General features: G+C 68.2%; 100 protein-coding genes and 3 pseudogenes. 67 read left to right on the forward strand and 36 right to left on the reverse strand.

Annotated elements, in window-relative coordinates:
- Positions 1 to 85 precede the first annotated feature (85 nt).
- The 3 genes from ACZ6DL_RS23970 (at position 86) to ACZ6DL_RS23980 (ending at position 11,602) form a co-directional block, all read left to right on the forward strand.
- Positions 86 to 8,986: an amino acid adenylation domain-containing protein gene (locus ACZ6DL_RS23970; protein ID WP_466054336.1), complete on the forward strand. Its 8,901-nt coding sequence runs from the start codon at positions 86 to 88 to the stop codon at positions 8,984 to 8,986.
- A gap of 239 nt (positions 8,987 to 9,225) precedes the next feature.
- Entirely contained in the window at positions 9,226 to 10,215 is a 990-nt protein-coding gene (locus ACZ6DL_RS23975; protein WP_466054666.1) for an alpha/beta hydrolase, read from the forward strand.
- Between the two features lie 133 nt (positions 10,216 to 10,348).
- Complete coding sequence (locus ACZ6DL_RS23980) at positions 10,349 to 11,602, forward strand: Nramp family divalent metal transporter (RefSeq protein WP_466054667.1); 1,254 nt, start codon at positions 10,349 to 10,351, stop codon at positions 11,600 to 11,602.
- Between the two features lie 22 nt (positions 11,603 to 11,624).
- On the opposite strand, the gene ACZ6DL_RS23985 is transcribed toward ACZ6DL_RS23980, so the two are convergent.
- Together ACZ6DL_RS23985 and ACZ6DL_RS23990 are read right to left on the reverse strand one after the other, a co-directional pair.
- Positions 11,625 to 12,650, reverse strand: coding sequence for an SDR family oxidoreductase (locus ACZ6DL_RS23985; RefSeq protein ID WP_466054338.1), 1,026 nt, complete (start codon positions 12,648 to 12,650; stop codon positions 11,625 to 11,627).
- Between the two features lie 48 nt (positions 12,651 to 12,698).
- Positions 12,699 to 13,514 (reverse strand): enoyl-CoA hydratase, encoded by an 816-nt coding sequence (locus tag ACZ6DL_RS23990; protein WP_396984603.1) that lies wholly within the window; start codon positions 13,512 to 13,514, stop codon positions 12,699 to 12,701.
- A gap of 127 nt (positions 13,515 to 13,641) precedes the next feature.
- On the opposite strand from ACZ6DL_RS23990, the gene ACZ6DL_RS23995 reads away from it, so the two are divergent.
- Positions 13,642 to 14,880, forward strand: a complete 1,239-nt coding sequence (locus ACZ6DL_RS23995) for a TetR/AcrR family transcriptional regulator (protein WP_466054340.1) — start codon at positions 13,642 to 13,644, stop codon at positions 14,878 to 14,880.
- A gap of 9 nt (positions 14,881 to 14,889) precedes the next feature.
- Here the strand turns inward: ACZ6DL_RS23995 and ACZ6DL_RS24000 are convergent, their stop codons facing one another.
- The gene (locus tag ACZ6DL_RS24000) at positions 14,890 to 16,416 is read right to left on the reverse strand and encodes an aldehyde dehydrogenase family protein (protein ID WP_466054669.1); all 1,527 of its coding nucleotides are present in this window, start codon (positions 16,414 to 16,416) and stop codon (positions 14,890 to 14,892) included.
- A 364-nt stretch (positions 16,417 to 16,780) separates the two neighbouring features.
- On the opposite strand from ACZ6DL_RS24000, the gene ACZ6DL_RS24005 reads away from it, so the two are divergent.
- From ACZ6DL_RS24005 to ACZ6DL_RS24015, 3 genes are read left to right on the forward strand one after another with little or no spacing between them, the layout of a single operon-like run.
- On the forward strand, positions 16,781 to 17,764 hold the full coding sequence (locus tag ACZ6DL_RS24005; protein ID WP_040864878.1) for an ATP-binding cassette domain-containing protein: 984 nt from the start codon (positions 16,781 to 16,783) through the stop codon (positions 17,762 to 17,764).
- Positions 17,761 to 18,585: an ABC transporter permease gene (locus ACZ6DL_RS24010; RefSeq protein WP_466054342.1), complete on the forward strand. Its 825-nt coding sequence runs from the start codon at positions 17,761 to 17,763 to the stop codon at positions 18,583 to 18,585. Before ACZ6DL_RS24005 ends, ACZ6DL_RS24010 begins: the two co-directional genes overlap by 4 nt.
- The gene (locus ACZ6DL_RS24015) at positions 18,582 to 19,460 is read left to right on the forward strand and encodes an ABC transporter permease (protein WP_466054344.1); all 879 of its coding nucleotides are present in this window, start codon (positions 18,582 to 18,584) and stop codon (positions 19,458 to 19,460) included. The genes ACZ6DL_RS24010 and ACZ6DL_RS24015 overlap by 4 nt, the downstream gene beginning before the upstream one ends.
- A gap of 27 nt (positions 19,461 to 19,487) precedes the next feature.
- Here the strand turns inward: ACZ6DL_RS24015 and ACZ6DL_RS24020 are convergent, their stop codons facing one another.
- The gene (locus ACZ6DL_RS24020) at positions 19,488 to 20,684 is read right to left on the reverse strand and encodes a lycopene cyclase family protein (RefSeq protein WP_466054346.1); all 1,197 of its coding nucleotides are present in this window, start codon (positions 20,682 to 20,684) and stop codon (positions 19,488 to 19,490) included.
- A 228-nt stretch (positions 20,685 to 20,912) separates the two neighbouring features.
- On the opposite strand from ACZ6DL_RS24020, the gene ACZ6DL_RS24025 reads away from it, so the two are divergent.
- From ACZ6DL_RS24025 to ACZ6DL_RS24035, 3 genes are read left to right on the forward strand one after another with little or no spacing between them, the layout of a single operon-like run.
- Entirely contained in the window at positions 20,913 to 21,917 is a 1,005-nt protein-coding gene (locus ACZ6DL_RS24025; protein ID WP_466054348.1) for an alpha/beta hydrolase, read from the forward strand.
- Positions 21,918 to 21,934: 17 nt separating this feature from the next.
- Complete coding sequence (locus ACZ6DL_RS24030; RefSeq protein WP_466054350.1) at positions 21,935 to 22,870, forward strand: esterase/lipase family protein; 936 nt, start codon at positions 21,935 to 21,937, stop codon at positions 22,868 to 22,870.
- Between the two features lie 50 nt (positions 22,871 to 22,920).
- The gene (locus ACZ6DL_RS24035; RefSeq protein WP_466054352.1) at positions 22,921 to 23,574 is read left to right on the forward strand and encodes an ATP-binding cassette domain-containing protein; all 654 of its coding nucleotides are present in this window, start codon (positions 22,921 to 22,923) and stop codon (positions 23,572 to 23,574) included.
- Positions 23,575 to 23,621: 47 nt separating this feature from the next.
- On the opposite strand, the gene ACZ6DL_RS24040 is transcribed toward ACZ6DL_RS24035, so the two are convergent.
- Positions 23,622 to 24,098: a hotdog fold domain-containing protein gene (locus tag ACZ6DL_RS24040; RefSeq protein WP_466054354.1), complete on the reverse strand. Its 477-nt coding sequence runs from the start codon at positions 24,096 to 24,098 to the stop codon at positions 23,622 to 23,624.
- Between the two features lie 507 nt (positions 24,099 to 24,605).
- Between ACZ6DL_RS24040 and rpsJ the strand changes: the two genes are divergently transcribed.
- The 12 genes and pseudogenes from rpsJ (at position 24,606) to ACZ6DL_RS24100 (ending at position 30,925) form a co-directional block, all read left to right on the forward strand.
- Positions 24,606 to 24,911: a 30S ribosomal protein S10 gene (gene rpsJ, locus ACZ6DL_RS24045; protein WP_003938093.1), complete on the forward strand. Its 306-nt coding sequence runs from the start codon at positions 24,606 to 24,608 to the stop codon at positions 24,909 to 24,911.
- Positions 24,912 to 24,925: 14 nt separating this feature from the next.
- Positions 24,926 to 25,591: a 50S ribosomal protein L3 gene (gene rplC / locus ACZ6DL_RS24050; protein ID WP_062971941.1), complete on the forward strand. Its 666-nt coding sequence runs from the start codon at positions 24,926 to 24,928 to the stop codon at positions 25,589 to 25,591.
- Positions 25,588 to 26,298: a 50S ribosomal protein L4 gene (rplD, locus tag ACZ6DL_RS24055; RefSeq protein ID WP_357044534.1), complete on the forward strand. Its 711-nt coding sequence runs from the start codon at positions 25,588 to 25,590 to the stop codon at positions 26,296 to 26,298. The genes rplC and rplD overlap by 4 nt, the downstream gene beginning before the upstream one ends.
- On the forward strand, positions 26,295 to 26,600 hold the full coding sequence (gene rplW, locus ACZ6DL_RS24060; protein ID WP_029923608.1) for a 50S ribosomal protein L23: 306 nt from the start codon (positions 26,295 to 26,297) through the stop codon (positions 26,598 to 26,600). The genes rplD and rplW overlap by 4 nt, the downstream gene beginning before the upstream one ends.
- A 33-nt stretch (positions 26,601 to 26,633) precedes the next feature.
- A complete protein-coding gene (gene rplB, locus ACZ6DL_RS24065; protein ID WP_040864840.1) occupies positions 26,634 to 27,470 on the forward strand; it encodes a 50S ribosomal protein L2 in 837 nt (278 codons plus the stop codon).
- A 15-nt stretch (positions 27,471 to 27,485) separates the two neighbouring features.
- Positions 27,486 to 27,767, forward strand: coding sequence for a 30S ribosomal protein S19 (rpsS, locus tag ACZ6DL_RS24070; protein ID WP_039795442.1), 282 nt, complete (start codon positions 27,486 to 27,488; stop codon positions 27,765 to 27,767).
- Positions 27,764 to 28,168, forward strand: coding sequence for a 50S ribosomal protein L22 (gene rplV / locus ACZ6DL_RS24075; protein ID WP_040864841.1), 405 nt, complete (start codon positions 27,764 to 27,766; stop codon positions 28,166 to 28,168). The genes rpsS and rplV overlap by 4 nt, the downstream gene beginning before the upstream one ends.
- Positions 28,169 to 28,963, forward strand: a complete 795-nt coding sequence (gene rpsC, locus ACZ6DL_RS24080; protein ID WP_040774085.1) for a 30S ribosomal protein S3 — start codon at positions 28,169 to 28,171, stop codon at positions 28,961 to 28,963.
- Positions 28,964 to 28,966: 3 nt separating this feature from the next.
- Positions 28,967 to 29,383, forward strand: coding sequence for a 50S ribosomal protein L16 (gene rplP / locus ACZ6DL_RS24085; RefSeq protein ID WP_040864842.1), 417 nt, complete (start codon positions 28,967 to 28,969; stop codon positions 29,381 to 29,383).
- On the forward strand, positions 29,383 to 29,622 hold the full coding sequence (rpmC, locus tag ACZ6DL_RS24090; protein WP_040864843.1) for a 50S ribosomal protein L29: 240 nt from the start codon (positions 29,383 to 29,385) through the stop codon (positions 29,620 to 29,622). The genes rplP and rpmC overlap by 1 nt, the downstream gene beginning before the upstream one ends.
- A gap of 20 nt (positions 29,623 to 29,642) precedes the next feature.
- Positions 29,643 to 29,891, forward strand: a pseudogene (gene rpsQ, locus ACZ6DL_RS24095) (30S ribosomal protein S17); the annotation flags it as partial.
- A gap of 212 nt (positions 29,892 to 30,103) precedes the next feature.
- Entirely contained in the window at positions 30,104 to 30,925 is an 822-nt protein-coding gene (locus ACZ6DL_RS24100) for a phosphatase (RefSeq protein WP_466054359.1), read from the forward strand.
- A 2-nt stretch (positions 30,926 to 30,927) separates the two neighbouring features.
- Here ACZ6DL_RS24100 and ACZ6DL_RS24105 read toward each other — a convergent pair whose 3' ends face one another.
- On the reverse strand, positions 30,928 to 31,833 hold the full coding sequence (locus tag ACZ6DL_RS24105) for an NAD-dependent epimerase/dehydratase family protein (protein WP_466054361.1): 906 nt from the start codon (positions 31,831 to 31,833) through the stop codon (positions 30,928 to 30,930).
- An 88-nt stretch (positions 31,834 to 31,921) separates the two neighbouring features.
- Here ACZ6DL_RS24105 and ACZ6DL_RS24110 point away from each other — a divergent pair, with 88 nt between their 5' ends.
- From ACZ6DL_RS24110 to ACZ6DL_RS24135, 6 genes are all read left to right on the forward strand, one after another.
- Positions 31,922 to 32,146, forward strand: coding sequence for a ribbon-helix-helix domain-containing protein (locus ACZ6DL_RS24110; protein WP_466054363.1), 225 nt, complete (start codon positions 31,922 to 31,924; stop codon positions 32,144 to 32,146).
- Positions 32,143 to 32,589 (forward strand): type II toxin-antitoxin system VapC family toxin, encoded by a 447-nt coding sequence (locus ACZ6DL_RS24115; RefSeq protein WP_466054365.1) that lies wholly within the window; start codon positions 32,143 to 32,145, stop codon positions 32,587 to 32,589. Before ACZ6DL_RS24110 ends, ACZ6DL_RS24115 begins: the two co-directional genes overlap by 4 nt.
- 81 nt (positions 32,590 to 32,670) lie before the next feature.
- The gene (locus ACZ6DL_RS24120) at positions 32,671 to 32,892 is read left to right on the forward strand and encodes an NUDIX domain-containing protein (protein WP_466054367.1); all 222 of its coding nucleotides are present in this window, start codon (positions 32,671 to 32,673) and stop codon (positions 32,890 to 32,892) included.
- On the forward strand, positions 32,828 to 33,121 hold the full coding sequence (locus tag ACZ6DL_RS24125) for an NUDIX hydrolase (RefSeq protein ID WP_466054369.1): 294 nt from the start codon (positions 32,828 to 32,830) through the stop codon (positions 33,119 to 33,121). The genes ACZ6DL_RS24120 and ACZ6DL_RS24125 overlap by 65 nt, the downstream gene beginning before the upstream one ends.
- A 187-nt stretch (positions 33,122 to 33,308) precedes the next feature.
- Positions 33,309 to 33,779 (forward strand): EXLDI protein, encoded by a 471-nt coding sequence (locus ACZ6DL_RS24130; protein WP_466054371.1) that lies wholly within the window; start codon positions 33,309 to 33,311, stop codon positions 33,777 to 33,779.
- Between the two features lie 43 nt (positions 33,780 to 33,822).
- On the forward strand, positions 33,823 to 35,976 hold the full coding sequence (locus ACZ6DL_RS24135; protein ID WP_466054373.1) for an MMPL family transporter: 2,154 nt from the start codon (positions 33,823 to 33,825) through the stop codon (positions 35,974 to 35,976).
- A gap of 189 nt (positions 35,977 to 36,165) precedes the next feature.
- On the opposite strand, the gene ACZ6DL_RS24140 is transcribed toward ACZ6DL_RS24135, so the two are convergent.
- From ACZ6DL_RS24140 to ACZ6DL_RS24170, 7 genes are all read right to left on the reverse strand, one after another.
- Positions 36,166 to 36,615 carry a Zn-ribbon domain-containing OB-fold protein gene (locus ACZ6DL_RS24140; protein WP_466054375.1) on the reverse strand — a complete coding sequence of 150 codons (450 nt, stop codon included), beginning with the start codon at positions 36,613 to 36,615 and terminating at the stop codon, positions 36,166 to 36,168.
- A gap of 286 nt (positions 36,616 to 36,901) precedes the next feature.
- Positions 36,902 to 39,349 carry a sigma-70 RNA polymerase sigma factor region 4 domain-containing protein gene (locus ACZ6DL_RS24145; RefSeq protein WP_466054377.1) on the reverse strand — a complete coding sequence of 816 codons (2,448 nt, stop codon included), beginning with the start codon at positions 39,347 to 39,349 and terminating at the stop codon, positions 36,902 to 36,904.
- A 351-nt stretch (positions 39,350 to 39,700) separates the two neighbouring features.
- Entirely contained in the window at positions 39,701 to 40,444 is a 744-nt protein-coding gene (locus ACZ6DL_RS24150) for a lysostaphin resistance A-like protein (RefSeq protein WP_466054379.1), read from the reverse strand.
- 54 nt (positions 40,445 to 40,498) lie between these two features.
- A complete protein-coding gene (locus ACZ6DL_RS24155) occupies positions 40,499 to 41,428 on the reverse strand; it encodes an RluA family pseudouridine synthase (protein ID WP_466054381.1) in 930 nt (309 codons plus the stop codon).
- A gap of 61 nt (positions 41,429 to 41,489) precedes the next feature.
- Positions 41,490 to 42,071 carry a putative glycolipid-binding domain-containing protein gene (locus ACZ6DL_RS24160; RefSeq protein WP_466054383.1) on the reverse strand — a complete coding sequence of 194 codons (582 nt, stop codon included), beginning with the start codon at positions 42,069 to 42,071 and terminating at the stop codon, positions 41,490 to 41,492.
- Positions 42,072 to 42,076: 5 nt separating this feature from the next.
- The gene (locus ACZ6DL_RS24165) at positions 42,077 to 42,529 is read right to left on the reverse strand and encodes a TIGR03667 family PPOX class F420-dependent oxidoreductase (protein ID WP_466054385.1); all 453 of its coding nucleotides are present in this window, start codon (positions 42,527 to 42,529) and stop codon (positions 42,077 to 42,079) included.
- A 131-nt stretch (positions 42,530 to 42,660) separates the two neighbouring features.
- Positions 42,661 to 42,855: a hypothetical protein gene (locus ACZ6DL_RS24170; RefSeq protein WP_466054387.1), complete on the reverse strand. Its 195-nt coding sequence runs from the start codon at positions 42,853 to 42,855 to the stop codon at positions 42,661 to 42,663.
- Positions 42,856 to 43,302: 447 nt separating this feature from the next.
- Here ACZ6DL_RS24170 and ACZ6DL_RS24175 point away from each other — a divergent pair, with 447 nt between their 5' ends.
- Both ACZ6DL_RS24175 and ACZ6DL_RS24180 read left to right on the forward strand, forming a co-directional pair.
- Positions 43,303 to 45,156 (forward strand): ABC transporter ATP-binding protein, encoded by a 1,854-nt coding sequence (locus tag ACZ6DL_RS24175; RefSeq protein ID WP_466054389.1) that lies wholly within the window; start codon positions 43,303 to 43,305, stop codon positions 45,154 to 45,156.
- On the forward strand, positions 45,153 to 46,889 hold the full coding sequence (locus ACZ6DL_RS24180) for an ABC transporter ATP-binding protein (protein ID WP_466054391.1): 1,737 nt from the start codon (positions 45,153 to 45,155) through the stop codon (positions 46,887 to 46,889). Before ACZ6DL_RS24175 ends, ACZ6DL_RS24180 begins: the two co-directional genes overlap by 4 nt.
- 215 nt (positions 46,890 to 47,104) lie before the next feature.
- On the opposite strand, the gene ACZ6DL_RS24185 is transcribed toward ACZ6DL_RS24180, so the two are convergent.
- Positions 47,105 to 47,812 (reverse strand): siderophore-interacting protein, encoded by a 708-nt coding sequence (locus tag ACZ6DL_RS24185; protein WP_466054393.1) that lies wholly within the window; start codon positions 47,810 to 47,812, stop codon positions 47,105 to 47,107.
- A 105-nt stretch (positions 47,813 to 47,917) separates the two neighbouring features.
- Positions 47,918 to 48,388, reverse strand: coding sequence for an MTB12 C-terminal domain-containing protein (locus ACZ6DL_RS24190; protein WP_040864854.1), 471 nt, complete (start codon positions 48,386 to 48,388; stop codon positions 47,918 to 47,920).
- 172 nt (positions 48,389 to 48,560) lie between these two features.
- On the opposite strand from ACZ6DL_RS24190, the gene ACZ6DL_RS24195 reads away from it, so the two are divergent.
- Positions 48,561 to 49,847, forward strand: a complete 1,287-nt coding sequence (locus tag ACZ6DL_RS24195) for a SidA/IucD/PvdA family monooxygenase (RefSeq protein ID WP_466054395.1) — start codon at positions 48,561 to 48,563, stop codon at positions 49,845 to 49,847.
- 32 nt (positions 49,848 to 49,879) lie between these two features.
- Here ACZ6DL_RS24195 and ACZ6DL_RS24200 read toward each other — a convergent pair whose 3' ends face one another.
- The gene (locus ACZ6DL_RS24200) at positions 49,880 to 50,542 is read right to left on the reverse strand and encodes a GNAT family N-acetyltransferase (RefSeq protein WP_466054397.1); all 663 of its coding nucleotides are present in this window, start codon (positions 50,540 to 50,542) and stop codon (positions 49,880 to 49,882) included.
- Positions 50,543 to 50,726: 184 nt separating this feature from the next.
- Between ACZ6DL_RS24200 and ACZ6DL_RS24205 the strand changes: the two genes are divergently transcribed.
- From ACZ6DL_RS24205 to ACZ6DL_RS24235, 7 genes are all read left to right on the forward strand, one after another.
- Positions 50,727 to 51,500 (forward strand): thioesterase II family protein, encoded by a 774-nt coding sequence (locus tag ACZ6DL_RS24205; protein WP_466054399.1) that lies wholly within the window; start codon positions 50,727 to 50,729, stop codon positions 51,498 to 51,500.
- A 7-nt stretch (positions 51,501 to 51,507) separates the two neighbouring features.
- Entirely contained in the window at positions 51,508 to 52,836 is a 1,329-nt protein-coding gene (locus ACZ6DL_RS24210; RefSeq protein ID WP_466054401.1) for a beta-ketoacyl [acyl carrier protein] synthase domain-containing protein, read from the forward strand.
- Positions 52,829 to 55,873 (forward strand): nocobactin polyketide synthase NbtC, encoded by a 3,045-nt coding sequence (nbtC, locus tag ACZ6DL_RS24215; RefSeq protein WP_466054403.1) that lies wholly within the window; start codon positions 52,829 to 52,831, stop codon positions 55,871 to 55,873. Before ACZ6DL_RS24210 ends, nbtC begins: the two co-directional genes overlap by 8 nt.
- A 35-nt stretch (positions 55,874 to 55,908) precedes the next feature.
- Positions 55,909 to 60,450, forward strand: a complete 4,542-nt coding sequence (locus ACZ6DL_RS24220; protein WP_466054405.1) for an amino acid adenylation domain-containing protein — start codon at positions 55,909 to 55,911, stop codon at positions 60,448 to 60,450.
- Positions 60,451 to 60,503: 53 nt separating this feature from the next.
- Positions 60,504 to 65,540: an amino acid adenylation domain-containing protein gene (locus tag ACZ6DL_RS24225; protein WP_466054407.1), complete on the forward strand. Its 5,037-nt coding sequence runs from the start codon at positions 60,504 to 60,506 to the stop codon at positions 65,538 to 65,540.
- A gap of 82 nt (positions 65,541 to 65,622) precedes the next feature.
- Complete coding sequence (locus ACZ6DL_RS24230; protein ID WP_466054409.1) at positions 65,623 to 66,696, forward strand: MAB_1171c family putative transporter; 1,074 nt, start codon at positions 65,623 to 65,625, stop codon at positions 66,694 to 66,696.
- A gap of 112 nt (positions 66,697 to 66,808) precedes the next feature.
- Positions 66,809 to 70,282, forward strand: a complete 3,474-nt coding sequence (locus tag ACZ6DL_RS24235; protein WP_466054671.1) for a non-ribosomal peptide synthetase — start codon at positions 66,809 to 66,811, stop codon at positions 70,280 to 70,282.
- Positions 70,283 to 70,441: 159 nt separating this feature from the next.
- Here the strand turns inward: ACZ6DL_RS24235 and ACZ6DL_RS24240 are convergent, their stop codons facing one another.
- Positions 70,442 to 71,080, reverse strand: coding sequence for a hypothetical protein (locus ACZ6DL_RS24240; RefSeq protein WP_466054411.1), 639 nt, complete (start codon positions 71,078 to 71,080; stop codon positions 70,442 to 70,444).
- A gap of 37 nt (positions 71,081 to 71,117) precedes the next feature.
- Positions 71,118 to 72,098 carry an ABC transporter substrate-binding protein gene (locus tag ACZ6DL_RS24245; RefSeq protein WP_466054413.1) on the reverse strand — a complete coding sequence of 327 codons (981 nt, stop codon included), beginning with the start codon at positions 72,096 to 72,098 and terminating at the stop codon, positions 71,118 to 71,120.
- Positions 72,099 to 72,438: 340 nt separating this feature from the next.
- Here ACZ6DL_RS24245 and ACZ6DL_RS24250 point away from each other — a divergent pair, with 340 nt between their 5' ends.
- From ACZ6DL_RS24250 to ACZ6DL_RS24260, 3 genes are all read left to right on the forward strand, one after another.
- The gene (locus tag ACZ6DL_RS24250) at positions 72,439 to 73,950 is read left to right on the forward strand and encodes a hypothetical protein (protein WP_466054415.1); all 1,512 of its coding nucleotides are present in this window, start codon (positions 72,439 to 72,441) and stop codon (positions 73,948 to 73,950) included.
- A 276-nt stretch (positions 73,951 to 74,226) separates the two neighbouring features.
- On the forward strand, positions 74,227 to 75,978 hold the full coding sequence (locus tag ACZ6DL_RS24255; protein WP_466054417.1) for an MFS transporter: 1,752 nt from the start codon (positions 74,227 to 74,229) through the stop codon (positions 75,976 to 75,978).
- A gap of 71 nt (positions 75,979 to 76,049) precedes the next feature.
- Positions 76,050 to 77,168 carry a DUF6545 domain-containing protein gene (locus tag ACZ6DL_RS24260; protein WP_466054419.1) on the forward strand — a complete coding sequence of 373 codons (1,119 nt, stop codon included), beginning with the start codon at positions 76,050 to 76,052 and terminating at the stop codon, positions 77,166 to 77,168.
- Here ACZ6DL_RS24260 and ACZ6DL_RS24265 read toward each other — a convergent pair.
- The 3 genes from ACZ6DL_RS24265 to ACZ6DL_RS24275 all read right to left on the reverse strand — a co-directional run bounded on the left by ACZ6DL_RS24265 (position 77,117) and on the right by ACZ6DL_RS24275 (position 79,782).
- On the reverse strand, positions 77,117 to 77,557 hold the full coding sequence (locus ACZ6DL_RS24265) for a nuclear transport factor 2 family protein (RefSeq protein WP_466054421.1): 441 nt from the start codon (positions 77,555 to 77,557) through the stop codon (positions 77,117 to 77,119). The two genes, ACZ6DL_RS24260 and ACZ6DL_RS24265, sit on opposite strands and share 52 nt — an antisense overlap.
- A 110-nt stretch (positions 77,558 to 77,667) precedes the next feature.
- Positions 77,668 to 78,057, reverse strand: coding sequence for a cupin domain-containing protein (locus ACZ6DL_RS24270; RefSeq protein WP_466054423.1), 390 nt, complete (start codon positions 78,055 to 78,057; stop codon positions 77,668 to 77,670).
- 282 nt (positions 78,058 to 78,339) lie between these two features.
- The gene (locus ACZ6DL_RS24275) at positions 78,340 to 79,782 is read right to left on the reverse strand and encodes an MFS transporter (protein ID WP_466054425.1); all 1,443 of its coding nucleotides are present in this window, start codon (positions 79,780 to 79,782) and stop codon (positions 78,340 to 78,342) included.
- 69 nt (positions 79,783 to 79,851) lie between these two features.
- Here ACZ6DL_RS24275 and ACZ6DL_RS24280 point away from each other — a divergent pair, with 69 nt between their 5' ends.
- Entirely contained in the window at positions 79,852 to 80,547 is a 696-nt protein-coding gene (locus ACZ6DL_RS24280; protein WP_466054427.1) for a TetR/AcrR family transcriptional regulator, read from the forward strand.
- Positions 80,548 to 80,666: 119 nt separating this feature from the next.
- Here ACZ6DL_RS24280 and ACZ6DL_RS24285 read toward each other — a convergent pair whose 3' ends face one another.
- Complete coding sequence (locus tag ACZ6DL_RS24285; protein WP_466054429.1) at positions 80,667 to 82,715, reverse strand: M13 family metallopeptidase; 2,049 nt, start codon at positions 82,713 to 82,715, stop codon at positions 80,667 to 80,669.
- A 337-nt stretch (positions 82,716 to 83,052) separates the two neighbouring features.
- On the opposite strand from ACZ6DL_RS24285, the gene rplN reads away from it, so the two are divergent.
- The 4 genes from rplN to ACZ6DL_RS24305 are packed head-to-tail and all read left to right on the forward strand — an operon-like array spanning position 83,053 to position 84,495.
- Positions 83,053 to 83,421: a 50S ribosomal protein L14 gene (gene rplN / locus ACZ6DL_RS24290; RefSeq protein ID WP_039795505.1), complete on the forward strand. Its 369-nt coding sequence runs from the start codon at positions 83,053 to 83,055 to the stop codon at positions 83,419 to 83,421.
- Position 83,422: 1 nt separating this feature from the next.
- Positions 83,423 to 83,740, forward strand: a complete 318-nt coding sequence (gene rplX, locus ACZ6DL_RS24295; protein ID WP_040864865.1) for a 50S ribosomal protein L24 — start codon at positions 83,423 to 83,425, stop codon at positions 83,738 to 83,740.
- Position 83,741: 1 nt separating this feature from the next.
- Complete coding sequence (gene rplE, locus ACZ6DL_RS24300) at positions 83,742 to 84,305, forward strand: 50S ribosomal protein L5 (RefSeq protein ID WP_040864866.1); 564 nt, start codon at positions 83,742 to 83,744, stop codon at positions 84,303 to 84,305.
- Between the two features lie 4 nt (positions 84,306 to 84,309).
- Complete coding sequence (locus ACZ6DL_RS24305) at positions 84,310 to 84,495, forward strand: type Z 30S ribosomal protein S14 (RefSeq protein ID WP_014981705.1); 186 nt, start codon at positions 84,310 to 84,312, stop codon at positions 84,493 to 84,495.
- A gap of 181 nt (positions 84,496 to 84,676) precedes the next feature.
- Here ACZ6DL_RS24305 and ACZ6DL_RS24310 read toward each other — a convergent pair whose 3' ends face one another.
- The 3 genes from ACZ6DL_RS24310 to ACZ6DL_RS24320 all read right to left on the reverse strand — a co-directional run bounded on the left by ACZ6DL_RS24310 (position 84,677) and on the right by ACZ6DL_RS24320 (position 88,328).
- A complete protein-coding gene (locus ACZ6DL_RS24310; RefSeq protein WP_466054433.1) occupies positions 84,677 to 85,918 on the reverse strand; it encodes an AraC family transcriptional regulator in 1,242 nt (413 codons plus the stop codon).
- A 236-nt stretch (positions 85,919 to 86,154) separates the two neighbouring features.
- Complete coding sequence (locus ACZ6DL_RS24315) at positions 86,155 to 87,363, reverse strand: cytochrome P450 family protein (protein WP_466054435.1); 1,209 nt, start codon at positions 87,361 to 87,363, stop codon at positions 86,155 to 86,157.
- A 323-nt stretch (positions 87,364 to 87,686) separates the two neighbouring features.
- Positions 87,687 to 88,328 carry a DUF8020 domain-containing protein gene (locus ACZ6DL_RS24320; protein WP_466054437.1) on the reverse strand — a complete coding sequence of 214 codons (642 nt, stop codon included), beginning with the start codon at positions 88,326 to 88,328 and terminating at the stop codon, positions 87,687 to 87,689.
- Between the two features lie 532 nt (positions 88,329 to 88,860).
- Here ACZ6DL_RS24320 and ACZ6DL_RS24325 point away from each other — a divergent pair.
- From ACZ6DL_RS24325 to ACZ6DL_RS24355, 7 genes are all read left to right on the forward strand, one after another.
- Complete coding sequence (locus tag ACZ6DL_RS24325; protein ID WP_466054439.1) at positions 88,861 to 90,138, forward strand: Fic family protein; 1,278 nt, start codon at positions 88,861 to 88,863, stop codon at positions 90,136 to 90,138.
- 48 nt (positions 90,139 to 90,186) lie between these two features.
- Positions 90,187 to 90,444, forward strand: coding sequence for a helix-turn-helix transcriptional regulator (locus ACZ6DL_RS24330; protein WP_466054441.1), 258 nt, complete (start codon positions 90,187 to 90,189; stop codon positions 90,442 to 90,444).
- A 102-nt stretch (positions 90,445 to 90,546) separates the two neighbouring features.
- On the forward strand, positions 90,547 to 90,921 hold the full coding sequence (locus ACZ6DL_RS24335; RefSeq protein WP_466054443.1) for a WXG100 family type VII secretion target: 375 nt from the start codon (positions 90,547 to 90,549) through the stop codon (positions 90,919 to 90,921).
- A gap of 110 nt (positions 90,922 to 91,031) precedes the next feature.
- A complete protein-coding gene (locus ACZ6DL_RS24340) occupies positions 91,032 to 91,229 on the forward strand; it encodes a WXG100 family type VII secretion target (protein ID WP_466054673.1) in 198 nt (65 codons plus the stop codon).
- Complete coding sequence (locus tag ACZ6DL_RS24345) at positions 91,226 to 92,512, forward strand: WXG100-like domain-containing protein (RefSeq protein WP_466054445.1); 1,287 nt, start codon at positions 91,226 to 91,228, stop codon at positions 92,510 to 92,512. The genes ACZ6DL_RS24340 and ACZ6DL_RS24345 overlap by 4 nt, the downstream gene beginning before the upstream one ends.
- Positions 92,509 to 92,892 carry a hypothetical protein gene (locus ACZ6DL_RS24350; RefSeq protein WP_466054447.1) on the forward strand — a complete coding sequence of 128 codons (384 nt, stop codon included), beginning with the start codon at positions 92,509 to 92,511 and terminating at the stop codon, positions 92,890 to 92,892. Before ACZ6DL_RS24345 ends, ACZ6DL_RS24350 begins: the two co-directional genes overlap by 4 nt.
- A gap of 66 nt (positions 92,893 to 92,958) precedes the next feature.
- Positions 92,959 to 93,534 carry a HEAT repeat domain-containing protein gene (locus ACZ6DL_RS24355; protein WP_466054449.1) on the forward strand — a complete coding sequence of 192 codons (576 nt, stop codon included), beginning with the start codon at positions 92,959 to 92,961 and terminating at the stop codon, positions 93,532 to 93,534.
- A 182-nt stretch (positions 93,535 to 93,716) separates the two neighbouring features.
- Here ACZ6DL_RS24355 and ACZ6DL_RS24360 read toward each other — a convergent pair.
- A pseudogene (locus tag ACZ6DL_RS24360) lies at positions 93,717 to 94,465 on the reverse strand (DUF5753 domain-containing protein).
- Positions 94,466 to 94,939: 474 nt separating this feature from the next.
- On the opposite strand from ACZ6DL_RS24360, the gene ACZ6DL_RS24365 reads away from it, so the two are divergent.
- Positions 94,940 to 95,479, forward strand: coding sequence for a hypothetical protein (locus ACZ6DL_RS24365; RefSeq protein ID WP_466054451.1), 540 nt, complete (start codon positions 94,940 to 94,942; stop codon positions 95,477 to 95,479).
- Positions 95,476 to 95,685, forward strand: a complete 210-nt coding sequence (locus ACZ6DL_RS24370) for a hypothetical protein (RefSeq protein ID WP_466054453.1) — start codon at positions 95,476 to 95,478, stop codon at positions 95,683 to 95,685. The genes ACZ6DL_RS24365 and ACZ6DL_RS24370 overlap by 4 nt, the downstream gene beginning before the upstream one ends.
- A 150-nt stretch (positions 95,686 to 95,835) precedes the next feature.
- Here ACZ6DL_RS24370 and ACZ6DL_RS24375 read toward each other — a convergent pair whose 3' ends face one another.
- The 3 genes from ACZ6DL_RS24375 to ACZ6DL_RS24385 are packed head-to-tail and all read right to left on the reverse strand — an operon-like array spanning position 95,836 to position 97,253.
- Positions 95,836 to 96,294: a type II toxin-antitoxin system VapC family toxin gene (locus ACZ6DL_RS24375; protein WP_466054455.1), complete on the reverse strand. Its 459-nt coding sequence runs from the start codon at positions 96,292 to 96,294 to the stop codon at positions 95,836 to 95,838.
- A complete protein-coding gene (locus tag ACZ6DL_RS24380) occupies positions 96,291 to 96,539 on the reverse strand; it encodes a CopG family transcriptional regulator (protein WP_449938655.1) in 249 nt (82 codons plus the stop codon). The genes ACZ6DL_RS24375 and ACZ6DL_RS24380 overlap by 4 nt, the downstream gene beginning before the upstream one ends.
- 60 nt (positions 96,540 to 96,599) lie before the next feature.
- Complete coding sequence (locus ACZ6DL_RS24385; protein WP_466054457.1) at positions 96,600 to 97,253, reverse strand: Uma2 family endonuclease; 654 nt, start codon at positions 97,251 to 97,253, stop codon at positions 96,600 to 96,602.
- A gap of 283 nt (positions 97,254 to 97,536) precedes the next feature.
- Between ACZ6DL_RS24385 and rpsH the strand changes: the two genes are divergently transcribed.
- The 9 genes from rpsH to map all read left to right on the forward strand — a co-directional run bounded on the left by rpsH (position 97,537) and on the right by map (position 103,077).
- A complete protein-coding gene (gene rpsH, locus ACZ6DL_RS24390) occupies positions 97,537 to 97,935 on the forward strand; it encodes a 30S ribosomal protein S8 (protein ID WP_039795549.1) in 399 nt (132 codons plus the stop codon).
- A gap of 13 nt (positions 97,936 to 97,948) precedes the next feature.
- Complete coding sequence (gene rplF / locus ACZ6DL_RS24395) at positions 97,949 to 98,488, forward strand: 50S ribosomal protein L6 (protein ID WP_062971845.1); 540 nt, start codon at positions 97,949 to 97,951, stop codon at positions 98,486 to 98,488.
- Between the two features lie 2 nt (positions 98,489 to 98,490).
- Positions 98,491 to 98,898 (forward strand): 50S ribosomal protein L18, encoded by a 408-nt coding sequence (gene rplR / locus ACZ6DL_RS24400; RefSeq protein ID WP_051174870.1) that lies wholly within the window; start codon positions 98,491 to 98,493, stop codon positions 98,896 to 98,898.
- Between the two features lie 31 nt (positions 98,899 to 98,929).
- Positions 98,930 to 99,589 carry a 30S ribosomal protein S5 gene (gene rpsE, locus ACZ6DL_RS24405; protein WP_039795557.1) on the forward strand — a complete coding sequence of 220 codons (660 nt, stop codon included), beginning with the start codon at positions 98,930 to 98,932 and terminating at the stop codon, positions 99,587 to 99,589.
- Positions 99,589 to 99,768, forward strand: a complete 180-nt coding sequence (gene rpmD / locus ACZ6DL_RS24410; RefSeq protein ID WP_040864898.1) for a 50S ribosomal protein L30 — start codon at positions 99,589 to 99,591, stop codon at positions 99,766 to 99,768. Before rpsE ends, rpmD begins: the two co-directional genes overlap by 1 nt.
- A 1-nt stretch (position 99,769) precedes the next feature.
- Positions 99,770 to 100,213, forward strand: a complete 444-nt coding sequence (gene rplO / locus ACZ6DL_RS24415) for a 50S ribosomal protein L15 (protein ID WP_051168540.1) — start codon at positions 99,770 to 99,772, stop codon at positions 100,211 to 100,213.
- Between the two features lie 172 nt (positions 100,214 to 100,385).
- Positions 100,386 to 101,708, forward strand: a complete 1,323-nt coding sequence (gene secY, locus ACZ6DL_RS24420; RefSeq protein ID WP_040864899.1) for a preprotein translocase subunit SecY — start codon at positions 100,386 to 100,388, stop codon at positions 101,706 to 101,708.
- A complete protein-coding gene (locus tag ACZ6DL_RS24425) occupies positions 101,705 to 102,250 on the forward strand; it encodes an adenylate kinase (protein ID WP_062971841.1) in 546 nt (181 codons plus the stop codon). Before secY ends, ACZ6DL_RS24425 begins: the two co-directional genes overlap by 4 nt.
- A 29-nt stretch (positions 102,251 to 102,279) precedes the next feature.
- Positions 102,280 to 103,077: a type I methionyl aminopeptidase gene (map, locus tag ACZ6DL_RS24430; RefSeq protein WP_393234834.1), complete on the forward strand. Its 798-nt coding sequence runs from the start codon at positions 102,280 to 102,282 to the stop codon at positions 103,075 to 103,077.
- Positions 103,078 to 103,519: 442 nt separating this feature from the next.
- Here the strand turns inward: map and ACZ6DL_RS24435 are convergent, their stop codons facing one another.
- The 4 genes from ACZ6DL_RS24435 to ACZ6DL_RS24450 form a co-directional block, all read right to left on the reverse strand.
- Positions 103,520 to 104,320, reverse strand: a complete 801-nt coding sequence (locus ACZ6DL_RS24435) for a class I SAM-dependent methyltransferase (protein ID WP_466054463.1) — start codon at positions 104,318 to 104,320, stop codon at positions 103,520 to 103,522.
- 36 nt (positions 104,321 to 104,356) lie between these two features.
- Positions 104,357 to 104,785 (reverse strand): DUF4254 domain-containing protein, encoded by a 429-nt coding sequence (locus tag ACZ6DL_RS24440; RefSeq protein WP_040864902.1) that lies wholly within the window; start codon positions 104,783 to 104,785, stop codon positions 104,357 to 104,359.
- On the reverse strand, positions 104,782 to 105,240 hold the full coding sequence (locus tag ACZ6DL_RS24445; RefSeq protein WP_393234841.1) for a DNA-directed RNA polymerase subunit beta: 459 nt from the start codon (positions 105,238 to 105,240) through the stop codon (positions 104,782 to 104,784). Before ACZ6DL_RS24445 ends, ACZ6DL_RS24440 begins: the two co-directional genes overlap by 4 nt.
- Before the next feature lie 359 nt (positions 105,241 to 105,599).
- A complete protein-coding gene (locus ACZ6DL_RS24450; protein WP_393234844.1) occupies positions 105,600 to 107,123 on the reverse strand; it encodes a hypothetical protein in 1,524 nt (507 codons plus the stop codon).
- A gap of 166 nt (positions 107,124 to 107,289) precedes the next feature.
- On the opposite strand from ACZ6DL_RS24450, the gene dtd reads away from it, so the two are divergent.
- Both dtd and ACZ6DL_RS24460 read left to right on the forward strand, forming a co-directional pair.
- Entirely contained in the window at positions 107,290 to 107,733 is a 444-nt protein-coding gene (gene dtd, locus ACZ6DL_RS24455; RefSeq protein WP_466054466.1) for a D-aminoacyl-tRNA deacylase, read from the forward strand.
- A 40-nt stretch (positions 107,734 to 107,773) separates the two neighbouring features.
- Positions 107,774 to 107,998 (forward strand): annotated as a pseudogene (locus tag ACZ6DL_RS24460) (YbaB/EbfC family nucleoid-associated protein); the annotation flags it as partial.
- Positions 107,999 to 108,064: 66 nt separating this feature from the next.
- Here ACZ6DL_RS24460 and ACZ6DL_RS24465 read toward each other — a convergent pair.
- Both ACZ6DL_RS24465 and ACZ6DL_RS24470 read right to left on the reverse strand, forming a co-directional pair.
- The gene (locus ACZ6DL_RS24465; protein WP_466054468.1) at positions 108,065 to 108,670 is read right to left on the reverse strand and encodes a GNAT family N-acetyltransferase; all 606 of its coding nucleotides are present in this window, start codon (positions 108,668 to 108,670) and stop codon (positions 108,065 to 108,067) included.
- Positions 108,671 to 108,673: 3 nt separating this feature from the next.
- The gene (locus tag ACZ6DL_RS24470; protein WP_083863244.1) at positions 108,674 to 109,477 is read right to left on the reverse strand and encodes a GntR family transcriptional regulator; all 804 of its coding nucleotides are present in this window, start codon (positions 109,475 to 109,477) and stop codon (positions 108,674 to 108,676) included.
- Positions 109,478 to 109,835: 358 nt separating this feature from the next.
- Here ACZ6DL_RS24470 and ACZ6DL_RS24475 point away from each other — a divergent pair, with 358 nt between their 5' ends.
- Positions 109,836 to 110,147 carry a DUF4254 domain-containing protein gene (locus ACZ6DL_RS24475; RefSeq protein ID WP_466054470.1) on the forward strand — a complete coding sequence of 104 codons (312 nt, stop codon included), beginning with the start codon at positions 109,836 to 109,838 and terminating at the stop codon, positions 110,145 to 110,147.
- A gap of 51 nt (positions 110,148 to 110,198) precedes the next feature.
- On the opposite strand, the gene ACZ6DL_RS24480 is transcribed toward ACZ6DL_RS24475, so the two are convergent.
- Complete coding sequence (locus ACZ6DL_RS24480) at positions 110,199 to 113,474, reverse strand: MinD/ParA family ATP-binding protein (protein ID WP_466054472.1); 3,276 nt, start codon at positions 113,472 to 113,474, stop codon at positions 110,199 to 110,201.
- Between the last annotated feature and the right edge of the window lie 251 nt (positions 113,475 to 113,725).

Consider the following 113,725-nt stretch of genomic DNA (forward strand, 5'->3'; position numbering starts at 1 on the left):
TGCCGATGCCGATGCCGATGCCGATGCCGATGCCGATGCCGGTGCCGGTGCCGGTGCCGGGACCGGGGCTGCGGCTGGTGGCGGTGTGGGTGTCGATGTGGCGCGGGTGAAGGCGGTGCTCGCCGCCGGGTTGCCGTCGTACATGGTGCCCTCGGCGTTCGTGGTGCTGGATGCTTTGCCGTTGAATGTGAACGGCAAGCTGGATCGTAAGGCGTTGCCGGAGCCGGAGTTCGAGGTTCAGGCCTTCCGTGCGCCGTCGACTCCGATCGAGGAGATCGTGGCGTCGGTGTATGCCGAGGTGCTCGGTGTCGAGCGTGTCGGTGCGGATGACGATTTCTTCGCGCTCGGTGGTAACTCGTTGCTGGCGACGCAGGTGGCGGCGCGTATCGGTGCGGCGTTGGACGCTCGTGTCCCGGTGCGCGTGTTGTTCGAGGCCTCCACCGTGGCCGGACTCGCCACGAAGGTCGAACGGGGCATCGGTGCGGGCAAGCGCACCCCATTGATCGCCGGACCGCGTCCGGACCGCGTCCCGCTGTCGTTCGCCCAGCAGCGTATGTGGTTCCTCAACCAGTTCGATCCGGCGTCGTCGGTCTACAACATCCCGGCCGCCATCCGCTTGTCCGGCGACCTGGACGTGGCCGCGTTGCGGGACGCCGTCGCCGACCTCGTCGCGCGTCACGAGATCCTGCGCACGATCTACCCGCAGACGCCGGACGGCCCGGTGCAGCGAATCCTCGCTCCGCACGAGGTGCCGGTGGATCTGGCGCCCGTGCAACTCGATGACGAGCATCTCGCGCTCGAGGCGCAGCGGATCGTCGCCGCCGGCTTCGACGTGACCACCGAGGTGCCGTTCCGCACGCGGCTGTTCCAGCTCGCCGGCACCGAGTACGTGCTGGTCTTCGTCGCGCATCACATCAGCGCCGACGGCTGGTCGATGGGACCGCTCACCCGGGATCTGATGCTGGCCTACGAGGCGCGCAGCGGCGGCCGCGAGCCGTCCTGGGCGCCGCTGCCGGTCCAGTACGCCGACTACACGCTGTGGCAGCGCGAGGCGCTCGGCGCAGACGACGACCCCGAGTCACCGGCGGGCGCGCAACTGGCCTACTGGACAACCGAACTCGCCGACCTGCCCGACGAGCTGAGCCTGCCCGCGGACCGCCCGCGCCCGCCCGCCCAGTCCTTCGCGGGCGGCCGTACAGATTTCGTCGTCGACGCCGACGTGCACGCGGCGCTGGCCGACCTCGCGCGGCAGCACAACGCCACGTTGTTCATGGTGGTGCACACCGCGTTCGCGGTCTTCGTGGCTCGCCTGTCCGGCACCGATGACATCGCCATCGGCACGCCCGTCGCGGGCCGCGGCGAACCCGAAATCGACGACTTGATCGGCATGTTCGTCAACACCTTGGTGCTGCGCACCCGGGTCGCGCCCGATCTCGGCTTCACCGAACTGCTGGCCCGCACCAGGAAAACGGATCTGCGCGCCTTCGCCAACGCCGACATCCCGTTCGAGCGGGTGGTCGAGGCGCTCGACCCGGAACGCTCGGCCGGTCGCCACCCGCTGTTCCAGGTGGCTCTGTCGTTCGAGAACCTATCCGCGACCAGCTTCGAACTACCCGGTCTGAGCTTCACGGCGCTCGACCCGGCCGCCGACACCGCCGAGTTCGACCTGCTGCTGACCATGCGCGAGCAGCGCACCGAGTCGGGCGCGGAAGCCGGTATCGCCGCCGAATTCACCTACGCCCGCGACCTGTTCGACGAGCGGACCGTCGTCGAATTCGGTCGCAGGTTCCGTCGCGTCCTGTCCGCCATCGTCCGGCATCCCGGCACCGCCGTCGGCGATCTGGAGATCTTGGACGACGCGGAGCGCGCCGACCTGATCGCCCGTACCGGCGCACCCGCCGTGCCGCCGCGCACGCTGCCGGACCTGATGGCCGCCGCCGTCGCCGCGAACCCGGCCGGTGTCGCCGTGGTCGCCGACGACCGCACCTTCAGCTACGCCGAACTCGATGCGGCGTCCGCGCAATTGGCGCGTGCGCTGATCGACCGCGGCGCGGGGCCGGAGGTACCGGTCGCCATCGCGCTCCGCCGTTCGGTGGAAGCCGTGCTTGCCCTGTGGGCGGTGGCCAAGACCGGGGCGGCGTTCGTCCCGATCGACCCGGCCTATCCGGCCGACCGCATCGCGCACATGGTCGCCGATTCCGGCGTGGCGCTCGGCGTGACGCTCACCGCCGAGCTGGAGAATCTGCCCGTCCTCGCCGGCGGCACGTGGGTCGCCCTGGACGATCCCGACTTCACCCACGACGTCGCCGTGCGCTCCGATCAGCCGTTGCGGCCCGCCGAACTGCGCGGAGCGCTGCGCGCGGGCAACGCCGCGTACGTGATCTACACCTCCGGCTCGACCGGTCTGCCGAAGGGCGTCGTGATCACCCATGCCGGCCTGGCGAATTTCAGCGCCGAGCAGGTGGAGCGCTACCGGCTCGATCCGTCCGCCCGCGCTCTGGCGTTCGCGTCGCCCTCGTTCGACGCGTCGATGCTGGAACTACTGCTCGCGCTCGGCGCCGCGGGAGGGCTCGTGGTAGCGCCGCCGCTGACCTTCGGTGGCGAGGAGCTGGCCGAACTGATCCGCGCCGAGCGCGTCACGCACGCCTTCCTCACGCCCTCCGTGCTCGCCTCGCTCGACCCGGAGGCGCTGCCGGGGATGCGGACCGTCGTGGCGGGCGGTGAAGCGGTGCCCGCCGATCTGGCGGCCAGGTGGACCACCGTGCCGGAGCGTGCTTTCCACAACGGCTACGGGCCGACCGAGACCACCATCATGACCAACATCAGCGATCCGCTGCGGCCCGGCGAACCGGTCACGATCGGCGGTCCGATCCGCGGCACGCGGTCGCTGGTGCTCGACAGCAGGCTGCGTCCGGTGCCCGAAGGTGTCACGGGCGAGTTGTATCTGGGCGGCATCCAGCTCGCGCGCGGCTACCAGGCACGTCCCGCGCTCACCGCCGCCCGGTTCGTGGCCGACCCGTACGGCGCACCCGGTGAGCGCCTCTACCGCACCGGCGACTTGGCGCGCTGGCGTCGCGCCGGGACCGCGCCGGTCGTGGAGTACGTGGGCCGCAACGACTTCCAGGTGAAGGTGCGCGGCTTCCGCATCGAACTCGGTGAGATCGATGCCGTGCTGGCGGCTCAGCCCGAGGTCGGCTTCGCGGTGACCCTCGGCCGTGCAACCCCATCCGGCGCGACGATGCTCGTCTCCTACGTGCTGCCGGCCGGGGATGCCACGGTGGACCCGGCTGCACTGACCGAGCGGGTCGGGCGCACGCTGCCGGAGTACATGGTTCCGACGGCGATCGTCGTGCTCGACGCGATCCCGCTGACGCCGGTGGGCAAGCTGGATCGCAAGGCCCTGCCGGAGCCTGAGCTGGACGCGCGCGCCTATCGTGCCCCGCGGACGCCGACCGAACTCGTGATCGCCGAGGTGATCGGCGAGGTGCTCGGCGTCGAGCGGGTCGGCCTGGACGACGACTTCTTCGCCCTCGGGGGCGACAGCATCGTGTCCATTCAGGTGGTCTCCCGGGCCCGCGCACGCGGGGTGAGTTTCTCGCCGCGCGACGTCTTCGAACATCGGACCGTCGCCGCACTGGCCCGCGCCGCCGCCGTCGCGGGCGGCCCCGGCGACGAGGCGGGCGAACTACCGCTCACGCCGCACGCCGCGCGGATGCTGGACGAGGGCATCGAAGTGCGAGCCGTCGCACTCGACGTCCCCGAGACCTGCCCCGTGGAGACGGTGCACGGCGCGGTGACCGCCGTGCTCGACCAGCACCCCATGCTGTGGGTGCAGGTGCGCTACGCCGACGAGGGCGCCGCGTCGCTGCGCATTCCCCCGGCCGCCGAACGTACCGGCGAGGCGTTCCGCAGACTGGACCCGCAGCGTGGCGAGACGTCGCTGCCCATCGACGACGTGGTGCAGGCGGTCGCGGCCGCCCTCGATCCCGAGCAGGGCCGCAACATCTACTTCGTGCTCACCGGCGGTCCGGAGGGCCGTTCCACGCTCATCGTCGTCGCCAGCAGCCTCGTGGTGGACGACGTCTCCTGGCGGGCCATCGTCGACCAGCTCACCGCTCGCTGGAACCGGGCACGCCACGCCGCGCCCGCGGGCCCCGAATCCGGTCTGGGCACGCTCGTCCGAACCTTGTCGGCCGCGGCGCACGATCCGGGCACCGTAGCCGAAATGGATTGGTGGCGACGGGCCCTGGGCACGGTCCCGGAGGGCGCCGGCACCGACGGCCGGGATCTGCGCGCACGCAGCCGGGTGTCGCTGACGATCACCGCGGAGGGCGCGGAGGCCGTCGCCGCGGCCGCCGAGGCGTACCACGCCGGGGTGGACGACATCCTGCTCACCGCGCTGGCGCTGGCCCTGCGGACCTCCGCGGGAGAGGCCGTCACCCGCGCCATCGGTTCGGTCGTGCGGCTGCCCGCCGACGGTCGCGCGGCCACCGGGGCCGCCGCGGAGAGCACGGTGGGCGGCTTCGTCACCGAATTCCCGCTGCCGTTGCGGCTGACCAGGATCGACATCGATGACGCCCTGATCGGCGGTCCGGCGGCGGGCACGGCGATCGCGCAGATCAAGGAGCTGCGGCGATCGGTGCCCTCGCACGGCGTCGGCTACGGCCTGTTGCGCCACCTCAACGCCGAGACCGCCGCCGAACTTCGCGGTCTCGGGCGCGGCCGCTTCGCGCTGCGCTACCGGGATCTGCGCCCGGCGCGGGTGCACACCGACATCCCGTCCGACGATCTGCTGCTCGTGCTCACCGTCGACGCCACGGACGACGGCTTGCTCGCCCGGTTCGACTTCGCCGCCGCGGCATTCCGCGGCGAGGACGCGAAAACCTTCGCCGAGCACTGGATTCGCGCACTCGGCGGCCTGGCCGAGCACGGCCTGCGGCCGGACGCGGGCGGCTTCACCCCGTCGGACTTCCCGCTGGTGCGGCTCAAGCAGCCCGATATCGATCGCTTCGCGCGCGCCTACCCGGACCTGTCCGACGCCTGGCCGCTCACGCCGCTGCAATCGGGCATGCTGTTCCACGCCCTGCTGGCGGAGCACTCGGTGGACGTCTACACCACTCAGTTCGTGCTCGATCTCGGCGGCGCGGTGGACGCCCATCGGATGCGGGCGGCCGCGCAGGCGGTGCTGGACCGGCACGACAACCTGCGGGTCGCCTTCGCCGACGACAGCGAGGGCAAGCCCGTGCAGATCGTGCAGGATGCGCTGGAGGTGCCGTGGCGGCTGATCGATCTGTGTCACCTGGAACCGGCCGCGGCCGCCGCCGAGCTGGAGCGGATCGAGGCGGCGGATCTGGCCGACCACTTCGACATGCGGACCGCCCCGCTGCTGCGTTTCGCGCTGATCCGGTCCGCCGCCGCCCGCTACCGCCTGCTGGTGACCAGCCACCACATTCTCATCGACGGCTGGTCCATGCCGCTGCTGATGAAGGATCTGCTCACGCTGTACGCGTTCGGCGGTAACTCCCGGCATCTGCCTGCGGTGCCGCCCTACCGCGACTACCTGGCTTGGCTGGTCGCCCAGGACACCGAAGCGGCCCGCGCCGCGTGGCGCGGCGCGCTGGCCGGTATCACCGAGCCGACGCCGATGGCGCCGGTCGACCCGGGCCGCGAGATCTCCGCGGGCGTCGGCGAAGTCGGGTTCGAGCTCTCGCAGGCCGACACCACCGCGCTGACCCGCCTCGCCTCGGGGCTCGGCGTCACGGTGAACACCGTTGTGCAGGCGGCCTGGGGTCTGCTGATCGGACGCACCGTCGACCGCGACGACGTCGTCTTCGGCGCCACCGTGTCGGGCAGGCCGCCCGAGCTCGACGGCGTCGAGGCGATGGTCGGTCTGTTCCTCAACGCGATCCCGGTGCGGGTGCGCCTGGACGCGACCAGCACGCTGAGCGGGGTGCTGCGCCGGTTGCAAGCCGAGCAGGCCGCGCTGCTGGACTACCACTACCTGGGCCTGAGCGACATCCAGGACGCCGTCGGCGTGGAGGGGTTGTTCGACTCGCTGGTCGTGTTCGAGTCGTTCCCGGTGGACCGGGAGGGCCTGGACCAGGCCGGCGCCATCGACGGCATGAACGTCACCGGTGTCGGCGCGGTCAACGGCACCCACTATCCGTTCACGGTGATGGTGGTGCTGGACAGCCGGTTGCGCGTCTCGGTGAAGTACCTGCGCGACGTGACCGGCGAACCGGCGGCGCGTGCTCTCGCGCGGCGGCTCGCGGCGCTGATCGACCGTTTCGTGACCACCCCACAGGCGCGCGTCGGCGAGATCGACGCGCTGCTGGACGACGAGCGCGCCGAACTGGCCGCGCGCAACACCACCGGTGTGCCGGAGTTCCTCGACGACGCGACGTTGCCGACGCTGTTCGACGCGCAGGTGGCGCGCACGCCGGACGCGCCTGCGGTGCGCTTCGGCGAGACCGTGCTCAGCTACGCCGAACTCGACTCGCGCGTCCGGTCCCTGGCCGTGGAGTTGATGCGCTGGGGAGTCGGCCCGGAGACGCTGGTCGCCGTGGCTATGCGGCGCGGGATCGATCTGGTCGTCGCGATCTACGCGGTGTTGCGGGCCGGCGGCGGCTACGTCCCGATCGATCCGGACCACCCGGCCGAGCGCAGCGAGTACGTCCTCGGCAGCGCCGCTCCGATCTGTGTGCTGACCACCACCGCCGACGCGTTCGAAACGGCGACCGATGTGCCGGTGGTCGCGGTGGACACGCTGTATCTGGCTCCGTACGAAGGCCCGTGGCCGCAGGAGCACGGGTATCCGGACACCGTCGCCTATGTCGTCTACACCTCCGGCTCGACCGGTCGGCCCAAGGGCGTGATGATCACGCACCGGCAGATGGTCAACCAGTTCCGCTGGGCGCAGGCGGCCTATCCGCACGACGGCGGCGACGTGGTGCTGCACAAGACGCCGATCACCTTCGACATCTCCGCCTGGGAGTTGTTCTGGCCGTTGCAGACCGGCGCGTCGATCGTGATCGCCGCGCCCGACGGCCATCGCGACCCCGCCTACCTGGCCCGCCTCATCATCGACAACGCCGTCACGACGGTGCATTTCGTGCCGTCGATGCTGGACGCGTTCCTGGACCCGGCCGCGAATCCGGCCGAGGAGTACCCGTCGCTGCGGCGGGTGTTCGCCGCGGGTGAGGCGTTGTCCGGGGAGACCGCGGCGGCCTTCGCCGCGGCCGTGCCCGGCGCCGCGCTGGTCAACTGGTACGGCCCGGCCGAGGCCACCGTGGTCACCGGCCATCCCGTGCGCGACGGCGCCGCGGCGGCGATTCCTATCGGCGTTCCGGTGGCCAACACTCGCGTGCACGTACTCGACCGGCACTTGCGGCCGGTGCCGCCGGGCGCGGCGGGCGAGTTGTACGTCGCCGGTGTGCAGTTGGCGCGCGGCTATCTCGGCGCCCCGGCCCTCACCGCCGAGCGTTTCGTCGCCCATACGGGCGGTGACAGGCTCTATCGCACCGGCGACATCGTGCGCTGGCGCGACGGCGCGCTGGAATATCTGGGCCGCGGCGACTTCCAGGTCAAGCTGCGCGGCCAGCGCGTGGAGTTCGGTGAGATCGAGGCCGTGCTGACCGGCCATCCCCAGGTGCGGCAGGCCGCGGTCTCGGTGGTGCGTGGCGCGACCGGTGACCGGCTGGTCGCCCATGTGGTCGCCGCGCCGGGGGAGACCGTCGACGAGGCCGCGGTACTGACACACGCCCGCGCCGCGCTGCCGTCGTACATGGTGCCCTCGGCTGTCGTCGCGCTCGCCGGGCTTCCGCTCAACGCCAGCGGCAAACTCGACCGCAAGGCGCTGCCCGAGCCCCGGCTGGTGACCCGCCCGTACCGGGCACCCGGCACGCCGCTGGAGCGGACTGTGCTCGAGGTGTTCGACGAGGTGCTCGCGTCCGGCGCCGGACAGCGGGTCGGCATGGACGACGACTTCTTCGATCTGGGCGGCACCTCGCTGGTCGCCACCCGCGCGGTCAGCAGGCTGCGCGCGCTCACCGGCGCCGAGGTGCGGGTGCAGTGGTTGTTCACCGATCCCACTCCGGCGGCGCTGGCGGCCCGGATCCAGGCCGCGCTGGCCGACGACCACGACTACGACCAGGATTCGAACGCGGCGCTCGGTGTGCTGCTGCCGATCCGGACCATGGTGCCGCACGACGTGGCCGCCGCCCAGCCGCTGTTCTGCCTGCATCCGATGTACGGATTGTCCTGGTGCTACGCGGGTCTCGCCCGCTACGTGCCCGCGAGCACGCCGATCTTCGGCCTCCAGTCGCCCGCGCTGACCGAAGAGGGTTACCTGCCCGAGTCACTGACCGAGATGGCGCACCGCTATGTGGCCGAGATCCGCGCGGTGCAGCCGCACGGGCCCTACCGGCTGCTCGGCTGGTCGCTCGGCGGTGTGCTGGCGCACGCGGTGGCGACTCAGTTGCAGTCCGCGGGGGAGGAGATCGGGCTGCTGACCATGCTCGACAGCCATCCCGACATCGATGTCACCGACTTCCGTGCGGCGATCCGGGAGGCGCTGGCCGAACTGGGCATCGGCGCCGACGCGCTGCTGCCCGGCGACGGCGACATCCACGACCTGAGCGAAGAGGCGCTGGCCGCGCTGCACGCCACCATCCCGCCGGACATGGCGGTGCTCACCCCGGACCGGGTGCGTCGGATCTACCGCAGCGCGGTGCGCTCGGCCGAGCTGATCGCCGAGCATCGGCCTGCGGTCTTCCGCGGCAGGCTGGACTACTTCAGCGCGGCCGGTCACGAGACCGCGGCGGACGGCTGGCAACCTTATGTCGACGGCCGGGTCGACGATCATCCCGTCGGCGTCCCGCACGATCAGATGACGGCGCCGGAAGCGCTGGCGCAGATCGGTCCGCGATTGTCCGAATTGCTGGACCCCCCGCGGTGGGAAGCGACACGGAACGTGGGGCGGTCATGATCGAACCGAGACCGTTCGGGCATGATGGGGCAACGGTGCGGTAACGAAGTCCCCTGTCGTGACGACTACATAGGCCGTATGGTCGGGCGTTGGTGCGTGGGCACCCACCCCGGCGCGTGGGGCATGCAGAGCGAATCTCGAGACGAAGCGAAGGTGCGAAATTGATACGTCGACAGAGCCGGCGCGGTGGCCCGCGGGTCGCGGCCGCGATCGCGGCAACCGCGGTGCTCGCGGGAGTGATGACCGGTCTCGGCGCGTCCAGCGCGACAGCTGATCCGATCATCGACTCCAAGAGCCTGCTGGGCAACCCGGTCGCCCCGGACGGTTCGCGTATCACCAAAGCCGAGTACAAGGACGAGCGCAGCATCCGCTTGTACGTGTACTCGGCGGCGATGGACGAGAAGATCATCATCGACGTCCAGCGCCCGGCCGACGCCTCCGTACCGCGTCCCACGCTGTATCTGCTCAACGGCGCGGGCGGCGGCGAGGACGAGGCCTCGTGGCAGGCGAAGACCGACGCGCTGCAGTTCCTGTCGGACAAGAACGTCAACGTGATCCAGCCCATCGGCGGCAAGTGGAGCTACTACACCGACTGGATCAAGGACGACCCGGTACTCGGCCGCAACAAGTGGAAGACCTTCTTCACCGAGGAGCTGCCCCCGCTGGTGGACGGCGCGCTGGGCACCAACGGCGTGAACGCCATCGCGGGGCTGTCCACCTCGGGCACCACCGTGCTGGCGCTGCCGATCTCCAAGCCGGGCCTGTACAAGGCCGCCGCGGCCTACAGCGGCTGCGCGCAGACCAGTGACCCGGTCGGCTCCGAGTTCGTCAAGCTGACCGTCGAGACCTGGGGCGGCGGCAACACCGACAACATGTGGGGTCCGGAAGGCTCGGCCGACTGGGTGGCCAACGACCCGTACGTGAACGCCGAGGGGCTGCGCGGGCTCGACCTGTACATCTCCACCGGCAACGGCCTGCCCGGCCAGTACGACACGCTCAACGGCCAGTACGCCCTTCCCGGCGCGTACGGTCTGGCCAACCAGATCGTCATCGGCGGCGTGATCGAGGCGGGCACCAACTACTGCACGCACAACCTGCAGAACCGGCTGAACGAGCTGGGCATCCCGGCCACCTACAACTTCCGTAACTCCGGCACCCACTCCTGGGGCTACTGGCGCGACGAATTCCTGATGTCGTGGCCCGTGCTCGCGAAGGGTCTCGGCATCTGACCGCCCCCGCGCTGATGCGCGAAGCCGGGACGCCCGGCTGAACACCCCGACCGCCTGGTCGCCGCACTGCGGCAACCAGGCGGTCGGTTTTATAGGCCGATCGGCGACGAAAAGTTCGGGTACCCGTAAAATTCTGTTCGTGGGTATAACGTTGGTCGAGTCGACCAGGTCGGTCACCGGGCGAGCACGTGCCGTGACGGTCCTGCTGGGGCCCGCGTTCGTCGCGGCCATCGCCTACGTCGATCCCGGCAACGTCGCGTCGAATATCAGTGCGGGCGCGCAATTCGGCTACCTGCTGGTCTGGGTCATCGTCCTGGCCAACGTGATGGCGGGGCTGGTCCAGTTCCTGTCGGCCAAGCTCGGGCTGGTGACCGGCTGGTCGCTGCCGGAGGCGGTACGCGAGAAGGCGAGCGGCCCGGTTCGGCTGGCGTACTGGGGTCAGGCCGAGACGGTCGCGATGGCCACCGACCTGGCGGAGGTGGTGGGCGGCGCGATCGCGCTGCACCTGCTGTTCGGCCTGCCCATGCTGGTCGGTGGCGTGATCACCGGCGCCGTGTCGATGGGCCTGTTGCTGGTACAGGACCGGCGCGGCCAGCAGCCGTTCGAGCGGGTGATCACCGGGATGCTCGCGATCATCGCGATCGGCTTCCTGGCGAGCGTGGTGATCTCCCCGCCGTCGGTCACGGGCACGGTCGGTGGCCTGCTGCCGCGCTTCCAGGGCACCGAGAGCGTCCTGCTCGCCGCCGCCATGATCGGTGCGACGGTCATGCCGCACGCGGTCTACCTGCATTCCGGCCTGGCCCGCGACCGGCACGGGCATCCGGCGGCGGGGCCGCTGCGCACCAGGCTGCTATGGGTCACCAAGATCGACGTCGGCCTGGCCATGGTCCTGGCGGGCACGGTGAACCTGGCCATGCTGCTGATGGCGGCGGGCACCCTGCGCGGCCGGGACGTCGAGACCATCGAGGACGCGCACGCCGCCGTCGGCGACGTCCTCGGCCCGGCCGCCGCGCTGCTGATCGCGATCGGCCTGCTCGCCTCCGGCCTGGCCTCCACGTCGGTCGGCGCCTACGCGGGCGCGATGATCATGCAGGGCCTGTTGCGCAAGCGGATCCCGCTGCTGACGCGCAGGCTGATCACGTTGATCCCGGCCATCGCGGTCCTGGCCACGGGGATCGACCCGACGCGCGCGCTGATCATCTCCCAGGTGGTGCTGTCGTTCGGCATACCCTTCGCGCTGATCCCGCTGGTGCGCTTCACGAGCGACCCCGAGCTGATGGGCGAGGACGTCAACCGTCGGCTGACCACCGGGCTGGCCTGGGCGGTCGCCGCGATCATCTCCGTTCTCAACGCCGCCCTGATCTATCTCACCGTCACCGGGCGGTAGCCCGCCCGGTGCGGCGCGCCGATCAGACCCAGTTCTCGATCCAGTACTTCCAGATCCGCGGTGCGTAGGCGTCCAACGGCGGTACCCGGATGTCGGTGCCCGCCAGCGCCGCGCTGGTGTGCCTGCAGTCGAACCAGCAGGTGAATTCGCTGTGCTCCAGAACGTCCAGCGGCACGCCCACCCGGGGCAGCAGCCAGTTCGCGCCGGGAACGCGCAACATCATGTTCAGCGTGCGCTTGGGCACGACCTCCACCAGGTGTGGCGCGCCCGCCTCGTCGGCGAACAGGTTCAGCGCGTCCACCGCGCTCTGCCTGCGCGGATCCACCAGGTGGTAGGTGGTCTTGTCCGAGCCGGAGCGATGCGCGATGTGGTCGAGGGCGCGGGCGACGAAATCCACCGGAACCATATTGGTCTCGCCCAGCTCGGGCACCAGCACCGGCAGCAGCCGGGGCAGCTGCGCGGCCATGCGCAGCAGCCGGAAGAAGTAGTACGGGCCGTCGATGCGGTCGATCTCGCCGGTCCTGGAATGCCCGATCACGATCGAGGGCCGGTAGATACGCCAGCGCAGCGACGAGTCGCGCACGATTCGCTCGGCCTCGAACCTCGCTCGTTGCGCGGGTGTGGTGAGCACTTGGCCGTGATCGAACATGTCCTCGGTGAACAGGCCCTCGCTGGACCCGGCCACCTCCACGGTCGAGACGTGGTGCAGCAGTTCGGCCCGCAGCTCCTCGGCGACGTCGACCACGTGCCTGGTGCCGCCGCCGCGCTCGGTCAGGTCGTAGCCGGCGGCGAGATGGAAGACGTGCTCGATGGCGCCGCGATGCCGGGCCAGCCAGGTCGGGTCGATGCCCAGCCCCGGGGTGCCCAGATCGCCGCGCACCGGACGGACGCGGTCGCCGCCCGCCCATTCCTGCGCGCAGCAGGCGAACCGGTCGGCCGAGGCGTCGCCCGGCCGGACCAGCACATGGATGTCACCCTCGCGTTTCAGCAGCTCGGGGATGAGGAACCGACCGATGAACCCAGTTGCCCCGGTAACCAGGTAAGTCATAGCCGATGAACATAGTCGCCTGCCGGGTAGTACGTTCCGGCGGGCCGATCAGTCGGCGAAGACGGGCTTGCGCTTGGTGAGCATCGCGGTGGCGCCCTCCATGAAATCGGGGGAGCGCAGCAACTCGGTCTGGCCCGCCTTCTCCGCGGCCAGGGCCGTGTCCAGCGCGGCCAGCGTGGCCTGGTTCAGCGCCTGCTTGGTGAGCTCCAGCGCGCGGCGCGGACCGGTCGCGATCTTCTCGACCCCGGCCTCGACCGCGGCATCGAGTTCGGCGTCGGGCACGACCGCGGTGAACAACCCGGCGGTCGCGGCTTCCCGGGCGGGCAGCCGCTCGCCGAGCAGTGCCATCCGCGCCGCCAGCGGGCGGCCCGCCGCCGCCGCGACCAGCGCGGCCGCACCGCCGTCGGGCATCAAGCCGATGTTGATGAAGGCCAGCAGCAGATAGGAGTCCTCGCTCGCGTAGACCAGGTCGGCGGCCAGCGCGATGCCGACGCCGACGCCCGCCGCGGCGCCCCGGATGCGCGTGATCACCGGCACCGGCGCGTCCACGATGGCGCGCACCAGCCGATTCGCCGCGTCCATGACCATGTCCGAGGTGATGCCCCGTTGCGCCTCGTCCGCACTCGCCGACAGATCGGCGCCGGTGCAGAAATCGCCGCCCTCACCGGTGAGTACTATCGCCCGCACCGCGCGGTCCTCGGCCGCCGCGCGAAAGGTGTCGCCGAGCGCGACCATGGTGTCGTAGTCGATGGCGTTCTTCCGCTTCGGGTTGGTGATCGTGACCCGGAGCACCTTGCCGTCCTGGACCGCCGTGAACTTGGCGGCGGCAGGGGCGGCGGGGACCGCGGAATCGTTGTTGCTCATGTTCGCTCCTACGCTGCAATTCGGCGGACACCCGGCCGTGAATAGTGGTTAACTTTGCGAATTGTGGTTAACTTAGGTTCCAGTATCGGGCGCTGTCAACCAGCGCCGCCGGAGAACGGAGAGGTGCATGGTCGCGGATCGCAGCGAGGTCGACCTCGCTCCCGCGCGGCCCGAACCGGGCAGCAGGACGGGCGCCGAGGGCGCGCCGTCGGTACGCCGGCGTCCGAAGGACCGCAAGGTCCAGATCATCCGGGCGGCCGCGCGCGCGTTCAGCGAACGCGGGTACTACCCGGTGGGTGTGGACGAGATCGCCGCGGAGGTCGGCATCTCCGGTCCCGCCCTCTACCGGCACTTCACGAACAAGTACGCGCTGCTGGTGGCGGCCGCCGAAGAGGGCGCGCGGCACCTGCTGACCGTCGCCGAGTCGGCCGACGACATCCGGCTGGACCCGGTGCGGCGCGCGGACGCGCTGATCCGCGCGATCAGCGAGCACACCGTCGAGATCCGCCGCGAGGCCGGCCTCTACCGCTGGGAACGGCGCTATCTCGAGCGCGATGACCGGATCCGGATCAGGAAGATCTACGACGACCTGAACAACACCCTCGCGGCGCCGATCGCGCTGCTGCGACCCGAGGCCCCGCCCGCGGACGTGGCGATGCTGGCCGCGGGCGTGCTCAGCGCGATCGCCAGCATCGCCGCGCACCGCACCGCGCTGTCCAGCGCTCGGCTGCTTCCGCTGCTGCACCAGATGTCCTGGGCCATCCTGCGCACCGAACTGGCTCCCGCCCCGGTCGAACCGGATCCCGGCCCGCCCGTGCGCGGCATCCCGGTCACCTCCAAGCGCGAACAGCTGCTCACCGAGGCCATCCGGATCTTCGGCAGGCAGGGCTACCACGAGGCGAGCATCGAGGAGATCGGCGCCGCCGTCGGCATCAACGCCTCCAGCGTGTACCGGTACTTCGCGAGCAAGGCCGACCTGCTCGCCGCGGCGTTCCATCGCACAGGCGATCGGCTGGCCATCGCGATCACCGAGGCGCTGGCCGAGGCGACGAGCCGGCCCGACGCCGCGCGGCGCGTGGCCGACCGCTACGCCAGATTGAGTTTCGCCATGCCGGAGATCATGGCGGTCTACTACGCCGAGTTCGGCAACCTGCCGCAGTCCGAGCAGCACAAGCTGCGCGCCATTCAGCGGCAGAACGTGCTGGAGTGGGCCAACCTGCTGGACGGCGACTCGGTGGAGGCGCGCTTCCGCGTGCACGCCGCCATCAGTCAGGTGATCGATGTGGGCAGGCTGATCCGATTCGATTCCCGCCCCGCGCAATTGGCCCGGGTCACCGCGCTCATGGACGCGGTGCTGCTGGACTAGCCGTCCGCGTCAGGGACGGCGGCCGTGCCGGATCCGGAAGATCGTCCTGGCCACGCGGAGATGGCGCGGATGCCGATCGAACGTGGACAGGTTCACCGGCGCCTGGTACCGCTTGCGGGTGATGGCCAGGGTCCGGCTGAACTCCCGCAATCCCTGGTCGCCGTGGCTGTGGCCTTGGCCGTATTCGCCCACTCCGCCGAAGGGCAGTGCGGGAATGCCCGCGTAGGCGGTCGAGGAGTTGATGGTCACCACCCCGGCGCGCAGTTGCTCGGCGAACGCCTCGATCTCGTGCACGTCCCTGGTGAACACCGACACCGCGACATCGGTGCCGACCGCGTTGATCCGCTCGGCGGCTTCGTCCATGCTCGCCACCTTGTTCACGATCAGCACCGGGCCGATGCCCTCGCCGGTGATCGCGATGCTCTCCTCCGGCACCTCGGCCAGCACGATCGGCTCGATGTAGGGGTCGCGGATCGAGTCCAGCCCGCCGACCACCGCGCGGCCGCCGCGGGCCACCGCGTCGCGCACCTGCCTGCGCACCACGTCGACCTGCGACTCCATGATCATCGGGCCGTAGGACGCCTTCCGGTCCGCGCCCGGCCGCAGCCTGCGGGCCTGCTCCGCGACCAGGTCGAGGAAGCGGTCGTAGACCGACTGGGCGACGTAGGCCCGCTGGATGCCGGTGGCGTTCTGCCCGGCGTTGGCCATCGCACCGAACACGGCGGCCTCGGCGGCGTCGTCCAGCTTGGCGTCGACGTGCACGACCATGCTGCCCTTGCCGCTGCGCTCCACCACGACCGGCGTCATGGTCTGCGCGCACACCGAGATCACCTCGCGCGCGTCCGCCTCGGAACCGGCGTAGGCGATCTTGTCGACCTTCGCCCGGCACAGCGCCGTACCGGTGGCCTTGTCTCCCGTGACCACTTGCAGCACCGGTTGGTTCGGCGCGAGCCGGGACCAGCTGTCGGCCAGCCATACGCCGACGCCGGTGGTCAGCTCGTGCGGCTTGAACACCACGGCGTTGCCCGCCGCCATCGCGTAGGCGATCGAGCCCATCGGGGTGAACACGGGGTTGTTCCACGGGCCGAGCACACCGACAACGCCGAGCGGCAGATAGCCGACCGAGGCCCGCTGGTTGCGGGTGAGCCAGCTGGAACCGATGCGCCGCCGGTCCAGCGCGCGGCCTGCGTTGCGCGCGGCCCAGTCCAGGTTCTCCACCGCGAGCATCACCTCGATCGCGGCGTCCGCCTCCGGCTTCCCGGTTTCCTCGCACAGTAGGGAGACCAATTCACCGGAGCGCCGGGCGATTTCGCGTTTCCAGTCCAGCAGCCACCGCTTCCGGTTGCTGAAACCCAGCTCCGTCCACCATTTTTCGGCCGAGCGAGCCGCGCGCACCGCGCGATTCAGCTCGGCCGCACCCATTACGGCGTAGTTGCCCACGACCTCGCCGGTGCGCGGATCATAGGACGTCAGCACGTTCGTTCGGCCCGTTCCTCCCGGACGCGCCGCCAATCGTGGCTGCGCGGACTCGGCCATGATCACCTCTCGCAGTGTCGAAACCGGCGTGCGGACCACTGAACGGGCCCACAGCCGCGGACGAGTGAGTGTTTTCCCCCGCAAAGCAGACTATGGTCTGGCGCGGCGGGCCGACAAGGCTCGGCCGTCGGCTCACGGGCGCACCGGATCGCGCTCACCAGCGTGGATCCCTTGCGCGGCCGACGGGCAGGGAGAAATGTGAGTAAGGACACAATGGGCGCACGCTGCTGCGGGTACCCCGCGCGACGCGAAGCCCCGCGCCATCGGGCCGGTAACATCACGCCGAGCGCGACGGATCACCAATCCGAGCGTGCGCCTGCGCTCGGGCGACCTGGTCGCCGCACCGGCCGATAGTGGAGAGTTGATGCCGAGTTCCAACCAAGCAGATTCGCATGCGGGTGACCCAGCGGTCCGGGCAACGGACGTCCGCAAGTCGTTCGGCGATGTGCATGCACTGCAAGGCGTCAGCTTCGTCGCCGAACGCGCCTCCGTCCTCGGCATCCTGGGGCCCAACGGCGCGGGCAAGACGACCATGGTGAAGGTGCTCTCCACGCTGCTGCGCCCCGACTCCGGCACCGCCGTCGTCGCCGGGTACGACGTGCTGAAGGACCCGGCCGGCGTGCGCCGCTCGATCATGATGACCGGTCAGTACGCGGCGTTGGACGAGAACCTCTCCGGGCGGGAGAACCTCGAGCTGTTCGGCAGGCTGATGGGCTTGGGCAAGACCGCGGCCCGCAAGCGCGCCGACACCTTGCTGGAGGAATTCGACTTGGTGAGCGCGGGCCGCCGCGCCGTGCGCCACTACTCCGGCGGCATGCGCCGCCGCGTCGACATCGCGTGCGGACTGGTGGTGCGCCCCGAGGTGGTGTTCCTGGACGAGCCGACCACCGGCCTCGACCCGCGCAGCAGGCAGGGCGTCTGGGACCTGGTGACCGCGCTGAAGACGCAGGGCATCACGGTGCTGCTGACCACGCAGTACCTGGAGGAGGCCGACGTCCTCAGCGACAACATCATCGTGATCGACAAGGGCACGGTCATCGCCGAGGGCACCGCCGACGAGCTCAAGGAGAAGACCGGCGGCAGCTACTGCGAGGTCGTTCCGCTGGATCCGAAGAAGCTGCGCACCGCCGCGTACGCGCTGGGCGATCTGGTGCCCTCCGCGGTAATGGCCGACCTGAACGGCGGCGACCGCCTGTCCATCCCGGCGCCGGAGGGCGCCGCCACGCTGACCGAGGCGCTGCGCAGGCTCGACAGCGCCGGCGTCGACCTGGCCGACATCGCGCTGCGCCGCCCCTCGCTCGACGACGTGTTCCTGTCCATCACCGGCCATTCGGGCGGCCACGCGTGACCGCTGCGACAGCCCCCGAGCACGTCCAGGCCGATGTGACGTTGTTCGCCGAACTCCCCGCGGCGCGGCTGTCGTCGTTCGCCCAGTGGCGCGCGCTGACCGGCCGCATCGTCCGCACCATGGCGACCAAGGGCGAACTGATCGTCGCGATGGTCACGCCGCTGATCTTCACCCTCGGTTTCTACCTGCCGCTGCGCTACGTGATGAAGATCCAGGGCGTCGACTACGCCCAGTACGTCATGCCGATCATCGTGTTGCAGACCATGGCCTTCACCATGATGTCCAACGCGCAACTGGCCGCCTTCGAGGCGATGACCGGCTTGAGCACCCGCCTGCAGACCATGCCGATCGGGACCCTGGTGCCCTTCACCTCACGGATCTGCGCCGGTCTGGTCCGGTCGGTCACCTCGCTCACCGCGGCGGTGCTGTTCGGGCACCTGATCGGCTTCCGCTTCGTCGCGGGCGTCGGCCAGGCCGTGCTGTTCTGCGCGTTCTCCCTCGCGGTCGGCACGGTGCTCGCGATCGGCGCCGACGGGCTCGGCAGTCTGACCAAGAGTCCGGAATCGCTGAGCCAGGCGCTGACCCTGCCGACGCTGATCTTCGGCATGCTCTCCTGCGGGTTCGTGCCGGAACGCAACTTCCCGGAGTGGATTCGCCCGTTCGTGCGCAATCAGCCGATCTCCCAGTTCTCCTTCGCCTTGCGCGACATGGCGGCCGACGGGGTGACCTGGCAGGTGCTGTGGGTTCCGCTGGTGTGGGTGATCGGGCTGGCGGCGGCGTTCGTCCCGCTGGCGATCTGGGCGAGTGTGAGGCGGTCATGAGTTCGGTGGAATCGACCGTGGAGCGCACCGCCGACCGGGCCGAGGAGCCCGAGTCCCGCGCGACCGAACCCCTGCCCGTCGTCCGGGCGCGGCCGGAAGGGTCGCTGGTCACCTGGATGGCGCAGAGCCTGATCCAGTGCAAGCGACTGCTGCTGGTCTGGGCGCGTGATCCGGCGACGACCATCCAGACGCTGGTGTATCCCGCGCTGACCTTGGTGATGTTCTACATCGTGCTGAACAAGCCCGTCTCCGGAGCCACCGGCATGCCCGCCGTGTACGGCACGGTCCCGCTGTTGACCTTGGTCGCGGCGATGTCCGGTGCGGTGGTCAGCGCCCTCGGCTTCAAGACCGAGAAGATGACCGGGCTGCTCGGCCGGTTCTGGACGATGCCGGTGCACCGTGCGGCCGGATTCACCGGACGCCTGCTCGCCGAGGCCATCCGCGTCCTGGTGACCACGGTCTTCGTCGTGGCGGTCGGTCTGCTGCTCGGTTTCCGGTTCGGTCAGGGGCCGGTCGCGGCGCTGGCGCTGATCGGCATCCCGGTGCTGTTCGGAGTCGCGTTCGCCGTCCTGGTCACCGCGCTGGCCACCGTGTCCGAGGGCGTGATGCTGGTGAACATCATCGGCATGATCAGCACGCTGCTGATGTTCTTCAACTCGGGGTTCGTCCCGGTCTTCGCCTACCCGGTCTGGTTGCAGGACGTGGTGGCGAATCAGCCGATGAGTTGCGCCATCGACGCGATGCGCGGGTTGTCCTACGGCGGGGCGGTGGCGGAGCCGCTGACCAAGACGCTCGCCTGGACGATCGGGATGATCGTGGTCTTCGCCTACCCCGCGGTCCGGGGATACCGGCGGGCCGCGGAGACGGGGCCCTAGCCACCGGTGTGCCGCCCGCCGACTCGGTCACCGGGTCCGGCGCTCGGCCTCTTCCCGCGGTTCGGCGAAGTCGTAGTCCAGCCAGCGGTCCCGATTCCGCCAGCCGACCAGGTCGTAGCGCCAATGGAACGGCCAGGTGTGCGCGACCGTGCCGAACAGCACCGCGCCAAGGGCGGCGTAGTCGTCGTGCGCGGACAGCAGGGCGCGCTGACCGCGCGGGGAGGCGCTGAAGAACGCGTCGAACATGGCGATGGACTGTTCGGTGGTGAGGCGGCCGAGGCCGTAGAGGCCGCGCATCCGCATCCAATACACCAGTCGCGCGCGCGGCGGCCAGAGCGCGGCGATCGGGTCGCGGCCCTGGCACAGAGCGGTGATCGCGGTGTCGACCAGCGCCAGTGAGTCGGCGACGCTGTAGCCCGTGCACGGGTGCATCATGCCGCCGCGTGAACCGAACGGGATCGGGCGCGCCGCGCCGCGCCGCGGCGGCGGCTGGTCGAGCGGATAGTGCGCCGCCTCGCTGGGTTCGGCGCCGGTGAGCCGGATGCCGTGCGCGGCGAGCCGGCGAAGCGTGCGTTTGCGCAGTTCATGCTGCGGCATGCCGCCCCGCAGGCCGAGGCTGGTCTCCTCGAAGATCACCGTTCCGTCGCCCAGCGGCACCGCGTAGAGGAACGACGGCGGCTCCTGCGGCCCCGCGCCGTTCTCCGGCCGCCAGTCCAGCAGCAAGCCCTCGCCCTCGCCGATCATCGGCGCGGCCGTCTCGGCGTCGACGAAGATGCCGTGCGCGCTCGCGGCCCGGCGGCGGCCGAGCGTGGGCAGCCCACGGGTGTCGAACACCGCGCCCGCCCGGTGCACCGTGCCGTCGGCGAGTTCGACCTCGCGCGCGTCCACCCTGGTGGCGCGGCCCGCGACGACCGCCGCGTCGTCGAGCGGCAGCGCCGCGTGCAGGCCCGGCTTGGACAACACGCAATAGGGCCGGTCGATGCGATGCGCGGTCTTCGTCCAGACCGTGGGAGCGGGGATGGTGGTCGCGATGGCGGTGGACGGCAGCCACTCCGGCAACTCGTCGACCCAGCAGGAGAACGTGGGCGGCCACAGCCGATCGGGGCGGGGGTCGATCGCGGTCACCGACAACCCGGCGCGCATGGCGCGATGCGCGAGCGCCCGCCCGGTGGGGCCGAGCCCGACCACACACACATCGACTTCCCGGCCCGCGCTGACACCCATACCGGCATTCAATCCGCTCGGCCGACGCGAGCGCAACTATTCGCGGCGTGCGAGCCCGAGTAATTCGGGTCTCGCATTTTCTGGATCGGGCCGAACCGGTGGGAATCGCGTTTTCGCGCATGCCCCCAGAATCGGTGGCCCAGCAACTTCAGTCGTGAATCGGCTCGACGCGCACCATAGCCTGGGCTCGGAACGCGACGCGTTCCGGGATTCGGGATAAGGGGAGTCATGAGAGGAAGCCACCTCCGCCGGTTGGTGTTGTCGGCGGCCGTCGTCGGCGCCGTCGCATCGGCAATGGTTTCGGTGTCGGCGCAAGCGACGCCCGCGGAGTCTTCCATCGTTTCCGTGCGGGAGCACGATGCACGGAACCTGACATTGACGGTGCATTCCGCCGCCATGGATCTCGATATCCCGGTGGAAGTGCAGCGCGCCGCGGACACGAGCGTTCCCCGGCCGGTGTTGTATCTGCTGCTCGGTGCGGCCGGTGGCGTCGACGGCTCCACCTGGGCCACGAAGACCGATGCGATGCGATTCCTCGCGGACAAGAACGTGCACGCGGTCACGCCGATCGGCGGCATGTTCAGTTATTACGCGGACTGGCAGAAGGACGACGCCAGGCTGGGACGCCAGAAGTGGAAGACCTTCCTGAGCAGCGAACTGCCTCCGCTTATCGACTCGTATCTCGGGACCAGCGGGCGCAACGCCCTCGCGGGGTTCTCGATGTCGGGGACCACGACCCTCGCGCTCGCCGCGACCACGGGTGATCTGTTCTCCAGCGTGGCCGCCTACAGCGGTTGCGCGCAGACCAGCGATCCGGTCGGCCGCGAGTTCGTCCGGCTGACGGTCGAGGAATGGGGTCTCGCGGAAATGGACAACATGTGGGGGCCCGCGGGCGACCAGCAATGGGTGGCCAACGATCCATACGTGCAGGCCGAGGGTCTGCGCGGAAAATCCATCTACATCGCCAGTGGGAATGGCATGCCCGGTGTCTACGACCAGTACGGCGGGAAATACTCGCTGAACGGTCCGTGGGGTTTCGCCAATCAACTGGTGGTCGGCGGCGTCATCGAGGCGGCCACCAATTATTGCTCGCACAACATGAAAGACCGGCTGGACAGCCTCGGCATTCCGGCGCGATACAACTTCCGCCCGGAAGGCACTCATTCCTGGGGTTATTGGGAGGACGCGCTGAAGGACTCGTGGCCGACTCTCGCCGGCCCATTGGGAATCTGATTCGTCGGGAAAAAGAGATGCCTATTCGCTCCCGGGCCGCGCGAGTCGTCGGTCTGCTGTTGGTCGCGGCCTGCGCGGCACTGTCGCACGCGCCGAGCGCGGGCGCCGCTCCGGAGACACCGGCGCTGGAGGGCGCCAACGATTGGTCGTGCAGGCCCACCGGGGCGCGGCCGGAGCCGGTGGTGCTCGTGCACGGCTCGGGTACCGATATCGGCCGCAGTTTCCCCCTGCTCGCGCCCGCCATCCGGGCCGAGGGGCATTGTGTGTTCGCCGCGAATCTCGGTGCCGCTCCGGGTGTGGTCGACGCGGTGAGCGGGCAGACCGGCTCCAGTTCCACCGGCATCGGGCCGATCGGCGCGGCATTGCTGGGTCGGGCGGTCTACGGCGTGGCCGACATCGATCGGATGGCGGGCGAACTCGCCGAAGTCGTGCGGTCGGTGCGGGAGACCACGGGTGCGAGCCGGGTGGCGCTGGTCGGCCACTCCACCGGCGGCACCGTGATCCGGCAGTACCTGCGCGCTCGCGGCGCGGAGGCGGTGTCCCGAGTGGTCACGCTCGGCACCCCGTACCGGGGCACGACCTGGGACGGTTTGCGCGCGGGCTACCCGGATCTGGCCGCACTCGGTCTGGGCAACGCGCAGATCGCGGCCCAGGTCTTCGGAACTCCGGGACAACAGCAGGTGGTCGGGTCACCGCTGCTGAACCGGCTGAACGCGGGAGGCGAGACCGTGCCCGGTGTCCGGTACACGGCCATCGCCTCCCGCGCCGACCGGGTGATCACGCCGCAGGACACCGCCGTGCTCGCCGCGCCCGCCGCCGCCGATCGCAACGTCTGGCTACAGGACGGATGCCCCGGCAACACCGCCGACCACAGCGGCATGCTGGAAGACCCGCGCGCCGCCGCCGCCGTGCTCTCCGCGCTCGCCGGAGACCAGCGAGCGTTGCCCTGCTGATCCCGACCCGGGCCGGACACGATCATTCGAGACGAAGATGGAGGACCGCGGTGGGTCTCGGCATTACCTGTAGGGGCCTGCGCCGCGAATTCGCGGGAGTCGTCGTGGTCGACGACGTGACATTCCGTGCTCCCGCGGGCCGAGTCACCGGAGTGGTCGGACCGAACGGCGCGGGAAAGACGACCCTGTTGTCGATGCTCGCCGGTCGATTGCGGCCGCACCGAGGACATCTGCGCGTGGAGGACGCCGATCCGAGCGCCGAACCATGGGTGGTCCGATCCAGGGTCGGCTGGGTTCCCGACGTGTACGAAGGCGCCGAGACCTGGTCGATCCGGGAAGTGGTGGAGTATTCGGCGAAAATCGCCGGTCACACCGGAGCCGCGGCCGGCGAACTCGTCGATCGGGCATTGCATCTCGCACGTTTGACGGATTCGTCTTCGACGCCCGTTCTCCGTCTCTCCCGGAGCGAGAAGAAGTGGCTGGGGCTGGCCGCGGCGCTGGCCGCCGGTACCGCCGCGCTCGTGCTGGACAACCCGATGGCCGATTTGGACGACGAAGGTCGGCGCTATCTGTCCGGAATGCTGCGAGCCCTCGCCCAGCAGGGTATGACGATCGTCGTTTCGGCTTGTGCCGAAGAGGATCTCGCCGGATGCGCGGAGGAGATCCTGCGCATCGATCACGGTCGAGTCGTCGCTACCGCGTGAAGGCTCGATTCCGGCGCATCCGCGGCTTTCGCGCGCCGACCTCGTGACTACTTGGGCGTGACCCAGGTGGTGATATCGGCGTGCACGACCTCCAGGCCGTGCTTGTCGTAGATCGAGACCGGCACCACGATCTCGCGGCCCTCGGTGATAGTCGCGAAATCCGGGAGTTCCGCCAGCTTCGCGACGGCCCGCAGCGCGGTCTCGGCTTTGGTCAGGTACCGCACGTTCATCGCCTTGGGAATCCATCGGTGCGTCGAAGGCACCGTCGCCTCGCTGAGCATGCCCATGGCGACCTCGGCCAGATTGCACGCCGCGATGGCGTGGAAAGTGCCCAGATGATTGTGGATTCCGAACCACTTCGGCGAGGTGACCTCGCACAGCCCCGGTTCGAGCCTGACGACGTTCGGCAACACGGTGCCGAAGTAGGGCACCCGAGCCACCATCCCGAGCGAGAACAGGGCGTGCCCCAGCCGGTTGTCGGGCAGCTTCTTCCACCCGCGGTAGGTCGCGGTTTCTTTCGCCATACGCGTATCTTACTCAAAAGTAAGTTTCTCGACACCCCACCGATTTGAAGTGACTCCCGGGGGTCGTGCATACTGTTCGGGTTGCCCTGCACCGGGCCATGTCTGTTTCCCTGTGAAACGGGTGGTCGGGCGGGGCGAGCAGTACCCCATCGTGTACCTCGCCGGGTTTCCGGCGTGGGTACGTCCGGGACAGTGTTCCAGGTCTGAGACGCAGTGCGATCCGAGGCCGAGGAATGAGCGGACGGGCGACACGCCCGACCGCGTGGACCGGAGAACCATGACAGATGAACAGCGGCGAGGATCGGGCAATGCCCGGTCGTGAGTCTCCACTGTGTCGGATCTAGCCCGACCGGGGCCGTGCGTAATCACGCAGGCTGCCCCTCCGGGCCTGATCCACTCGGGCTGGGACGTCTTCGTGTGTTCGGGCTGTGCAAATGAGGGTGGTCCAGTGGACCGGCGTAGCCGGCTTCCGGATCACGAAGGAAAGCGGAGAAAAGGACACTTAGCGTGGCGGGACAAAAGATCCGCATCAGGCTCAAGGCCTATGACCACGAGGCGATCGACGCATCGGCGCGCAAGATCGTGGAGACGGTGACCCGCACCGGGGCACGCGTCGTCGGCCCGGTGCCGTTGCCGACCGAGAAGAACGTGTACTGCGTCATCCGTTCGCCGCACAAGTACAAGGACTCGCGCGAGCACTTCGAGATGCGTACGCACAAGCGCCTCATCGACATCCTCGACCCGACGCCGAAGACGGTGGACGCGCTCATGCGCATCGACCTGCCGGCCAGCGTCGACGTCAACATTCAGTGACGGGGACTCGAGACATGACTGACAACAAGAACAGGCCGGCCGCCGGCATCCTGGGCACCAAGCTCGGCATGACCCAGGTCTTCGACGACAAGAACCGCGTCGTTCCCGTGACCGTCATCAAGGCCGGGCCGAACGTCGTCACCCAGATCCGCACCGAGGAGCGCGACGGCTACAGCGCCGTCCAGGTCGCTTTCGGCGCCATCGACCCGCGCAAGGTGAACAAGCCGGTCTCCGGCCAGTTCGCCAAGGCCGGCGTCACCCCGCGCCGCCACGTCGCCGAGATCCGCGTCGCGGACGCCTCCACCTTCGAGGTCGGCCAGGAGATCAGCGCCGACGTGTTCGAAGAGGGCAGCTACGTCGACGTCACCGGCACCAGCAAGGGCAAGGGCTTCGCGGGCACCATGAAGCGCCACGGCTTCCGTGGCCAGGGCGCCTCGCACGGTGCGCAGGCCGTGCACCGTCGTCCGGGTTCGATCGGTGGCTGCGCCACCCCCGGCCGCGTGTTCAAGGGCATGCGCATGTCGGGCCGGATGGGTAACGACCGGGTCACCACGCAGAACCTCTCGGTGCACAAGGTCGACGCCGAGAACGGCCTGCTGCTGATCAAGGGAGCGATCCCGGGTCGCAAGGGCGGCGTCGTGATCGTCAAGAGCGCCGTGAAGGGTGGTGCGCACGCATGACCAGCTCAGCTGTGAACACTGAGAAGAAGTCCGCGAATCTGACGCTGCCGGTCAAGGAGATCGGCGGCAAGACCAACGGCACCGTCGATCTCCCCGCGGAGATCTTCGACGTGACCGCCAACATCGCGCTGATGCACCAGGTCGTCGTGGCCCAGCAGGCCGCGGCCCGCCAGGGCACGCACGCGACCAAGACGCGTGGCCAGGTCTCCGGTGGCGGCAAGAAGCCGTACCGGCAGAAGGGCACCGGCCGCGCTCGCCAGGGTTCGACCCGCGCGCCGCAGTTCGCCGGTGGTGGCACCGTGCACGGCCCGCAGCCGCGCGACTACACCCAGCGCCTGCCCAAGAAGATGAAGGCCGCCGCCCTGCGTGGCGCCCTGTCCGACCGGGCTCGCAACGAGCGCATCCACGTGATCACCGAACTGGTGGCCGGCCAGACCCCGTCCACCAAGACCGCCAAGAGCTTCCTGGCCGAGTTGTCGGACCGCAAGAAGTTCCTGGTCGTGGTGGGCCGCGAGGACGTCGCCGCGTGGAAGAGCCTGGCGAACCTGCAGAACGTGCACCCGATCGCCCCCGACCAGCTCAACACCTACGACGTCCTCAACAGTGACGACGTGGTGTTCAGCGTCGAGGCGCTCAACGCGTTCGTGCACGGTCCCGCGGAGTCCCCGCAAGACGCTGCGGCGATTGCACAGGAGGAGAGCAAGTGACCACCATCGCCGACCCCCGCGACATTCTGCTGGCGCCGGTCATCTCCGAGAAGTCCTACGGACTGATCGAGGAAGGCACCTACACCTTCCTGGTGCACCCGGACTCGAACAAGACGCAGATCAAGATCGCCGTGGAGAAGGTCTTCGGTGTGAAGGTGACCAGCGTCAACACCGCCAACCGTCAGGGCAAGCGCAAGCGGACCCGCTTCGGTTACGGCAAGCGCAAGAGCACCAAGCGCGCGCTCGTGACCATCTCGGCCGACAGCAAGCCCATCGAGATCTTCGGAGGCCCGGTCGCGTAAGCGCTCGGGAATCCAGAAAGTAGAGAAGAACTCATGGCAATCCGTAAGTACAAGCCGACTACGCCGGGCCGTCGTGGCGCCAGCGTCTCGGACTTCGCCGAGATCACCCGGTCGACCCCGGAGAAGTCGCTGCTGCGCCCGCTGTCCAAGTCCGGCGGCCGCAACGCCCACGGCCGGATCACCACCCGGCACCGCGGTGGCGGGCACAAGCGCGCCTACCGTCTGATCGACTTCCGTCGTTTGGACAAGGACGGCATCCCGGCCAAGGTCGCGCACATCGAGTACGACCCGAACCGCACCGCGAACATCGCGCTGCTGCACTTCGTGGACGGCGAGAAGCGCTACATCATCGCCCCCAAGGGCGTGACGCAGGGCACCCGCATCGAGTCCGGCCCGACGGCCGACATCAAGCCGGGCAACAACCTGCCGCTGCGCAACATCCCGACCGGTACCACCATCCACGCGGTGGAGCTCCGTCCGGGCGGCGGCGCCAAGCTGGCCCGCTCGGCCGGCATGAGCATCCAGCTGCTCGGTAAGGAAGGCCCCTACGCCACGCTGCGTATGCCCTCCGGTGAGATCCGCCGCGTCGACGTGCGCTGCCGCGCCACCGTCGGCGAGGTCGGCAATGCCGAGCAGTCGAACATCAACTGGGGTAAGGCCGGCCGTATGCGCTGGAAGGGTCGCCGCCCCACGGTCCGTGGTGTCGTCATGAACCCGGTCGACCACCCGCATGGTGGTGGTGAGGGCAAGACCTCCGGTGGTCGCCACCCGGTCTCGCCGTGGGGTCAGCCGGAAGGCCGCACCCGCAAGCCCAACCGTCCGAGCGACAAGCTCATCGTCCGCCGTCGCAAGACCGGCAAGAAGCGCTGAAGGAGGAGGTAAGAAATGCCACGCAGCCTCAAGAAAGGCCCGTTTGTCGACGACCACCTCCTCGCGAAGGTGGACGTGCAGAACGAGAAGGGCACCAAGCAGGTCATCAAGACCTGGTCGCGTCGTTCGACCATCATCCCCGATTTCATCGGGCACACGTTCGCGGTGCACGACGGCCGCAAGCACGTGCCGGTGTTCGTCTCGGACAACATGGTCGGGCACAAGCTCGGTGAGTTCGCGCCGACCAGGACGTTCAAGAGCCACGTCAAGGAAGACCGGAAGAGCAAGCGGCGATGACGACGACTGAGACTCAGAACCCGACTGCGCGCGCGACCGCCAAGCACGTTCGCGTCACCCCGATGAAGGCACGCCGTGTCGTGGACCTGGTCCGCGGCAAGCGCGTCGAGGACGCCCTCGCCCTGCTGAAGTTCGCGCCCCAGGCCGCGAGCGAGCCGGTCGCCAAGGTCGTCGCCAGTGCCGCCGCCAACGCCGAGAACAACCTCGGCCTGAACCCGGCCACGCTGGTCATCTCGACCGCCTACGTCGATGAGGGTACGACCCTGAAGCGGTTCCAGCCGCGTGCCCAGGGCCGTGCGTTCCGCATCCGCAAGCGCACCAGCCACATCACCATCGAGGTCGAGAGCATCCCCACCGCCGGTGGATCCACTCGTAACCGCCGGAAGGGAGGGGCAAAGTAAATGGGACAGAAGATCAATCCCCACGGCTTCCGCCTCGGTATCACCACCGACTGGAAGTCGCGCTGGTACGCGGACAAGCAGTACGCGGACTACGTGAAGGAAGACGTCGCGATCCGCAAGCTCCTGGCCACCGGCATGGAGCGGGCAGGCATCTCCAAGGTCGAGATCGAGCGCACCCGTGACCGCGTTCGGGTGGACATCCACACCGCGCGTCCCGGCATCGTGATCGGCCGCCGCGGCGCCGAGGCCGACCGCATCCGCGCCGAGCTGGAGAAGCTCACCGGCAAGCAGGTGCAGCTGAACATCCTCGAGGTGAAGAACCCCGAGTCGGATGCGCAGCTGGTCGCCCAGGCCGTCGCGGAGCAGCTGTCCAACCGTGTGGCGTTCCGTCGCGCGATGCGCAAGGCCATCCAGTCGGCCATGCGTTCGCCGAACGTCAAGGGCATCCGTGTGCAGTGCTCGGGCCGCCTCGGTGGCGCCGAGATGTCGCGCTCGGAGTTCTACCGCGAGGGTCGGGTGCCGCTGCACACGCTGCGCGCCGACATCGACTACGGCCTCTACGAGGCCAAGACCACCTTCGGTCGCATCGGCGTGAAGGTCTGGATCTACAAGGGCGACATCGTCGGTGGCAAGCGTGAGCTCGCCGCCGCTGCCGCCGCGCCCGAGCGTCCGCGCCGGGAGCGGCCGAGCCGTCCGCGTCGGTCCGGTTCCGCAGGCACCACCGCGACCAGCACCGAGGCCGGGCGCGCCGCCACCGCGGTGGCCGACGCGCCGGCAGAGACACAGGAGGGCTGACGCATGCTGATGCCTCGCAAGGTGAAGCACCGCAAGCAGCATCACCCGGGTCGTTCCGGCATGGCCAAGGGCGGCACCTCGGTGGCGTTCGGCGAGTTCGGCATCCAGGCGCTGGAGCCGGCGTACGTCACCAACCGGCAGATCGAGTCGGCGCGTATCGCGATGACTCGCCACATCCGCCGTGGCGGCAAGATCTGGATCAACATCTACCCGGATCGTCCGCTGACCAAGAAGCCCGCCGAGACCCGCATGGGTTCCGGTAAGGGTTCGCCGGAGTGGTGGGTCGCGAACGTCAAGCCCGGTCGCGTGATGTTCGAGATGAGCTACCCGAACGAGGAGACCGCTCGTGAGGCCCTGCGCCGCGCGATGCACAAGCTCCCGATGAAGTGCAGGATCGTGACCAGGGAGGAGCAGTTCTGATGGCTACCGGAACACCGGCCGCAGAGCTCCGCGAGCTCACCGAAGAGGAGTTGGTGGCCAAGCTGCGCGACTCCAAGGAAGAGCTGTTCAACCTGCGCTTCCAGATGGCGACGGGTCAGCTGGACAACAACCGTCGTCTGCGCGTCGTCCGTCACGAGATCGCGCGCATCTACACGGTCATGCGTGAGCGCGAGCTCGGTCTGGCCACCGGACCCGCTGGCAAGGGAGATGCCGCATGAGCGACAAAGTAGAAGGGCAGCGCGGCACCCGCAAGGTGCGTGTCGGCTACGTTGTCTCGGACAAGATGAACAAGACGATCGTCGTCGAGCTGGAAGACCGCCACCGGCACCCGCTCTACGGCAAGATCATTCGCACCACCTCGAAGGTGAAGGCGCACGACGAGAACGAGATCGCCGGCATCGGCGACCGCGTTCAGCTGATGGAGACCCGTCCGCTGTCGGCCACCAAGCGCTGGCGTCTGGTCGAGGTCCTGGAGAGGGCCAAGTAAGCCCTTCCACGGCGTGAAACCCGAAGGCCCGCTTCCCGTTCCGGGAGGCGGGCCTTCGCCGTATCCGGCACGTCCGAATTTCACGGAATCGCGGTGGAGTACCCCTCGATGGGTACTGTCGTGGTTGTGTTGCGTGCACCTTTCGAGCACGCCGCAAGCAGGCTCGTGGCCTGACCGATACGGCGAGCGAAGGCCGATGTGGAGGTGTAGCGGTGGCAGATGGGACTCGACCCGGCCGGCCCGATGACCGAGCGCTGCTGCGGGAGCATCTGCTGAGGACGCGGATCGCGGGGGATGTCGCGACGCCTCGGGAGGGGAATCTCTCGAATTATCGCAAGATGGTGGACAAGGATCCGGGGTACCAGTTCGGCCTGACGCTGAAGGATTGGACGTTTACCGAAACCCTGGAGATGATGGCGCGTCTGTGCGGGGTCGACCCGGACCCACATCATCGGCGGGGTCCCGACACCATCGACGTCGACCTCACCCTGGACGCGCTCGACGCGATGGGGGCGCGGATCGGCCAGGCGGCCCGCCGTCAGGAGACCGTGATCCTGGCGACCGGGCATCCCCACACGCTCTTGGGCGTCTATCGTGCCGTCGAGGATGCGTTGCGTGCGGCGGGGTGCGTGGTGCTCGCGCCCGCCGCCGGATGGTCCTACCGGGTCACTACCCGTTTCGGACCGCAGAATCGCGAAATCGTCTACACCTCGGGTGTTGCCGCGCTCGGCACCGACGGCAGGCTGGAACACACGCATGACCCGCACCCGATGCGGGCGATGCTCCGGGAGTTGCGCGACGCCGAGCCCGACCACTGGCCCGACCTGGTCGTCGCCGACCACGGGTGGGCCGGTGCGGCGGGGGAAGCGGGCATCGAAACCGTAGGTTTCGCAGACAGCAACGATCCCGCCCTGTTCGCCGGACACGCCGAGGGAAAGATTGCCGTCACGGTGCCCCTCGACGACGGCATCCGCCCCGACCACTACCAGCCGTTGACCACCTACCTGCTCGACCGGGCGGATCTGGGCCGGTGACGTCAGCGCGTATTCCGCCGGTCGTCGTCGGACAGGTCGCGGACTATGCTCTCGAGCTCGGAATGCCTCGGATACCAGCCTAATTCGGCTGCCGCCTTGGCTGGGTCGCTGACCAACGCGGCCGGTTCGGGCGCCGGTGGCCGATGAATCAGCTGGATTCGACGGCCGGTCTGTTGTTCGACGGCGGCGACGACGTCGAGGATGCTGCTGCCCTGCCCACTGCCGATGAGGTACCGCTCGAACCGGCCCGGCGGTGTCTTCTCGAGGCACGCGACGAAAGCGGCTGCGGCATCGTCGATGTGCAGGTAATCGCGTATCGCGCTGCCGTCGCCGTTCACCTCCAATGCCGAACCGTTCAGGGCGGCGGCGAACGTGCGGGGAATCAGGCGTGTGGGGTCGGGGTCGGCGCCTCCTGCCACGTTCATCAAACGGAGTACGGCAGCCGACAAGCGTCCGGTGCCCGCCTGTGCGTGGAGCGCCCACTCGGCGGCCAGTTTGCTTGCCGCGTACGGGTGCGGCGGTGCGTCGGGCAGGCTTTCCGTCATCGGCTGACGCTCCGGCGTCCCGTATATCGAGCCGGTCGAGGCGAAGACGATCCGCGATACTCCGGCCGCGGACATGGCCTCCAGTAATGCGACCGTCCCGCCCGTATTGACGCGAAAGTACCGCAAGGGTTCGGTCATCGACTCGCGCGCGCGAGTGAGCCCGGCAAGATGGCACACCGCCTCCGCGCCGTCCAGCGCCTCGCGCAGCGCGGCGTCATCCAGCAGGTCGGCGACTCGCGCCGCTGTCTGCGAGGGCGAAATGCGCTTGCGAACCATCGCGATCGGCTCGTGCCCGGCTCTGCTCAGCAGGTGAACGACCGCCCGGCCGAGATAGCCGTTCGCTCCTGTGACGAGAACGCGCACCACACGATCTTGTCACCTAGCAGAACCAGCTATTGGTGGGGGCGAAAGAAGACGACTCCTCTGATACCAGAGCTGATACCATGGTGATATGGCTTGGACCATGCGATTGCCGGAAGACGAAGAGTCGGCCCTGAATGCGCAAGCGGATGCCGAGGGGCGCTCGAAACATGAGATCACTCGCGATGCGGTCCGGGCGTACCTCATGCGCCATCGCAAGTGGGATTCGCCATTGCTCACTGATGACGAGACCTTCGACTTAGGCGGGCCCATCGGCAAGGATGACATACATGATGCGATGAACCGGCCCGCATGATCGTCATCGCAGACACCTCGGGCATCCTCGCGCTGTTCAATCGTTCGGATCCTGAGCATTTCGCGGTGCGCCGAGCCGCAGATTCAGCGAGCGCCATTGTCGTCAGTCCGCTGGCGCTGACCGAGGTGCATCATGTCGCAAGTGCTCGCGCCGGACGCAAGGTGGCCGATGGCATTCTCGGTTTGATAGCTGACCGAGTGGCGTCGACGCGGATCGTCATCTCAGGCGTCGATGCAGCACAGTTGCATACTGCGGTCGATGTCCGTGGAAAATACGGCAACCTGAATCTCGACCTGGTGGATGCGGTATGTGTTGCTCTGGCCGACGAGTTCGATACCGACACCATCCTCACGCTCGACTGCCGCGACTTCCGAACCTTGCGTCCGCTCGGTCGCTACTCGGCGTTCCAGATATTGCCGGACGATTGGCGGCCCGCTACCTAGATGTGCCAGATGTTCGGTGACAGTGCGACCCCCCGGTGCTGGACAACGTCCTGACCGCGGGTTCGGCGATTTGCGCGGGTAATGAACGTCGGGCGAGCGCGGTTGGCTGCGGGGGCTTTGTTCGTTCGCGGCGATGAAGTTCTGCTTGTGCACAAGACGTATGGCGACGGGTGGGATCTGCCGGGCGGCTATGTGGAGCCGGGGGAGGCGCCGGCGGCTGCCTGTCGGCGGGAGGTTGGTGAGGAACTCGGGATCGACCGGGTCGCTCGTCGGCTGCTGGTACACGATCGGGCGTCCCAATGAGGGTGACAAGGTCCTGTACGTCTTCGATTGCGGCGAACTCGGCGCCGATGAGCGAGCGATCCGCTTGCGGGAGTCGGAACTCGACGCCTGGCGGTGGGTGGCGATCGCCGACGTCGGTGAGGTCGTGATCCCGCGCTCGGCCCGGCGCGTGCGGCAGGCGCACCTGGCGCACATCGATGGCTTGCCTCGCTACCTCGAACACGGCCGTCCGCTCGGGCCGATCGATTAACTGCGCGCGGTCTTGGCGCGTTGGTGGACCAGGGCTTGCGCTATACGTATACATCTACTTATAGTGAGACAACGGCTCGGCCTGTCTGGAAACATGGATTTCGCGCTCGGAGAGGCGGATTCGGAACGGGCCGGTCTGTGGTAGACGCATGCCTGGATGCGCACTCATCTATGAAATGGGGAACATCATGACCACCGATCCGAACGACCTGAGCGGAGCCGGCACTGTCGAGGAGCGGGAATCCGGCGTCACCATCGTGAAAGCGCCCGCCGAACCGGGTGACCTCCGCCAGATCGTGTTGCGGGTGGGTCCGGGCGGCGGGCGCAGGCAGCGGTTCGTCGGCAGGCTGCTCGGTGAGTCGCGGGAGTACGACAAGGCCGGGATGAACGTGGTGCGCGTCTACGTGAGCCGTAAAGGCAAATACGTGGTGCACCGGCGGGAATCGAACTGGCGCGAAATGTTCGGCGCGATCGACTGGACCGACTGGAAGAATTGGCGCGAGCTGCTGGGGGTCGGCGGCGGTGAGCGCGAATGGGGTGACTACACGGTGGAGATCGTGGACTCGCCCGTTGAACTGGACGGCCGGATTCCGGAGCACATCTACCGGACGGTCGTCGATATCGCCGAGAACCCGACCTCGCAAGACCTTCAGATCTGAGACACCGCCGCTTTCGGCGAATCCGGAAAGGATTTCTTCGCAGATGTTCGCACGACTGGGGGCCGTGGTCGTCCACAATCCGTGGAAGGTGATCGGCCTGTGGCTGCTGCTCACCATCGCGGTGGTGGCCGCGGCGCCGGAACTCAAATCAACGACAGACCAATCCGCCTTCCTGCCTTCCCATTACGAGTCCATTCAGGCATTGGAGCTACAGCAGAAAGCTTTCCCGGACAGCTCAGCTCCCGCGGCGATCATCGTGTTCGCCCGCGAGGACGGCACGCCGTTGACCGACGCGGACGCGGCTTCGGTTGTGTCGATCGGCAACGACCTGCGCAACGCGCAGATCAAGGACGTCATCGGCATGCAACCGACGCCGCCGTCGGAGAATCGCCTGATCCAGATCATCGCGGTGCAGATGACGAAGGTGACCAATCCGAACGACACCACCCAAGGCGACGCGGTCAAGGCGCTGCGAGCGAAGCTGAAGGAGCGCGTCGGAGATACCGAACTGAAAGCGGGCATCACCGGCCAGGCGGCGCAGGTGCTCGACCAACGCGAATCAGGCGACAAGGGCATGGCCATCATCGGCATCGCCACCGTCGTGCTGATCCTGGTGCTGTTGCTGATCATCTTCCGCAGCCCGGTGATCGCGTTGCTGCCGATCGTCGTGATCGGAGCGGTCTCCAGCATGGTCAACGGATTGATCGCAGTGGTGGCCAAGGCGTTCGACTTGGAGATCGACGCATCGATCAGCGCCATCCTTGTGGTCGTGCTGTTCGGTGTCGGCACCGACTACATCCTGTTCCTGATGTTCCGCTACCGCGAACGGCTGCGTGCGGGCGAGGATCCGAAGACCGCCATGGTCAGCGCCGTCACCCGGGTGGGTGAGGCGATCACCTCCGCGGCAGGCGCGGTGATCATCGCGTTCATGGCGCTGGTGCTGTCCTCGCTCGGCATGTTCCGTGCCATGGGCCCGGCACTGGCGATCGCGGTGGCGGTCGCGCTGGCGGCGGGGCTGACGCTGGTTCCCGCGGTGGTCTCGCTGCTGGGGACCAAAGTGTTCTGGCCGTCCAAGGCATGGCGCACCGAACCGAAGGGCGCGCGCTTCACCGCGGCGGGCAACGCGCTCGGCCGTCGGCCCGGTGTATTCGCCGTGGCCTCCGGCGGTGTGCTGGTGGTGCTGGGGATCTTCGCCTTCGGCTTCCACCCGACGTTCGATCTCAGCTCCGGATCGACCTCGGAGGCGTCGGAATCCGTCGTGTACAGCAAGGAATTGGTCAAGGGATTGCCCGCCGGGACCACCCAGCCTTCGGATGTCCTGTTGCGATCCGACGGTGCGTTGACCGCCGAGCAGCTCACCGCCTACCGCAACGAGTTGGCCGGTGTGCCCGGTGTGGGGCAGGTGGCCGAGCCGAAGTTGTCCGCGGACAAGACGATCGCCGACTTCGCGGTGACGCTGAACGCCGCGCCGGAGTCGGATGCCGCGCTGGACACCGTCAAGGGACCGCTGCGCGACACCGCGCACTCGGCGGCGCCCGCAGGCGCGACCGCCGCGGTCGGCGGGCTGACCTCGGTGTTCGTCGACTTCCAGGACGCGATGGCGCGGGATTACGCCATCGTCTTCCCGGTGGCGGCCATCCTGATCATGATCGTGCTGGGATTGCTGCTGCGCAGTCTGGTCGCGCCGTGGTACCTGATGGCGTCGGTGTTCCTCGGGTTCGCCGCCACCCTCGGCGCCGCGGTGCTGGTCTTCCAGCACTTCCGGGGCGAGACCGGCCTGATCTTCACGCTGCCGGTGATCATGTACCTGTTCGTGGTCGCGCTGGGCACCGACTACAACATCCTCATGGTCGCCCGGCTGCGGGAAGAGGCCCGCGAGGGCAACGAACCGAAACAAGCCGCGGCACTGGCCCTGCGGCACACCGGACCGACCATCGCGGCGGCCGGCGTGATCCTGGCGGGAACGTTCGCGTCGATGATGCTGGCGGGCAACAACGTCCTCGCGCAGATGGGCTTCGCCATCTCGGTGGGCATCGCGATCGCGGCCTTCGTCATGGCCATGTTCTTCACGCCCGCGCTCACGGCGATCATCGGGCACAAGGCGTGGTGGCCGGGGCACGGGGACGAGAAGCCCGATGCCGGACCGGACGCTCGCGGCGTCGTGGAAAGCGCCGTCGGCGTGAGCCGATCGGAATAGGGGCTGTGCGCATCGGCGATCGCCACGGCTGATCAGCCCGGAGCTGTGCACCCGGATCTACCGGGTGCACAGCTTTTCGCCGGATAGCGAATCCGTGACATACAGCAGGCTCGGACGAACAGGCACGGGTCATCGTGCTTCGATCGTGGTCACGGGAAACCGATTGATCCTGTGCGTAGTGCACAGCGATCACGCGCCGGAAGAGACCTGGGACAAAGGCCGATGCGCTGAGTCTCGCGGAGCGCTACTGAGCGAGAACACAGGAAATCTGTCCTCCCAGGGGTGGGGCTGGAATTGGACGCGCACCCGCTGGCCCGGCGATGCGGGTAATCCCCCCTCGATGGACGTGTAGACCAACGGGCCTTCGTCGAGTTCGACGATGGCGATCGTCAGCGGCACCAGCTCACCATGCCTGTCGACCGGGGCACGCTCCACCACCCGCCACGACACGACAAAACCCGCACCCGACGACGGCACGCTCTCGAGCTGGTTGGATCCGCAGGACGAGCACGCAGCCGTTATCGGCGCGAGCAGCTTGTCGCACCGCACGCAACGGTGAATCATCAACCTGCCATCCACGCACAGGGCGCTGCGGTCTCCGCCGATATTCGAAGTGTTCTTCACGATGTTCGTGTGCATACGAGCCTCCCGATATGGTGCTGGCGAACTCCGCTCCAGCCTCTCCCGGCAGGCCGCGGCGCGCGTCGGCCGAACGACCCCGGGCATACCTGTTTTTCCGCTCTTCGGCGCCGCGCCGCCCGCCACGGCGAACTCCGACGCCGGGGGCTCGAGCTTCGGTTCCGGTTGGCACATCGAGCCGGCGGGGCACGCCCGGGAACGCTACCTGCGCGAGTGCGGCGAGAGCGGACGCCGGACGACCTCGTCGACAGACGCGGCGTGACCTTGTGCTCGGTGCGGCCGGTGCTCAGCCGATGGTCGCGTAGGGGCGGTGGACTTTGATCGCCGAGTCCAGGACACGGGTGACCGCGGAGCGGGCGAGGCCGAGTTCGTTGGCGATGGCCGGGGTCGAGCCGCCCTGATCGGCGAGTGTCAGGATCTCTCTGACCTCCTCGATCGGGAGGTTGGAGAGGCGTCGGCCGGTGATGGCCCGGGCGATCGCGGAGATCTCGTCGTCGTCGGTGTCGGCTTCGTCCGGTTCGGTGGGGAATTCGTCGTCCTCGTCGCTATCCTCGACAATCGGCATCGCGTCGACGCGGGGGTGCGACGGCTCGGAAGTTTCCTCGAGGGCCAGTTGTTCACTCTCCGCGTCGGCGGAGCGATCGTTCTGCTCGGCGGACACCGACTTCCCGCGTTTCGCTGCGCGCGGGGCGGTGGCGTTCGGGTGCACCTGTGCGGCAGTGTCGGCGGTCGCGGGGGCCGGTGTGCGCTTGGGATCGGTGGAGCCCGGACGCCGGGCGGCGTCATCTGCGCGATGCACGCGATCGACCGAGCGTTCGCCTCGAGTGGTAGGAGCATACGAAACCGCACTGTTCTCCGAGGTCGATGAGGGGTCATCGAATTCGAGGCCCTCGTGCAGGTCGGCGAGCGAAATTTGCTGTGCCGCGAGTGGTGCGGACTCGAGACGCGGCTGTCGAATCTCCGACCCGGGCGCTTCGTCTCGGCTCGGTATCCCCTGTTCGAAGCCGGGGGGGAAAGGCTGTGCTGCTTCGGGGCGGCCCGGGCGAGTCCGGTGTCGGTCGGCGCGGGTCTCCGGCACATGCCGGGCTGCGGGCGGAATCACATGCGGTGGGGGAGTCGCCGGTTCTGAGCCGGCAACCGGCTGATTCGGGCTTTCGGTGGGAGGGAGGTTATCCGGGTGGTCTTCGGTGGGATCGGTGTGCCCGTCGACCGGGAGTGCGTGCGCTTGGATGGTCGGCATCTCGGCGGCGTGACCGTTGGTGCTGGGGCGGACGGTCTTCTCATCGACCCGCGAGGGCCGCATCGCGCCGTCGGCGGGCATTTCGACAGTGTGGCCGTTGATGGCCGGGTGCGCCGTGTTTCCGTTGACCTGCGGGTGTGGGTTTCCGTTGGCAGCCGTCCGACCGGTTCCGCCGTCGATAGGCAGGAGGGTGTGGCCGTTCACGGTCAGGCCGTGGGTGTATCCGTTGACAGTGGTTTCGACGGGGTGGCCGTTCGAAGCGTGCGGGAGCGCGGCATCGGGTTCGGCGGCGTGGCCGTTGCCGCGCTCGGCGGCGGGACCCGGGGTGGTGGAGTGCTCGCGCACTTCGCCGTTCCCGGGGTCCGCGGTGGCGGAGGGGATGCGGTCGACCGTGATGGGGTGACCGTTGATCGGCGATCCGACCGCGTGACCGTCGCGCGGCGACTTCCCGTGGTCGACCCGTGCCGGGCCCGGCACGGTCGCCGCTGCCGCGCTGCACTCGTCGAGCCGGGCTGCGGGACGAGTCCGGGCCGTTGCGGCCGGGACGGTGCGGTGGGCGGAGGTTTCATACCCGGAACGATGGACCTCGCGGTCATCGGTCACACGTGCGGCGCAAGCCTCGCCTTCCCGGGGAAATCGGCCGCTGGTCGCCGCTGCTCCGAGAGGGTGGTATCCACCGGCTTCCGGCGTGCCGGGAACCCGTTGTGCGTCGATGTGCATCATCGGCCGGTCGCGCTCGATCACCGGCGCGCCGTCGATCAGCACCGCGTACCGCGCGGACACCCAGGCGTGCAGCCAGATCACGACGCCGACCATCACCGGCGCGATCGCGTATTCGGCGGCGCGGCCGAGGTCGCCCGCGGCCAGATGCGGTCCGGTGTTGAGCGCGACGGTGGTGCCGAGCAGCGCCGCTTCGAAGAAGATCACCTTGCCGCGCGCCAGCTCGCGACCCCACCGCGACGCGGTCGTCGCCGCGACCATGATGGTGATGATCGGGATCGAGATCATCGCCTCGATGCCGTAACTCAACCAGTACAGCGGGTCGGACATGTCGCCGCTGGGCACCAGATTGTGCTGCACGTTGACCCCGGCCCACACCATACCGAGGACGACGACGGCGATCAGGGCGCGCGACGACCACTCCGCCCGCTGGTACAGCTGTGCCAGGCGCGCGTCCTCGCTGGAGGCCCGCCGCCGCGCAGCCAGGGCGCGCCGGTGCCAGCGGGCGTCGGCTTCCTCCGAGCGGCGCAACGCCGTCGCAGACTTCCGGTCGCGCCGCTCGGCGGCCAGCTCCGCCTCGATTTCCCGGCGTCGCTGCTTGCGCCGCTGCGCGCGAATCCATTCCGCGAGTTCGCGCTCAGCGGTGATCTCGCGTTCGGACAGCACGTCCAGCAGGGCCGGATCCAATTGCAGGGGCAATTTGCCACGCGCGGTCTCGACTTGCTGTGCCAGCGCGGCAATCTCGGAACTACCGTTCGAGGGTTCGTCGGGCATCGCGAGCCTTCCCGGGAGCAGGTGTCATGTCGGGTGGTGGAGACATGAGTGCTCGAACATATGTGTGATCGGAGTGAGACTAAACCGACCTCTGCCCGTGGTCAATGCGATGCGCACTGGGCAGGCAGCGACACGCCGAGCTGCCGAAATTCGCGGCGCGCGTCGAATATCCGGGTGAGCGGCTCTTTTGTCGAGGTGCCCGCGTGTCGAAAGTGAGTTCGATTTCGCCCAGCGCCGACTTTCGTCGCTCCGGGCGGTCGTCGGTTGACCGACTGCGCAAGACGGTCCCCCGCGCGAGCGTTTTCCACGGCCCGGAAGAACGCGGAGGCAATCGTCCGTCCGAAATCCAGGTCAGCTCAATGTGGTGTGCCAGACGATGGCGGCGGCCAGGGCTCCCGCGCCGTTGACCGACCAGTGCAGGGCGATGGGGGCGAGCAGGCTGCCGCTGCGGTGGCGCAGCCAGGTGAACACCACGCCCGCCGCGGCGGTCGCGAAGACGGCGAGCAGGATCCCGATGACCTGTCCGGCCACGCCACCGCCGACGACTCCGCTCAGGCCGCGGTTGCTGGAGGTAAGCCCCAGGGAGGAGGCGATGTGCCAGAGGCCGAAAAGGAGCGAGCCTGCCGCGAAGACGCCGCGCGCACCGTAGACGCGATCCAGCGTGCCGTAGAGCACGCCGCGGAAGGCCAGTTCCTCGGGAATCACGGTTTGCAGCGGGATGACGATCATCGAGGCGATCATCGCGCCGGAGATGGTGGCGTAGCGGTCGGCCAAGAAGAACGGCCGGGTCAAGGGGAGTGCCGCCCCGATCGCTACGACCGCGATGACCAGCGCCGCCGCGCCGAGCGCGTAGAGCGAACCACGCCGCCAGTACCGGGGCGAAAGGCCCAGCTCCGACCAGCCGAGGCCGCGCCTGCGCATCAGCGCGAGCAGTGCGATCGCCGCGACCGGCACCGTCACGATGCTCGCCCACGCGGTGGTGAAGTGCGCGATCAGATTGGTGCCCGCCAGAACGAGCACGACGACGGCGACATCGAGGTAAGCGCGCGCTCTGTGGCGTTGCTGGATGGGTGCTGCTTGGTCGGGTTGAGCCATCCCGGACCAGTGTACGGCTCTGAAACAGGTTCACTGCGCGCGGCCCGGCGCCGTTCAGCCCGCCCACCCGTGCGGATCGGTCCAGGCCTGCAGGGTGCGCGTGGTCTGGAAGCGGCGCGGCTCCCGGGTGACCGGGTCGGTGAACTCGAGCGAAGCGGCGAGCAATTGCAGCGGCCTGGTGAAGTCGTCGACGGGCTTGTCGGTGAGCACCGGGTAGAAGTCGTCGCCGAGGATGGGGATGCCGAGGCTGTTCATGTGCAGGCGCAGCTGGTGGGTCCGGCCGGTGTGCGGGCGCAGCCGGTAGCGGCCGAAGCCGTCACGGTGCTCGCGCAGTTCGATCTCGGTTTCCGCGTTCGGTTCACCCGGCACCTCCTGGGCGGCGAGCACCTGTTTCTCCTTGATGATCCGGCTGCGCACCACGCGGGGCAGCTCGAGGCCGGGATCGTACGGGGCGATCGCTTCGTATTCCTTGCGCACGGTGCGCTTGTGGAACATGGTCTGGTACGCGCCGCGGCGTGCGGGATTGATCACGAACAGCAGCAGGCCCGCCGTGACGCGGTCGAGCCGATGCGCCGGGATCAGGTCGGGGAGGTCCAGCTCCCGGCGCAGCCGCACCAGCGCGGTCTGCAGGATGTGCTGACCACGCGGAATCGTGGCCAGGAAGTGCGGTTTGTCCACCACCAGCAGGTCGTCGTCGCGATGCACGACGGAGATGTCGAACGGGACCACCGTCTCCTCGGGCAGATCGCGGTGGAACCAGACCGCGCCGCCGGGCACGTACGCCGCGTCGGGGGAGATCGGGCCGTCGAGGTCGACTATGCCGCCCGCACGCAGCAGTTCATCGATCCGCGTCGCGGGCACCCGGGGCAAGCGTTCCACCAAGTGGTCCCGGATGGTCGCCCAGTGACCCTGCTCCGGTAGCCGCAGCCGGGCCGGGTCCAAGCCGTGCCGCTTGGGCAACGGCGGTTGTTGCCGCCTTCTCATCGATATCGACCCTAACCGCAGGCCGGATCCGGGATAACCGAGGCCGGGCCGCGCCGGGCCCTCAGTGGGCGCGGACCGCGATACCCGGGTAATCCAGCACCAAGCCGGACTTGTCGTAGTCCAGGGCGCAGGTGAAGTCGAACTCCGGGGCCTGGTAGTGGAACCGCGGTCCGTGCGCGCCGTCGGCGATGCGGACGTAGCGCTGTTCCAACCGGGCCACCGCGGCGCCGGAGGCGTACACGTAGGCCGCGGCGGCGTCCGCGCCGTCGCCGATCTCCCAGGCCGACCGGTGCACCGGGAGGGCATTGGTCAGCGCGGAGGATTCCAAGTCCACGTCCAGGCAGCCGTCGAGCAGTGGCGCGGGCATGCCGTCCAGCAGCCAGGACCCCGCACCGTCGGACTCCAGCACCAGCGTGTTCCAGCCGCCCGGTTTGCGCACGCCTACCTGCGCTCGGCGCGTCCGCCATTCGGTGTCCAGCGCGATCCGGTAGTCCACCACCCATGCCGCGCCGTCCTCGACGGCCGTCGTGCAGCCGTCGATCAGCACGCCCAGCTCGGTGACCCGGAAGTACGCCACCTCGAATCCCTCGCGGGCGGTGCGGTGCCGCCACGCGGCGGTGGGCGGCGGCGGCTCGAACATCATGGGGATCAGAATCCGCGCAGCCGGTCCGGGGTGACGCGGAGCACGACCGAGTACTCGGCATAGAACTGCTCGTCGGTCAGGTCGATCGAGCGCAGGCCGTCGGCGTACTTCTTCGTGAACGCATCGATCTCGTCCGCGCCGGGGCGTTGGTCGACCACGCGCGCCGTGCCGGTGAGCACCACGACGTCGCCGCCGTGCTCGGTGCTGTTGAGGTTCAGCGAGACCCGGGGATTGCGCTGGATGTTGCGCACTTTCGGCTGGCCCGGCTTGCTGAAGATCAGGAACTCGTCGTCGCGCCACTGGAACCAGACGGGGTTCGGCTGCGGTGTGCCGGTGGGGCCGACGGTGGTCAGCCAGAGAACGGACTCGCGGTCGAGTCGTCCGGCGACTTTCGCGCCGAAATCGGTCTCGGTATCCACGACGGGGGTGGCGGATCGATCGGATGCCGTTGCGGTCATGGCATGGTCAACACCTCGGCCGCCGGGACGATTCCGCTCCACGCACAAAAGCCACTCCGGTGCGTGCGAGTTCATCGCCGTGCGCACCGGCGAGCCGAGGCACGAGCGCCGCGCGTCCATCGCGAACGCCACTACGGCGTGGCCCGCTCGTCGAGCACCATCAGCCGAGCCTCGACCAGCGTTCTGCGTGCGCGCCGCCGGACCCGGCACAATTCGACGCTGCAATCCAGGTGCACCTGCATGGCCGTGTGCGCTTGGCGCGCGGTCAGTTCGCCGGGATCTTTCGCGCAATCGGACAGAACCGGAAAATTCGCCGTGCCATACATATTCGATGCTCCTGCGCGTCGGATGGGTTCGCTTTCGACTTGAAATTAGCTATGCGCACGAGCTATCGGACCAGGATGCGCCCGTCGTTCACGGAGGCTTACCCGGCGCGTCGGGAGTTCGAAAACCACGAGTTCGGAATAGTTTTCGCACATTGACGAAATAAGTCGGCAAGGACAACAGCCGGTATGTCGCCGAGTGGCCGGCGCAATGCCGTTGCGAGACATGACCCGACATGCGGTGCGGGTTCTGCCGCACGAGTCGGCGAGCCGCGAGCATGCGGGCCGCGTGGCCGGATCTGTCAGGCGTCGGCGCATCGAGCGCGAAGCGATGAAGACGGGCCGGACGAGGCAAGGTAACTTAGGCTAACCTTTCTTACTGGGCGTTCCTGTGTGAGGATGGGGCGATTCCAGTGACGGATGCCGCAAGGGTGAGAGACGAGGGTCCAGATGACGGTAGAGGTCGCGCCGCTGCCCGCGGCGCAGACGGGAAACCGGCCGCCGAAGACGGTGCTGAAAGAACGCAAGCAGCAAGAGGCGCGGGCCCGCAAGGAGATTCTCGCGCCCGTGCGCGGCCCGTTGACCGTCGCGAGCGTCATCATGGCCGTCGCGGCGGCGTGCGCGGTCGTGCCCTTCGTGCTGATCGTGGAGGCCTGCCGCGAACTGCTCCGAGACCAAATGGACACCGATCGGGTGTGGCGTCTGCTGACGATCGCGGTGCTGGTCCTTGTGGCTCGCGCCCTGCTCCAAGCCGCCGCGCTGACCTGGACGCATCTGGTCGACGCCGGATATCAGCTCACCGTGCGCCGGGCGCTGGCGGCCAAGCTGACCCGGGTGCCGCTGGGCTGGTTCGGCGAGCGCACGTCCGGTGAGGTGAAGAAGTATCTGCAGGACGACGTGGAGGCCTTGCACTACCTGGTGGCGCACGCGCGCCTGGAGTTCGTCGGCGCGCTCACCGTTCCGCTGATCACCCTCGGGTATCTGTTCACCGTCGAATGGCGGCTCGCCGTGGTCCTGCTGCTGCCGGTCCTGGCGTACGCCGTGCTCTACAGCCGGATGATGGACCGGGACGGACGGGACCGTTTCGTGGTCTACACGCGCTCCGAACAGGCCACCAAGCAGGCGACCATCGAATTCGTCGACGGCATCCAGGTGGTGCGCGCGTTCGGCCAGGCGGGCAAGGCGCACAGCGCGTTCCAGGACGCCGTCGAGCACCAGGCGCGCAGCGTCCACCGGCTGAAGATGCCGATCCTGAAGGTGCAGGCGGCCTCCGACATCGTCGTCACCCCGGTGTTCGTGATGCTGGTCGTGGTCTTCGGCGGATTGGCGGCAGTCGGCCTGGACTGGGTCGAGCCCCTGGATGTGCTGCCGTTCCTGTTGGTCGGTCTGGGGCTGGGCAGCTCGTTGCTCAGTCTCGGCTACGGCGCGCAGGCGCTGCGGGCGGCCGCGGTGGCCGCGCAGCGCCTGCACGATCTACAGCAAACCCCCGAACTGAGCACGGGGGCTCCGGAGGCCGCCGAACCGGCATCCGCGCCCGCAGGCCTGGTCCGGTTCGAAGGGGTCGGCTTCGGCTATCGCTCCGGCCACGACGTGCTGCGCGACATCGACCTCGAACTCGCACCCGGCACCATCACCGCGCTGGTCGGCCCGAGCGGATCGGGCAAGTCGACGCTGGCCAAACTGCTTCCGCGCTTCTACGACGTTGGATCGGGCCGAATCACCATCGGTGGCCGCGACGTCCGCGACTTCCCGAGCGAAGAGCTCTACCGCACGGTCGGATTCGTCTTCCAGGACGTGCGGTTGATTCGCGGCAGCATCCGGGAGAACCTGCGCCTGGCCCGGCCCGACGCCGACGACGCGGCGTTGGAGCGGGCTGCTCGCGCCGCGCAGATCCACGATCGCATCGTGGCGCTGCCGCGTGGCTACGACTCCGAACTCGGCGTCGACGCGACCCTGTCCGGCGGCGAGGCACAGCGGCTTTCCATCGCACGGGCCCTGCTCGCGGACACCCCCGTCCTCGTACTCGACGAAGCGACCGCCTTCGCGGACCCGGAATCCGAAGCGGCGGTGCAGGACGCGCTGGCGGTGCTGGTCGCGGGCCGCACGGTGCTGGTCATCGCGCACCGGTTGCACACCATCACCGGGGTGGATCGAATCCTGGTGCTCGAACGGGGACGACTGGTCGAGCAGGGTGATCACGCGAGTCTCGTCACCGCGGGCGGCGCCTATCAGCGGCTGTGGGAGATCAATGAAGCGGCGCTGGGCCGGATCGTCCTCGTCGACAGTGCGGAGGGTGTCCGATGATTCGCAAGGTGCTGGGGTTGGTTCCGGATGAATTCGCCCACCTCACCCCGAAACTGTTCGCCGTCATCGTGGCGCAGGCCCTCAGTCAGGCCGTGGCGTATCTGCTGCTGGTCCCGGTGCTGACGGCGCTTTTCGACGACGACCTCGGCCGCGCCTGGCTCTGGGCGCTCGGCATGCTCGCCGCCGTCGCGGGCGTGGTGGTGTTCGGTTACCTGCAGGCGGCGATCGGGTTGCGCGTCGGCATCGGCATGCAGCGCGGATTGCAGACTCGGCTCGGCGACCATCTGAACGCACTGCCCCTGGGCTGGTTCGAGACCCATGATGCCGGACCGCTGGGGCGGCTGATGGTCGACAACGTGCGTGAGTTGCAGGGCCTGGTCGCCTATCTGCTGGCCAGGATTCTCACCGGTGTCATCGTCCCGCTCGCGGTCGCGGTCGGCATGCTGGTGGTCGACTGGCGCATCGCGCTGGCCATGCTGCTCGCCGCGCCGGTGCTCTACCTGGTGAACGGCCTGGCCAACCGCGCCTACACCAGCGCGGACCAGCGCATGCACGCGGCGGCGGCCGAAGCCGATTCGCGCGTCATCGAATTCGCTCAGGCCCAGCCGGTCCTGCGCGCGTTCGGCGCGGTGGGCTCGGGAAACCGGGCGCTCGACGCCGCCCTGGCCGGGCAGCGCTCGGCGGGCTCGCGCATGGTGTTCGCCAGCGTGCCGGGGCTGATTCTGTTCGCCCTCTTCGTGCAGGCGGTTTTCCTGGTACTGGTGTACGTCGCGGTGGCGCGGGTGACCGACGGCGCCATCTCCGCTGCCGTCGCGATCGCGCTCATCGCGGTGAGTTCGCGGTTCATCGAACCGCTCAATCAAGCCGCGCAGCTGGGCGGCGCGCTGCGTTCGGCCGGTTCGGCCGCCGACCGCGTCACCGAACTGCTCGACGAACCGGTGCTGCCGGAGGCGGACGCACCGGTCACGCCGGGAACGCCGTCGGTGGTCTTCGACGACGTGAGTTTCGGATACCGTCCCGGTGAGCCGGTGCTTTCGGGGGTGACCTTCAGCGTGCCCGCGGGCACCACCACGGCCATCGTCGGGCCGAGCGGCGCGGGCAAGACGACCTTGCTGCGCTTGGCCGCCCGCTTCTACGACGTGGATTCGGGCCGGGTGGCGGTGGGCGAACACGACGTGCGCGATCAGCCGTCGGCGACGCTGCTCGATCAGCTGTCGCTGGTCTTCCAGAACGTGTACCTGTTCGATCGGTCGGTGGCCGACAACATCCGGATCGGCAGGCCGGAGGCCGATGACGCCGAGGTGCGTCGCGCGGCGGCCGCGGCCAGGGTCGACGAGATCGTCGAGCGTCTTCCCGACGGTTTCGACACCCGGGTCGGCGAGGGCGGCGCGGCGCTGTCCGGCGGTGAGCGCCAGCGCGTCTCGATCGCCAGGGCGCTGCTGAAGGACGCGCCGATCGTGCTGCTGGACGAGGTGACCAGTGCGCTGGATCCGCACAGCGAAGCCGTCGTGGTACGCGGGATGCACGAGATCACCAAGGACAAGACGGTGATCGTCGTAGCGCATCGCCTGGCCACCATCGCCCACGCCGACCAGATCCTGTTCGTGGACGGTGGACGGATCGTGGAGCGCGGTACGCACGCGGAACTGCTCGCCCTCGACGGCCGCTACGCCGCGTTCTGGAACGAGCGATCCCGCGCGGCGGGCTGGCATCTGGAACCTGCCGGCACTTAGCGGCTCACACGTCGAGCGGCCGGGCGGACCCGGCCGCCGTGAGCGCCGGAATATCCGGTGGTCGTGGCGGCCGGCTCGCCTCGTGGTCGGAGCGGGAGCACCGCAGAGGTCGTCATCCGTTGCGGCCGTGAACGAATCGGCTGCCTGTCGCGTTCGGCACGTCGACAAGCGAAAACGCCGCACCGCGCGGGAGCGGTGCGGCGTGGGCGAAAACCCTACTTCCAGTAGGCCTGGGATTTGATCGCGGTCTTGGGCAGGTTGTGCGTCGTCTTGAAGCTCTTCACGATCGAGCGGGTGGTGTGCCCGTCGCAGGCGACCCAGGCGAAGGCGTCGGCCGGGCAGGTGAGTTCCTGGGCCGCTTCGCGCAGCAATCGGCCGTCATCGATGCGCTGCAACCAAGTCACCTGGTGGTGCGGTTTGTTGCGGAGCGGGATCGTGGTGTCGGATTCGTGCTGCCACTCCAGCCAGACCCGCGCCGGGGTGTCGCCGATGGCGTCCAGCAGCGAGTTGATCGCGGGCAGCGAGGCGGTGTCGCCGAAGATGAGGTATTCGCCGGGGGTGGATTCCGGCAGTTGGAAATTCGAGCCGAGCACCGACACCTCGAGTTCGTCACCTACGGAGGCGTTCTGCGCCCAGCGGGCGGCGAGCCCATCGTGCAGCGCGAACTCGATGGCGAAGCGGTCACCGTCGGGGTCCTGGTCGACCAGGGTGTAGCCGCGCTGTTGCAGCTTGCCGCTCTCGTTGTCCGGGAACCAGCACCGAACCCACTGGGTGGGGTGAACCGGGTGATCGGCGAGTAGCCCGCCGGCGGTGAAGCCGAGTCGCACGTACTTGTCGGTGACGTGCTCGGTCGACGTGACGGTGAGCCGGTAGTCGTTCCCGCCCCACGCCTTGACTAACAGACCGTTTAAGCCTTTGCCCATGACACTAAGGTTAGCCTAACGAAAGTTGAATGTCGCGTGGTGCTTTCCGTAGCGCCGCCGATGGGTGCACCCCCGGGCAGTGCCCGGGGGTGCGAGGGTTCGAGATCAGCAGGACAGCGCGAGCGCCGAGGCGAGGCTGCACTCCGCCTGGCGGGTGAGCTTCCAGTAGCCGTCGATCTGCTTCCATGAGACGTCGTAGGTGAAGTCCGGGTAACCCTCGGTGGTGACCAGCAATTGGGCATCGATCCGGTCGCCGGAGGTGGACGGGTTGACCACGCTGTAGCGCAGGCTCGGCGGAGCGGCCGCGAGCAGGCCCGCGATCTTGTCCATCGTCGCGACGCCCGCGTCGCCCGATTCCAGCTCCGCCGCCCGCGCGCTGCGCGAGGCGCCGGTGTTGATCGCTACGCGCAGTTTTGCGGTCAGCTCGCCCGCGCCGGGGGCCTGGGCGTGCAGGGGCGCGACCATGGGCGCCGCCACCGCGGGCGCGACGGTAGCCACCGTGCCGGCGAGCGCGGCCGCGAGCGCGAACGTCGTTGCGGCGAGCCGGGTAAGGGCCTTGTTCGAAGTCCTGGTCATTTGTTCATCCAATCGTTCGCGGGTGTGAGTATCACCGCTCTGGTCGGGCACGAGTGTGCAATATAAGGTAAGCCTATGCAAACATAATCCGGACGGGTTCTGGTTGTCGGTGCGGGAGTGAACCCGTGCACCCAGCGGGAAGCCGCGGGACGTCGGAGAGAGTGGAGAACCGGTGGAAACGCTTCTGGTGATCGGAGCCGGCCCGAAAGCCCTTGCGGTGGCCGCGAAAGCACACGTGATGCGCGAACTCGGCTTGCCCGCGCCGCGGGTCGTCGTCGTCGAGGCGCACGCGGTGGGCGGGAACTGGCTGCCGAGCGGCGGCTGGACCGACGGCAGGCACCGGCTGGGCACCAGCCCGGAAAAGGACGTGGGCTTCCCGTATCACTCGACCTGGGCGCGCGGGCGCAACCAGGAGATCAACGCGGCCATGATGGCTTACAGCTGGACGTCGTTCCTGATCGAGCAGGGCACCTACGCGGAATGGATCGATCGAGGTCGTCCGAATCCGGCCCATCACGTCTGGGCCAAGTATCTCCAATGGGTGGCGCGCCGGATCGATCTCGAACTCGTCTCCGGCACGGTGCGTTCCATCGGCGCCGCCGCCGACGGCTGGCTCGTCACCGCGACGGATCCCGACGGCGGCACGATCCGGCTGGACGCGACCGGGCTGATGATCACCGGTCCTGGTGTCAGCACCAAGGCACTCGCCGACCATCCGCGAGTGTTGAGCATCGCGCAATTCTGGGATCTGGCCGGGCGGCGCAGCCTGCCCGTCGCCTCCCGGGTCGCGGTGATCGGTGGCGGCGAGACGGCGGGATCGGCGTTGGACGAGCTGGTGCGCCACGGCATGCTGTCGATCTCGGTGATCTCGCCGATGGCGACGATCTACACCCGTGGCGAAAGCTATTTCGAGAACTCGCTGTTCAGCGATCCGGTCAAGTGGGCGGCATTGACCGTCCAGGAACGGCGCGACGTCATCCGCAGGACCGACCGCGGCGTCTTCTCTGTGCGGGTGCAGGAGAGCCTGCTCGGCGACAGTCGGGTACATCACTTGCAGGGCCGTGCGGTTCGCGTCGCCGAGCAGGGTGACGGGGTGGCGCTGACGCTGCGCAACGAGCGGCGTCCGGACCAATCGCATACTTTCGACCTGGTCATCGATGCCACCGGCGGCCAGCCGCTGTGGTTCCTGAACCTGTTCGATCAGGACGCGGCGGACCTGCTGGAGCTGGCGGTCGGCGGCAGGCCCACCCAGGAGCGGATCGAGGTATCGATCGGCTACGACCTCGCCGTGTCGGGGATGGAGACCAAGCTCTACCTGCCCAACCTTGCGGCGGTCGCGCAGGGGCCCGGGTTCCCGAATCTCAGTTGCCTGGGCGAACTTTCCGATCGGGTACTGCAACCGGCCACCCGGCGGTCCGGTGCGCACCTCACGGGCGCCGCCGCGCGGGCGCTCGGATGAGTGCCCACGCTGTCGACGCCGCGCACCGCGCCTCACTGCCGCACAGTCGGGATGTCCGCCGGGGTGCGCGGCAGATAGTAGAGCGTGATGCGGCGGTCCGGACGGATGTCGAACTCGCCGAGGTCGGGAACGCCGAACCGCTCGGCCATGCGCCGCACCGCGACATTCCGGTGATCGGGTTCGACCAGGATGCGACGGCAGTTCGATTCCGCGAAGATCCCGGCCAGCAGGCCGCTGACGAAGGCGAACATGATGCCTCGCCCGATCGCCTCCGGGTCGGCGGTGGCCAGGTGGAAGGCCACGTCATAGGGGTCGGCGTGGTAGATCCTGGCGATCTCGTCCTTGGCCGGACGATACAACTCCAGGTAGGCGATGTCGCGACGGCCCAGTTCCGGCCTGCCCGCGGCGGCGAAGTCGTAGCCGACGATGCATGGGCGGGAATAGGTTCCGGCCAGCTGCGCGCGCAGATTCTGCCTGCGCAGTTCGACGGGCCACGGCTGCTCCCACGACTCGATCAGATGCGGCCGGTTCATCCACTCGGTGAGCAGCTCGGCGTCGGCGCCGTCCGCGTCGACCGTCCGGATGTCGAACGGAGCGGGCAGGGCGGGCAGTGGCGGAGCGGGCACGGCCCGCAGTTCGTCGGAGATGTCGGTCAGCTCGCGCGCGATGACATAGGGCGTTTCAGTGGGGTTCATCGGTCGTCGAGCTCCGTTCGGTAGTGGCCCTGCTGGATGAATGTAAGGTTATCCTATGCTAACCTCCCGTGGTCGGCGAGGCTCTGCCGTTCCCGGAGGACGGCGCGGGGCAGCGCGCCGCGGCCGAATCCATTTGTCCGCGGTGTCTTTTCGCTGATACCGCGTTATGTGTAGGAGCTGTTGGATGTCGAGAAAACCCGGGTGGATTCGGAAGTTCCACAAGCCCGCCGTGGAAACGCTGCCGACCCTGGTGCTGTTCCCCCACGCAGGCAGTGGAGCCTCGACCTACCGCACCATGTCCAAGAGGCTCAGTGCGGATTTCGACGTCGTCCTCGTGCAATATCCGGGACGTCAGGATCGGGCCGCCGAACCGATGCCCGCCAGCCTTTCCGAACTCGCGGCCGGTGCGCTCGCGGAATTTCTCGAATCCCCGTATCACCGCGGTATTCCGATCACGGTATTCGGGCACAGCGTCGGCGCGATGGTGGCCTTCGAGTTCGTCCGTCAGGCCGAGGCCGCCGGGGTGCCGGTGGCGCTGCTCGGCGCGTCCAGCGCGGTGGCGCCCGCCTTGGTCGCCGACAGCGAACCGCTGCCGACCGAGGAGGAGGCGCTGCTCGACCGGCTCGCGGCCCTGAACGGCACCGGCGCGGATGTTTTGGCCGATCGCGACATCATGCGGATGACACTGCCCGCGCTGCGGGCCGACTATCGCGCTTTCGATGCCTACGTGTGCGAGCCGGAGGTGCGGGTCGGCGCGCGGATCGAGGTCATCGGCGGCGCCGACGACGACTTCGTCACCGTCGCCGAACTGCGCCCATGGCTCGCGCACAGCGCTCGGGGCGGTTCGGTCACGCTCTTCGACGGCGGGCACTTCTATTTGTACGACCACATCGACGGCATCGCGGAATTGCTCTCCGCCGCAGCCGCCGACGCCGGACAGTCCGCTCTTTCCAGTTAGGTTCAGCATGTCAGGATCGGCTTCGGGGGACGAAGACCATATCGTCATCGTCGGAATCGGGGTCGAGGCCCCCGGCGGAATAAACAGTCCACAGGAATTCTGGTCGGCGCTCACCGACTCGAAAGAACTCATCGGGACGCTGCCGCGCGACCGGGAATGGCCGATCGAACAGCTGCTCACCCTCGGTCGCAACGACGGCTGGACCGACGTTCACGATGCGGGCGGGTTTCTTTCCGAAGCAACGGAATTCGATGCGGCATTCTTCGGAATCACGCCGCGGGAAGCCGTCGCGATGGATCCGCAGCAACGCGTGGGCTTGCGCGTCGCGTGGCGGGCGGTCGAGGACGCCGGACTGAATCCCGGCGCCGTCGACGGCGCCGACGCGGGATGCTGGATGGGCGTCACGCCGTTGGAGTACGGCCCGCGCATGGCGAGCGTCAGCGAGCACAGCGGCTATCGGATGACCGGCACCACGCTCGGCGCGGTGGCCGGCCGGATCTCGCACAGCCTGGGGCTGATCGGGCCTTCGATCAGTGTGGACACCTCCTGCGCGGCCGGTTTGACCGCCCTGCATCAGGCGGCGGCGGCGATCCGGGCGGGCGAATGCGACTGGGCCCTGGCCGGTGGCGTGTGCGTGATGGGTTCACCCGGGATGTTCGTCGAGTTCGCGAAGAACAACGCGCTGTCGACCGACGGCCACTGCCGCGCGTACTCCGCGGGCACCACCGGGACCCTGTGGGGCGAGGGCGCGGGAGTGGTTGTGCTGGAGACGGAATCGCGGGCACGGCGGCTCGGTCATCGGATCTACGCGCGGCTGCTCGGCTCCCGGGTCAATCACAACGGCAAGGGCGCCCCGCTGGCCGTGCCCAGCGCCGACGCGCAGCAACGGCTGATCCGCGCGGCGCTCACCGCGGCCCGCGTCGCCCCGGAACACATCGGTCTTGTCGAAGGGCATGGCACCGGCACGGCGGTGGGCGACCCCATCGAACTGACCGCGCTCATGCGGATGTACGGCGCGCCCGAACGTGCGCGGGGCGCGCTGCTGGGATCGGTCAAGTCGAACATCGGTCACACGCAGGCGGCGGCGGGCATGCTCGGCCTGATCAAGATGCTGCTGTGCGGCGCGAACGGTCACGTCGTGCCGAGTCTGTGGGCCCAGAACCCGACCGACGCGGTCGACTGGGAGACCACGAGCCTGCGGCTGGCCACGAAATACGCACCGTGGGAGCCGATCGATGGCGTCCGCTACGGAGCGGTGTCGGCGTTCGGGGTGGCGGGGACCAACGCGCACGCGATCGTCGGGATGCCCGTTCTGGAGGAGGACAGTGATGCCTGAGTATCGGCTACCGGACGGCACCACCCCGGTCCTGTTCTCCTCGGACACCGCCGCCGGGCTGCGTGCCGAGGCCGCCGCGATCCTGGCCTACTCCGAAACCCACCCGCGGGTGGACCCCGATCGACTGGCGAGCCATCTGTTCCGCACCAGGATCGCCCGCAGGTTTCGCGCGCTGGCCATGGTCACGACGCGCGAGGAGTTGCTCGACGCGTTGCGGTCGGTCGCGGCGGACGCCGCGCATCCCGCGGTGGTGACCTCCGACGGCGCCGTCGCGGCACGCCGCGTCGGATTCGTCTTCCCCGGCCAGGGCAGCCAGCGCCCCGGCATGGGCAAGCCGTACTACGACTTCTCGCCCGCGTACCGGGCCGCCGTGGACGAGTGCGCGGCGGTGCACGAGGAGCGATTCGGCCATGCGCGGCCGGTGCGCTATCTGCTCGCGGCCGACGAGGAATACGGCGAAACGCTCTGGGAAGTGCAGCCCGCCAGAATGTTCCACCTGATCGGCTTGGCCGCCATGTGGCGGGCGGCGGGCGTGCGTCCCGCCGCGACCATCGGACACAGTCAGGGTGAACTCGCCGCCTGCGTGGTCGCCGGGGCGCTGACGTTGCGCGATGCGGTGTCGATCGTCACGCACCGGGCCGAACTGCTGGAGCGGGACCTGTCGGACGGGTACGCGGTGGCCGTGCTCGGCGCCGACCGGGAGGAATGTGAGGAGCTGCTGGCCCGGAATTCGGGGTGGGCGGAGGTCTCCATCGTCAACTCGCCTCGTCTGATCGGCGTCTCCGGCCACGAGGCCGCCATCGCGGAACTCGTGGCGACCGCGACGGGCAAAGGGCTGTTCGCCAAGCAGATTCAGATGTCCTTCCCGTCGCACACCTCCGCGATGACGCGGTTGCGCGGCGAATTCCAGTCCGGGCTGGAGGAACTGAGCAGCAAGACCTTCGCGATCGGCGATATCGCCTGCTACGGAGGCACGCTCGGGGCGGCGATCACCGCCGAGTCGACGCATCACGATTACTGGTACTGGAACCTGCGCAACCGGGTCCGCTTCGATCGCGCGATCGCGGCGGCGGCCGAGAACGTGGACACCTTCATCGAGATCGCCGAGCATCCGACGTTGCAGCCGGCGTTGCGGGAGAATCTGGCCCACGTCGCGCCGGAGCCGGGGCGGGCCGCCCGTGAGTTCCGCATCGCCGGGACGTCCCTGCGCACCGCGAACGGGCTTGGTGAGTTCACCCGGAATCTGGCCGAGGTCGCGGTGCACGACCTGCACTACGACTGGCAGGCACTGCGCACCGGATCGCAGGAGCGCCCGACGCTGCCGTTGCGTGACTTCCCCGCCACGGTGATGAATCAGAAGAGGCTGTGGGCGCCGTACCAATCGGGGACCGAAGCGCCGGTCCCGGTCGCCGTGCCGCCCGTGCGGTTGCGCGAGGAGTGGACCAAGTTGTCCCGGTTCGCGCTGGCCGCACCGCGGACCGTGCTGCTCGCCGATCACGACGCTCGCGCCGACGAACTCGCGGCGGCGATGCACGCGCGGGCCCCGCGCCACGGCGTCGCCATCTGCGACACCGAGACCCCCGCCGATACCATGGTGCTGCTGCTCGCGCCGGCTGTGGCCGAGGACGAAGAAGGCGCGGTCGCGGAACTCGCCGAGTTCGCTCGCATTACCGAACAGTTGACCACGATCGCTCCGGGCGTCACCGAATGCTGGCTGGTGACAACCGGTGCGGAGGCCGCGACTCCGGAAGACGCCCCGTCCCTCGCCCACTCGGCGGCGAGCGCCGCGTATCGCAGCCTGGGCCTGGACCATCTCGGCATCGCGTTCCGGCACCTCGACCTGCCGCCGGACGCCGCGTCGCTGAAGCCGACCACGATGGCCGACAAGATCTTCGAAGCCATGCATGTGCTGGGCGAGCCCGAACTCGCGCTGCGGAACGGAAAGTTGCATGCGAAGCGTCTCGTCCGCGCCGAGCCGGGCGGTGCGTCGACGCCTCCGGATCTGCGCGAGGTCTTGATTCTCGGTGGGACCGGACACGTCGGCCTCGAGTTCTGCGCGCAGTTCGTCCGCGACGGCGCGCGCCGGATCACCCTGGTGAACCGCACCGGGGAGACGAGCGCGCTCACCGAGCGGCTGCGGGTGATACGCGAACTCGGCCGGACCGAGATCGACGTGGTGGCCTGCGATATCACCGAAGCGGCCGCGGTGGCCGACCTGGCGCGGCGTTTCGCCGATCGTCCGGTGAGCGTGGTCGTGCACGCGGCGGTCCAGTACGCGTGGTCACGGTTCGAATCGGCCGCGGTCGCCGACGCAGCCGCGGCGAAGGTGCTCGGACTCGCCGGGGTGCTGCGCACGGTGCCATCGGCCGCCGGCTGCACCGTCCTGTTGTGCTCCTCGTTCGTGGCCACGCTCGGTGGGCGTGAACAGGCGTTGTACGCGGCCACGAATCGCATGCTCGACAGCCTCGCCGTACGGCTGCGGGCGCAGGGCGGGGATTGCGTGTCGGTGCAATGGGGACTGTGGGGGTTGCCCGGTGCGGAACACGCCGCCGTGGAGGCGCGAATCCTCGGTGCGGGTTTGCAGCCGATGCCCGCCGCGCCCGCGATCGCGGCTGGCATCGCCGATCGCACCGGGAACGGGATCGTGCTGTCCGCGGACTGGGAGCGGTTGCGTGAGACGGTCGAACTCGTCGGCCTGACAACGGTTTTCGCGCCCGCCCTCCCGGCTCCCGAGCCTTCGGCGCCCGTGGCCGCACCGTCCACGCCGCCGGTGTCCGCAGCCGAGCCGGAAGCGAACGGGACAGACGATCTCGCGGAGATCATCCGGCGTGAACTCGGACAAGTGATGCTCCTCGACGGTCCCGACCGCATCGACGGCTCGGTCCCGCTGGTCGCGCTCGGCTTCGACTCGTTGCAGGCGGTCGATCTGCGCGCCCGGTTGAAGACGACGCTGCACCGCGAGCTGCCGGTCGCGGCCGTCCTGGGCGGCGCGTCCCTGGACGACGTCGTGCTGCTCATGTCCGAGAACCGAGGCTGATGGTGGCCGAGAACACAGGCTCAGGAGGCCGCTTCATGTCGGAGAACACGCAGGCGCCCATGCCGGAGATCGAGGACGTGCTCGCGCTGAGCCCGTTGCAGGAGGGCTTGTTCTCACTGGCCAGGCTGGCCGGAGAAGGCGATCTGTACGCACTGCAATTCGTCTACGAGATCGCGGGACCCGTCGATGTGGCACTGCTGCGCCGCAGCGTCGAGACGATTCTGCGGCGGCACGCGAACCTGCGCGCGTCGTTCTGGGATCGCGACCTTCCCCGGCCGGTGCAGATCGTGCCCGTCGCGGCGGAGCTGCCGTGGGCCGAACGCGCGATCGACCCGGCCGACGACCTCGACGCCGTCATCGCCGCCGAAACACGGGCGCCGTTCGACCTGGCCCGAGGCCCGCTGCTGCGCGTGCTGCTGCTGCGGCTGCCGGACGACACCCGGCGTCTGGTCCTGACCGCGCACCACATCCTGCTGGACGGCTGGTCGCTCGGCGTGTTCTTCCGGGAGCTGTTCGCCCTGTACCAGGCGGGCGGCGCGGCGGACGGGCTGCCCGCACCCCGGCCCTACCGGGACTACATCGGCTGGCTGTCCGCCCGCGACAACGGAATCGCACTGCGCGCCTGGCGGGAATACCTCGGTGATCTCGATCCGCTGATCATCGCCGACCGCGGCGATTCCACGGTCAACACCATCGTGCCCACGATCGACACGCTGACGCTGGACGCGGCCGACACCAGCCGGTTGACGGCATGGGCGCGCGCGAACGCGCTGACGATGAACACCGTCGTGCAGTACGCCTGGTCGGTCGTGCTCGGCAGGCTGACCGACCGGAGCGACGTGGTCTTCGGCACCACCGTCTCGGGGCGGCCGGACGAGCTGTCCGGTGTCGAGACCATGATCGGGTTGTTCATCAACACCGTCCCCGTCCGCGTGGCTATCGGCGCCGGCAATGTGGTGCGCGACTGCGCGCGGCTGCAACGCGAGGCGGCTCCGATGCGTGATCTCGCCTACGTCAGCCTGTCCGCGATTCAGCGGTCGGTGGGTTCCGGCACGCTGTTCGACACGCTGTTCGTGTACGAGAACGCGCCCATGTCCGATGTGCTGCGCCCCATCGAGGCGGCCGACGGCGTTCGGTTCCGGCCGATCACGTCGGAGAGCCTGACCCACTACCCGCTCGCGGTGACCTCGTTCCTGTACGAGGGGCAGCTGGTGGTGACGGTCGAGGCGGTGCAGGCGGCGTTGCGCACCCTGTCCGGTCCCGACGTCGCGGCGCGGTTGATCTCGGTGCTGCGGCAGTTACCCGAGATCGGCGAGCGCGGGCCCGACGCTCTGGACGTGCTGCTAGCTGGCGAGAGCGCGCGGCCACCGGCCGCCACCGCCGAAGACGTGCGCGGTGTGACCATATGGGAGCTGTTCGCGCGCCAGGTGGCCGCCACACCGGACGCGCTCGCGCTCAGCACCGAGCACGAGCGGTACACCTACCGCGAGTTGTCCGACGCCGCAGTGGGTTTGGCGGGTGTCATCGCCGCCTACGGCGCCGGTCCGGAAGATGTCGTCGCCCTGGCCTTGCCGCGGTCGGCTCAGTCGATCGTGGCGATCCTCGCCGTGCTCGCCACCGGCGCGGCCTATGTGCCCGTCGACATCACGCTGCCCGCCACCCGCATCGAATCGATCGTGCGCCGATCCCGTCCGCGACTGATCCTGGTCGACGACTGGGGCCTGCCCGCGCTCCACGAGATCGGGGACAGCCCGCGGATACTGCTGATGGACCAGCTCTCCGAGAATCTGCCTGCGTTCACACCCGCGCCCGGCCGCCGCACGGACCAGTCCGCCTACCTGATCTTCACCTCCGGTTCCACCGGGGAACCCAAAGGCGTCGTGGGCACCCACTCCGCGCTGGCCGCGTACTTCGCCGACCACCGCGACCGGGTCTACCGGCCCGCCGTGGCGCGGCTCGGGCGGCCGCTGCGGATCGCGCACGCCTGGTCGCTCAGTTTCGACGCCTCCTGGCAACCGCTGATCGGACTGCTCGACGGACACGCCATCCACCTGTTCGACGCCGAGGAGATGCGCGACGCGCGACGTCTGGTCGACGGCATCATCCGGCACGGACTGGACATGATCGACACGACCCCCTCGATGTTCGCCCAGCTCGCCGCGGCCGGGCTGGTCGACGCGGGCACCACGCCGCTGTCCGTGCTCGCGCTCGGCGGCGAGGCCATCGGCGTTCCGCTGTGGAAGCAGTTGTGCGCGCTGCCCGATACCGCCGTGCACAACTGCTACGGCCCCACCGAGACGACGGTGGAGGCGGTGGTGGCCGCGGTGGTCGACGGCGATGCCGAACCGGCCATCGGGGCGCCGGTCACCGGGATGACCGGTTATGTCCTGGATTCGCGGCTGCGGCAGGCGCCGGTGGGCGTCGTGGGCGAGCTGTATCTCGCCGGCGCTCAGGTCGCCCGCGGTTATGTCGGCATGCCGGGAATCACCGCGGGCCGGTTCGTCGCCGATCCGCACCGCGCGGGCGAGCGGATGTATCGCACCGGTGATCTGGTGCGCCGCTTGCCCTCCGGCGATCTGGCCTACGTCGGCCGGGCGGACGATCAGGTGAAGATCCGCGGCTACCGGATCGAGATCGGCGATATCGAGACGGCCTTGCTCGCGCTGCCGGGCGTGCGGGCCGCCGCGGTGGTCGTGGTGCGCCGAGCGGGTGGTCCCGCCCTGGCCGCGTTCGCCGTGGGTGACGGTCTCGACGCGGTGCGGTTGCGCGCCGCGCTGACCGAGCGGCTGCCCGGTTACATGGTGCCGAACCGGATTCTGGTCGTCGAGCAGCTGCCGGTGACCAGCAACGGAAAGCTCGACGCGAAGCGGCTCGCGGTGCTCGCCGAGGATCGGGCCGCCGGTGCGGGAGCGGGCGCGGCCCCCGCGCGCACCGGCACCGAACGCAGGCTGTGCGCCGCGGTGGCCGAGCTGTCCGGCGGTCCCGTCCCCGGTATCGATGACGACCTGGTCGGCCTCGGCATGGACAGCATCGTGGCGATCTCCCTGGTGAATCGACTACGGCGCGACGGCCTTTCGATCAGCCCCAAGGTGGTCCTGAGCGCCTCGACGATCCGGGAACTCGCCGCGCGGATCGACGCGGAAGCAGGCCGCGAACGGGCGTCGACCTCCGAGGGGTACGGCCCGGTCGGTCCGACGCCGATCGTGTCCTGGATGCACGAGTACGGGGGCTACCGCAGGCTCGCCCTGAGCAACCTGCTCGAGCTGCCCGACGGCATCGATCAGGACGGGCTCACCGCCGTGTTGCAGGCGTTGCTCGACGGCCACGACATGCTGCGGGCCCGTTTCGTCACCACCTCGGAGGGCTACGAACTCCACACCCGCGCTCCGGGCAGCGTACGCGCGCAGGACATCCTGTCCCGGGTCGACGAAGGCGACGACTTCCACGCGACGCTGGCGGCTCGCGGCCACGCGGTCGCCGACGAGATCGATCCGTTCACCGGCGATCTGGTGCGCGCCGTGTGGTTCGCCAGATCCGGCGCCCCTGACGTGCTGCTGCTCACCATCCACCACCTGGCCGTCGACCCGGTCTCCTGGTACATCATCTCCGCCGACCTGGAAGCGTGCTGGGCGGAGGTCGCCGCGGGACGCACGCCGACCCCGGCCGTCGAGCACACCGGCTACCGGCAGTGGGCCCGGCTGCTGCGCGAACGAGTGGGCTCCGAGGCGGTTTCGGCTCAGCGCGACTACTGGACGCGCCAGGTCGCCGCACCGGATCCGGTGCTCGGCGCCCGGTTGCCCGACCCGACGACCGACACCTGGGCTTCCTACCGGGTCCACCCGGTGCCGACCTCGGCCGAGACGAGCGCCGCGATCCTGGACAGCCTCGGCGGTGGCGCGGCCGGGGTGCGCGAATTCCTGCTGGCCGCATTGACGATGACGCTGGCGAGCTGGCGCGCGGAACGCGGTCAGGACCCCGCCGCGGGCGCGTATGTCGCGCTGGAAGGCCACGGCCGGGAGGACGAGGTCCTCGGCGCCGACGTCGACAGCGCGCACTCGGTGGGCTGGTTCACCAGCATCGTGCCCGCCCGGCTCGGCGCGGGCGCCGAGAGCGTGGATGTGGCGACGGCTCTGGCGGATCCGGTTCGTGCCGCCGCTCTGCTCGAGCACATCGCGAAGCACCTGGCCGAACTGCCGAACGGCGGTGTGGACTTCGGCGTGCTGCGCTACCTCGACCGAGCGCCCGAGCTGGCCGGCGCGCCGCAGCCGCAGGTGCTCTTCGACTACCTGGGCCGGTTCGACATGGCCGGCGCGGGGCGGCCATGGGCGCCGATCCCGGATCTGGCGTTGCACGAGTGTCTTCCGCTCGTCGCGGAGCCCGACTTCCCGCTTCGCTACGCGCTCGATGTCGTCTCGGCGGTGCGGACCACCGCCGACGGGCCGCAGCTGGTCACCATGCTCCGCTGGAGCGAGGCGGTGTTCACCGCCGCCGAGGTGGCCCGGCTCGCCGAGCTGTGGCACGACGCCGTCGCGGCGCTCGAGCGCGCCGTCTCCGTGGTGACCGTCGGCGCCGACTGACCGCGATCTCCGAGCCACCCAGCCCATTCGAATTCCCAGCCTGAAGGACCCCCATGTCAGACGAGATCCTCGAGCGGCGCAAGCGGCTGCTCCAGCAGCGACTGCGTGAACAGCAACTCGCGCCCGCCCAGGCGGCTCCCGAGCGCGACAGGCGCCCCGGCGAACCGGCTCCGCTCTCGTCCGCGCAGCAGCGGATGTGGTTCCTGCAGACGGTCGCGCCGGAGGACACCACGCTCAACGTCTGCGTCGGCTACCGTCTCGACGGTCCGCTGGACAGCGCGCGACTGCGCGCCGCCTTCGACACCGTCGTCGCGCGGCACGAGATCCTGCGCACCACCTACCACGCGGGCGCAGACGGCGACCCGTATCAGATCGCGCACACCGATCTGGGAATCGCCTGGCAGCAGCACGATCTCACCGACCTGTCCGAGGAAGGGCGAGGCAGGCGGCTCGAAGTCCTGGCGAGGCGGGAATTCACGCGTCCGTTCGACCTCACCTCGGAGTCTGCGCTGCGGGTGACGCTGGCGCGCACCGGCCCGGCCGAACACGTGCTGGTGCTCACGATCCACCACATCGGCTGGGACGACGATTCCTGGTCGGTCTTCTTCGCCGAGCTCAATGCCGCCTACCGAGGTGACGCGCCGGCGGAGATCCGGTCGCAGTACGTCGACGTGTCGCTCGCCGAGCGGTCCGCCGACGACGACGCCGACCTGGCGTACTGGCGCGCCCGGCTGACCCCGCTGCCGGAACGACTCGAGCTGCCCGGGACGCTCGGCGCGACCGCCGCCACGCGCAATGCCGACAAGTGCGTGCTGCCGTTGCCGCCCGAACTGCTCGACCGGGTCACCGAGGTCGCGCGCGAACGTTCGGCGACCCCGTTCATGGTGCTGCTGTCCGCCTTCCAGGCGCTGGTCAATCGGTACACGGCGGCGACGGACTTCCTCGTCGCGGTGCCGGTGACCGACCGCCGAGGCCGCGACGCCGAGGCACTGATCGGCTATTTCGGCAACACGCTGCTGTTGCGGGCCCGCATCGATCCGGCGCAGACGTTCGCCGGGCTGGTCGACGCGACGAGGGACGCCGCCCGCGACGCGTTCGCGCACCAAGGCGTCGGCGTCGAACGGGTCGTCCGCGAGGTGAGCTCGGACCGCATCGCGGGCAGCGACGGCCTGGCCCAGCTGGTGCAGCTGAGCTTCAGTGTGCGCGGCGGGGCGAACGGCTTCGATCTCGCCGATGTCGGATCCACCGAGCTGCCGTGGGGAAGCGCGGTCGCGCAGGAGCCCCTCGGCCTGATGGTCGTCCTCGACGACGCGGGCGCGCGCGTGGAAGCCACCTATCTCGTCGACGAGCTGGACCGGTCGGTGGTGGATCAATTGCTGCGGCACTACCTGGCATTGCTCGCCGGCGCGGTGGGTGATCCGGGGCAGCCGGTCCGCGCGATCGACATCCTCGGCGCCGCCGACCACGCCGAGATCATCGCGGCGTCGCACGGTCCGCTCGTCGACGCACCGGCGACCACCTTGGTCGACCTGGTGCGGCGGCAGGTGGCGGCGACCCCGGATCGCGTCGCGGTGGTATCCGACGACGCCGAACTCACCTACGCCGAGTTGAAACGGCGGGCCAACCGGCTGGCGCACTGGCTGATTCGCCGCGGTGCAGGCCCCGAGCAGCTCGTCGCGCTGCGCATGGCGAACTCCATCGAGTTCATCGTCGCGAGCCTCGCGGTGCTCGAGTCGGGCGCCGCGTACCTGCCCATCGATCCGGCCTATCCTCCGGATCGCATCGAATATCTGCTGTCCGACGCCCGGCCGACGCTGTCGTTCGACGCCGACGCGATCGCCGCGGCGATGACCGAGGCGGCGGACCTGCCGGACACGGAACCGACCGACGCCGACCGCACCGCACCGCTGCGCCCGTCGAACATCGCCTACGTCATCTACACCTCGGGCTCCACCGGTCAGCCCAAGGGCGTGCCCGTCCCGCACGACGCGATCGCCGACCACCTGGTGAATTTCGCGGCCGACTGGGACGCGAGCATCCCGGAGCGGGTCCTGCAGGCGACCTCGGTGAGCTTCGACGCGTCGCTGGCCGACATCTTCCTGCCGCTGATCGCGGGCGCGAGCATCGTGGTCCCGAAACCGAACGCCTACCGCGACATTCCCTATGTCGCCGAGCTGATCGCCCGGCACGGGATCACCGTGCTGCACATGGTGCCGTCGCTGCTGGCGACCTTCCTGATGCTGCCGGAGGCGAACGACTGGCGGGCGTTGCGGCACGTGCCGGTCGGCGGTGAGGCGCTGCCCGGCGAGATCGCCGACCGCTTCGCCGCGCAATTCGACGCCGATCTGCGCAACCACTACGGCCCCACCGAAGCCGTCGTGTGCTCGACCTCCATGCCGGTCGACGGGCCGCAGGGCACCAGGATCGTGCCGATCGGATTCCCGAACCGCAACGTCTACGTCTACCTGCTCGACGACTCGTTGCGGCTGGTGCCGCCGGGCGTGCTCGGGGAGATCTACCTCGGCGGCCGTCAGCTCGCCCGCGGCTATCTGGACCGGCCCGCCCTGACTGCGGAGCGGTTCGTCGCCGATCCCTTCCTGCCCGGCGGCAGGCTGTACCGCACCGGTGACCTCGCCCGGCGCACCGCCGATGGCGAGATCGAATTCGTTGGGCGCGCCGACGAACAGGTGAAGGTGCGCGGGTTCCGGATCGAGCTCGGGGAGGTGGAGGCGGCGGTCGCCGACCACCCCGGCGTCGCGCAGTGCGTCGCGATCGTCACCGACCACGAACGGCTCGGCCCCATCCTGGCCGCGTACCTGGTGCCCGCGCCGGGAGCCGAGATCGATCTGCAGCAGGTGCGCGCGACGGTCGCGGCGACACTGCCCGAGCACATGGTCCCGGCGGCGTTCGCGGTGATCGACGAGGTGCCGCTGAGCGCGCACGGCAAGCTCGATCGCCGCGCGCTGCCGGAGCCCGTGCTGGCGAAGACCCACAGCTATCGTGAGCCCGAGTCACCCACCGAGATCCGGCTCGCCGCCCTGTACGGCGAGCTGTTCGACGCCGAGCGAGTGGGCGCCGACGACTCGTTCTTCGAACTCGGCGGCCACTCCCTGCTCGCGGCCCGGCTGGTCGCGCTGGTGCGCGACACCTTCGGGGTCGACATCGACGTGCGCGCGCCGTTCGACACCCCGACGGTCGCGGGACTCGCCGCGCATCTGGTCGCCCGGTATCACGATCAGTTCGGCGAGAACCTCGACGAGGTCACCCCCACCGGACGCACGGCAGGCGACGACGCCGCGATGCCGACGAAACAAGCGCGCCCCGAGCGGGTTCCGCTGTCGTACTCGCAGCGTGCGTTGTGGCTGCGCCGCAAGCTGGAGGGGCCGTTCGGCTGGGAGAACTTCCGGTTCGCCATCCGTTTCGACGGTGCGCTCGACATCGACGCGCTCTCCGACGCCCTCGCCGACGTCATGGGCCGCCACGAGTCGCTGCGCACGAGCTTCCCGGAACACGAGGGGACGCCGTATCAGCGGGTGGCCCCGGCCGGCCCGGTCGAGCTGCCGCGCACGGTGCTCGACGGTGAGCCGGACACGGTGGCGGCCCGGCTGGAGGAAGCTCTGGAAGCCGAGGCGAGCCACGTCTTCGACCTGGCGGCGGAGTCGCTGGTCCGGTTGCGCCTGTTCGTCCTGGACGAGCGAACCCATGTGCTGTCGGTGCTGGCGCATCACATGGTCACCGACCGGGAATCGTGCCGGGTGTTCATCGAGGACCTCACCGTCGCCTACCGGGCGCGGGTCGGCGGCGCCGCTCCGTCCTGGCCGGAGCTGACGCTGCAATTCGCCGATTTCGCGGTGTGGCAGCGCGATACCTTCGACCACGCACCCGGCCGCGACGATCTCAGTGAATACGGCCGTAGACAGCTCGACTATTGGCGTGGCGCCCTGGCGGGGCTGCCGGTGGAGATCGCGGTCGCGCACGATCGCCCGCGGCCCGCGCGGCTCGGCCACGCCGGCGTGAGCGCGACCCGCATCGTTCCCGCCGAGACGTGGCAGGCATTACGATCGCTGGCCGAGACGTCCGGCGCGACGGAATTCATGCTGTGCCAGGCGTCGGCCGCGGTGCTGGTGCACACGCTCGGCGGAGGGGACGACGTGCCGATCGGCGCGACGGTCGCCAACCGGCCCGGGCGATCGGTGGACCGGCTGATCGGGCTGTTCGCCGACATGATGGTGCTGCGCAACGACCTTTCGGGCGAACCGACGCTGCGCACCGTGCTCGAGCGGGTGCGCGAGTCCGCGCTCAGCGCCCTCGGCCATCAGGACGTGCCCTTCGAGCGGATCGTCGAGACGCTCAACCCGCCACGGGTACTCGGCCGCAACCCGCTGTTCCAGGTGATCATGCAGTTCGGGCACACCGCGCCGACGGTCGATTTCGCCGCGCGCGGGGAGGCGACGCTGACTCCGCTCACGCCGCAGTACGACGCCGCGTTCATGGACTTCCACCTGGACTTCCTGGTGCAACCCGGTGGCGAACTGCTGGTGCGGGTCGTGGTGAACTCCGAGCTCTACGACCCGGCCTCCGGCGAGGTCTTCGTCGACACGCTGGTGCGGATCTTGTCCGCGTTCGCCACGAAACCCGATACGGCGGTGCGGGAATCGAACCTCGCGCCGGAGGGCTGGGACACCGCGCGCACCGTGGTGCGTTACTCGACCACGGAGGTCGCCGTCGGCGAGGCCGAACCAGGCCCGCCGCAAACCGAGACCGAGCGCACGCTGGCCGTGCTCCTGGAGGAATTGCTCGAGATCACCGACGTGGGCCGCACGGACGGATTCTTCGCGCTCGGCGGCGACAGCGTCATCGCGATCCAGTGGGCGGCCCGAGCGGGCGAGGCGGGCCTGGCGCTGACCCCGCAGATGATCTTCGAGTACTTCACCCTCCACGAGCTGGCGGCGGCGGTGGACGCGGCCACCGATCAGGCCGCGCAGGCGGCGCGCGCACCCGAGGAACATCGGTACGAGCCGATGTCGGCCTCGGGGCTGTCCGGTGACGCGTTGGCCATGCTGCGCGAATCCTGGTCCGCGCAACGATGATCCGAGAGGGCCGGTCGTGGTCGGCGGACCGCGACCGGCTCGCGATCGGCCCGCCGGGCCGCGGCGACTAGGGTCTACGGCGATGGATTCCGTGCCTGCGTGGTTCATGTTCCCGGTCATCCTGGTTGTCGCGGCTATCGCGGCCGGGCGATGGTTTCTCGTCGCGGACACCATCACCGATCGCATGATCAACCGGGCATGGGCGTGGAATGTCGGTGGCCTCGCGCTCTATGTCACCGTCAGCGCGGCGGGATCCCCCGTACTCGGCCAGCGGCTGTTCCTGTGCTGCGGATTGATGACCACCGCCGTCGTTCTGGTGCTCGCGCAACTGGTCGCGGGTGCGCGGCCCGAAGTGACGTCGCGACGGCAGCGGATCTACAGCGCCGTCGCCGCCGTCGCTTCGGCGGTGACGCTGGTGATTGCGCCCGCCGCCCGGGACGTGCTGCACGTCGGTCTGGACGAGATCGTGTGGACGCTGTCCGAGTTGCCCATGGCGGCCAGCGGGTATCTGGTGGCGCGGGCCGGTGTCCGGGAGTTGCGGACCGCGGCACGTTCGGTGAAGGAGAAGCTGACTTATTCGGTTCTGCTGTTCCTCGCGGTGTATTGGGCGGTGGCGGCACTCCTCACTGTCGTCCGCGCGATCAGGGGTGTGCCGCCGAGTCATCCGGGGAATGTCTTGGCTGTCTCGTCGTTCTTCTGCCTGCTGGTCATCGCGACACTCACGGCGATACCACTGTTCACCGCCGTGTTGGTGCGAGCGGGGCTGGATCGGGCAGGCCGGCGTTGTCGCCGCTTGCACCCCCTGTGGTGTGACCTGACCGCCGCCGTCCCGGAAGTCGTCTTGAGCCAGGAGGACAGCGGCGCGGCGTCACGGCTCTATCGGATGACGGTGGAGATCCAGGACGCCCTCCTGCATTTGAAGCCGTACATGCCGCCCCCGGCGCCGGAACGCGAGGCCGCCTCCGGTCCCGGCACCGGTGATCATGCCCGTCGGATCGCCCATGCCGTCCGGTCCAGAGCCGCCGGGCTCCGACCGGTCGCGCAGACGGCCCTGTTCGCCGCGCTGCCGTCCGGTAGCCGCGATCGTGCCCACGGTCTGCGTCAGTTGCTCGAATTGGCTCAGGAATGGCCGAAAGCGCGCGCCGATGTAGGTTAGGCAAACCTATTTAGGCTCGGCTAAGCTATGCCGCAGCAGTCTCGGTCCGCCGATCCGGCGGCAGACAAGGAGTGGCAGCGCGATGGAGTCGACACAGCGTCGGGCAGAAGGAATGGTGGACATCGGCCTGGAGGAGATCCGGGCCGCGGTGGCCGGTCAACTGGGGCTCACCGCCGCGGACATCGCCGATCACGACGACCTCATCCAACTCGGGCTCGACTCGATCCGCACGATGAAACTCGCAGGCGGCTGGCGCAAGCGCGGCGCCGACATCAACTTCGCTCAGCTGGCCGCCAGCCCCACGGTGGCTTCGTGGCACGGTCTGCTGGGCGCGAACGACGCCGCCGGGCGATCGGCGGTGCCGGTGCCGGTCGAGACGGTGGCACCGATCGCGGCCGCCGACGACGAGTCGGCTCCGTTCCCGCTGGCCACCATGCAGCACGCCTACTGGATCGGCCGCTCCGAGGAGCAAGAACTCGGCGGAGTCGCCGCGCACCTGTATGTCGAATTCGATGGCGGCCGCATCGATCCCGTGCGACTCGAGCGCGCGGTGGCCGAGCTCGTCGCCGCACATCCGATGCTGCGCACCAGATTCCTGCCGGATGGCACTCAGCAGACCATGACGGCCCCGGGTAAACCGGTGTTCGGCGTCGTCGACCTGCGCGATCGGTCGCCCGAGGAGACCGAGGCCGCCTTGACCGAGTTGCGCGAGCGCAAGACCCATCAGCGCCTCGCCATCGAAGACGGCCAGGCCATCGACGTCACACTCACCCTGCGCGACCCGGACCGCAGCAGGCTGCACCTGGATGTCGACATGCTCGCGGGCGACGCCATGAGCTATCGCGTGCTGATCTCCGATCTGGCCGAGCTGTACCACGGGGCGGCCGTGCCTGCCCCCGCCTATACCTACCGTCGCCACCGCACCGAGCATCAAGAGGACCTCACCGCTCGCGACCGCGACCGGCAGTGGTGGCAGGAGCGGCTGCCGGAATTGCCGGGCGCACCGGAGCTTCCCACCGTTGCGGTCAGCGAGCGCACCGACCCGAACCGCACCGTGCGCTACGACCACTGGCTGCCGCCGCAAGCCAAGCAGCGGTTGCTCGCCGCCGCGCACGAGCGCGGCATCACGCCGGCGATGGCATTGGCGGCGGTGTTCGCCGAGACCATCGGCGGTTGGTCGGCGCAGAGTCGCTTCCTGCTGAATGTGCCGCTGTTCCACCGGGATCCGGTGCACCCCGACATCGACCGCGTAATCGGCGACTTCACCTCCTCGATCATGCTCGAGGTCGACGTCACCGAGAGCATGTCGGTCACCGATCGCGCTCGCGCGCTACAGCGCGGCATGCACGAAAGCGGCGCGCACACCGCCTATTCCGGGCTCGAGGTGCTGCGCGATCTGGGTAGGCAGCGCGGCGAGCCGGTGCTGGCCCCGGTCGTCTACACCAGTGCACTGAATCTGGGCGAACTGTTCGCCGACAAGGTCACCGAAACCTTCGGCGAGCCGGTGTGGATCATTTCGCAGGGACCGCAGGTGCTGCTCGACGCGCAGGTCACCGAGGTCCGTGGCGGGTTGCTGCTGAACTGGGACGTGCGCGCGTCGGCCTTCCCCGAGGGCCTGATCGACGCCATGTTCGCCTGGTACTGCGCGGCCATCGGGCGGCTCGGGGAAGGCGCGGCAGGGTGGAACGCGGAGGCCGCCGTGCGGCTGCCGGTCGCCCAGGCCGAGGTCCGCGCCGCGGTGAACGCCACCGACGGCCCGGTCAGTGGGCGTTGTCTGCACCAGGGCTTCTTCGAGCACGCGGCGGCGAATCCCGGTGCACCCGCGGTGCTGTGGGGTCTCGGCGACGAGCAAGGAGCATGGAACTACGGGGAATTGGCCGCCCGGGCGCTGGCCGTGGCGGGCGCCTTGCGCGCCGAGGGCGTGCAGCCGGGCGACGCGGTCGCGGTTCAGCTGCCGAAGGGGCCGGAGCAGGTCTTGGCCGTGCTCGGTGTGCTCGCCGCGGGGGCGACCTACGTCCCGATCGGATTCGATCAGCCGGTCGGGCGACGCGCGGAGATCCTGCGCACCGGCGGTATCGCCGCGGCGCTGACGGTCGAGGGCGCGGACCTGGGGGCGCCGATCGCGTGTCTGTCCATCGACGCGGCCCGCGACTACCCGCGGCCGCTGGCCGCGCCCGTCTACCCGGATGCCGGCGAGATCGCCTACGTGCTCTTCACATCCGGATCGACCGGTGTGCCGAAGGGCGTCGAAATCCCGCATCGCGGCGCGATGAACACCATCGACGCGTTGAACGAATGGTTCGAGGTCGACAGCGCAGGTCGTGCGCTCGGACTGTCCGCCCTGGAATTCGACCTCTCCGTCTACGACATCTTCGGCCTGTTCGCGACGGGCGGATCGGTCGTGACCGTCGATCCGGAGCAACGCGCCGATCCGGCCACCTGGGTGGAACTGCTGCGCACGCATCGGGTATCGATCCTCAACTGTGTGCCGAGCATGCTGGACATGATTCTGGAGATCGGCGGTGACCAGTTGGGCGATTCGCTGCGCGCGGTCATCCTCGGCGGGGACTGGGTCGGCGCGGATCTGGCCCGCAGGCTGTCGGTCCAGGTGCCGGGTTGCCGCTTCGCCGGTCTCGGCGGCGCGACCGAGACCTCCATCCACACCACCATCTGCGAGGTGAAGGGCGAACCGCCGGCGCACTGGGCGACCGTGCCGTTCGGCGTTCCGTTGCGCAATGTCAGGTGCCGCGTCGTCGGTCCCGCCGGTCGGGATTGCCCCGACTGGGTGCCCGGTGAACTGTGGGTCGGCGGTGTCTGCGTCGCCGCGGGCTACCGCAACGACCCGGAGCGGACCGCGGAGCGTTTCGTCGAGCACGACGGCATCCGTTGGTACCGGACCGGTGATCTGGCCAGGTACTGGCCCGACGGCACGATCGAATTCCTCGGCCGCGCCGACCATCAGGTCCAGATCCGCGGGTACCGGGTGGAGCTGGGCGAGGTGGAGAGCGCGCTGCGCACGGTGCCCGGCGTGCGGCACGCCGTCGCGGCGGTCGTCGGGGCGGGCGCGCCCAAGCTGGTCGCCGCCGTCGCGGGTGACGTGGCCGAGATCGGCGACATCACCGCGGTGGTCTCGGATCTGCTGCCCGGCTACATGGTCCCCGCTCGCGTCGAATTCCTGGCGCGGATGCCGTTGACCGCCAACGGCAAACTGGACCGCCGCGCCGTGGTCCGCCTCCTCGAACCGGAGGCCGAGGCGGACCAGGCCACCGCCCCGCGCGACGACGTGGAGGCCGCGCTGGCCGATATCGTCGCGACCGTCCTGGGGGTCGACGCGATCGGCGTGCACGACGACTTCTTCGGTCGCGGCGGCGATTCCGTGCTCGCCACCACCGTCATCGCCCGGGTGCGCGAGTGGTTGCAAGCCGACCACGCACTGGTCGCGGACCTGTTCGCCACCCGTACCGTCGCGCGGTTCGCCGAGCGGCTACAGGAACGCGAAGGCAAGGACGGCAGGCTGCCCGCGGTCGCCCGGCTCTACCTCGAGGTGGCAGCGATGACGGACGAGGAGATCCTCGCCCAGACGTAACGAGGCCCGGCTGCGCCGCGGAGTCTGTCACGGTCCGACGAGCGGGCGGCGCGGCGAGTCGACCGCATTCCGGTCGCAGGCGCGCACGCCCGTCGGTGGCGTGCACGCACGGACATCAGGCGATGGGGTCCTCGTGGCGGGACCGGGATGCTCCCCGGCCTACGGCGTGCTCGCCGAGCGTGCCGCCGCGATGGAACCACAGAACGGGCAGGCGCCTTCCGCTTGTGGGAACTCGTCGTCCTCCGTGTACGCGTCCGCCACCAGGAATCCGCACCAGTGCAGGTCGTCGGCGAACTGTGTTTTGACGACGATCGGCACGTCGGCGTCGGCCGCGCCGAGCCCGTCGAGCAACGCCAGCAAGCGCGGGTCGTGGATGCGCAGATCGCACCACGCCCGCGGGTGCTCGAGCACGAAGCCTTCCGAGTCGCGATGCAGCACGGCGAATTTCGACAGTGTCGCCGACCAGGGGAGCGGGGTGCTCGGTCGCGGCGCGGACCGCGTGAACGGGCGGATGGTGTAGAGGTCGCGTCCGCCGTCCCGCACCGTGATCGACAGCCAGCCGTCGTCGGCGAGCCTGCCCATCAGTCCGGCGACATCGTCACCGCCCGTAGCCATCTCCGACAAGGTCGCCGGCCCGCGGTTCAGCGTTTCCAGCGCCTGGAGCTGACCGGCTGCCAGGCCGGTCAGTTTCTCCTCGCGCGGCGGATCGATGAGCACCGCGTCCGCCGTACCGGTCAGGCAGGTGACGCCGTGCCGGAACGCGAATCTGGTTTGCTGTGGATATGTGGCGGCGGGCATAGACCGCATACCTCCGCTTGTCGGCTGACCGGCGCGCCTATTTCGCAGCGGCGGCGAAGGCAGGTTCCAGCTTGTCCAGGATGTAGGGCACCGAGAGCGCCGTGGGGGTGTTCACCGCGCTGATCTCCTGGGTGGTGAGGAAGACGACCGAACCCTTCTTGACCGCGGGCAGATCGGCGTATCCCGGTAGCTGCCGGTACTTCTCGTCCAGGCCCGGAGCGTAGCCGGCCAGCAACAGATCGGCGGTCAGCTCGTCGACCCGTTCCGGGGACAGGGCCAGCCTGCCCTGGTTGGCGGGCAGGTCGGTGAGGTTTTTCGGAATGCCGAGACCCAGCTGGGTGAACACCTTCGACGACCCGTCGTCGGGGTCGGTCAACACCATCAGCTGCGCCGGCCCGGCCAGCCAGGTACTGGCGAACGTCTTGCCCTTCAGGCCGGGGTTCGCCGCGGCGATGGCGGCGATCTTGTCGTCCACCTTCGCGATCACGTTGCTCGCCTCGTCCGTCTTGTGCAGCACCTTGCCGAGGGCGGTGACCTGGTCCTGCCACGGCGCCACCGACTCTTTGCTCAGAGCGGGCAGCGTCGGCGCGACACGGGACAGTTCGTCGTAGGTCTTCTGATCGGCGATGAACGGGTCGACCAGAATCAGGTCCGGCTCCAGGGTCGCGACCTGTTCGGCGATATTTCCGGTGGTGGTGAGCGCCTTCGCCGACTCGAGACTCTTGGGCTCCCACGGCGGCGTGCTCTTGGAGGCCACCGCGACATTGTCGAGGTATCCGACCGGGACGACGCCGAGCGAGAGCGTGGTGTCCAGCCACTGGTTGCCGAGGGCGACGATCTTCTTCGGGGTGCCTTCGACGGTGGTCTCGCCACGGGCGTGGGTGATGGTCACCTTCTCGCCGCCGGACGCCGAGTCGTCCTCGGAGGATCCGCACGCGGCGACGCTGAGGGCGAGAACTCCCGCCATCAGGGTCAGCGCCGCCCGCGGCCAACGGCCGCGCGTCCGAACGAACTTCATCGTCGCACCTTCCTTCCAAGCAAATCAGCCAAGGCTAACCTATGTCGCCGTGTGGCGGGTATCGGTGCTCCGGGAAGCCGCGGCGCCACCGAATGATCCCCGACGCCGCAGCAGCGCGTCGCGCGGTGAAGCCGAAGCGCAGGTGCCGGCGGCTGCCCGGTTCACTCGAAAGAGGTGAATCGGTCGCGCTCGGATGTTCCTAGAGTCGACGGTGCGGCCGCTCGCCGCTCGGCCAGGAGCCGCATCAGTAGACGGGGGCTTCGCCAAATCCGCGGCGGAGTCGATCTGCGTGACGCATCGCTCATCTCCAGGCACATCCGGCCCGAGAGGATTCGAGACAATGACGACGTATGCACCGGTCACCATCCAGCAGGCGCAGTTCCCGATCGTTGAGTCGTTCACCCAGGAGACCCCGACCAACCCGCATTGGCAGTTGCTGGGCAGCGCGCGGCTGAACGACGGCAGCCTGGAACTCACCCCCAACGCCAATTCCCAGGCCGGGACGGCGTTCCTCGATCAGGCGTTCTCCTCCGCGCTCGGCGTCACCATCGACTTCGACTACTCCTGCGAGGGAGCGGCGATGCTCGGCGACGGCTTCAGCGTCTATGTGATCGACGGCGCGCACACAACCCAGCCCGGCGGCATCGGCGCCGCACTCGGCTACTCCATCACGAAAACGGGATCGGGACAGATCGTCGCGCCGGGAGTCACCGCCGGATTCGTGGGCGTCGGCTTCGACAACTTCGGGAACTTCGCCACGCCGCTGGCCGGTACCGGAGGCGGTACCCAACGGCCCAATACCCTGGGGGTGCGCGGATCCGGCAATCTTCGAGAAGGGTTCGGTTGGCTCACCGGCGTTCAGGTGCCGGGTGGATTCCGCGCGGATTGGGAGCGCGGCGCCCATATCCAGGTCTCCGTCATCAGCGGTCGGCTCACCGTTCGCCACGCCGACAAAGTCAACCCGAACGGCACCCTGCTCATCGACAACTTCGATCTCGCAGGCGCCGACGGTCAGCCGCCCGTGCCCGAGACCTTCAAGCTGGGCTTCGCAGCCGGAACCGGCGCCGCGACCGCCTACCACCGGATCAGGAACCTCAAGGTGACTCTGCCCGCGGAAATGCCCCTGGAGATCAGCGGCCCGCAGACAGCGCAGTCGGGACATCGGATCACCTACACCATCGACGTGCGCAATCTCGGCCCCAACGACGCCCCCGACGCCGTGCTGGACGCCGCCATTCCGACCGAGCTGATCGATCTGGAAGTGACCTGCCAGGCCGAGAACGGGGCCGTCTGCGGCACCGGTTCGGTCCGCGACGGCTTACACATGCCGATCGACCTGCCCAAGGGCAGCAAGGCAACCATCACCCTGGCCGGCACCGTCGACCCGCAGTACGAGGGCCGGCTCACCTGCACCAGCCTCATCGCCTCACCCTCACGCGCCAACACCGCCGAACGGCACTCCGGCTCGGTCACCACCGAGGTCGATCGGCCCCCGGTCACCGTCTCTCCCGTGATCGTGGGGCAGTGGCCCCAGACCTGGCCCGAGGACGCGAAAGGGTGGGTCATCAGCTACGACCTCACGTTGGCCGCGCACCAGCAGCGGGTGGTGTGGTGGGAGATCCGCTTCGACGTCCCGCCGCGGACCCGCATCAATCCCCAGCAGAGTCAGTGGTACAAGGTGATCGAGGACGGCACCGACGGCTCGGTCGTCATCGCCACACCGGATGACCACCACACCATCGAGCCCGGCGCACCCCTGACCGTGGCCGTGCAACTGCTCTACCCATCCCAGCACGAGGCCGGTGACGGCATTCTGCGCAACCTCCGCGCCACCGAGGTGACCCGCCCATAGCTGATCTCCAACCCTCTACTCGGAGGCGGCGCCCGCCGAATCCGCGGGGACGTAGAAGTTGTCGAGACAGATCCGAGCAGCCGATCGGACTCGGATCAAAAAGAAATCCAGCCGAACAGCGTCAGGATGGCGCGAGAACCACTTCATCCTGGCGCTGTTCGCGCCGTGTGGTCTCGCACCGGCCCGTGCCGACATCAGCGGCCGAACGGCTCCGGTTGATGGTTACATCCGCTAACTATATAGTTTGCGGTGGTAACTATCTGGTGAGGGGCTGCCGTGACGAATCCACCCATCGAAGTCGATCCGGGCGATGTCCGGACCATCCGGCGCCGGTTGCGCTACGACCGGGACCATCCGCGCTACAAGTGGATCGTTCTGACCAACACCACGCTCGGTGTCCTGCTCACGGCCGTCAACTCATCGATCGTGCTGATCTCGCTGCCCGCGATCTTCCGCGGTGTCGGGCTCAACCCGCTCGAGGCGGGCAACGTCGGATACCTGCTGTGGATGCTGATGGGTTACCTGCTCGCCACCGCCGTGCTGGTGGTGATGTTCGGGCGGCTCGGCGACATCTTCGGCCGGGTACGGGTCTACAACCTCGGCTTCACCATCTTCGCGCTGTCGGCGGTCGCGCTGTCGTTCGATCCGTGGCACGGGGGTGCCGGTGCGATGTGGATCATCGTCTGGCGCGTCGTCCAGGGTGTCGGCGGCGCGATGCTGACCGCCAACTCCTCGGCGATCCTCACCGACGCCTTCCCGGCCCGTCAGCGTGGCACCGCGCTGGGTATCAACATGGTCGCGGCGGTGGCCGGTTCGTTCTTCGGCCTGCTCATCGGCGGCGTGCTCTCGGAATGGGATTGGCGCGCGGTGTTCTGGGTCAGCGTCCCGATCGCCGTCCTCGGGGCGGTCTGGTCCTACCGCTCGCTGCACGAGGTCGGCATCCGGACCGCGGGCAAGCTGGACTGGGCGGGCACCATCACCTACGGCATCCAGCCCTACGGCGGCCACGCCACCGGCTGGACCAGCCCCTGGGTGCTTTCCGCGGTGCTGGGCGGCATCGTGCTGCTCGCGGTGTTCTGCGTGGTGGAGATTCGCGTCGCCGACCCGATGTTCCACCTGGGGCTGTTCCGGCACCGGGCCTTCGGGCTCGGCAATTTCGCCAATCTGATGGTCTCGATCGGACGCGGCGGCATGCAGTTCATGCTGATCATCTGGTTGCAGGGCATCTGGCTCCCGCTGCACGGGTACGACTTCGAGTCCACCCCGCTGTGGGCGGGCATCTACCTGTTGCCGTTGACCATCGGATTCCTCGCCGCCGGACCGATTTCGGGCTGGCTGTCCGATCGCTACGGGCCCCGGCTGTTCACCACCGGAGGCGCGTTGCTGACCGGCGCGACGTTCCTGCTGCTGCTGATCATCCCGGTGGATTTCGACTACCGGCTGTTCGCGCTGATCACCCTCCTCAACGGTATCGGCAGCGGTTTGTTCTTCTCGCCGAACACCGCCGCCATCATGTCCAGCGTCCCCGCCGCCCAGCGCGGCGCGGCCTCCGGCATGCGCGGCACCCTGTTCAACGGCGGCAACGCGCTGTCGATGGGAATCTTCTTCTCCCTCATGGTCGTCGGGCTGGCGGCGAATCTGCCTTCCGCGCTGGACTCCGGGCTGCGCGCGCAGGGCGTCTCGGCGGGGGCCGCCGCCGAACTGGCCTCGATGCCGCCGGTGGCCAGCATGTTCGCCGCGTTCCTCGGCTACAACCCGATCCAGGAGTTGCTCGGTCCCACTGGGGAACTCGGCAAGCCGGGCGTCGACGCGCAAACCCTCACCGGTCAGGAGTTCTTCCCCGATCTGCTCACCGGCCCGTTCCATTCCGGATTGGTGGTGGTGTTCGTCTCGGCTGCCGTGATGATGTTCCTGGCCGCCGTGGCGTCCTGGTTCATCGGTGCGAAATACGTCTACGACGAGGCCGCCGAACTCGCCGAGGCCACACCGCTGGCGGAGGATCTGAGCGCCGCGGTACCCGTCCGCTGATCGGTGATCGGCGCAACGGGTTTCGCGCCCCGGCTGGCCTCGCGCCGCGCGAGGACTTACCGTCGATCGAGATGAACGCTGTCCCGACTCCGGTGGTGCTGTCGGTCGTCGTCTTCGTCGCGCTCATGACCGCGGGCCGGTGGCTGCTGGTCGACGAGACGGCCACCGATCGGCTGATCAACCGCACCTTCAGCTGGAACCTCGTCGGTCTGCTGCTGCACGAGGTGGCCGTCGCGTTGGATCGTCCCGGCCTCGGGCCGCGCGCCTACCTCTGCGGTGGTCTCATGGCGGTCGCCAGCTTCTACGGGCTGGCCAGGCTCGTCGACGGCGCCGACGTGGCGACCGTCCACCGGCGTCAGCGGCGATACGATACGACGGCGCTCGCTGTCGCCGGTTCGCTGTTCGTCGTCACACCGATCCTGCGGTGGGCGTGGCGGATCGACTACGTCGAAGTCGTATGGACGCTGTCGGCGCTACCCGGGGGCGTCTGTGCGTTGCTTTTCGCTCGTGCCTGCGTTCGCGAGCTGCGCTCCAGAGGCGTTTCGATCAGGGAGAAGCTCACTTTCGCGATGTTGCTCGCATTCGCGATCTATTGGTTGATCTCGATGACGATCATGGTCGGTCGCGCGCTCGCCGGTACGCCGCCGAGCGAGCCGGGAAAGGTGTGGGCTGTCGCGGCGATCCTCATGTTCTCCGCCATCACCTTGGTGACCATGATCCCCCTGGTCACGGCGCTGCTGGCACGCGCGGGCCTGGATCGCGCCGGGCGCGCCTGCCGCAGGCTGCGGCCGCTGTGGCGGGATCTCACCGCCGTGGTGCCGGAAGTCGTACTGGCCGAGGATCTTTCCGCGCCGAGGGAGGCCACCTCCCGGCTCTATCGGATGACCGTCGAGATCTGGGACGCGCTGCTGCACCTGAGACCATATGCGCCCGGCTCGCCCGCCGGGATCGACACCGACGCGCGTCGCTATGCGCTCCAGGTCGCGCTGGTCGTGCGAGCCAAGCGCGGCGGTAGCGCCCCGGCGTCGGGCGTCGCCGCCGCGGGCGCGGCGCAGGCGGAAGCTCGCGATCGTGCGGCGGAATTCCGGTTTCTGCTCGAATTGGCTCGTGCGTGGCCGGAGGCTGTCGCGGCCGTGAATCATCGGCCGGTCGACGCGCAGATCCCGGCGACTGCCGCGGTATCCCAATAGAAGGGCCGCACCTCGGCGATACGGCCGTCGGCGAAGGTGATCGTCTGCAAGATCGGGAAAGTGAGTTCGCGGCCCGTCGCGCGAGCGCGAGCGTGGACTTCGGTATGCACCACGACGGTCTCGGCGGCCGTGAGGAAACGCTGTTCGAGCAGATCGAAAGCTTCCCACGTGGCGCTCATAGCGCGGAAGAACCGCTCCATGCCGTCGTGACCGCGCCAGATCCCGCCGTACGGCAGGTTCTCGGCTTGATGGAGGACCACCGACGGATGGAAGAACGGCGCGAGCAGGTCGAACGAGGCGTTGCCCGGGCCACCGGCCGCCAGGTATTCCGCTTCGGCCGCGTACATTCCGGTCAGCACGGTCATCGAGTCGGTCGTCGATCGCGTCATAGGGCCAGTCTGACCGCCGGATGCAGGGGGGACCGGCGGTATTCGGACGTCGCGATGCTCGCCGAGGCGGTTCCCGCGCACGCGCCGCGGGCACGGGAACCGCTGGGGAATCAGTGCGCGGCGACCGGCTCCTGGCGGGTGTCGTGGCGCAGGCCGATGGACATGATGTCGGAGGGCTCGTCGAGTTCGAGGCGATGCCAACGGTTCCGAGGGACCACGAAGGCGGTGCCCGGCGTGAGGCGGACCATCGTCTCGTCGTCGCCCGCGTGCTCCGGTCGCAGATAGAGGCGCAGCGCGCCGGTCAGGCAGCACACCGCTTCGTCACTGCCGGGATGGACTTCCCAGTGGTCGGCGTGCACGTCGGCGTCGGATTCGACGTGGAAGGCCGCGAGCTGCCAGTCGCCGTCGCCGGTGGCCATCCGGCGTTCACCGGCCGCTACCCGGCCGTCGCGGCCGAAATTGATCGCGCGGCCGAACAAGTCGATCGAGGTCTGGTTCATGTTGTGTCGCTTTCGATGTGATGGGGTGGGGATACATTTCGGCTCTTCGGTTTCCGGGCGCTCCGCACAGTGGTTGCGAGAGCCGCTCGACGATCGCGCCCGCGGAGCCGGTGCCGGGCCGCTCGGTGAAGTCCACTCCGCGTAGTCGATCCGCCGGCAGATGCTTCGCTCTGTGGACCACCGTGCTGCGGGGGCCGCTCGGCTTCGGCTCGCCGGGCTCACCAGGGGTGCGGTACGCCGATATCGTGCGTCGACGATCTCCATCGAGCCTGTCGAGGCGTCTCACGTGTGCGCGGCGGAGAGTTCTGCGGCCTTCTCACTCTCCGGCGTCGTGCGGATCGTGCGGCGCGTAGTCGGCAGCACGGTCGCGGCGACGATGCTCGCCACGGCGAAGAGTCCCGCCGCGCAGCAGAGCGCCAGAGCGTACCCATCGTTCAGAGCCGCGGGCGCGGTGCTGCTGCCGGTTCTCGCGGCCGCGACGGTGGCGAGCGCGGCCACGCCGACGCAGCCGCCGAGCTGGCGCGCGCTATTGAAGACGCCGGAGGCCATCCCCGCTTCACGGGGCGCGACGCCCATGGTCGCCGCCGCGGCCACCGGGGCCAGGCACAGTCCGAGGCCGAATCCGCCCAGCAGCGAGGGGCCGAGGACGTCGGCGAGGAAGCTGCCGTCGGGGCTGATGAAGGCGAACCAGCCGATACCGACCGTGGTCAGCGCTCCGCCGAGGACGAGCGCCGCTTTCGGTGATCGCCTGCCGCCGAGACGAGTGGCCACTACCGTGCCGACGATGACACTGAGCGAGAACGGTACGAACGCCGCGCCCGCCGCGCCCGCGCTCATGCCCAGCACCTGCTGTTGATACAGCGACAGCAGATAGAACGCACTGAATTGTCCGGCCCCGGCGAGGAAAACGAACACATTCGCACCGGACACCCAGCGGTTGCCGAACAAGCCGAGCCGAACCAATGGAGTCGATGTACGCGCCTCGACGGCGAGGAAGGCCGCGAGCAGCACCGCCCCTGCGCCGAGCGTGATCGCCGTGGTGGCGGAGAGCCAGCCGTGGTGTTCGGTCCGCACCACGCCCACCACCAGCAGACCGATTCCGGCGGTGCCGAGGACGGCGCCCGGCACGTCGATCCGTCCTCGCTCGCCTACCCGATCCGCGGCGACACCGGCCACCGCCGCGCCGAGCGCGATCACCACGATCGGGACATTGATCAGCATGACCCAGCGCCAGTTCGCGTACTCGGTCAGCAATCCGCCGACCAGCACGCCGATCGCGCCGCCCGCCGCGTTCACCGCGCTCCACACGCCGAGCGCTCGCACCCGCGCGGGACCTTCCGGGAATGTCGTGGTCAGGGTGGCCAGAGCGGCGGGCGCCACGGCCGCCGCCGCGAGGCCCTGCACCGCTCGCGCGGCGACGAGCTGCCACGGCTCCTGGGCGAGACCGCCGGCCAGCGAGGCGACCCCGAACGCGACGAGCCCGCCGGTGAACAGCCTCCGCCGCCCGAACAGGTCGGACGCCTTCCCGCCCAGCAGCAGGAACCCGCCGAAGGTCAGCGCGTAGATGTGCACCACCCAGGCCAGATCGACCGGCGCGAAGCCCAGATCTGCCCGGATGGCGGGCAGCGCGACGTTCACCACCGCGAGGTCCAACGCGACCATGAACTGCGCGACGGCCACCGCCGTCAGCGCCACGCCCGGCCGCCCTCCAGAGTTTCTATACATGTATAAAAACTAACCGCACGCCCCGCCCCGTGTCCACACCTTTTTCGGGGGATGGGCGAAGATGGACCCATGCCGAGCTCGTCGTCGCAGCCCCAGCGCACCGGCCGACCCGCGCGTATCTCCCGCGCGGACATCGTCGCGGCGGCCAACGCGGTGATCGAGGCCGACGGCGTGGAGAAGCTGACCATGCGCCGCCTGGCCACCGAACTCGGTTGCACGCCGATGGCGCTCTACCACCATGTGCGCGACAAGGAAGACCTGCTCCGGCTGCTGCTCAACGACTATGCCGACCAGGTGGTGTGGCCCGATCTGCCGGAGGAGCCACGACAGCGCGTCCGCGTCGCGGCGCTGGCCATGCACGATGCGCTCGCCGCGCGCCCGTGGATCGTCGAAATCCTCGCCGCCGACGACCTTTTGGGCGTCTCCGCGCTGTGGGTCACCGAATCGATCGTGGACGGGTTCGTCGCCGGGGGCCTACCCCCGGAGCGCGCCGTGCGGGCCTACCGCGCCATCTGGCATTACACCGCGGGCAACCTCATCGTGCGCGCCCGATCCGCCCGCCGGGCCACGGAGGACCGCCCCACCTTGCGGGCGCAGGTCTTCGCCGACCTCGACGCCGACGCCTACCCGCGCCTGGCCGCCCTCGGCACCGACTACTTGTCCGTCGCCGTCCAGGACACCTATGAACTCGGCCTCGACGCTCTGATCGATGGTCTGCTGCGGACGCGCCCGCAGAAATCGAGTGATTCCTCCGAAAGGCTTTGAGCGGCCCGATCCACCGCGCTCTACGGATAATCCGCCCGCGCGGTCGGCATACAGTTCGAGCCCGCCACGAAGGGCGGGCTCGAACTCGCTTCACGCTCGGTCGAACACGATCGGCCGACTCAGAACGTCACCCGCTGATCAGTCGGCAGGAACAGCTTGTCGCCCTCCTTCACCTCGAAGGTCTTGTAGAACTCGTCGAGATTGCGGACGACTTGATTGCAGCGGAATTCGTTGGGGGAGTGGGTGTCGATGCTGAGGTAGCGGACGGTGAGTTCTTTCGTCTGCTTCTCCCGCCAGCTGCGGGCCCAGGACAGGAACATGGTGCGGTAGTCGGGATTGTCGATACCCCGGCGCTTCTCGGCGATGCGGAAAGCGGCCAAGGTGATCTGGAGTCCGCGCAGATCGGCGAGGTTCTCGCCGACGGTGAGTTCGCCGTTGACGTGCTGGTTCGGTTCCAGTCCCTCCGGAACGAGCGCGTTGTACTGGTCGACCAATTGCTTGGCCTTGGCGTCGAACGCGGCGCGGTCCTCGGGCGTCCACCAGTCGCGGCGATTGCCGTCCCCGTCGTACTTGGAGCCCTGGTCGTCGAAACCGTGGCCGATTTCGTGCCCGATGGTCGACCCGACAGCGCCGAAATTGACTGCGGGCAGCGCGTCCTTGTCGAAGAACGGCGGCTGGAGGTAGGCCGCCGGGAAGACGATCTGATTCGAGTTCGACGAGTAGTAGGCATTCACCGTCTGCGGCGACATCCCCCATTCGTCTTTGTCGACCGGCGTGCCGAGTCGCGCGAACGCCCGCTTGACCTCGAAAGCGTTGATGGCGAGCAACGACTCGATCAGCTTGCCCCTGGTGATCTGGAGCTTGGAGTAGTCGACCCACTTGTCCGGGTAGCCGATCTTGGGATCGATCTTGTCCAGTTTCGCCAGCGACGCCGCCCTGGTCGCGGGCGACATCCAGGTCGAGTTGGTGAAGTTCTCCCGGTAGGCCGCGACGACGTCGGCGAGCATTTCCTTGGCCCGCTCCTTGGCCTCCGGCGGGAAGTGCTTGGCCACATACAATTTCCCGAGCTGCTCGCCGAGCTTGTCGTCGACGATCGAAACCCCGTACTTCCAGCGTTCGGGCCGCTCGTCCTGCCCGTTGAGCACTCTGCCCTTGAATTCGAAGTTCGCGTCGTTGACGGCTTTGGGCAGGTAGGGCGCGAACTCACGCAGCACGTAGAGCTTGAGGTAGTCCCGCCAGGTCGCGATATCCACTTCGGTCCACAACTGGCCCGCCGCCGTGATGTAGGAGGGCTGGTTGACCACCATCGTCGCGAACAGCTCGCGCGGGCGGTCGGTGTTCCCGGTCAGCCACGGGTCCCAGTCGAAGCCCGGAGCGAGCGCGGTCATGTCGGCCCAGCTGTACACGTTGTACGTCGCGTCGGTGTCGCGGTTGCGCACGTTGTCCCAGTGTGCGGGCGCGATCCGCTTCTCCAGGTCGAACACCCGCTGCGCGATCCCGGCCGGATCGGCGAACCCCGCGCCCGCGGCGATGCGCTCGAGGAAGGATCGGTACTGCGTGAGCACCTCGGTGTATTCCGGCTTCCGGTAGTACTGCTCGCCGAGGCCGAGTCCGGCCTGCCCGACCGAAGGGATGTAGGCGTTCGAGTTCTTCCGGTCGACGCCGATGCCGAGCCCGATCAACCCGTCGATCGGCAGTTCGGCCATCACCTTCGCCAGGTCCGGCTTGGTGGCGGCGCCATCGATCTTGGCGAACAGCGGCGCCAGGGGCGTCATGCCGAGCCGTTCGATCTCGTCCCAGTCCACCCTGGCGTCGTAGAGGTCCCTGATCTGCTGCTCTTCCGAACCGGGTTTCGGATCCCGGATGCCGTCGATGATCTCCCGCAACTGCTGCTCGGTGCGCTCGCCCGCCTCACTGCCCGAGCCGTAGCTGACCTTGTCCGGCGGCAGCTGGTAGTCCCGCAGCCACTTCCCGTTGACGTGCCGGTACAGGTCGTCCTGCGGCCGGATCGTCTCGTCCACGCCGCTGAGATCGACGCCCGTGAGCGTCCTGCTCGCGGGTTCGGTGTCGTCCGAGCACGCGACCAGCGCCGCGGCGGCCGGCACGGCCCCGAGGGCGACCAGGAAGGCACGACGATCCAGCTTTGCTGGCCGACCGGTAGATGTCACGAGAATCCTCTCCCCGACGCGGCGGTGCCGCAGATGTACGAAGGCAGCCTTGCAGGACACGAGGCTACCGGCGCGGCGCCGGGGCGGCCGGGATTGGGGAATCGGGCACCGCCGTGTGGCCCCGATTTGGGAACGACCTGCGGGTTCCCATACACTAGACCGGTTGCCTGCGGGAGCTATGCCCGCAATCCGGCAGTGAACCCCCAGTGGTTGGTTCCGCGTTTCTTGCTCGAACCGAGGAAACCGCTGGCAGGCGCGCGTCCGGAGGGCAACCGACCATGCCCGTCGGGTCGGCAATCCGGCGTGCACATACGTCCAGGTCAAGGAGGACGCTGAAGTGATTCAGCAGGAGTCGCGACTGCGCGTCGCCGACAACACGGGCGCGAAGGAAATCCTTTGCATCCGCGTTCTCGGTGGTTCGTCGCGTCGCTATGCCGGTATCGGCGACATCATCGTCGCTACCGTGAAAGACGCCATCCCCGGCGGCAACGTGAAGCGGGGTGACGTGGTCAAGGCCGTCGTCGTGCGCACCACCAAGGAGCGCCGTCGTCCCGATGGTTCCTACATCAAGTTCGACGAGAACGCGGCCGTGCTCATCAAGGCGGACAACGACCCGCGCGGCACTCGTATCTTCGGCCCGGTCGGCCGCGAGCTGCGCGACAAGAAGTTCATGAAGATCGTGTCGCTGGCTCCGGAGGTGCTCTGACATGAAGGTGCACAAGGGTGACACCGTGCTCGTCATCTCGGGCAAGGACAAGGGCGCCAAGGGCAAGGTCATCCAGGCCTACCCGAAGGAGAACCGGGTCCTCGTCGAGGGCGTGAACCGGATCAAGAAGCACGTCGCGAACTCCGCCAACCAGCGCGGCGCCTCCTCGGGCGGCATCGTGACCCAGGAAGCCCCCATCCACGTCTCGAACGTGATGGTCGTCGACTCCGACGGCAAGCCGGCCCGGATCGGCTACCGGACCGACGAGGAGAGCGGCAAGCGGGTCCGGATCTCCCGTAAGAACGGGAAGGACATCTGACATGACCACGACGGAAAAAGTGCAGCCCCGGCTGAAGCAGCGCTACCGCGAAGAAATCAAGGACGCGCTGAACAAGGAATTCGGCTACGCCAACGTGATGCAGATCCCGGGCGTGGTGAAGGTCGTCGTCAACATGGGTGTCGGTGACGCCGCCCGCGACGCGAAGCTGATCAACGGTGCCGTCGAGGACCTGGCCCTGATCACCGGTCAGAAGCCGCAGATCCGCAAGGCGACCAAGTCCATCGCGCAGTTCAAGCTGCGTGAGGGCATGCCGATCGGCGCCAAGGTCACCCTGCGCGGCGACCGGATGTGGGAGTTCCTGGACCGCCTGGTCTCCATCGCGCTGCCCCGTATCCGCGACTTCCGCGGCCTGTCGCCGAAGCAGTTCGACGGCAACGGCAACTACACCTTCGGCCTGAGCGAGCAGTCGATGTTCCACGAGATCGACGTGGACCGGATCGACCGTCCGCGTGGTATGGACATCACCGTGGTGACCACCGCGACCAACAACGAAGAAGGCCGTGCCCTGCTCAAGCACCTCGGCTTCCCGTTCAAGGAGAACTGAGCACATGGCAAAGAAAGCACTGGTCAACAAGGCCAACGCCAAGCCGAAGTTCGCTGTCCGCGCCTACACCCGCTGCCAGCGCTGCGGCCGCCCCCACGCGGTCTACCGCAAGTTCGGCCTCTGCCGCGTGTGCCTGCGCGAGATGGCGCACCGCGGCGAGCTGCCGGGCGTGCACAAGAGCTCCTGGTGAGCTGACGCTTCTGGCGAGCGCACCCGGATAACCGAACAGCGAGGGCACGGACTCACACGAGTCCGTGCCTTTGCTGTCTCCAGGAGTTTCTCTGCTATCTCATCGCTGCCGTGCTCGCGGCGCGCCCGCCCGTCTCGCACAGCCGAGGAGGTTCGCGCTGTCGCGAGTTGCCCGGCGAGATTTATGTGGTGGTGTTGTCGAGGTACCGTCGGCGTGCCTGGTTCAGTTCGCGGCTCCACGTTGTTCCTTCGTCGGCCAACCGGCGTTGGAGCGTCCGTGGCCCGACTTCGAGGAGCCGGGCGGCGTCCGCCAGCGAGGGCGTACCTTCGGTGAGGGCGCCCTCCAGTGCGGTGCCCACTCGGTCCGACCATGTCGGAGAGCACACGGGCGGCGGCATCGTGGCATAACGGCGCCCGGTCGCCGTGGGAACCCCGGCTGCGTGGTGGGTTTCGAATGCAGCTGGATGAGATCCGTCAAGGCCCGACACCAGTCGATCGGTCAGTTCCCTCGATCGGCGCCTCTGGAAATCTCGGGGTGTTTCGCCGTAGCGCGCCTTGAACGCTTGGGAGAACCACGTTTGTGTGAAACCGCAACGTGCGGCCACCTCACTGACGGTCGTGCTCTTTCCCTGTTGGGAGAGCAGGTCGCGCGCGGCGCGCAGCGCCTCGTCCTGCCGCACTTCCCGGTAGGTGGTACCGCCCTGCTGGAGGGCGAGCCGCAACTGCCGGGGCGACCAGCCGAGAGCCGATGCCACCGCAGGCAGACGCAAGTCCCCGACACCGACGTGCTCCCGCACGTACTGGCGAACGGCTGCGGCCGTTTCAGTCAGATGGCTTCGTTGCGGGCCCATATCGCCGAGCAGCATCAAGCAGATCAGCTCAGTGATTCGATCGCAGACGGCGTTGAATTGCCAGTCCGTGAGGTTGGATCGCTCGGCATGCGTTTCGCGGATCATGCTCTGCACGATCCGTCCCAGGCCCGATTCCATGTCGAGCGTCGTTTGCGGTGGTCTGGCGGACGACAGTCGATTGTCGATATCAGCACGCGGTATGCGAACCGCGTTCGTCACCATGCGTGGCATGTAGTACCGAAACGGCTGATCTGGGCTCAATAGCATTGCGCTACCGGGAGTTACGCGCATTACCGTGTCATTCATCTCAAAGGTGTTGACTCCCCCCACAGCCCGCTGCGGCACAACCAACCAATAGTCTTTACCGCCCTGACGGGTGTGTGCCGGGGTCCGCCAGGCCAGACGTTCGCTGCGTTGGTCGAAGCGCAGGAGAGTGTGAGCGACACTGTCCTGAACGGTGGCACGGATCCACCAGTTGCGCGGATCACGATACCTGGACTCGGACGGCAGAAAGCTGTCGCTGAGTGCTTCCCACTCGTCGATGTCTTTCGTGACAAGCTCGGTGTACATCATGATGACGCCTTGGCAGATGTGTTATTCGGGACTTTACGATTCAACATCACCTTGGAGGACCTGTAGCTGTCCTGCATATCCCGTCGTGAGAAGGGGACAAGCGGGAAACGCAGCGAACGATCGGCGTGACCGACGCTCGATCGCAGCGTCGGTCACGGGCGTCACTCCGTCGGCTACGGACGCATCGGGTCTCGAAAAAGCGCGAAACTCCCCGGCTGTGCCGAATTCACTCTGCACTACGCGCTGGGTTCCAGCACCACGGGAAGTGCGAGGGGCCCGCAGGTGATGAAATTCGGGCCGTAGAGCTGGGTGGGGTCACCAGCCAGGCTCAATCGCGGAAATCGGTTGAACAGCGTGGACAACGCGATGTGGCTTTCCAGCCGGGCCAGATGAGCGCCGAGGCAGACATGCGGTCCCCGGCCGAACGCCAGCTGGTCTCGGTGAGCGCGGTCGATGTCGAAGGTACCGGCGTCCGGATAGCGCTCCGGGTCCCGCCCTACGCCGCCGTACCACCCCACCATGGCTCCCGCGGGAATGTCTACGCCGGCGATGGTGATGTCTTGCAGCGCATACCGAGTGGGAAGAATAGCGGCCACCGAAGAGCGGAAGCGCAGCATCTCCTCCACGACGTCCTTCCACCGGTCTTCGGCCTGGGCTTTGGCGAGCTGCTCGGGATGGGTGCACAGCGTGACGACCGCGTTGCCGAGCAGGTGCACGGTGGTTTCATGTCCGGCCATGAGCACCAACCACAACATGTTGACCAGTTCGTCGTCGGTCAAACCGTTCGCTTCGTTGGCCTCCAGCAGCGCGGAGGTGAGGTCGTCGCCCGGGGTGCGCCGTTTGCGGTCGAGGAGTTCGGCGAGGTAGCCGAGCATATCCGCCATGGCGGCCTGAATCTCGTCGCCGGTGCTCAGATGCGACATGACCGTGGACGCCCAGATCCGGAATTGTTGTTGTTCGGACGCCGGTACACCGAACAGTTCGCCGATCACCCGCACCGGTAGGGGGGTGGTGTAGCTGGAGACGAGATCGACTTCGGCCTTGTGGTCGGGAATATCGTCGAGGAGTTCGGTGGCGATCTGCTGGATTCGGGGCTCGAGCGCGGCGACTCTGCGTGGGGTGAACGCCTGGCTGATCGTCTTCCGCAGCCGTCGATGATCCTGACCGTCCATGTTGATCATGTGATCGATATCGGTGAGCGCGCGCAAGGGCCAGTCGGCTGGAATCGTGCCATCCTGCAGCGCCGGACAGTTGCGCGGATTCTTGCTCAACACGGTGCCGTCTCCGGCGAGGACTTCACTCACCGCTTCGTGGCTGACGGCGAACCAGGCCACGACATTGCCGGGCAGTTCGATCGGAACGATCGGTCCACGCCGACGGATCCGGTCGAAGGTATCGAAAACCAACTCGCCAGCGGTAGGCAGCTGAGCGACGGGCTCGGTCATGATGTCTCCCATGGTGCGTTCGGTCATACACGGACACGGCTGGCGTGTGCCCGCCCAGTGTCGGCCGCAGCGACACACCGAACGACCGGAACCGGGAATCGCTGCCTCACAACGAAAGTGCGACGCAGAAGAACAAACGTGGGAGCAAGATGTGCCAAGAACCTGCTGGGATGCCCCGGCAGGTGGAATCCACGCCGGCGGTAGGCCAGGAAGTGTGGACTGGCGCAGCGGGTGATCGGGTTGATACCACGAAGGCGCTGCGGCGGATCGTCTCCGCCGCAGCGCCCTTTCCGGCTTCAGCTCAGCAGGTCAATCGCTGACCGTCAGGGCAGCACCTGCGGAATGACATCGGGCGCGACCGTACCCACGATCGCGCCGATCACGGCACCCAGGATCGCCGTGGTCACCACGCCGACCACGGCGCACAGCGCGTAACCGACGACGAAGATCGCCAGGGTTGGAATGCAGGTGATGAGGGCGGCGGCCGCGCCGACGCCCGCGCCCGCGGCCGCGCCGTTCATGACCGGATCCGGGTACTGCGCGCCCGGATTGGTCGCGATGTCCTTCAGCTCCGCACCCGTCGCCGCCGAGACTTCGGGTGTCGTCACCGACAGCGTGCGGCCGTCTGCGGAGACCTCGGCATCCAGGGCGATGGTAGTACCGGACGGAGTGGCCAGCGCGCGCGGAAGTTCGGTGACCGCCGCGCCGGCCTTGTTCACGACCTTGATCGAGGTCTCACCGAGCTGGAACGTGCCGGCATCCAGCGTGGCGGAGACCGTGCTCAGGTCCGGCGTGACCATGGTGTGGTAGCCGATGTCCGCGGACGTGCCCGACGTCGAGATCGCCTTGGCCAACTGCGCCTGCTGATCGGCGTAGTTCGTGGCCGATGCGGCTCCGGCACCGGCGAACGTAGTCGCCACGGCCAACGGCAGCGCGCCGATGAGCGCCTTACGACCGATACGCATTGCAGCGCGATAGAACATTGAATTCATTCCCTCCCGACCCCCGATACCCCCCGACGTGGACGAATCGAACGTCGCATCGTGTGAACCGAACGCACTATTGGTAGCGATTGCACGGTCGTCAAGGCAAACCTTGTGAAATTGTCCACAATGTGGAACCGATTGAGCAGCAAGGTATTCGATGTGAACCGAGGGTCCGGCAAACCGAGAGCGAATGCTGTCGCCGACCCCGCCGCATCGGGTGACTGCCGCGAAGTTCTGGTTTCGACGCTGTCAAAACGCACTGCTCCGGGGCGAACACCGTCGATATCGTTCAGTGCGTCCTCGGTCTACCCGGGCGTCTCGGCGCTGTACGGCAATACTCCAGCCGGACCGCTGCTGAGGTGAGTTGGTGGGAACGCCGCCGGTGCGGGGCGTGTGGAGGTCGGCGGCACCAGGTAGACCAGGGCGCGGCCGCGCATCGCCTCCGATACATCTCCTTCAACCCCAACTTCCTTATTTAAGGTTAACTGGTAACCTTAAATAAGAAGGTGTGATGGCTGAGTTTGCACAGCGGAAGTGGGTCGGCAACCTGGATGGCAGCGGCCTGTCCCGCAGAGACCGTGGCTCCGGTACATACCAGGTCTATCTGCCCGATCCGCTGGTCGGCCGCCGCATCGCGCTGGCCAGTGAGACCGCCGCTGACGTCGTTGACGCGGAGGTGGCGATCACCCGCCTCGATGCCGAGGCGAAAGCACTGGTCGAGACGGAGGCGCTGTCGCGATTGCTGCTGCGCGCGGAGGCCATCGCATCGGCACGAATCGAGGGCCTGGAAATCGGCGCGCGTCGACTGCTACGCGCGGAGGCAGCGCGGGAGGTCGAAGGCACACCATCCGACGTGACAGCCGCCGAGGTACTCGCGAATATCGACGCGATGGCCGTGGCGGCCAGTGCGGTCGGTCGTGGTGAGTCGATTACCGTCGACGATCTGCTCGAGATTCATCGACGGTTGCTGTCCGGCACCAGAATCGCGCAGCACGGCGGATGCCTGCGGGACGTGCAGAACTGGATCGGCGGCAGCTCCTTCAATCCCTGCTCCGCCGAATTCGTCCCACCACCGCCGGATTACGTGCCCGGGTTGATAAAGGATCTGGTCGACTTCTGTAACAGCGACGACCTGCCCGCCGTTGCCCAAGCCGCCATCGCCCACGCGCAGTTCGAGACCATCCATCCGTTCATCGACGGCAACGGCCGAACCGGTCGGGCATTGATCCATCTGGTACTGCGCCGCCGCGGTGTAGCCGAACGCGTCGTCGCCCCGGTGTCGCTGATCCTCGCCACGTGGAGCGACAGCTACATCGACGGTCTGAATCGCTTCCGGCATATCGGTGCAGCCGATTCGGAGCAAGCTATCGACGATCTGAATACCTGGGTGGCGCGCTTCGCCGCCGCGTGCACTCGTGCGGCCGAGGACGCGACGGCATTCGAAGTGAAAGCCGCTGACTTGCAGAAATCATGGCGAGACCGGGTGGCGCCGGTGCGGGCGAACTCCGCGCTGGACTTGCTACTCGGCAAGCTCATCGGCGCCCCGATCCTCACCGTCGCCACCGCGGCAACCCTGATCGGACGTAGTTTTCCCGCAACGAACGCCGCCATCGAGCGTTTGACCGAAGCCGGAATCCTGCGCCAGCTCACCGTCGGCCGCCGCAACCGGGCATTCGAGTCGCCCGAGGCGATCACCGCTTTGGAACGCCGCTTGGCCAGTCCGGACGGCGATACGCGAAGCTCGGGACCGAACCGCCCGGTGCCGCGCCGCCCCACCCGTCCCTCGTGAACTTCACCCAGGGAGGGCGGCTTGGTCACCGGCTGTAGGCCTTTTGTTTTGGCCGCCGAGGCGGGGGTGTCCCGGGCGCTGTTCGCCCGGCGATTCTCCGAGGTCATGTGCCAGTCACCCCCGGCCTACCTCACCGAATGCCGGATGGATGAGGCGGAGGAACTACTGGCCGACCGCGGTCTCACCGTCGCGCAGGTGGCGAATGCCGTCGGTTATGCGGACGCTTTCGGTTTCAGTGCGGCGTTCAAGCGGCTTCGAGGTGTCCGCCCCACTGATTTCCGCGCCGCCACCGGTCTGGGAGCGTGAACGATCTCACCAGTTCCCGCCTCGGCCTGGCACGCCATGGCACATCGCGGAGGTGCGCGACAATCTTCTCGTGCGGGCGGATGCCAGATCCGATGAGTGACGGTGGATGTGCGACTGGGGTACATTCGTTTGAATCATCCGCTGGTAGAGGGGGACAGAGGCGTGGCGGGGGAACGGCCATCACTGTCGATCGACACCGCTGAGGTCAAAGCACTGGGACGCTTGGCGTTCGAGGTTGCCACTCAATGCCGGGACGGTTACTCCACCCTGGAGACCGACGTGCGAGAGATGTTGGAGAGTTGGACGGGGACCAATTCCCGCGCTTTCGCAGTCGGATGGGAGGAGTTCCATCAGGGCGCAGTGCAAGTCTGGGATGCGCTGTTCGAGCTGGCGGAGAAGCTGGGAATCACCGCTGACACCGTGCATGGCGCGGATCAATCATTCGCGGCGGGCGTCAGCTCGCTCGATCTGCCCTGAGGGGGCGTATGTCCGACGCAGAGGCATTCTCGGTCGATCTCGACAAACTCGAGAACTTGGCCGCCCGGATCCGAGGCTTCGCGGGATTGCTCTCCGACTAGCTGGGGGCGATCGACCAGAAAGTCAACGAAGTCGGCGCCACGTCGGCCGGTGCGGCGATGGCGGCCTACCGCGAAGCGCACGACGAGTGGTTGGCGGGAGCCACCGACATCGCCGAAGGGCTCACGGCCCTGGAGGAAGCCGTGAAGCTCGCCCATGATGGCTATACCGGCGCTGTCGCCGAGGGCTTGAGGATCCTCGGGGTATGACGGCTCTGGCTGTCGATCCGAAGGCTTATTACCAAGCGGCCACCAACTGCTTCGACGCCGCATCCGCGCTGCGGGACAGCTTTCTGTACATCTTCGCGGAGCTGTCCGAATGCGGATCGATGGCGGGCGTGGACGAGAACGGCCAGGAGTGGGCGCGCTCGTACAACACCTCCGCCTACGAGGCGGTGGGCTTCTTTCAGGACGTTCACTCCACGCTGTACGCATATGGCAGCGCCCTCAACGACATCGGCTTCACGCACGCGCAAGCCAACGCCACTATGAAGGGCGCACCGCAGCCGGACCGGCCGACGGACCCGGGAATGCCTGTATTCGGCCCGTTTTCGGTCCCGGCGTCGGCTGGTGGCCCCGGCCAAGGGATCGTCGACAAGGGCATCAATATCATCAGCCACATCGGTATTCCCGTGCCAGACGGCGACACGGGAAAGCTCGCCAAGGCTGCTGATGCCTGGGACCGCCTCGGCACGATCTACCAGAACACCAACGCTCGCGACAAGATCACGATCGCGGCGAGCCTGTTCGACAGTGTGACCGCCGACGACGCAGGCCATATCCGAGACGACCTCAAATCCCTGGCCAACTCCATCGACCAACTGCTGACCGCCTGCACCCAGATCAGCCAGTCCTGCCTCGCCTACAAGGACGCGCTGACCGAACTCCGCACCGAGATCGAGGGCTTCCTGAAGTCGCTCGCCACCGACCTCGCCATCGACGCCGCGATCACGATCGGCCTCGCCATGATCAGCTTCGGGGCAGGAGCGGTCACGGCAGGCAAGGCTCTGGTCACGGTGCAGAAGTGGGCCGGGAAGATCAAAGACGGCATCCTCGCCTGGCGTGGGCGCAAGGCCCTACAGATCGCGGGCATCAAACAGGAGGCGAAGGACGCCGCGGTCAAGGCCAGGAAAGTTGTTACCGATCTACGTGATCGGCTGCGTGGGAAGGCTGGTCGTCCTGGAGGTTCCGCGGGACCTCGGACTCTGGATGAGCTTTTTCGAAACAGGACTCCCAAAGCTAGCGAACTCGAGGACTACGCGCGGAGTCAAGGCTGGGTACGGTCGAGAACCGAGAATGGTCCCATCAAGTACACGGACGAGAATGGGATCGTACGTATCACCATCAAGAGGGGGAGTGGCAGGACGCCTGGAAGCGAGAGTCCGCACGTCGAAATTCGAGACGCTACGGGCCAGCGGACTGATCCATATGGTAATCCTGTCACTCGTAAGAGCCCAGACAATCATACGCCGATAGATATGGATTTGCCGTGACGCGAGATTACTCCGACTATCCAGTCCTTTCTGACCTGTACCTCGAGGACAGCTACGTCCTCGAGGTCATCGAGCGGCCCACCGAGATTGTGTTTGTTCTTGAGGCGGTGCTGACACCCGAACACTCGATGTATCGCGCACCCGGTGCCGGGGAGCAGTATTGCTATGTCCGTGGGGATCTGATTTTCGAGAATGTCAGCCGTGTCGAATGGCTCGAGAGATCTTTCCGGAAGTACAAGGATGCTTCGGGATCGGAAGATATGGGGAACATCGATATGTTGACCAACACTGATGGTGTGTACTATTTGGAGGGCGATTGGGGAAAGGTGCGCATCTGGAGTGACGACGATCCGCAGTTCGTAATCTCAGAAAAATCGTAGTGCACATATATGTGGGCTGCTATGAGATCTGCGGCTCGACGGCGGAGCGGTAAAGGTGCAGCTGCCGTGATCGAAAAGGTGGAAACTTCCTCCTTTACAACGTCTCGGACGATTGGGCTCCGATCGGCGTGGTGCTACTGGGGCGAGTTCGCGGTATTTGGTTACGGCCAGGCAGGTGTCCCAAGCCGCGAGGATGAGCCCGGGACATCGAACGAGATTCCGGATAGGAGCGGTGTGGAATTAGCGCGTGTGCTGGCTGATTCGCACTCGGCGGACTGGAAGGTGCGTCAGGGTGCGGCTACCGAACTCGGGAAATTACTCCCGTCGGAGCAAGTGGTCGAACGACTGGCTGAACTTCTCGGTGACGATGATATGGCGGTAGAACTGGAGGCAACGGAGGTTTTGGCTCGTTTCGGTGGCCGCGCTGGACTCGTGGCCATCTTGGGCGAGTTGGGGAGACGTATTGACGATCCCGATTCAGACTATATTGCTTACCGTCTGCAATGGTTGCAAACCAACGATCGTATACCGATTCTGCAAAAGGCTCGTGAGATATCAATTCAGTCGCCCTCGCCTGAGGTAAGCGAAGGGATAAATCAAGTCGAACACCTTTTCGGCTACTTGGCTCCAAAGGTTGAATAGTGTGCGATTCGCCCTCATCTCGATCCGCTTTCGAGTGATATGCGCTCTGATCTGTGTTTCGAGTAGAGCCACGGCCTCGATGTCATCGAGCGGCCCGCCGAAGTAGTTTTTGCCGCTTTAAGCGGTGCCGTCCCCTGCCACTCCCGATTCCATTCCCCGCGAGTGGCACGCCACCGAGAGGTCTACTCGCGTTTCGCCGCAGCCGTGTGCCACTCGCGGGTCAAACTCCTTGCTGCCCGGCGGAGCAGGTCTCGCGTGGTCTTCTCGTCCAGGGCCGTCTCTCGGATGGCTTCGGCCATTTCAGTGTAACGCTGCACCAATTCGGGCCTTTCCAGGTAGAGATCACTGCTCATCCCGCCGTCGAGGTAGACGACCGGAGGTTCGATCGGCCTTCCTTCGCTGTCTATGCCGAAGTCCAGGAGTACGAACGAACCGTGCAAGATGCCACGCGGATATCCGGCCGAGTACGGGTGGATGCGCAGCGTGACGTTCGGCCGTTGCTGACATCTGCCAGGTATCGGTGATGCGCGGCCATCACTTTCGGGCCGCCAACGACCCGGTAGAGAGCTGATTCATCGAGAAGCACGTGAAGGTCCACCGGGCGGGTCTTGCGGGCGACCACGACCTGCCTGTTCAGGCGAAGACGTACTCGTTGCTCGATCTCCTCGTTGGGACCGTTGTGCAGAAAAGCGCCGATCAGCGCGCGGGCATAGTCGGCGGTTTGCGGCAATCCAGGCACCTGCACCGCGTAGGACGTGAGCCGCTGGGCCGGCGGCGGTGGCGGGCTGGTGTGCTGTGCCTGCGCCGGGCCGCTGAACAGGGCTTTATCGGTTCGAAGCGGCGAGCATTCCGCGATCGGGCGCACTTCCGACTCATTTCGACGGCAGGGGAAGACCAAGCAGGAAGGCTCCTTTCGAGACACTCCCACCACCAGGTGCGCGTTCTACCGCCGTATCGGCGCACTCGCAGCAGGCGTGGACCCACATACCGGACGCATCACGGTCCCGGCTGGGAGCGTATGGGGCTTGGGGATGGCGGCGTATCTCGGCCACGAGGTCCGCGAAGAACTCCGGCGGCGAGGCAGCGCTACCGGGCCGATCGTGTCGTACCCGAGATCGCGCAGCTGGGTCTTTCTCGTGCGTCCCGATCTCCCGGACTCGACCGCTGTGTTCGCCCAGTTGTATCGGGCTGGTGTCACGGTTTACGGCCATGGCCGCGTGATCGCGTTGCCGTCACCGGCCGATCGCCCTCCTGCGGTACGGCATTGGGTCGAGCCGCCTCGGGACGGTTTCCGCCCCTCGGCGATGGTGGTGGTCGCGGCGATCAGCAGATGCCTTCCGCCGCGAGCGATCAACCTGTCCGCCCTCGGTCTTCCCGGAGTATCCACATGGGCCAGGGGAGTGAGGTGACAACCGATCCGCGATTTCATCCGAGCGATTGCCGATTCCGAGAACTGCGCCTGCCCGGCACCCGTGCCTTCTTCGATATCTTCAACGGCCGCATCGAGCCTGCGGACGCGCTGATGGTGTCGGCCGTGGGGCTGCTCGGCGTGTGGGTGCGGCATTACGAGAGCCGCAAGCCTGGTCGTCCGATGGACCGACAGCTCGCCTATTTGATGGACCTGCATATCTGGGCGATCGACCGATATGTGGAAGACATGCTCGAAGCGGCGGGGCGAGAGGGTTACCGGCCTGCCGCGGACGCGCAGGAGATGCATTACTCCTACGGTGAGATGGTCAGCTTGCTCACCGCGGATTTCGTGCGCTGCCGCCGAGAGGAACGGCAACCCGGCGGAATCACCGACGACCAGGTGCTCCAGCACGTGCGGCACTGGGACGGGTTCAACGCCATGATCGAAGCCGTCGCCGCTGGACGGGTGCGATTGAGGATTCCGCGCACCGCGCAGCCCGTATCGGCCGCTGAACCGTGCGACCCGGCGACGTGACCACCCCGCGTCCGGAGGAGCCCGATGTCCACCTGCGCGTCCTGCTCGGCGACCTGAGTCTGGACTTCGCCGCTCGCCACACCGCAGCCGTGCGATTCATCCGAGAGTGGCGCGCCGTACGCATCGCTGCCGACCTCATCGTTGTTCCTGGCGATACCGCCGGGCTACCCCGTTTGCCCTGCGAGCGCCTCTACTTACAACCGTGAAGACGCTCGCATCACAAGCTGCGGACCAATGCGAATGGGGCCGTGAGTGGCACACCGTCGAGAGGCTTACTCGGCCGATGGCGCAGTGGTGTGCCACTCGCGAGTCAAGACTGTGGGGGTCGAGGGTGAGTGGGGGTGTGGTCTGTTGAGTTATAGGTCGTCCGGTAGTACTCGGAAGGATTTGTGCTCGGTGAGGGGGGTTACCGCGCGGAAGTCCCTCCGGTCGAGTGTGAGGACTTCGTTGGTCTCGTAGTCGGCGGCTAGGGCGACTGTCACGGCGTCCGCGAGATCCAGGCGCAGATCGGGATAGAGCCTGCGGACGGCGTTGGCCTGCTCGAGAACGTCGGCAGTTACCACAGCGACTTCGAAGTGCTTGGTACGCGCCTGAGCGGTGAGGTCTTCGATCATCTCCGTGGAGACGCGAGGGCCGAGATCCCGGCGTGCGACGTGGTCGACCTCGGCGAGAACCAGGGGCGACAGGACCACGAGCCCAGCCTGTTCGAGTACCCGAAAGGCGCCGTCGCTGTCCGGTGACGAGGTGTCGAATGCGGCGATGAGTCCGGAAGTGTCAGCGAAAACGATTCCTGGTCGCTCGAAGTCCGACGTCACCGGCGGTCCGCGTCGTCGCCGAAGTTGTCGGCGAGGATGTCATCGACGCGTTCGGCCAGAGTGGGATCGCCGCTCGCGAAACGCCTCAAACGCAATGGTTCGGATCGACGGCGCACCCGCATCGCGGCCAGATGGATCGCATTACGGATGATCTCTGCCTCGCTGACATCGCTCCGTGCAGCGGCGTCTTTGATGACGGCTAGATCTTCAGCGTCGGCGTAGACCATCGTGCGCTTGAGGGGCATATGAGTATTGTGGCATATATGCCACCGAGCTAGCTTTAGACAGAGGTAGCGTCGTCGGGATCAGAACTCCAACTCCGACCACGGGATGTGGATCGGGAACGGGAAGTCGATGGTGATCGCGTCGGAATCGTTCGGTGCCCACTCGCCGATCAGGAGGTAGTTCGTCGGATATAGCGGGTGTACGCCGGGTGGGAGCTTGCCCGGGGTGGTTTCCAAGGCGTACGCGCGGACCAGCGCGATGGTGCTCTTCTCGCGCGCGAGCGTCACGTCCCAATACCAGGGAACGCCTGCGTCGGCGTAACGCCTCTGCTCGTCGAAAGGATCGCCCACGATGCTCGACGGCGAATGAACTCGGCCTGCGAGCAGCACGTCTTGGGCGCGGATGTCCTGGTAGGGGGCATCGAGGCGGCGGTAGACGAGGACGTCGGGGGTGGCGAAGTCCGACTTGCCGGTCGTGCCGAAGAAGACGTTCGTTTCGAAATCCACGCGCCACCAGCTTTGCGGCTGCTCGGCCATGCCATCGCGGGCGCAGCGCTTGAGTGCGCCGGCCAGCGCGAAGGTGAATGCTTGATGTTCGGCAGATTCCCGCTGTCGCCAGACGACGCGCCCGTTCCGCAGCTCGATCTGTCCGGCGATCTCCTCGGGTAGCTGCTCGAGCTCCTCCCAGGTCATGGACTCCGGGAGATCGGGTCGTTCGACGCCTGGGCTCGACATAGCCTCATGGTAGACCGGTGGCAGCTCATTTCCGCTGGTCACAAACCGGATGAAACGCCGTGCTCACAGACCCGGATTTTGCCCCGGTGAAGCCCTTGCCTACACTAGAGCGGTTGCCTGGGCACCTCCATGTCCGCATGCGTGCGCTCGGGCGATCGAACCTCCTCCGGTCGGCAAGGGTCGGCCGGACCATCCGAATTGTCGTAGGCCCACCGCTGGGCATGCCGATGTGCATGTCAGCGCTGTATGGGAACCGCGGCGAGAAAGGTGTCTAGGTCGAACCATGACCATGACTGATCCGATCGCAGACTTCCTGACACGTCTGCGCAACGCCAACTCGGCGTACCACGATCAGGTGAAGGCTCCGCACTCGAAGCTCAAGGCGAACATCGCCGAGATCCTCAAGCGCGAGGGCTACATCGCCGACTACCGGACCGAGGACGCACAGGTGGGCAAGACGCTCATCGTCGACCTCAAGTACGGCCCGAGCCGCGAGCGCAGCCTCGCGGGGGTGCGCCGTGTCTCCAAGCCCGGTCTGCGCGTGTACGCGAAATCCACCAATCTGCCCAAGGTGCTCGGCGGCCTCGGCGTGGCGATCATCTCCACGTCCTCCGGCCTGCTGACCGACAAGCAGGCGGCCAAGCAGGGCGTGGGCGGCGAAGTCCTCGCTTACGTCTGGTAAGGGAGCAGGGACTATGTCGCGTATTGGTAAGAAGCCCATCGCCCTTCCGGCCGGTGTGGATGTGACCATCGACGGCCAGGACATCTCGGTGAAGGGGCCCAAGGGCACCCTGTCGCTCACCGTCGCCGAGCCGATCACCGTCGCCAAGGGCGAGGACGGCCAGCTCGAGGTCGCCCGCCCGGACGACGAGCGCCGCAGCCGCGCACTGCACGGCCTGACCCGCACCCTCGTGTCGAACATGGTTGTCGGCGTGACCCAGGGCTACGAGAAGAAGATGGAAATCTTCGGCGTCGGTTACCGCGTCGCGCTGAAGGGCCAGAACCTCGAGTTCGCCCTCGGCTACAGCCACCCGGTGCCGATCGAGGCGCCCGAGGGCATCACGTTCGCGGTGGAGTCGCCCACCAAGTTCTCCGTGTCCGGAATCGACAAGCAGAAGGTCGGCCAGATTTCGGCGGTCATCCACGGCCTGCGCAAGCCCGACCCGTACAAGGGCAAGGGCATCCGCTACGCCGGCGAGGTCGTTCGCCGCAAGGTCGGAAAGACGGGTAAGTGATCATGGCGCAAACCGAAAACCAGAAGGCCAAGCGCATCCCCCTGGGCAAGGACGTGTCGACCCAGCGCCGTCTGTCGAAGACGCGCCGTCACTTCCGTCTGCGCAAGAAGGTGGAAGGAACCACCGAGCGTCCGCGCCTGGTGGTCAACCGCTCCTCGCGGCACCTGCACGCGCAGCTGGTGGACGACTCGGCGGGCAAGACCATCGCCGCCGCCTCGACCATCGAAGCCGACGTGCGGGCGCTGGACGGCGACAAGTCGGCCAAGAGCAAGAAGGTCGGCGCCCTGCTGGCCGAGCGCGCCAAGGCCGCCGGTGTCGAGGCCGTCGTGTTCGACCGTGGTGGCCACGACTACCACGGCCGGATCGCCGCACTGGCCGACGCCGCTCGCGAAGGTGGGTTGAAATTCTGATGATCGATAACAAGAACGGAAGGAACGTCTGATGCCGGGACGTCAGAGGCGTGACGGCGGAAGCGGACCCGCCGGACAGAATGGCAGCGCCCCCGAGGGCGGCCGCGGCGACCGTCGCGGTGGTGGCGACCGTCGGGGCGGCGGCGACCGTCGCGACAACGCCGCCGAGAAGAACCAGCTCGAGCGGGTCGTCGCGATCAACCGCGTCTCCAAGGTCGTGAAGGGTGGTCGGCGCTTCAGCTTCACCGCCCTGGTGATCGTCGGTGACGGCAACGGTCTGGTCGGCGTCGGCTACGGCAAGGCCAAGGAAGTTCCCGCGGCCATCCAGAAGGGTGTCGAAGAGGCTCGCAAGAACTTCTTCCGAGTCCCGATGATCGGCTCCACCATCACGCACCCGGTTCAGGGTGAGGCGGCCGCCGGTGTGGTCATGCTGCGTCCGGCCTCGCCGGGTACCGGTGTGATCGCCGGTGGCGCGGCTCGTGCCGTGCTGGAATGCGCCGGTATCCACGACATTCTGGCGAAGTCGCTCGGTAGCGACAACGCCATCAACGTCGTGCACGCGACTGTCACTGCCCTCAAGCAGCTGCAGCGTCCGGAAGAGGTCGCGGCTCGCCGTGGCCTGCCGCTCGAGGACGTCGCCCCTGCCGGCATGCTGCGTGCGCGCGCTCAGGCTGCCGGAGGTGTCAAGTAATGGCAGATCTCAAGGTGACCCAGATCAAGAGTTCGATCGGCGCCAAGCAGAATCAGCGGGACAGCCTTCGGACCCTCGGTCTGCGCGGTATCCGCAAGACCGTGGTCCGCGAGGACAATGCCCAGAACCGCGGGCTGATCAACGTCGTGCGCCACCTCGTGACCGTTGAGGAGGTCTGACATGACCATCAAGTTGCACCACCTGCGTCCGGCTCCCGGCGCCAAGACCGAGAAGATCCGTGTGGGTCGCGGTGAGGGCTCCAAGGGCAAGACCGCGGGCCGTGGTACCAAGGGCACCAAGGCGCGCAAGAATGTCCCGGCCGCCTTCGAGGGCGGGCAGATGCCGCTGCACATGCGGCTGCCCAAGCTCAAGGGCTTCACGAACCCGTTCCGCACGGAATACCAGGTCGTGAACGTCGGCGCCATCGCGAAGCTGTTCCCCGAGGGCGGCGAGGTCGGCAAGGCCGAGCTCGTGGCGGCCGGCGCGGTTCGCAAGAATCAGCTGGTCAAGGTCCTCGGCGATGGTGAGATCGGCGTCGCGGTCCAGGTGACCGTGGACAAGGTCACCGGCTCGGCGAAAGAGAAGATCACCGCCGCCGGTGGCACCGTCACCGAGCTGGGCTGACGGTACTCTGCATGACAGCGGCACCGGACGAGTGAACGGCTCGTCCGGTGCCACTGTTAGAGTTCAATTGTTGTCTGCCAAGCCTCGTCGTGGTTTTCGGCGTCCCTTCTGTGTCGAGCAGGGACATCGCTGAACATCCATGTCATGACCATGTCGTTCGCCAGGAGGATCAGTGCTTTCCGCCTTCGTATCGGCCTTCCGGACTCCGGACTTACGGCGGAAGATTCTCTTCACGCTGGGGTTGATCGCGTTGTACCGGCTGGGTGCCTCGCTGCCGTCCCCCGGCGTCGACTACAAGGCTGTCCAGGAGTGTATCGACCTGGTCTCCGGTGGTGAATCGGGCGGCATCTACCAGCTGATCAACCTGTTCTCCGGTGGTGCGCTGCTGCAGCTGTCGGTCTTCGCGATCGGCATCATGCCCTACATCACCGCGAGCATCATCATCCAGCTGCTCACCGTCGTCATCCCGCGGTTCGAGGAACTGCGCAAGGAAGGCCAAGCCGGCCAGACGAAGATGACGCAGTACACCCGATACCTCGCGGTCGCCTTGGCGATCCTGCAAGCCACCGGTCTGGTCGCACTGGCGGCCCGCGGTCAGCTGCTGCAGGGCTGCCAGAAGGACATCCTGGCCGACACCAGCATCTTCGGCATGATCATCATCGTGCTCGTGATGACCGCGGGCGCTTCGCTGGTGATGTGGTTCGGCGAGCAGATCACCGAGCGCGGCATCGGCAACGGCATGTCCCTGCTGATCTTCGCCGGTATCGCCGCCCGCATCCCGAGCGAGGGCAAGGCGATCCTGGACAGCCGGGGCGGTCTGGTATTCGGCCTGGTGTGCGTCGCCGCGCTGGCGATCGTCGCCGCCGTGATCTTCGTCGAGCAGGGCCAGCGCCGGATTCCTGTGCAGTACGCGAAGCGTGTGGTCGGCCGCAAGATGTACGGCGGCTCCTCGACCTACCTGCCGCTGAAGGTGAACCAGGCGGGTGTCATCCCGGTCATCTTCGCCTCGTCGCTGCTGTATCTGCCGAACCTGGTGGCGCAGCTGACGGGGGCGCAGAACAACCAGAACCCGAGCTGGTGGCAGGAGATCATCCAGAAATACCTGGTGAACCCGGGCAACCCGGTGTACATCGCGATCTACTTCAGTCTGATCGTGTTCTTCACCTACTTCTACGTCGCGATCACCTTCAACCCGGAGGAGCGCGCCGACGAGATGAAGAAGTTCGGCGGCTTCATCCCGGGCTACCGGCCCGGCAAGCCGACCGCCGACTACCTCAACTTCGTCCTGAGCCGTATCACCCTCCCCGGCTCGATCTATCTCGGTCTGGTCGCTGTGCTGCCGAACCTGTTCCTCGACATCGGCGCCTCCGGTGGTACCCAGAACCTTCCGTTCGGCGGTACCGCGGTGCTGATCATGGTGAGCGTCGGTTTGGACACCGTGAAGCAGATCGAGAGCCAGCTGATGAATCGAAATTACGAAGGGTTCCTCAAGTGAGAGTTGTACTGCTCGGTCCGCCGGGCGCCGGTAAAGGCACCCAGGCTGTCCTGCTGTCGGAGAAGCTGGGTGTTCCGCACATCTCCACCGGGGACCTGTTCCGCGCGAATATCAGCCAGCAGACCCCGTTGGGCCGCGAGGCGCAGAAGTACATGGACGCGGGCGACCTGGTGCCCAGCGATGTGACCAACCGCATGGTGGAGGCGCGGGTCAACGAGCCCGATGCCGCCAACGGGTTCGTACTCGACGGATACCCGCGCACGGTGGATCAGGCCGATGCGCTGGAGAAGATCCTCAAGAACATGAACACCAAGCTCGACGCGGTGCTGCGCTTCGTCGTGCCGGAGGACACCGTGGTCGAGCGGATGCTCGCCCGTGGCCGCACCGATGACAACGAGGGTGTGATCCGCAACCGCCTGCGGGTGTACCGCGAAGAGACCGAACCGCTGCTGGAGCACTACGACGGCCTGGTCGTCTCGGTGGACGGCGTCGGCGAGGTCGATGACGTCAACGCGCGGGCGCTTCGCGCGCTGGGCCACTGAGTCGGCTCACGATGGAGCGCTGAGGCGGGATGGTCTTCAACCGTAAGAAGAAGGTCGTGCCGTTCCGGACGGCAGGCGAACTGGATGCCATGGCGGCGGCCGGCGCGATCGTCGGCCGCGCCTTGGTTGCCGTGCGCGCGGCAGCCAAGCCCGGGGTGTCCACCCTGGAACTGGACGAGGTCGCCGAGCAGGTGATCCGGGACGCGGGCGCGGTGCCGTCGTTCAAGGGCTACCACGGCTTCCCCGCGTCGATCTGCGCGTCGGTGAACGATCGCGTGGTGCACGGGATCCCGACGGCGGAGGAGATCCTCACCGAAGGCGACCTGGTCTCCATCGACTGCGGGGCGATTCTCGACGGATGGCACGGTGATTCGGCCTGGACCTTCGGTGTAGGGATGATCATCGAGGCCGACCGCCTGCTCAGCGAGGCGACCAAGTCGTCGATGGAGGCGGGAATCGCGGCGATGCTGCCCGGTAACCGGCTGACCGACGTTTCGCACGCGATCGAGCTCGGCACCCGGGCGGCCGAGAAGGAGCACGGGCGCGCCTACGGCATCGTCGACGGCTACGGTGGGCACGCCATCGGCCGCGAGATGCACCTCGACCCGTTCCTCGCCAACGAAGGCGAGCCGGGCAAGGGCCCGAAGCTCGTGGTCGGGTCGGTACTCGCGATCGAGCCGATGCTCACGCTCGGCACCACCCAGACGAAGGTGCTCGACGACGACTGGACCGTGGTCACCGTGGACGGCAGTCGTGCGGCACATTGGGAGCACACTGTCGCCGTCACGGAGGACGGACCCCGGATCCTGACGCTGCGTCCGGAGTAGCGCACGGTGGGCGGCCGTCTGGGCGGCCCGGTTCGGTAACACTGCGCGGCGAGGAAACGAGCCGCACCGACGCCAGGCTTCCTGGCCGATCTCGCCGCGTCTCCGCGTGCCGACACCTTGCGTCGACACGCCAGTCGGGCGATACCCAGCTTTCGCTGGATCGGTGACGTCGTTCCTTGCACCCGCGTCCTGCGCGTTGAGCCGAAGCGGTGGGCCCGAGGCGGTGCCCGTGCGGGATGGAACGGTTACTTTCTCCTTGGTTCGATACTGTTCTGAACGATGCCGTCAGCGTATGGCCGTGCGGGTGGCGCGGACGTGAGTAGGCCGCTACTCGAATTGGCTTGGCGCGCGCCGCAGTTCGATGCGATCGGGCTGTTTCGTCGCCTCCGCATGGGTCATGGAAGCGTTGTGGCCTGGGCGTTTCGTCTGCGTAAGTAGCCGATCAGTCCGCGGTGCGCAGGGTGGTCCGCAGCACCGAAGTGACGATGGGCAGGTCGAATTCGCCCTCTGCTGTCTCCGGCTGCCTGCGCAGATAGTCCATGATCCGGTCGAGCAATTCGGCCCGTTCCTCGGGCGGGATCACCAATGTGTGCGATTGCGTGCCGATCGTCGCCGTCAGGGACTCGGCCGTGCGCCGATGCCGATGTGAGAATGTCGATCGTTCGAACTCGTGCTCATCGAACAGCGGGTGTGTGGGCAGAACGATTTGTCCGCTCGGTGGCTGGGCCTCCGACACGCTCGACCGGTCGACCTCCTTCAGCCCGGCGACCCACTTCACCGAGTCGTCGACGGTGTTCCACAGGGCCGCGAGAACGCCGCCCGGCCGCAGCACCCGGAGGAATTCCGGGTAGGCGCGGTCCAAGTCGAACCAGTGGAACGCCTGCCCGGCGATGATCGCGTCCACCGAATCAGCCGGGAGCGGGATGGCTTCGGCCGAACCGGTGTGTGCGGTGACGTCCGGGAACCGGCGGATCAGTTCGGCGAGCATGTGCGTGTCGGGTTCCACCGCGATCACCGACGCACCGATGGCGAGAAGACCGCGGGTCAGTTTGCCGGTGCCCGCGCCGAGATCGAGAACGACCGGTGGTCTCCGATCGGCGACGCGAGCCAAAGCCCAGCCGATAGCCGCGGCCGGATAGTCGGGCCGGTGCTCCGCGTAGGCCGCGGCACGAGCGCCGAAGGAACCCGCCCTCCTGTTGTGCAGGGCGAGCGCCTCATCGGCATGGTCGTCCGAGCTCCCCATCCGTCCCAGCTTACGGATGGGGAGCCGCGGCGGAACCTAGGATGCGCCAGGGAGTCTGCGCACGCCCGCGCAGACCTCGGCGGCCAGGTCGTCGTATCCGACGGCCAGCTCCGCCAAGCGCTGCCAGGCGTCCCACAGATCCCATTCGGAGGCGCTGGCCAGCGCCGCATAGGCGTTCGCGGTGAACTGGGCCAGCCGGTCGATCACGGCGCCGACGGTCTCGGTATGCACGTGTGCCGCCCCGTGTGCGGGCGGCAGCTGTACCGTGATCCACCGATCTATGTCACGAATCAAGCTCGCGCGCAACGCGTCTATCTCGTCGAGCGAATCTTGTGCCGCGCCGAGCCTGCGTTCGTGCAGCGTGGTGAGTTCGTGCGCACTGCGCAGCAGCGGGTTGCTCTCCGGCAGTTCGCCCCGGCAGGCTTGCAGTACTTGATGTTTGGCGGGCAGTGCCCCGGTCGTCATCGTGCAGCCGTTCTCGTGCAGGAACGAACGGTGTCGACGATGGACGAGCCGGAAGGCCGGAAACCGTTCTGCGGAGCGACGATCCAGTGCCGGTAATCGGAGTCGGCAGCGGCGGGGGAGGGCAGGGCGATCTCACCACCGCTGGGCACGATCGAGACGTTCAGGCGGAACAGCTCGGCGAACAGCCGGACGTCGTCGGGTAGATCGGGGCGGGTCAGAAAGGTCCACCGTTTGGACCGGACGTGCGAGATGATCGGACCCAGACCGATTCGTCGATGGGTGAGATCGTCGCGCACTCGCTGCCCCAATGCGGCGGGCATCGTGATCGCGCCGACGAATCCGGCGCGTAAGACGATTCGGCCGATCTCCGGATGAACTCCGGCGGGCAGGTCGCAGGTGTGTCGATAGAAGGCGCATCGGGCGGTCGGGGTGTCCGCCAACGCCAGTTGGTCCATGGGGCCCTCGGGTAGCTTCGGGTGACTTTTTCCAAGCCGCTCGGACGGTACTGCGGCATCAGTGCTGTGATCCGGTACACCGTGCGAGCGTTGTTTCAGTAGAGCACTCCATGGAGCGGATCAAACATTCCGTTCAATTAGTTCTCCAGAAATTCCTTTGCGTGCTGGTTACCGGCGGGTGTGGTGACCGGCCGGGGGTGCGGCACAACTCCCCGTTCACTTCGGCATACGCATGACCTGGTCAAATGACCTGTGGGGATGCGGGGTCGGGGCGCCGGGTATTTTGTTCACCACCGCCGCGGAGGCATGTGCTACTTTGCCGCAAATCCGCGCCGCGACAGGCGTATCCGGAGTCGGCCTCAGGGTGTCGTACGGAAGAACAGCACGCGGTCGCCGTGCTCGGACAGCGGCGTGTCGACACTGATCTGACGCAGGCCGCAGTCCGGCAGATAGGTGAGGTTGGCGAACACCTTGGTGTTGCCGAAGGCCGCGCGCAGCTTGCTCTCGGTCGCCCGGTCGGGGTTGTACAGAGCCAGCGTCTCGAAGTTCAGTGGCGCGAGCGGCTTCTCGAGGGGCGCTTGCCCGGCCGGACGGCCGAGCGCGGCGTACTGGGTGGCCGCGCCGTGCTCGTACCAGCACAGCTCATAGGCCACGTTCTCGGTGACCGTGATCGCCGCGACCGGCCAGTCCTGGGACAGGCGCAGCGCCAGTGGGTTTTTCGCCACCGGCGTCAGTTCCCAGTTCAGGCTCATGACCGTGACCCAGCCGCCGTAGGGCTGGTCGATCAGCACGATGTCGTCGCCGAGGGTGGGGGAGGTGTTCAGCTCGGGCTCGCGGATCTTCCACTTCGACTCGTGCGTACCGAGGTAACTCTCCCGGTCGAGGGGGTAGGCGTCGTCGACGGCATAGGCCGCGATGATCGCGGCGCGTACCTGGGCTATGGCGTCCCGTGCGGGCAAGTACACGCTCAGCGCGCCGAAGGTGGAGCCGATCTGCACGGGCGTGGCCGGCTGGTCCTGTTCGGTACCGGGCGCGAGCGGGCGCAGGCCGACCAGGGCCAGCTTCCAGTTGATCTCCTCGACGGTCGACAGGTCGCCGGAGGACTTGAACATGACCTGCTGCTGGGTGAGCCGTCCCGCCTGTTCCAGCGTGCGGCAACCCAGTTCCACCAGCGCCCGGTGCGATTTCGGGGTGAGATCGAGGTCCTGGATACCGCACGCGCGCAGCCGGATCGACATGGTGGTCGAGGTGAACGCGGCGTACCGCTCCCGGTACATGGCGATGGCCTGCTTGCGCGACCGGCCGACCATGAGCGTCCGCAGCAGCGTACTCAAACTGGCCAGGTACTTGCCGGACAGTTCCGGGTTCGCCGCGGCCAGGGCGGCGCGGATGCGGGCCGCCTCCTCGGTCGCGGCGACGGCGGCGTCCTGGTCCAGCCTGCCCAGCCATACGCCGCATTTGGACAGACCGTCGGCGCACGGGCCCGCGACCTCGGGATGCTCGCGCGCCACTTGGCGGTAGACGTCACAGGCGCGACGGATCGTCGTGGTGGCCAGTTCCCTGCGGCCGCTGTGCCGTGCCGCCTGCTCGAAGGAGCGCAGGGCGTCGTTCAACTCACCCGCCAAGCGGGCGGTCAGCACTTGGCCCCTGGACAGCAGGCGCAAGCGGATCGCCACCGCTTCCTCGGCGGGCGCCAGCGCCTCCCGCGTGCGATCACGCATCGAACCATTGGTCTTGGTGGCGATCAGTCCCTTGGCGAGTTCGCCGAGGGAAGTGGCCAAGCGCAATTCGGATTCGACCGTACGGTCGAGTGCCGCATACCGATCCGCGGCGATCTGGCGCTCCATCGCGTCCAGATCCATCGCGCTCCTCGTTTCCAGCATGATCCTCCGCCAACGCGCGGCAACCGCGCAACATAACCTTCTGCGCACCGAGTTTGTCACGCTTGCCGCCTGCGCGCACCTGTATCCGGCCAGGCAGGCGGGGTCGTTCGGCGGACCGCCACCCGTGCGGCGGCTACTGGCGCAGCGGCAGGCATGATCGAGGGTTGTGCGAGCCCTATTGCAGCGCGTGAGTTCGGCGCGGGTGACCGTCGACGACCAGGTCGTCGGCCGGATCGACCCGTCGGCCGACGGTGTCCCGCACGGCCTGGTCGTCCTGGTCGGCGTGACGCACTCCGACACCGAGGCGACCGCGCGGGCCCTGGCCGACAAGGTGTGGCGGTTACGCATCCTCGACGGCGAGCGCTCGGCCGCGGATCTGCGCGCCCCGATCCTGGTGGTCAGCCAATTCACGCTGTACGCGGACACGAAGAAGGGCAGGCGCCCGTCCTGGTCGGCGGCCGCTCCCGGCACGATCGCCGAACCTCTTGTCGACGTCTTCGCGCACGCGCTGCGCGAACTCGGCGCAACAGTCGCTACGGGGCGATTCGGTGCGCACATGCGCATCGACTTGGTGAACGACGGCCCGGTCACCGTCATGCTGGAGTTGTGAACCGGATCTGGCCGACATCCTCGACGGCGTCCAGGAGCAGATGCGGATCATCGCACGGTTGCAGCAGGAGCGCGTCGAGCTGACCGGCCGCGCGACGGCGCGCGGCAAGCGGGTGACGGTGGTCGTGAACGCCGACAACACGGTCATCGAGACCCAATTCGGGCCGAACATCGAAGACCGCGGCTCTGCCGAGATCGCCGAGGCGATCACCGACGCCGCGCAGCAGGCCAGCGCCGAGGTGGCCCGCAAGACCCGGGATCTGATGGCGCCCTGGACAAACCATCGGGCGCCCGATGACCCGGAGCGCGTGCACACGGCCCGCGCATTCGAGTCAGTTGTTCGGCCGTGGTGTGCGCAGGAACGCCGAGGGTGCCGCATGCGCCACCGCCGAAACCGGCACGGGCAGTTCGTCGTCCCAGCTGTCGACCCGCCGTTCGAACAGCGCGCGAGAAGGTCCCACCGCGAGCGGCCCCGCGATGCGCACCAAGCGGAACCCCGCCGAGCGGTAGTAGTCGTGCAAGTCGGTGTTGGTGGTCCAAGCGTCCAGCCGGACCCACTCGCGTCGCTGGTGGCGGGCGAGCATTCCGGCATGGGCGAGCATCCGGTGACCGACACGATGGCCCGCGAAGCGCAGGTCCACGATCATGAAATGGACGATCACCGCGCCGTCGAGTTCCCACCGCGACCACAGACCGGCATCGGCGCGGTCGTTGACCGTGATGGTTCCGGCCGGCTCGCCCGCGATCTCGGCGATCCAGGTCTCACCGGCGTCCAGCGAGCTTCCGACGGCGCGGGCGAAGATCTCGATGGGCAGGCCGCGTCCGGCGACCGTCCACTGGTCGGAGCCGCGCGCGGTGAGCCATGCCGTGCGCTGCACGCGCAGGCGGCAGATCAGGCCGAGATCTCCTATTGTCGCCTGGCGCAGCACGATCGTCATGGGCTAGGCCGAACCGGACCCGGGCGGATTGGCCAGCGTGGTCCGGATGACCGCGGTGCCTTCGGCATCGCCGAGTTCGTAGGCGAGCCGATTGCCGGTGGCCAGCGAGCGATGCCGCGTGGCCCGGGTGACCCGCTCGTGGGTGGCGCCGATACGTAGGTGGTCGAGCAGGATGGTGCCGGTGGCGACGCCGAGCACCAAGGCTTCCTCCGCACTGGCAGGCCGTGCGACGAGGGTGTCGCGGTGCGCGGTCTCGGCATGCCCCCGGTCGGCGAGGCGGCGGGTGGTGCCCTCCGGAATGTCGTGCGGGGAGTCGATCCCGGTGGCTTCGGCCAGGTCTCGGGGGTAGAAGCTGACCTCCCACGACCACGGTTCGTGGTCGAGGAACTGGACAACGGTCCTGGCCAGCACCCAGGACTCCGGCGGTATACCCAGCCAAGTCGCGACTTCGGGGCTGGCCGGCTCCATCTTCGCGCTGAACTCCTTCGACGGTTCCCGGCCCGCGGCCCGCGCGATCTCCTCGAAGATGTCGTGCGGTGTCTGCGGCCGGTCGGGACGGATAGAGTCGGTGACCACGGATTCCAGAACTTCTTGGTTTCGAACGATCGTCCCGCGGGAAGTAGCTGTATAGACCAGATTTTCGGTCACCAGCACCTGGATCGCGTTGCGGGCGGTGGTTATCGAGACCTGCATTTGATCGGCAAGCTCGGAATGACTGGGCAGTCGGTCACCCGGTTTCCACTTCGCTGCGCGGATCTCCTCGCGGAGGAGGTCTGCGATCCGGTGATACGTCGGACCGTCCGCCATCATGCTCCTCGGTTGGTCATGCAGGTAACGAAGTGTACTCTCCGTGACTCCCTACGGCCGGGTAACGCTTGACAGGTGCCTTCAGAGGTTTATTGTAATGAAGTCCTGATCCGGTGTTGTGCGGCGATGACGGCGAGGCAACGTGGCAGGTTCGGATACAACGGTCGTAATGGCCCTCCCTGGCACACCGAGGTGTGTCGATCCTTCGGTGCGCTCTCCGGCACCGGGATTGCTTCCCACGTCCGACCTATTGGTTCGGGCGTGTCGCGGGCACCGGGTAGTCGGTGGCCCGCTCCTGTGGTTCGCTCGTGATCTGGCAGTGCTACATGAGCGCCGCTTGGTCGGCCGCGGTGGATCGGTGGATACCGCCGTGGTGGTTATCCGCGAAATCGAGCGTCGCAGAGTCGAATTGGTGATGGCCATCGACGACTGGGTGATGCGCAGTGTGCCGCAGCATCGGCTCGGCGCCACGCTGCACACCGAAACGGTGGGCGCGGTGATCGATCGCCTCGCCGAGTCGTCGGTGCGCGCGCACCACGCGTTGATGACTCTGAACGCACACGACGAGCTGTTGCACAACGCGTGGCATCATCTCGCCGAACTCGCGGACGCCTACGACGATCTGGTGCGCGACGTCATGGCGGGCAGGCGGCGTCTGCCCGAGTGGTGAGCGGCTGATCCGTTCGCCCTTCTTGCCCGCCGGGCCACGGCCCGGCGGGTGTCAGGGTTGGTAGCGGCGGTGATCTGTGGCGAAGTCGTCCGCGACGGTCGCGGCCAGCTCGACGTAGGCCCGCTTGGTCTGCTTGTGCAGCCGGTGCAGATCGATCTCCGCGCCCTCGGACATATGCGGGTCGAACGGGATGATGTGCACCGCGCGGCACCGGGACAGGAAGTACTCCCGTAGCTGCTGGATACCGACATTCGGCGATCCGGCCCGCGGGGAGTTGATCACCACCACCGCGTTGCGCACCAAGTGGTCGTGGCCGTGCAGCGACAACCAGTCCAATGTCGCTGCGGCGCTGCGCGCTCCGTCGATGGCCGGCGAGGAGATCAGCACCAGCGAGTGCGCCAGGTCCAATACGCCTGCCATGGCCGAATGCATGAGTCCGGTACCACAGTCGGTGAGGATGATGTTGTAGAACCGCTGCAGGATCCGGGCGACCGCACGGTACTCGTCTTCGCTGAACGCCTCCGACGCGGCCGGATCGCGTTCGCTGGCCAGCACTTCCAGTCGGCTCGTCGCCTGCGAGGTGTGCCTGCGCACGTCCGAATAGCGCTGGATGGACGAATCGAGGAGCAGGTCGCGCACGGTGGACCTGGTTTGCAGCGGCACCCGCTGCGACAGGGTGCCGAAGTCGGGATTGGCATCCACCGCGATCACGCGGTCGCCCCGGATGGAGGCGAAGATCGAGCCGATACCCATTGTGGTGGTGGTCTTTCCGACACCGCCCTTGAGCGAGAGCACCGCGATCCGGTAGTCGCCGCGGACGGGCTGCCTGATCCGCGCGACCAATTCCTGGAGTCTGCGCTCCTCGGCGGACAGGCCGGGGTTGATCGAGCCGCCGGACACGTGGTGCACCGCCTTGCGCCACCCGGAGCCCGGCGCCTTCTTGGCCCGGCGCAGCGGCACGTTGTCGAGCGAGGGCTGCTGGAACGGCGCGCCTGGCGGCTGCGCGTGCGGCTGTGGGTAACCCGGCGGCGTGCCCCACTGTCCGGGCTGCGGTACCGGTTGCCCAGCGGCCTGATGTTCGGGGTGATACTGCGGAGGCGCGGAATGTGGGCCTACCGGGCCCGATTCGGGTGCAGGGGCCGGTGCGGCGGCATTGCCCCACTGGGCGGCGGGGGCCTGAGGCGGGAGACCCGGTGCCTGACCACTCGCGAATTGCGTTGGCGGACCGGCATATACGTCGCTCACCGCGTGCGGGGCGCCCGCCTGGTAGGCCATATCCGGCTGGTGCTGCGGAACCGGCTGCTGGTCGACGTTCGGTGCGTGTTCCACCGGCGCCTGCGGAACCGCCGGGTCGTTGGACTCGGCGGACAACCGGTGTCGCCCGCCGCCGGCCACGGGGCGCGCCGACGCCGGACCTACTTCGGTCGCACCGGCCCAGTTCGGGGTCGAAGCGCCCGGATCCCCCTGGACGCGAGTCGTGTTCGCCCACCCGGCCGCATCCGGTTGCGCGGCGCTTTCCGGCGCGGGGGCGGAGATAGGCGCAGCGCCGATCGCGGCGGCGCTCCGTGGTGCGGGCGAAACCGGGACTGCCCCACCCTGTTCGGCGTGCGGCCCGGTCGCGGACAGCGCTGGGGTGGGTTCCGCGACACCGTGCGCCGCGGACTGCGGGTGCGATGCCGGTGCGGAATCGGCCGACGGACGGGATTCCCGCGCCGCGCTGTCGATCTGTGCCGCAGCGTCGTTCGGCGCGGGCGGGAGACCGGGCCGACCCGGGCGACCGGTCTGTTCCGACGCGGTGTGACCGAGCCAGGGTGGCGGGCCGTCCGTGCCGCGCGGCGACCGGTACTCGTCGTGTGCCGGAGCCGGTGCGGACGCGCCGGACCCGCCGCTGTGCGGTCGCTCGTGCGGCGCGGGCGGATCGGGCAGCGGTGGAAGACGGCGGGGTGTGTCCGTCGCGGATGCCTCGGCCTGCTCGGGCCGCGGCGCGGCGAGCCAGGGTGGCGGCCCATCCGGAGTTACCGCGGTGGGCCCGGGTGGCGCGGCCTGCGGTGCCTGCGCCGGACGGTCACCTCGGAGCGTCTGGTGGGCATCGATCGGGGGCGTGGCGTCGCTCGCGCCCGGTGTGGGGCCACTCGATGATGCCGTCGGGTGCTGGACCGGTGACGTGCCCGGGATCGGCAGAGCCGCGGTGTCATGGTCGTGCGCTCGCTCGGCCGGGCTTTCGCCGGTGGGTGCCGTCGCCGGGTCGACGGTGGGCGGTGGCGTGGGTTGTGCGCTCGTCGGCGTCGACGAGTACCCGCTCTGCCATGCCATGTCGTCCGAGGCGGACGGGGACGCGGCGGGGTATCCGCCGTGCGGCGGCGGAGCGGATATATCGCTGCCCGTCTGAGCCGCGGGCTGGTTGCCGGTCGGCCACGTCTGATTCGGGCCGGTCGGCGGGATGTCCCGAGACTCGGTACCCGGCTGAGGCGCCTCGGCCGGTGGCGCCGGCGCGGCGGGGGCCTGGCCCGGGGGCGTCGACGCGGGCCACTGGCTCGGCCGCACCGCCGACAGCGCGGCGTCGAGCCGAGGGTTCCCGGTGGAGGGCCATCCGCCGATCTGTGGACCGAGCGGAGGCCGGCCGGCAGCGGCCTGGTCGGGCGCGCTCTCGCCCCGCGAGGGCCGGGCGTGCTCGTCGGGCGGCGCCGAACCGGGCCGCTCGTCGACCGATCGGCGCGGCGGCGGTGGCGGCAGATCCGGCCTGCCGGCCTGCTGGTCGTTCGACCCGGCCGGGTTCGTGGCCCTGCTGCCCAGCGGCTGGAAACCGGGGGAGGGCTGTGAGGGGTTGCGGGTGGGCAGGCTGTGCTGCGGAGTGTTGTCGCGCTGGGGGGTGTTGTCGCGCTGGGGGGTGTTGTCGCGCTGGGGGGTGTTGTCGCGCTGGGGGGTGTTGTCGAGCTGGGGCGGCGCCTGCCACGAGTTGTCCTGCGCCGGGGGCGTGCGGTCGTAGCCGGGGTGCTGCCAGGATTCGGGCGGGAGCTGGGCCGGCACGGGCTCGTCCGGGACCGGCGCGGGCGCGCGGCTCGCCTCGCTCTGCCGCTGTTCCTCGTCGGCGGCCCCCTCGTGCTTGTCGCGGCGCCAGCCCTTACGGCGCTTCTCCGGGCGCGCGGCGTCAGGGCGGTCCGCCTCTGGCGCGCGGTTCTTGAAACGTCCGCGCCTGCGGCCAGGGGTTTCCTCGATAAGTTCTTCGTGCGGAAGGTTCTGTACCGGCGCCTCGTAGCCGCTCTGGCCGACCTCGCTCTCCGACAGCCAGGGCGGCAGCATGGGCAGGCCGTCGTTGCTACGGCTCACGACTGCGCCTCGCTGCCGCTCGGTGTGCCGACGACTCGCTCGCTGCGTTCACTCACGACTTCCCTCGCTGCCGCTCGGCTCGGTCGTGGCCAGGGGCGCTCTGCCGGTGACTCGCTCGCTACGCTTACTCACGGCCTCGCCTCCCTGCCGCTCGCTTCGACCCTGACCGAGGGCGCCTCCGCCGGTGGCTCGCTCGCTGCGCCGGCTCACGCATCCCCCTCGATCTGATCGACCCAAATACCTGGACAGCG

The organism is Nocardia sp. NPDC041819, assembly GCF_055590505.1.

Excerpts from the sequence above, each read along its gene's own strand:
- ACZ6DL_RS24435 (WP_466054463.1), bottom strand. The coding sequence starts at position 104,320 with ATGGGGAGCTCGGACGACCATGCCGATGAGGCGCTCGCCCTGCACAAC.
- ACZ6DL_RS24220 (WP_466054405.1), top strand. The coding sequence starts at position 55,909 with ATGTCGGAGAACACGCAGGCGCCCATGCCGGAGATCGAGGACGTGCTC.
- rpsH (WP_039795549.1), top strand. The coding sequence starts at position 97,537 with ATGACCATGACTGATCCGATCGCAGACTTCCTGACACGTCTGCGCAAC.
- ACZ6DL_RS24245 (WP_466054413.1), bottom strand. The coding sequence starts at position 72,098 with ATGAAGTTCGTTCGGACGCGCGGCCGTTGGCCGCGGGCGGCGCTGACC.
- rpsS (WP_039795442.1), top strand. The coding sequence starts at position 27,486 with ATGCCACGCAGCCTCAAGAAAGGCCCGTTTGTCGACGACCACCTCCTC.
- ACZ6DL_RS24305 (WP_014981705.1), top strand. The coding sequence starts at position 84,310 with ATGGCAAAGAAAGCACTGGTCAACAAGGCCAACGCCAAGCCGAAGTTC.
- ACZ6DL_RS24120 (WP_466054367.1), top strand. The coding sequence starts at position 32,671 with ATGAACGTCGGGCGAGCGCGGTTGGCTGCGGGGGCTTTGTTCGTTCGC.
- ACZ6DL_RS24210 (WP_466054401.1), top strand. The coding sequence starts at position 51,508 with ATGTCAGGATCGGCTTCGGGGGACGAAGACCATATCGTCATCGTCGGA.
- ACZ6DL_RS24030 (WP_466054350.1), top strand. The coding sequence starts at position 21,935 with ATGCCTATTCGCTCCCGGGCCGCGCGAGTCGTCGGTCTGCTGTTGGTC.
- rplC (WP_062971941.1), top strand. The coding sequence starts at position 24,926 with ATGACTGACAACAAGAACAGGCCGGCCGCCGGCATCCTGGGCACCAAG.
- ACZ6DL_RS24185 (WP_466054393.1), bottom strand. The coding sequence starts at position 47,812 with ATGGGCAAAGGCTTAAACGGTCTGTTAGTCAAGGCGTGGGGCGGGAAC.
- ACZ6DL_RS24385 (WP_466054457.1), bottom strand. The coding sequence starts at position 97,253 with ATGTCGAGCCCAGGCGTCGAACGACCCGATCTCCCGGAGTCCATGACC.
- rpsE (WP_039795557.1), top strand. The coding sequence starts at position 98,930 with ATGCCGGGACGTCAGAGGCGTGACGGCGGAAGCGGACCCGCCGGACAG.
- ACZ6DL_RS24465 (WP_466054468.1), bottom strand. The coding sequence starts at position 108,670 with ATGACGATCGTGCTGCGCCAGGCGACAATAGGAGATCTCGGCCTGATC.
- ACZ6DL_RS24135 (WP_466054373.1), top strand. The coding sequence starts at position 33,823 with ATGTTCGCACGACTGGGGGCCGTGGTCGTCCACAATCCGTGGAAGGTG.
- ACZ6DL_RS24025 (WP_466054348.1), top strand. The coding sequence starts at position 20,913 with ATGAGAGGAAGCCACCTCCGCCGGTTGGTGTTGTCGGCGGCCGTCGTC.
- ACZ6DL_RS24230 (WP_466054409.1), top strand. The coding sequence starts at position 65,623 with ATGGATTCCGTGCCTGCGTGGTTCATGTTCCCGGTCATCCTGGTTGTC.
- rplO (WP_051168540.1), top strand. The coding sequence starts at position 99,770 with ATGACCATCAAGTTGCACCACCTGCGTCCGGCTCCCGGCGCCAAGACC.
- ACZ6DL_RS24165 (WP_466054385.1), bottom strand. The coding sequence starts at position 42,529 with ATGACCGCAACGGCATCCGATCGATCCGCCACCCCCGTCGTGGATACC.
- nbtC (WP_466054403.1), top strand. The coding sequence starts at position 52,829 with ATGCCTGAGTATCGGCTACCGGACGGCACCACCCCGGTCCTGTTCTCC.
- ACZ6DL_RS24205 (WP_466054399.1), top strand. The coding sequence starts at position 50,727 with ATGTCGAGAAAACCCGGGTGGATTCGGAAGTTCCACAAGCCCGCCGTG.
- map (WP_393234834.1), top strand. The coding sequence starts at position 102,280 with ATGGTCTTCAACCGTAAGAAGAAGGTCGTGCCGTTCCGGACGGCAGGC.
- ACZ6DL_RS24020 (WP_466054346.1), bottom strand. The coding sequence starts at position 20,684 with ATGGGTGTCAGCGCGGGCCGGGAAGTCGATGTGTGTGTGGTCGGGCTC.
- ACZ6DL_RS24155 (WP_466054381.1), bottom strand. The coding sequence starts at position 41,428 with ATGAGAAGGCGGCAACAACCGCCGTTGCCCAAGCGGCACGGCTTGGAC.
- ACZ6DL_RS24170 (WP_466054387.1), bottom strand. The coding sequence starts at position 42,855 with ATGTATGGCACGGCGAATTTTCCGGTTCTGTCCGATTGCGCGAAAGAT.
- ACZ6DL_RS24275 (WP_466054425.1), bottom strand. The coding sequence starts at position 79,782 with ATGTATAGAAACTCTGGAGGGCGGCCGGGCGTGGCGCTGACGGCGGTG.
- ACZ6DL_RS24315 (WP_466054435.1), bottom strand. The coding sequence starts at position 87,363 with ATGACCGAGCCCGTCGCTCAGCTGCCTACCGCTGGCGAGTTGGTTTTC.
- ACZ6DL_RS24130 (WP_466054371.1), top strand. The coding sequence starts at position 33,309 with ATGACCACCGATCCGAACGACCTGAGCGGAGCCGGCACTGTCGAGGAG.
- ACZ6DL_RS24140 (WP_466054375.1), bottom strand. The coding sequence starts at position 36,615 with ATGCACACGAACATCGTGAAGAACACTTCGAATATCGGCGGAGACCGC.
- ACZ6DL_RS24160 (WP_466054383.1), bottom strand. The coding sequence starts at position 42,071 with ATGATGTTCGAGCCGCCGCCGCCCACCGCCGCGTGGCGGCACCGCACC.
- ACZ6DL_RS24040 (WP_466054354.1), bottom strand. The coding sequence starts at position 24,098 with ATGGCGAAAGAAACCGCGACCTACCGCGGGTGGAAGAAGCTGCCCGAC.
- rplB (WP_040864840.1), top strand. The coding sequence starts at position 26,634 with ATGGCAATCCGTAAGTACAAGCCGACTACGCCGGGCCGTCGTGGCGCC.
- ACZ6DL_RS24310 (WP_466054433.1), bottom strand. The coding sequence starts at position 85,918 with ATGATGTACACCGAGCTTGTCACGAAAGACATCGACGAGTGGGAAGCA.
- rpsC (WP_040774085.1), top strand. The coding sequence starts at position 28,169 with ATGGGACAGAAGATCAATCCCCACGGCTTCCGCCTCGGTATCACCACC.
- ACZ6DL_RS24175 (WP_466054389.1), top strand. The coding sequence starts at position 43,303 with ATGACGGTAGAGGTCGCGCCGCTGCCCGCGGCGCAGACGGGAAACCGG.
- ACZ6DL_RS24190 (WP_040864854.1), bottom strand. The coding sequence starts at position 48,388 with ATGACCAGGACTTCGAACAAGGCCCTTACCCGGCTCGCCGCAACGACG.
- ACZ6DL_RS24260 (WP_466054419.1), top strand. The coding sequence starts at position 76,050 with ATGAACGCTGTCCCGACTCCGGTGGTGCTGTCGGTCGTCGTCTTCGTC.
- rplX (WP_040864865.1), top strand. The coding sequence starts at position 83,423 with ATGAAGGTGCACAAGGGTGACACCGTGCTCGTCATCTCGGGCAAGGAC.
- ACZ6DL_RS24240 (WP_466054411.1), bottom strand. The coding sequence starts at position 71,080 with ATGCCCGCCGCCACATATCCACAGCAAACCAGATTCGCGTTCCGGCAC.
- ACZ6DL_RS24145 (WP_466054377.1), bottom strand. The coding sequence starts at position 39,349 with ATGCCCGACGAACCCTCGAACGGTAGTTCCGAGATTGCCGCGCTGGCA.
- ACZ6DL_RS24345 (WP_466054445.1), top strand. The coding sequence starts at position 91,226 with ATGACGGCTCTGGCTGTCGATCCGAAGGCTTATTACCAAGCGGCCACC.
- ACZ6DL_RS24450 (WP_393234844.1), bottom strand. The coding sequence starts at position 107,123 with ATGCTGGAAACGAGGAGCGCGATGGATCTGGACGCGATGGAGCGCCAG.
- rplF (WP_062971845.1), top strand. The coding sequence starts at position 97,949 with ATGTCGCGTATTGGTAAGAAGCCCATCGCCCTTCCGGCCGGTGTGGAT.
- ACZ6DL_RS24280 (WP_466054427.1), top strand. The coding sequence starts at position 79,852 with ATGCCGAGCTCGTCGTCGCAGCCCCAGCGCACCGGCCGACCCGCGCGT.
- ACZ6DL_RS23990 (WP_396984603.1), bottom strand. The coding sequence starts at position 13,514 with ATGAGCAACAACGATTCCGCGGTCCCCGCCGCCCCTGCCGCCGCCAAG.
- ACZ6DL_RS24005 (WP_040864878.1), top strand. The coding sequence starts at position 16,781 with ATGCCGAGTTCCAACCAAGCAGATTCGCATGCGGGTGACCCAGCGGTC.
- ACZ6DL_RS24015 (WP_466054344.1), top strand. The coding sequence starts at position 18,582 with ATGAGTTCGGTGGAATCGACCGTGGAGCGCACCGCCGACCGGGCCGAG.
- ACZ6DL_RS24115 (WP_466054365.1), top strand. The coding sequence starts at position 32,143 with ATGATCGTCATCGCAGACACCTCGGGCATCCTCGCGCTGTTCAATCGT.
- ACZ6DL_RS24110 (WP_466054363.1), top strand. The coding sequence starts at position 31,922 with ATGGCTTGGACCATGCGATTGCCGGAAGACGAAGAGTCGGCCCTGAAT.
- ACZ6DL_RS24470 (WP_083863244.1), bottom strand. The coding sequence starts at position 109,477 with ATGGCGGACGGTCCGACGTATCACCGGATCGCAGACCTCCTCCGCGAG.
- ACZ6DL_RS24445 (WP_393234841.1), bottom strand. The coding sequence starts at position 105,240 with ATGGACCAACTGGCGTTGGCGGACACCCCGACCGCCCGATGCGCCTTC.
- rplE (WP_040864866.1), top strand. The coding sequence starts at position 83,742 with ATGACCACGACGGAAAAAGTGCAGCCCCGGCTGAAGCAGCGCTACCGC.
- ACZ6DL_RS24270 (WP_466054423.1), bottom strand. The coding sequence starts at position 78,057 with ATGAACCAGACCTCGATCGACTTGTTCGGCCGCGCGATCAATTTCGGC.
- ACZ6DL_RS24380 (WP_449938655.1), bottom strand. The coding sequence starts at position 96,539 with ATGCCCCTCAAGCGCACGATGGTCTACGCCGACGCTGAAGATCTAGCC.
- ACZ6DL_RS24150 (WP_466054379.1), bottom strand. The coding sequence starts at position 40,444 with ATGGCTCAACCCGACCAAGCAGCACCCATCCAGCAACGCCACAGAGCG.
- rplD (WP_357044534.1), top strand. The coding sequence starts at position 25,588 with ATGACCAGCTCAGCTGTGAACACTGAGAAGAAGTCCGCGAATCTGACG.
- rplP (WP_040864842.1), top strand. The coding sequence starts at position 28,967 with ATGCTGATGCCTCGCAAGGTGAAGCACCGCAAGCAGCATCACCCGGGT.
- rplR (WP_051174870.1), top strand. The coding sequence starts at position 98,491 with ATGGCGCAAACCGAAAACCAGAAGGCCAAGCGCATCCCCCTGGGCAAG.
- ACZ6DL_RS24225 (WP_466054407.1), top strand. The coding sequence starts at position 60,504 with ATGTCAGACGAGATCCTCGAGCGGCGCAAGCGGCTGCTCCAGCAGCGA.
- ACZ6DL_RS24265 (WP_466054421.1), bottom strand. The coding sequence starts at position 77,557 with ATGACGCGATCGACGACCGACTCGATGACCGTGCTGACCGGAATGTAC.
- rpmD (WP_040864898.1), top strand. The coding sequence starts at position 99,589 with ATGGCAGATCTCAAGGTGACCCAGATCAAGAGTTCGATCGGCGCCAAG.
- ACZ6DL_RS23975 (WP_466054666.1), top strand. The coding sequence starts at position 9,226 with ATGACCGGTCTCGGCGCGTCCAGCGCGACAGCTGATCCGATCATCGAC.
- ACZ6DL_RS24440 (WP_040864902.1), bottom strand. The coding sequence starts at position 104,785 with ATGACGACCGGGGCACTGCCCGCCAAACATCAAGTACTGCAAGCCTGC.
- ACZ6DL_RS24250 (WP_466054415.1), top strand. The coding sequence starts at position 72,439 with ATGACGACGTATGCACCGGTCACCATCCAGCAGGCGCAGTTCCCGATC.
- rplV (WP_040864841.1), top strand. The coding sequence starts at position 27,764 with ATGACGACGACTGAGACTCAGAACCCGACTGCGCGCGCGACCGCCAAG.
- rpmC (WP_040864843.1), top strand. The coding sequence starts at position 29,383 with ATGGCTACCGGAACACCGGCCGCAGAGCTCCGCGAGCTCACCGAAGAG.
- ACZ6DL_RS24000 (WP_466054669.1), bottom strand. The coding sequence starts at position 16,416 with ATGGCCGAGTCCGCGCAGCCACGATTGGCGGCGCGTCCGGGAGGAACG.
- ACZ6DL_RS24325 (WP_466054439.1), top strand. The coding sequence starts at position 88,861 with ATGGCTGAGTTTGCACAGCGGAAGTGGGTCGGCAACCTGGATGGCAGC.
- ACZ6DL_RS23995 (WP_466054340.1), top strand. The coding sequence starts at position 13,642 with ATGGTCGCGGATCGCAGCGAGGTCGACCTCGCTCCCGCGCGGCCCGAA.
- ACZ6DL_RS24235 (WP_466054671.1), top strand. The coding sequence starts at position 66,809 with ATGGTGGACATCGGCCTGGAGGAGATCCGGGCCGCGGTGGCCGGTCAA.
- ACZ6DL_RS23985 (WP_466054338.1), bottom strand. The coding sequence starts at position 12,650 with ATGACTTACCTGGTTACCGGGGCAACTGGGTTCATCGGTCGGTTCCTC.
- ACZ6DL_RS24200 (WP_466054397.1), bottom strand. The coding sequence starts at position 50,542 with ATGAACCCCACTGAAACGCCCTATGTCATCGCGCGCGAGCTGACCGAC.
- ACZ6DL_RS24180 (WP_466054391.1), top strand. The coding sequence starts at position 45,153 with ATGATTCGCAAGGTGCTGGGGTTGGTTCCGGATGAATTCGCCCACCTC.
- ACZ6DL_RS24320 (WP_466054437.1), bottom strand. The coding sequence starts at position 88,328 with ATGCGTATCGGTCGTAAGGCGCTCATCGGCGCGCTGCCGTTGGCCGTG.